Raw genomic sequence first — 115343 nt, forward strand, 5'->3', positions numbered from 1 at the left:
CTGAGAAATGCTTGCAAACCGGGAGGAGTCCATATACGGGTCGTGACCCGCGCTGAACTCCGATTTGGATCAATCGCTAAATTGGCGGGTTACGCCTTCAGCTAAGCCGCCCTACGCTGGTGCTGTATGAGTATATGGTTGTAGCCCAATTTAATAATCGACTACAGCCATATACCTATCATGGAAATTATTCCCTCGAAATCCCCAACGACCTTGCCAAATACAGCCCTGTATGACTCGCCATATTGGCTGCCACATCTTCCGGTGTGCCGGTGGCGATGATTTGCCCGCCGCCTGCGCCGCCTTCGGGGCCTAGATCGATGATCCAATCGGCGGTTTTAATCACGTCCAGATTGTGCTCAATCACGACGACTGAGTTACCGTGCGCCGCTAGGCGTTGCACGACGGTCAGTAGCAAGTCGATATCGTGGAAATGCAGACCGGTGGTGGGCTCGTCCAAGATATACAGCGTGCGGCCGGTGTCGCGTTTGGAGAGTTCGAGCGCGAGTTTCACGCGCTGTGCTTCGCCGCCTGAGAGCGTGGTTGCGCTTTGGCCGAGGCGGATGTAGCCCAAGCCGACGTCCATCAGCGTTTGCAATTTGCGCGCGACGGTTGGTACGGCGCTGAAAAATTCCAGCGCGTTTTCAACGGTCATTTCCAGTACTTCGGTGATGTTTTTGCCTTTGTATTGCACTTCCAGCGTTTCGCGGTTGTAGCGTTTGCCGTGGCAGACGTCGCACGGCACGTACACATCGGGCAAAAAGTGCATTTCTACTTTCAATACGCCATCGCCCTGACACGCTTCGCAGCGGCCGCCTTTGACGTTAAACGAGAAACGCCCCGGCCCATAACCGCGTTCACGCGCCATCGGTACGCCAGAAAACAGTTCACGAATCGGCGTGAACAGGCCCGTGTAGGTGGCGGGGTTCGAGCGTGGCGTGCGGCCAATCGGCGATTGGTCGACGTTGATGACTTTATCCAGATGTTGCAGACCGCTGACTTCGCGGTACGGCGACGATTCAATCCCCGCACCGTTCAGTTCTCTCGCCGCAATCGCGTACAGTGTGTCGTTAATCAGTGTTGATTTGCCTGAACCCGATACACCCGTAATGCAGACCATCATGCCCAGCGGCAAATCGAGCGTGACGTCTTTCAAGTTATTGCCGCTCGCGCCTTTGATCTGTAACCAGCGGTCTTCTGTGGGAACGCGGCGTTGTTCTGGCATGTGGATTTTGCGTTTGCCGGTCATAAACTGGCCGGTAATCGAATCTGGATTATTAAACACGTCATCGGGCTTGCCGTAAGCAATCACTTCACCGCCGTGTACACCTGCGCCGGGGCCCATATCGATCAGCCAATCGGCCGCGCGCATTGCGTCTTCGTCGTGTTCGACAACGATCACCGTATTGTCCAAATCGCGCAAATGAATCAGCGTGCCGATCAGGCGATCATTGTCGCGCTGATGCAGGCCAATCGACGGTTCATCAAGCACATACATGACGCCAGTCAGGCCAGAACCAATCTGGCTCGCCAAGCGAATCCGCTGTGCTTCGCCGCCCGACAAGGTATCGGCGCTGCGCTCAAGGCACAGATAATCCAGACCCACATTGACCAAAAAGCCCAAACGCTCGCCGACTTCTTTGACGATTTTTTCGGCAATTTGCGCTTTGGCACCTTCGAGGTGTAGGTGAGTAAAAAAGTGCAGTGTATCGCGCAAGGCCATTTTAGATATGGCATGCAGATTGATACCCCCAACTTTGACATGACGCGCTTCAAGGCGTAAACGCGCGCCGTCACAGCTTGGGCAAACTTGATTGTTTTGATATTTAGCGAGTTCTTCACGCACCGCCATCGAATCGGTTTCTTTATAGCGGCGTTCTAAATTCGGAATAATCCCTTCAAACGAATGTACACGTTCGACTTTATGGCCACGCTCATTGGTGTACATAAAGGCGATTTCATCAAAGCCTGAGCCGTACAAAATCGCATTTTGCACTTCTTCAGTTAGCTCATTCCATGCGGTATTGATATCAAAACCATAATGCTCAGCGATGCTCATCAGCATTTGAAAATAAAACTGATTGCGCTTATCCCAGCCTTTAACTGCACCTGCTGCCAAGCTCAAATCGGGGTGCGCCACGACGCGGCGTGGGTCAAAAAAGGTGCGATGCCCGAGGCCATCACACGAGGGGCACGCGCCCATCGGGTTGTTAAATGAGAACAAGCGCGGCTCAAGTTCGGGCAAGCTGTAGCTACACACCGGGCAGGCAAACTTTGCTGAAAACCAATGCTCTTTGCCTGAATCCATTTCCACCGCAATCGCGCGGCCTTCGGCGTGGCGCAGTGCGGTTTCAAAACTTTCTGCTAGGCGCTGCTGTAAATCAGCGCGCACTTTGAGGCGGTCGATGACGACATCAATGGTGTGTTTTTTGTTTTTGTCGAGTTTTGGTGTTTCATCCAACTCAAACACTTCGCCGTCAATGCGGACGCGGACAAAGCCTTGCGCACGTAAATCATCGAGCAAGTCAGCGTTTTCGCCTTTTTTGCCCATAATCACCGGCGCCAAAATCATTAGCTTGGTGTCTTCGGGCAGTGCCAATACATGGTCGACCATTTGGCTGACGGTTTGGCTTTCCAGCGCTTGATTGTGCTCAGGGCAAAACGGCGTGCCGACGCGAGCAAACAACAGGCGCAGATAGTCGTGAATTTCGGTGACGGTACCGACCGTCGAGCGCGGATTATGGCTGGTGGCTTTTTGCTCGATGGAGATCGCAGGCGACAGGCCTTCGATCAAATCGACATCAGGCTTTTCCATCAATTGCAAAAATTGCCGTGCGTACGCCGATAGCGATTCAACGTAACGTCGTTGACCTTCGGCATACAAAGTGTCAAACGCCAACGATGATTTTCCCGAGCCAGATAGCCCGGTAATTACCACCAATTTGCCGCGCGGCAAATCTAAATTGACGTTTTTTAAATTATGCGTACGGGCTCCGCGGATGCGGATCATCGGGATATCGGTTTGTTCGGTCGCACGATACATGTTTCTTCTCATTGAAAGCGGCGCAGCTCGGTATATTTCGATTCTGAATCAAAGACGACGCCGACAAAGTCAGGTTTGAATCCAGAATTGAAATAGTGGGGGCGCAAGGCAATCGGGTAATATACCCTAAACCCAACTTCTTGAGACTCCTCACTATGGAAACTTCACACTATCGAGAGCCTGCTCTAGGGCTAGCGGCACAAGTTGGCCTTGAAAATGTCACGGTTGCTGGCGAGGTCCCCAGTTTTTATGGGCACGTGGTTTTTATTACCAGCGAGCAGGGCGAGTATGTGGTGAAGTTCTCGCGGCAAGCTGGCCGCTTGGCGAGCGAAGTGAATGCTTTAAATCGTCTGCGGCCACATAGTGTATTGCCGATGCCGGAGATTTTGTTCCATGGTTTTGTTGCGAGTGAGCAGGGCGAGTTGGATACGCTACTGATGCCTAGACTGAGCGGCGTTCCTGCTTGGGAATTGCCAGAATTCTTACCCAACCCACAGCAAACAGCACAGATGATTGTTGAGCAGATGCTGGCATGGCATGCCGTGAGTGATGCGCGTGGTTTTGAGCATGCCGATGGCTCGTTTACCAACGAGTTTTTACCTGCTTTTGAATCATGGACGCGACCTTTACAGCAATTCATTGTTGCGAATGATTCGCCATTTTCCCCCCGAGTTGCGCGCAGCGTATGCCAAATTATGGGACGAGCGTGAGCGATTTTTAGCGCCGATCACGGGGCCGTCGTCGCTATGCCATGACGATCCACATGCCTGTAATTTTCTATATGACGTGGTCACCGGTTTGCCCACCGCCGCGATTGATCCGTGCGACGTGGCGTATCGTCACCGCGAACAAGATATTTTTCATTTGGCCGATGCCTATCCGCAATGGCGCTTGCTGGAAACGTATATCGAGCAATGTTCGTTGGCGGCAGGTTATGCGGCGCGGCGCTGGTTTTTTTCCTTGTGGGATGATGTGAAGCACAGCGTGAATGTCGGCTGGTACGACGCGCCATGGTTTGCCGCAAAGTTTACGCGCTTGGCCGAAACGGATCCGTGTTTTACTGATTTGGCGAACGCAGCGAATCGAGCGCATCCGGCAAATTCAGAAGTTTAATTGAATTGCTGGCTTTGTTCAGATTACGTGTCGATGGTTTTAAGTGCCTACGGCACGGTGTTTTACAGTCGCAATCCGCGACGGGGACTTACTTTTCTTTTCGCTGCGAAAAGTAAGCAAAAGAAGGCGACCCATATATCCGCACCGACTTCGTCGGCTTGATATGAGATGTTTTAAAATCCCCAGCTCGACGATCGAGAAACAATATCAACATCTAATCTGAGCATGGTCGAATTACTATGGGTATTTCTCTGTAGATATTAACGAGACTTGTATTTAGAAATATACCCATTGATGTTGTACGTGATCTATTTTACTCTGCGAAGACTTCTCGCCAGATCCCAAAGCAAACGCTGTCATTCATGCCCTGAGCTGTTAAAATCGCCCATCCTTTTTGAATGTGTCGCCTGATGTCTGCTGCTTCTCGCATGTCTGCCCTTGAATTTCGCGCCGCCACTAGCCTTGCTGGTTTGTATGCGCTGCGAATGCTGGGCATGTTTCTTATTCTGCCAGTGTTTGCGGTGTACGCAGGGCATTTGCCCGGTGGTGAAAATCACACGATGGTGGGTTTGGCCTTTGGTGCCTACGGGCTCACGCAAGCCTTGCTGCAATTGCCATTTGGCATGTGGTCGGACCGAGTTGGCCGCAAAAAAGTCATCTACATCGGCTTGGCTTTATTTGTGATTGGTTCGCTGATGTGTGCGATGGCCGATCACATTGCGTGGCTGATTGTTGGCCGCGCGGTGCAGGGCGCAGGCGCGATTTCGGCGGCGGTGACGGCTTTGCTGGCCGATTTGACGCGTGAAGAACATCGCACCAAGGCGATGGCGATGATTGGCGCTGCGATTGCCTCGTCGTTTGCGATTTCTTTAGTGGCGGCGCCCACTTTGGCCAAATGGATTGGCTTGCCCGGCATTTTTTTGCTGACCGGTATGTTGGGTATTTTTGCGCTCATCGGTGTGTGGAAAATCATTCCTAATCCTACGGTGTCTCGTTTTCATTCGGATGCCGAAGCCAATACCAGCCGCTTGCCACAAGTATTGCAAGACGCGCAGTTATTGCGCCTCAATTACGGTGTATTTGCACTGCACGCCGCGCAAATGGCGATGTTTACCGTGATGCCGTTGTTGCTGACCAAAGTCGGTGGTGTTGATGTAGCGCATCATTGGTGGATTTACCTACCAGTGGTCGTGGTGGGTTTTGTGCTCATGGTGCCAGCGATTATTTATGGTGAGAAAAAACATCACCTGAAAGAAGTTTTCTTGTTTGCAATTGCTTTGATGTTCATCGCGCAACTGGGAATGACTTTGTGGATGCCTAGTTTGGCGTGGATTGTCGCTTGGTTAGCCATCTACTTCATCGCGTTTAATATTCTGGAAGCCACGCAACCATCGTTAATTTCCAAAATCGCCCCCACCGCCGCGAAAGGCACCGCGATGGGTGTTTACAACACTTGCCAAGCGGCGAGCATGTTTATTGGCTCGGCGCTGGCGGGGTATTTGTATCAACATTTCCAAAGCCCAGTGCCGGTCTTTGCGCTCTGCGCTGGTTTGATGGCGATTTGGCTGGGGGTGTCATGGGGAATGCGCCCTCCGTTGCCAGTGAAAACCCAAATGTTTCACATTGGCGAGGAATGGTCGGGCGACGCTGGCCTGCTGTCTGCTAAACTAGGCGCTATTGATGGTGTAAAGGAAGCCGTGGTGCTACTTGATGAACGCGTCGCCTTGCTTAAAGTGCTGCAAGATGGCTACGACGAAGCCGCTGTTGAGCAATTAATTGACGAAACCAATTGAATACGTCGGTCTGTAACAGCGCAGGGTTTGATTGCCTTGCTGCCTTGTTTTGTACCGAGATTGAACCGCTTAAATATTTGAATTGAACGAATTGGAGTGTACGAATGGCCTCATTGAATAAAGTTTTATTGATTGGCAACTTGGGCCGCGACCCAGAAACCCGCTTTATGCCGAACGGCAATGCGGTGTGCAATTTTTCGATTGCAACGACAGAAAGCTGGAAAGATAAGCAATCCGGTCAAAAACAAGAAAAAACCGAATGGCACAACATCAGCATGTATGGCCGTTTGGCTGAAATTGCGGGTCAATACCTGAAAAAAGGCAGCAGCGTATACATCGAAGGTCGTTTGCAAACGCGCAAATGGCAAGACAAGCAAACGGGCGCCGATCGTTACACCACGGAAATTATCGCCGACCAAATGCAAATGCTCGGCGGTCGTGGCGATGGAGGCGGTGGCATGGGGGGCGGCTACAACCAACAAGGTGGCGGCGACGATTTCAACCAAGAATACAGCGCCCCGATGCAACAAGCCCCGCGCCAAGCGCCACCCCAAGCCGCAGCCAAACCAGCGCGCAACTTTGATGACTTCGAAGACGATATTCCATTCTAATGCGCAGTAGATGATTTAATTTTTAAAGCCCGCAGCCTGCGGGCTTTTGTTTGTGTTGGCTTCTTTCTAGGGTTGTCCGCTGAGCGACGATTGGAGAAATATCGGTTTTTAAGTATTTCATAATGCGATCTGCCTGACTTGCAACCTAGATGCTGCTGGTTATTCTTTAGTATGCTATTCGAGGGCAATCGCTTCGAAGTTATGTTGGAGCTAGCGTTTTATTTTTAGCCAATCGGGGCAGGTTTGTGCCATGCTTTTGATTCTGCTCACCATCATTAGGCTTTGTTTATTCCATATTCTTTTTTCAAAAGCAAGGTTTGGCGGTAGGTTAAAAAATCTTCAGGATGCTGGGAGATTACTGCAATGGTGATTGGCAATTGCAAAGTCTAAGCTCTTGAAAATGGCGGCTTGCGAGTCCAGCGCCCACAATCGTTGCCCCTTGAGTGATGATTTGATATTGCATCACTGTCGAGGTTTGTCGCAAGTCGATCTGATCTACGTCCCGATTTATTTCGGTAAGGCGCACTTTCTGCACGATTTTGTACAGCAGATTGGCGTCGTTCAAGAGGCCAATGAATTCGGCAAATTTAAAGTGATCAAAAATCTCGTGCGCATCGCGGCTAAATGACTGGATGTATTTTTTCAGATTGGCCTTGATATTGGATTCGCCCAGCTTGGATAAATCCATTTGCGAAGTGCTGTAAAAGCTGAGGCTGGCATTTTCTGTAAGTGGTAGCGCGTAGCAGTACAACGGGTTTGGCAGGGGTTGCGATAGACAACAAAAAACCCCGCGAAGCTGAGCTTGTCGGGGTTAATGTTTTTTGTGGTGCCAACACGACACTCGATTAGATGCCCAACGTATTGATCTTGTTGAGTTTGATGTGTTTTTTTATTGAAAAAGACCATCAAATGAACCAACAATGGCTAATCAATGGGTATCAAAAGAGGGTTTCGCTGATGGCTGGCATATCAAAATCGGATAATTTAAGTGTTCTGGCTCTCAAGAAAAAAATAGGTCAAGCTCAAGAATATATCGCTTCAGGGCTGAAGTCGCCTCCTTGCAAAATTGCCTGTGGATTTGGCTTGTCTTTATGGGTGATGGGCGATTCTGGCTATTGGAAGCTACCGTATCGATATCAGGGTAAACAAAAAACAATATCGCTGGGCGTCTGTAATCTGAGTAAGCCTGATCTAGCTGATGCCAGAGCTCGTGCACTCAAGGCCAAAGAAATGTTGGCTGATGGCGTAGAGCCAACCACTGCAAAAAAAGCAAGAGAAGAAAAAGTAGCCGCCGAGCTTTATCAGCAAGAAAATACTTTCGAGGCCGTAGCGCGGGCATGGCACAAAAAAGAGGTCAAGAGTGGAACCTGGATCCCTAGTCATGCTGAGCGGATTATGAAACGCCTCATTGCTGATATTTTCCCGATCATTGGAAATCGAGCTGTTGATAGCTTAGCAACCCATGATCTGCTTCAGCCACTGACTTTCGTGGCTCAGCGAGGTACTTATAATCTTGCAAAAGCTTATCGCCAATACATAACCGTTATTATGCGCTATGCCGTGCAGATTGGAAGGATCAAGTCAAATCCTGCCTTAGATCTGCAAGGGGCTATTCCAACACGCAAGCCGGTTAATCGCCCAGCATTGCCGCTATCTGAGTTAGCTGAGCTAATGAGTCGGATTAATGCTTACCAAGGTTTGGTAACAGTCAAAACGGCCACCAAGTTTGCTTTATTGACAGGGGCGCGCTCATCCGAGTTTCGATTTGCTCGTTGGACTGAGTTTGATTTAGACAAAGCTATTTGGACGATTCCAGGCGAACGTGAGGAAGTAGAGGGCGTACCGAATTCAGTTCGCGGTGAGAAAATGCGCCGTGAACGAATCATCTACTTGTCTCATCAAGCAATTGAGCTGATTACACTACTGCGTAAATTAAACGGTGATGCAGTTTTTGTATTTCAAGGTCGCAAATTAGGTACACCGATCAGTGAAAATACAGTCAACAATATGTTGAAGAAGATTGGATACAACACTGCTAGCGACATCTGCCTACATGGCTTTCGAACCATGATGGTTTCATCGCTCAATGAATCAAACCGTTTTAGCCGTGATGCAATCGAACGACACATTGGACACGAAGGCGGCAGTGGCAATCGCGTAGAGCAGATTTACAAGCGCAATGCTTTGTATTTGGCTGAACGCCAGCGCATGCTGCAGTGGTGGGCTGATTATCTTGATGCTAACTCGCAAGGGCGATATATCCCACCTGATGAATTTTCTAATGCTGCTATTGGCATGCAAGCAATATATGTTGCCTGAGGTGATTACTTTAGCTATTGGTTGTATGAATCTAATAGGCAAAGTTGATGGCTCAACATTAGACTGCAAGCTTCTCCGTTTTAGCCGAGTAGCTTTGGGTTTTTCTAGAAATAATTAATACCGCAACCGCTTGGTTAGCGGTCTCTCATATTTCACTCACTGGCATCGACAGTTCGGCCAAAGTGGTCACTGATGTGTCGTAGCTGAGCATCATGTCTAGTAGGCATTTCGTACGCCTAGCGAGAATTTCCCCACTAAGACTTAAGAAAAGTAGGCTTTTTTCTGTACCCTCAAGGCTTTTTCTAGGCAATAACTTAAGCTAGCGGCATAAATTAATAAAAAAATGGGTATTGCCTTCGATGCAAATAAGTACAGCGGCAAGAAAGACATACTCATGGTAAAGCTTAGGTATGCCAACTTTCTGAGCCAGCGTTCGGGGAAAAGTTGCCCCATATGTCGCAGATTGCCACCGCTTTTGACTTGTAGTCTGAACTCCATCCAGAGCAAAAAGGGGATAATTTTAGCCAACATGGCGGTGATAATCGGGATGACGCCAGCGAATAGGAAATAGCCGGCCAGAATGACGGGGGCTTGTGATGGTGTGTCAAAAAGTGCGGACAATTCATCAATCCATGGGGTTAGTACCGCCACCAGCAAAAGGTTGAAGCCACCCCAGCCCCACAAGTAGCGCGCAGGATCGGCGCGGCGCTGGCTTTGTTTGAGTAGTTTCAGTAGCGTCAAAAACCAGCTCAGTACGGGGAGTGTAAGCAGAATCAGCAAACGTGCATCAAGCACAACTGCCAATACAGTCGCCAGCAAGGCTAGCGACAAATAGCGATTTAAACGGCTTGGCCACGCCGGTGCGACCAGAAACATCGGAACGACGGTAAAGGCAACGGCGACGATCAGACCAACGATCCAGCCCATGCTGCCTAGCGCAATATGCGCGCGCAACAGATCGTGCAGCGCGATTGTGGGCCAGCCCGTGCTGAGCAAACTGACCAGCAGCGTGCCGCTCAGAACAGTTAAGCCCAAACCCACGATCGCCCAGCGCAATGGCGTCGCGACGCCACTGCGCCATAGCGCGATCAGCAGCCAAAACACCAATCCACCCAGACTGGCGAATAGGATAAATGCCGCGCCCTGCAGCCAGATCAGCTGCATTTGCCACAAACCGACTGCCAGTAGCACGGTTCCACTTTGCAGTGCCAGCCATAGCTGGCTACCCCAGAAGAGCGGATTTTTCGCCCGAACACCCGCTAGTACCGCGCTGACCTGTAGCAAAGCGCCAATCATGATATTGCCCACAAAACCCAACATCAGCAGATGTGTGATGGCGAGCATGGAGGGTGAAAATCGCTGCTGCCAGTCGCTCTCATCCAAACTGAATGCCAGTATCGCGACCAGTGCGAGCCAAATTGGCGCTATACGAAAAAAACGCAGCGGTAGTGCGACGGGTAAGCTAAATTCAGGCTGAAACATTGCTCAGTCTCGATACAGGGTCAGAATGGCCGAACCATCAGCTTGCGCAACACACTCCCAGTGGCAGGAACGTGTTCGTAAATAATCGTACAGCGGGTAAGGTGTGTGGGGTAGATGCGCAACGAGGTTTTCGCCCGCTATCGCCACATCAAGCCACTGTAAAATCTGCTCTATCGGCTCAGGTGGAGCGAATCCGCGCAAATCCATGTTGAGATTGGGCATGGTTTACGCGAGCCGTTCGGCAAATTCAGGAATACTGCGATCACACATCGGATACAGGATATTTTCCTCTTTCATATTGTGTTGCTGCAGCAGGATCAACAGTGTTTCGGCGCAGCCGATAAAGTCATCGGCATCTCGATTTTGCGACGCATCTTGCAGGCCTTGCATTAAATCTCGGGCCTGCGCGTGTTCACAGCGCATTACCTGCGTTGGCCCGCTACTCATGCCGGTGGCCTGCTCGAACGCAGGAAACAGCGATTCTTCCTCTAGTGCAAAATGCGCCTCGGTCATTTGGCAAAAAACTTGCGTCGCTGTTACGCAATCCCCCCACTGTGCCGCGCGGGCCGCGCTTTCAGCTTGCGCCAGAAAATCATCGCAATGGCGATGCTGTTGTTGTAATGCTGTGGTGATACTCATCGCTGGTACTCCTTGAGATAATTGCAACAGCCTATGCAGCTTTACGGCGTGCTGATTTGATTTCAGTCAGACATATTCTTTAGAGGTAGAAGTGAAATCAGTACAAGCACCCATTGCAGGCAGCCCATTCTGGGTTAATATGCATTGAAAATGTTTGTTTGATGAAGGGTACCAGTATATGCGTCTGAATGTCTTTACCGATTACTGTTTGCGGACACTGATTTATGTTGCCACGAAAGAAGGCGGTGTGGTGACGCGTAGCGAAATCGCGCAGGCGTATGGCATTTCGGATAATCACTTGATGAAGGTCGTTAATTTTTTGTCGCGACAGGGTTTTATCAACACAATGCGCGGTAAGGGGGGCGGCATGCTGTTATCACGCCCACCAGTAGCGATCAATATTGGCGCTTTAGTGCGGATTAGCGAAGAAGACAGTCCGATGGTCGAGTGCTTTGATCGCGAAAACAATAGCTGCAATATCGCCAGTGTCTGTCGCCTCAAATTCATCCTGAATGAAGCTCTGCAGGCGTTGTATGCAGTGCTTGATCGCTACACGCTGGCCGATCTGATTAGCAACCCAGTTGAGCTGGGCGCAATCTTTGCAATCGAATTTCTCCCTGCTGGCTTCACCTCTGAAAACCGGATTCGATAAAATTAATGGGTATATCTTTATATCCATTAATTTATTTACTGTTTATTTATATACCCGCCAAATAATCTGTTTCTTACTGGTTCCTAGTCTGCTTTGTTGATCGTGTGCAGAATAAATCATTCTTTAATGTGTATTTTTATTGCATGTTCATAAAACATGCATATAAAATGCAACTAATGCACTTGCAGCTCATTTTTATCACTCTAGGAGAGTCATCATGCAAAAAACGCGCAATCTTTGGCGCTGGCTTGCGGTGGTATTTTTCCTGTCATTCGCCGCTTTAGGCTGGATAGGCAGAGAAATTTACCTCGATAAACCACCGATTCCGCAGCAAGTTGTTAGCAGTAGCGGGCAGGTTTTATATACCGGCGAGCAAATCCAGCGCGGCCAAGAAGCTTGGTTGTCGGCGGGTGGCCAGCAGATGGGCTCGGTGTGGGGGCATGGCAGTTATGTTGCACCCGATTGGTCGGCTGATTGGCTGCATCGTGAAGCGATTGTGCTGCGCAATATTTGGGCACAACAGCAATTCAAGAAAGATTACGAACAGCTCACACGTGAAGAGCAAGCGCCACTCGATGTGCGCCTTGTTTCAGTGATGCGCAGTAATACCTACGACAAAACCAGCGATACTGTGACGATTCAAGCTGATCGTGCGGTGGCCATGGCGCAAGTCGCAGCGCATTACGAAGGTTTGTTTGGTACTGATCCAGCACAAGACAAATTGCGTGAACAATACGCGATGATTTCTGGCTCGATTAAAAATGCCGACGATTTAAAAGCCTTGCCAGCGTTTTTCTTCTGGTCAGCATGGGCGGCGGCAACCAATCGTCCGGGCGAGAGTCATTTGTCGTACACCAGCAATTGGCCGCATGAACCACTGGTTGAAAATACGCCAACGACTGGTACCAGCATGTGGTCGATCGCCAGCATTATTTTGCTGATTGCGGGTATTGCCGCGATGGTGCTGTTTCACAATATGCAGCGTGAAGAAGAACCTGCGGTCTGTCCGGAAAAAGATCCGCTGATTAACTTGCAACTCACACCATCGATGAAGGCGACGCTGAAATATTTTTACGTGGTGATTGGCTTGTTGCTAGCACAAGTCGGCATGGGGATTGTGTCGGCGCATTATCAAGTGGAAGGCGGTAGTTTCTTTGGTATTCCGCTGGCCGAAGTGTTGCCATTTACCATTAGCCGCACGATTCATACTCAGTTGGGCGTGCTGTGGATTGCAACGGCGTGGTTGGCGACGGGTTTATTTTTGGCTCCGGTGTTGGGCGGCAAAGAGCCGAAGTTCCAAAAGCTGGGCACCGATGCGTTGTTTTATGCCTTGCTGTTGATTGTGGTGGGTTCGATTGCTACTGGTTGGATCGGTACGTTGCAACGTTTGGGCACTGAGTACAGCTTTTGGCTGGGTAATCAAGGGTTGGAATACACCAGCATGGGCCGTGTTTGGCAAATCTTGCTGTTTGTCGGCCTGTTGATTTGGGCGACTTTACTTGGCCGTGGTCTATGGCCTGCGCTGCGCAAACCGTCAGAAAGCCAAGGCTTGATCGCGATGGTGTTTGTTTCTGCGGTCTGTATTGGCTTGTTCTACGCCTCGTCTTTGGTATGGGGACAAAAAACGCACTACGCGATGATTGAATACTGGCGCTGGTGGTTGGTGCATTTGTGGGTGGAAGGCTTCTTTGAAGTATTCGCAACCGCTGTGATTGCTTTGCTACTCAGCCGCTTGGGTTTGATTCGTACCGCATCAGCCAATCGTGCGATTGTGTTGGAAACCATCGTGTTCTTGTTCGGCGGTATTTTGGGTACTTTACATCACTTGTATTTCACCGGTTCGCCGACTTCAGTTATTGCTGTGGGAGCGATGTTCTCGGCGCTCGAAGTCGTACCGTTGGCGCTGATTGCGGCGGAGGCTTACCACACTTATCGCCATACTAAAGCCGCACCGTGGGTCGAGAAATATCGTTGGGCGATTATGTGTTTCGTGGCGGTGGGTTTCTGGAATACCGTCGGTGCTGGTTTACTGGGTTTTGCGATCAATCCACCGATTTCGCTGTACTACGTGCAAGGTCTGAACATGACAGCCGCTCATGGCCATGCCGCGTTGTTTGGTGTGTATGGCATGCTCGGTATTGGTTTGATGTTGTTCTGCCTGCGCGGTTTAACGCCTGCGGCGAAATGGAATGACAAACTACTCAAACCAGCCTTCTGGAGCATGAATATTGGTTTGGCGATGATGGTGTTTATGTCGTTGTTGCCGGCGGGGATTTATCAGGCTGCCGCCAGTGTCGAGCATGGTTTGTGGTATGCGCGTTCGGCTGAAATCATCCACTCGCCGGTGATGGAAACCTTGGTGTGGTTGCGCGTGCCGGGCGACATCGTGTTTGCTGCAGGTGTGATGTTCTTGGCGGTATTTGCGATTCGCTTGCTCGGCAAAGATCAAAGCCAGCCGGTTCCAGTGGTGGACGGTCAGCTTGCAAGTGCAAAAGCTTAAATGATATAAATTGGGTATATCGATGTAGTCAATGTTTATTAATGACTGCATTGATATACGTCGGGTTAAATGATTGGATTGAAAAGGAATACAAAATGTCAGGTTGCGGAAGTTCTCATATTGCTTTAGATGGTGTGTACGGTTTTGATGCGCGCGGCGTCGCGAAACGCTTCCGGCATGCAGCGATTTTTGGTGCGCTCGAATCGTTGTCGGAAGGCGAAACGATGCGCTTTGTGAATGACCATGATCCGCTGCCATTACTGGCGCAGATCGAGCAGCGCTATCAAGGCCAAGTTCAAGCCACCTACATCCAGCGCGACCATGAGGCAATTGTGATTGATTTTTCAATTCATCCGTTGAAACAAGAAGCAGCAGCGGCAGGTGAGGGTTGCGGCTCGGGTGGTTGTGGCTGCAGCGGGCAATAAGCTCATTTTGATGGATGGTTTTTTTGCTAATTGAGGCAAAAATACAACGTGAACTCCAACCAGTACGGCGCCTTGTGCGCCGTTTTTATTGCGAGTAAGGATATTGAAAAAATTAAATGTGCATTTAATATGCATGTTGATAAATATCAATATTTAACATGTAAATTAGTTACAACATAGGTCTATCAAAACGTGCTTATTGGAGTAGGAACATGTCGATAGCGTGCTGTACTTGGGTAGTAAAAAAAGTGGCATTGCCCATTTTGGCTTTGGCGGTGTGTGCAGCATTTGCACCCTCGGCGTTTGCTAATGAGGCGGCAGATGCACTTCCGGTAGAAACGGCGGTCTTGCTTGCACCACCGAATGTGCCAGCGCCGATTACGCGTAAAACACCGGCCAAAGTGATTGTAAATCTCACGACTGAAGAAATGGTACGCGAAATTACGCCGGGCACTAAATATACGTTTTGGACGTTTGGCGGCACCGTGCCAGGGCAGTTGATCCGCGTGCGTCAAGGCGACACCGTTGAACTGAATCTAAAAAACCTGCCTAGCAGCAAGCTGCCACACAATATTGATTTACACGCGGTGTCTGGCCCAGGCGGCGGCGCGCCACAAACGCTGATTGCACCAGGCAATCAGGCCAAATTCACCTTTAAAGCGCTCAATCCGGGGCTGTATGTGTATCACTGCGCGACTGCGCCCGTGGCGATGCATATTGCCAACGGCATGTACGGCATGATTTTGGTCGAGCCTGAAGAGGGCATGAGCCCCGTGGATAAAGAATATTACGTGATGCAGGGCGATTTTTACACGCCGGGCGCATTTGGCGCGGGCGGCCTGCAACCGTTTGATATGAAACGCTCGATTGATGAAAATCCAAGTTACATTCTATTTAATGGTGCATCAAATTCATTGACGGGAAAAAATGCACTGACCGCGAATGTGGGCGACAAGGTGCGGATGTATTTTGGCTCGGGTGGGCCGAATGTAGCGTCTAATTTCCACATCATTGGTGCTATTTTTGATCGCGTTTACACCGAAGGTGGTTTGAAATTCCAAGAGCAAGTGCAAACGACAACGGTGCCACCGGGTGGATCAACGATTGTTGAATTTGTACCAAAAGTGCCGGGCAATTTGACCTTGGTCGATCATGCTTTGAGCCGCGCATTCCACAAAGGCGCGATTGGGATTATGTCGGTCAGCGGCGAAGAGCATCCAGAAATTTACAGCAAAAACGCGAATGCTAAATCGAGTGAGTAGTTATTTTATGTCAATGTATATTAATGTAGACATTTTTAAATATAGCCTACAGCAATATACCCATTAGGAGTGCTGAAGATGTTCAAGAAATCTCTGCTGGTACTGTGTTCTGGATTATTGGCGGCTCAGGCGTTTGCTACCGATGTCAGTGCGGGCAAGGCGGTGTATGACCGGGTCTGTGTGGCCTGTCATATGGCTGCAGGTGAGGGCTTGCCCGGGGCATTTCCACCGCTGGCTAAATCGGATTACTTCAAAAAATCGACGCCAGCCCAGCTCGTTAAAGTGTTGGATCAGGGCCTGACCGGCGAAGTGACGGTGAATGGGCAAAAGTATAATTCGGCGATGCCACCGCAAAACTTGACCGACCAAGAAATGACCGATGTATTGAACTATGTCAGCGTTGCGATGAATGCGGGCAAGCCGATCTTCAAGGTTGATCAAGTGAAAAAGTTGCGAGTCGCAAAATGAAAGCCCTTGCCGCTAGCTTATTGGTCGTTAGCGCCATCAGCATGACTAGCTTCACTAGCAGTGCTGCTGAGTACCGACCCATTGCTGGTGGCACTTTGCGCACCGCCTTACCTTTGGATGGCGAAACGGTCGAGGTGGCGGCGTATCAATTGCGGGCTTTGCCGGTGAGTCAGCAGGAATTTAAACGATTTGTGCTGGCTCATCCCGAATGGCGGCGAGATAGGGTGACACCCTTGTTTGCGGGGCAAAGTTATCTTGCCGGCTGGAAAACGCCGACTAACTTTGCGCCTAATTTGGCTGCTGCGCCGGTGACGCAAGTGAGCTGGTATGCGGCCGCAGCTTTTTGTGAGTCGGAGGGCGCGGCGTTGCCAACGTGGGTACAGTGGGAATTTGCCGCAGCAGCCGATGAAACGCGCCAAGATGCGCGCAAAGATCCACTCTGGCGCGCTAAGATTTTGGGCTGGTATGAAACGCTGAGCCCCGATGTATTGCCTGCGATGGCGCAGCATCCGGCAAATGTTTATGGTGTTTATGATTTACATCAGTCGATTTGGGAATGGGTCGATGATTTTAACGGCTTGTTTGTGAATGTGGATAGTCGCGCGCAAGGTGAGCAAAAAGTATTAGAAACCTGTGGTGCGGCGACATTGTCGTTGGGCGACAAAGAAAATTATGCGGTGTTGATGCGCATTGCCTTGCTAACTGCGCTCAAGGGGCAAGATACGGTGAATACATTAGGCTTTCGCTGCGCCAAGCCTGCGAGTAAAAAATAGCTAGATTAAAAGGACTTCATTATGTTGCGCAAAGCTTTTATATTCGCGCTGTGCTGTTGCCTCGCTGGTGGTGTCAGTGCTTGTGCTGAGCATCACGCCAGTGCCGTTGTCAGCAGTGCGGTGAGTGGCGACTCGCTGTTTCAACTCAAAACACCGCTGACGAATCAACAAGGGCAGAAGTTTGAATTGGGCAGTGCGCCCGCCAAATTAACCGTAGTGACGATGTTTTACGGCGATTGCAATGTGTCGTGCCCGATTGTGCTCGAAAATATTAAACGGACCTTGGCGGCAGTGCCTAATGCCCATGCCGCATCAGTTCATGCTTTGATGATTAGTTTGAATCCCGGGGTCGATACGCCCAAATCCTTGGCTGGATTGGCTAAAGTGCATGAGTTTGATGTGAAGAATGCGACTTTGGCGGTGAGTGATAATGACGCGCAGACGCGAAAATTGGCTGCGGCCTTGGGGGTGAAATATCGGCGGGGTGCGAACGGAGAAATTAATCACAATACCCGCTTTGTGCTGCTCGATCAGCAAGGCAGAATTGTCGCTAGTAGCGATACATTGAGCGTGGAACCGGATCCTGTTTTGATGAAGGCGATACACGCACAGCTGGCTAACAAATAGTTTGATTTTCTGATTTCCTCCGATTGAGCGCTCTACATCTGTAGAGCGTTTTTTTTGACTTTGATTAGTAAGTTGTTGAACCCGCAATTGATTGTATTGATTGATGGGGAGTAATTTGCTGAAGAAGACAAATTATTGGCGCCAATTCTGGCAAAAATTGCAGCATCTGCGAAACTCTGTGCGATTCAAAGCGTCGGTTTGCGGGCTTCAATATTTTTGATTTGTGCCAGAGTTGTTCGCCGGCAAAGTCATCGGTAATGATTTAGGTACTCAAAATTGAATCATGGCTGTGATGGTCAAGACATGTTCTATTAGCTTATTAAGCACATTTTTATTTTAGCAAAACATCAAGTCATTTCGTTCAAATTGTGTGCGGCATACAGGGCCAATACCGCGACTATGTCTGATTGTGTAATCATGCCGACCAGTTCACCGTTTACTATTACCGGCAGATGGTGCACACCACCGTCGGAAAACAGCGGCACCAGCTCAAGCAAGGCCTGCTGAGGGGCCGCGGTGTGTACTGCTGCCGTCATTAGGTCAGCCAAGGGCTTGTTTATTTCAAGAATTGAGCGCGCCTGTTGCGTGTGCGGGTCAACCATCAGGTCGTGCAAAGTGACAATCCCGAGCAATTTTTCTGCGCTGTCTACAACCGGTAGTGCCTGCACGCGATGATAAGCAAGCTTGTGCCAGGCATCGCTGCCGCTATTTTGTGCGTTGATGCTGACGATGAAGCGGGACATTACGTCTGCGCAGCGGAGTGTGCTCAGATTCTGTTCCTGGGCGTGGCGTTGTGCGTCCTGCAGTACGTGCTGCAAGTCTTGCGGACTGATATCGAGTAACTGTTCCTGTTTTTTAAGCGCGTAGGCAATGTCTTCTTCGCGGGTTCCCACCCGCTGGCTGGGCAGTAGGTCGCTCGTATGGTGCGGTGAGGGCCGCGGGGTGTAATTTGGGTAGCGTCGCCCAGCCAGTCGGCTAAACAGCAGCGCAATCAGTAGCAGCAGAGCCGAATTGATTGCTACCGGCGCCAGCACATACTGAAAAGCGAGGGCACTGATCTCTGGCCCACCAATGACGGCGCTCAAAGCCACGGCGCCACCGGGTGGATGCAGGCTGCGGGTTAGCAACATCAGGGCAATCGCCAGCATGACGGCCACGCCCGAGGCCAGCACGATGTTGTCGATCAGAATGGCGCAACTAACGCCGACCAGTGCAGATAGCATATTGCCGACGATCAGCGACCAGGGTTGCGCCAAGGGGCTGGCGGGAGCCGCAAACAGCAGCACGGCCGACGCGCCCATTGGAGCAATCAGCCAGTGCGGTCGAACGCCCAGCAGAAATTGGCACAGCAGCTCGGTGCCGATCAGCCCCAGCGCCGCACCCAGCGCGCCAAGCAGACATTCTTTGCTGTGAGTCGGGGGTAGGGCTGGCAGAAAGGCTTTGTAAGGCATAAAAAATTGAAGATGCGTTTTAGAAAAACTTAATCTTACAAGGCTTGTGGATTTTTGCGCAGCACATTATAGGTAGCTACGTTTGGACGCTTGGGTAGCGGCGAGTGTGGGCGAGTGAGCTTAAAGTCCTTTAGTTCGCTCGGTTCCCCTGTTGCGGATAGGAATACGAATCACAGTAATAGCACCAATCAAGGTCACGACCAAAATTGATACTTGAGCCCATGGCTTGCTAGATAGTTGCCAGATCGACAAACCTGACATCAGTAGCATCAGGCCGATAGCCAGATATTTTAGTCGCAGCGGTAAGCTGCGATGTCGCTCCCAATCGCGGATCAGCGCACCACACCAGGGATGATTGAGCAGGCACTGGTGCAAACGTTGCGAGCCTTTGGCAAAGCAATAGGCTGCTAGAAGGATAAATGGTGTTGTTGGCAATCCCGGCACGATAATACCAATCAAACCTAGTACCAAAGCTAGCACGCCGCTCAGTGTGAACAGGATTTTATAAATCGGTTTCATAAGCCCAATTTTTAACCGATGTTGATTACTGCTTGAAGCATACCGCAAGCATAAATTTCGATAAACCCTGAGATGATGTTTCTTGGCAGCCCTGGGTGCCATTGAAATTGCAATCATATGATCATGTCAGCTTTGGCCGAGCAGCACAAGCATGACTCCAGAATACGAAAGGCCGAAAACCATATGGTAGCGGCCTTAATGATTAACGGATCATGCCAAAGCAGTAGTGTCGACGCAGTGCCGCAGTCCTATTTTTGATGTTTTATCAGACACTCGCCATCTTTCTCATGGAGAGCCAATGCTTAGAAGTTGTATTATCAAGAGCTCTACACATTCAAATCAAATATGTGGCTGTATACGTTGCATATTCTCTACTATGAAAAAATATATCGTTCTACTGCATTCGCTCCTAGCTATCTTATCACTAACCCCGTTATTTGTTTCCGCTACAGAACTTCCTAAAATCCCACTGACCATCGGATTTGCGAATCTTTCTGGCGATGATCTCAGTACCCTCGTATCTGAAGATGCAAAGATCCTATCGCCACTTTTTACGCGATCACGGGTCGTGGCAGCCCATCAGATCCCGAGTGCGGAAATACTCTTCGTTTACGCTCACTTAAACGAGGATGGAACAATCAAAGGTCCAACGCGATCTGGCATTCGGCAAATTGTTCAGCTTACAAATGCCGCAATTGTGGTTCTTGCATCGCCTAATTCTGCAATCAGCATCAAAAATGCGGTAACTCTGCCAGGCCCGAGAACCGCAAATATAGTTTTTACACTAGATCGTAACGGAAGTGGATTTAGTCGGTTTTTCAAAGAGCTGTTCGAAAAAATGCAAGATGGAAAGCATATGCTGAGCGCGTGGGTCGAGCTTGCGCCACAAAATTCAAACGCCAACCCCACATATGCGCCTCAGACCATCCTTTTGTCGGAGGGCGGTAAGATTGCCTTTCCCCGCTAAAGGTTTGTCCTCTTTGGCCGAGCTGTCGATGCCGATCCCTCAAAAACATAAGTTCGTAAACACTCCTACAGCCGCCGCTCACCACTCAAAGTGAGCAAATCGATTTAGTCTAAAATTTGAGTCGCTTGAATAATTAAACTCCTGTTCACCCAAGGAGTTTGTCATGCCGCTCGATACACACCATGAACCATGGAATAAAGGTAAGCTTGTAGGTCAAAAACCACCTCTAAAACTTAAAGAAATTTGGGCCATTCGCATCCGACTGCAGCTCGGTAAAAAAGTACGTGATCTTGCCATGTTCAACTTAGCCATCGATAGCAAGTTGCGAGGCTGTGATTTAGTCAATTTAAAAGTCCGAGACGTTTGTCATGGCAACCAAGTCGCCTCACGAGCCTCCATACTTCAGAGTAAAACACAACGTCCTGTGCAGTTTGAAATTACCGAGCCAACGCGCGATGCGGTTTCATCTTGGATTTCGCATGCAAAACTACGTTCTGATCAGTATTTGTTTCCTAGTCGGCAGCGTCAATTGTCGCCACATATTTCGACTCGACAATATGCCCGTATTGTCAATCACTGGGTTAGCTCAATCGGGTTAGATCCGACCGAATATGGCACGCACACCATGCGAAGAACCAAGGTCACGCTGATTTACAAGCGAACAAAAAACTTACGCGCTATTCAATTACTGCTTGGGCACGCAAAGATGGAAAGCACCGTTCGTTACCTCGGCATTGAAGTTGATGATGCCCTCGAAATATCAGAGCAGACTGAAATATAGCGAACTTCCATGGATAGATGCCAAAATAACTGAGGCCGCAACCTGATGGTTTGCGGCCTCACATTTTTCAACCGTCGACATCGACTGAATCGCACTGGGTTTCGCGGAGGCTATTTGGTTTGAGTCAGACCAACATGGCCTGCTCGCTTTGATTACCATAATAGTTTGCTTCTGCTTCCGCAGGTGGAATATGGCCAATCGCCCCCAGCAAACGATGGTGATTGAACCACGAAACCCATTCCAATGTCGCTAGCTCCACAGATTCTAGGCTTTTCCACGGACCTAAACGATGAATCACCTCCGCTTTGTAGAGCCCGTTAATCGTTTCGGCTAGCGCATTGTCGTAACTATCACCCGTCGTCCCCACGGATGGCTCGATACCAGCCTCAGTTAATCGTTCGGTATAGCGAATCGACACATATTGCGACCTGCGGTCGCTGTGATGAATCAGTGCCTCACGCTCGGGCTGTCGCGCCCACAGCGCTTGCTCCAATGCATCAAGTACAAACTCGGTGTGCATGCTGCGACTGACTCGCCAGCCCACGATATACCGAGCGAATACATCAATCACAAACGCCACATACACGAAGCCTTGCCACGTCGATACGTAGGTAAAGTCCGACACCCAAAGCTGATTCGGCCGTTCGGCGACGAATTGACGATTGACATGGTCGCGAGGGCAAACGGCAGCAGAATCTGAATAGGTCGTTCGCACCGCTTTGCCGCGCGTGACACCGCGCAGACCAAGGCTGCGCATCAAGCGTTCAACGGTACAACGCGCCACCGTATGTCCATCACGTTTGAGCTGGCGCCAAACTTTGACTACGCCGTAGACCTGATAATTCGCTTTCCAGACATGCGCAATTTCACTACTCAATTGCTCATCACGAATGGCCCGTTAGCAGCGCAACGCTGGATTGCGCTGCCGAGCTGCATACCGTCGATAAGCAGACGGAGCGACCTGTAAAAGTTTGCAGATCGGCTCGACCCCGTGCTGCTCACGATGGGCATCGATGAATCCCCTGACTACTTCAATCGGCGGTCGAGCTCCGCCTGCGCGAAATACGCGCTGGCCAGGCGCAGAATTTCATTGGCCTTTTTAAGTTCGCGCACCTCACGCTCCAATGCTTTGATGCGTTCATTCTCGGCGGCATTTTTATTGGCTGGCACTGCATCGCCACCTTGGCGACGGCACCAAGTGCGCAACGTTTCGGGCGTACAACCAATTTTGCTGGCGATGGAAACGAGGGTAGCCCACTCGGATGGATATTCAGCGCGGTGTTCAATCACCATGCGCACAGCACGTTCGCGGACTTCGGGGGAAAACTGAGTTGATTTTTTCATGGCACCATTCTCTCAAGAATTGGAGCCTCCGCGAAACCCGGTGCGATTCAGCAAAGGCGATCAAGGTGTCAGTGGTTGAGTTTTGATTCATGATTACTTTCTCCTGTTGTGGACGCGCCGAGGCGTGGGGTTAAAGTGGTGGGGCGAATGGCTGGGTTGGTTTTATTGCCGGAAATGCAGGTGCTGGATGTTGTGCGTTGGTTGGCTTGCTGACTGGCGCTCGTGCCTTGAGTAGGTAATGCTTCATCGCCGACTTCGGCGTCTGGATAAAACTCTTCCAACACCAGCGGGATTTCTTCCGCACTGTCTTCAAATTGCCCATTCCCCAGCAAGGCTTTGGCGGCTTGTTCCAATTGCGCGATATTGATACCGGCTTCGGCATATTGCTGCGCCGCTTGTTGGGCAGCAGTCACTGCACTGACCAAGGTGTCGTCATCGCGTAAAGTCAGATCGACATAGAACACCGGCGCTCGATACGATTGCGTGGTGCTTTTAGCGCGTAGCTTGAGTTGCAATGGCAAGAAACGCGCTAGGCCATTCGATACCGCAGCAAAGTATTCTAAACGCGCAGCTAGTGTTCGCACCGAGTTGTAACCGGTAGTGCGAAACATAAACGAACCCAGCTCATCGTTTTGGCCTTCCACTTGCACATTCAATCGACCATACAATTTGCAGCCTTTTTCCTGCGCGTACTGGCAACGCTCGGGTGTTGGGCAAGCTATCTCATCAATACCTTCCCCCGTAACTCGTTTGGCGCACTCACCATTCCCTACGCACAATGGCCTTCCGGTTTGCCGATCAAACGCACTGAACTCCGCACGTAGATTCAGATCGCTGTCGTTAAACAGCAATTTGACTGGAATCGAACGAATCTTGTTGTTCGGGCTGGTTTCAGCCAATTGGGCATGCAGTGGGTGAAGTAGCCAACCGTCTTTACCTTGCACCTGTGTGGTCAACGTAAACGCATCGTCTTTTTCAGGCACCCACTTGTCTTTCTTTTGCACCAAGTGACCAATACTGATCCGGCCAATCACGGGCGGGGTAATCGCTAAGCCTTTAATCATGATGTGGTCCTCCAGTAGGGATGAGCTTTTTGGGCTGAATTAAGAATCGACGTGAGCCTTCGACTGACTTGATGTACTGCTGAATGATCTCGGGATGTTCGGCGCTCAGTTTGTCCAGATCCGGTGTGAGTCGATCTTTGGCTTTTTTCCAAGTAATGCGACCGGCAGCGAAGATTGCTGCGGTGGCTGTGCCTAGTGCGTTTTGTAGGCGTTGCCGGATCAGTGCTTCTTTGGCTTCAACTTCTTCTTTATGCTCACGCAACTCGATCAAGTTACTAAACAGCGCATTGAATTCCGCCGATTCAGACAGATCGATGGTTTGCCCGTCGTCACGGGGAAACAGCCATTGCAAAGCCACACTGGCATCATCACTACCGTCGGGATCAGGCTGAATATCGGCAGTGACGTGTTTCCAGAATTGCGTTTCCAGCTGAATCAGGTCCGCAATCTTGGCGTCATCGCGCTCAACTCGATAAATCCGAAAGTCTTGCCCACCAATCAACACCGCGACATCGGCCCAAGCAAAACCAGTCACCGCCAGTTGATGCAAGACCTGGCATTGATACGCCAGTGGAATACCGTCTTCCCATTGCGCCGACATGTGATAGCTGGCGGTTTTGATTTCGAGTACGCCGGTGCCTTCAGGCTGACCAATCACTTCCCGATCTAGATTGGCCAACATAAAGCGATGCTCAGGATGCTGCAAAATCGAATTCACTTTGCGCACCTTGTAGCCAGTGCGCTCGGCATAGACTGATGCCAATACCGGCTCAAGCACAGTACCCCACAACACCGCCGGTTTATCGGCGATGTCGTCGGGCTGTTTGCGGTGGGTTTTTTCCAGCCACAGGGTAAGTGGGCTTTTGTACGCACTAAACCCAATCGCTGCCGCTGCATCAGACGAGCCAATACCCAGCTCACGATACTGGAGCCATTGTTCATGGCTGAGATTCACAGTAGATGCCAGCCGAATGGCTTGGCCATAACGTTCACGCATGATGAAACCTCCAAAAGCAAAAAGCCCCGCAGGTTCGCCAGCGGGGCTTTGAATGAAATACGAAATGAAAGAAACCAAAGAAATCAAAGAACAGATTGAAAACGAACAGAATGGCTTATTGCAGCAAGGCCATCGCTTGGTTGAGTGCTTTACCTTTCAGCTGCGCACCTTGGCCAAACCAAGCTGAATCAAGACGGTAATCCTGACTCCGCGCTCGGCGTTGGTGATCGACAAACTCCGTGACGGCATTGAGCAAACCCCATGCTGTACCGCGACTACCAGCTAGCAACGAGCCCATCCCAGCACCACTGTATAAAGCCGTGACTTGCTGCATCGCACGTGACACCGCAGGGTTATCCATATCGAGAACCTGTTCACCCAGCACATCACCAAAGTACTGCGCCGCTTCGGTGGCGGTAATCGGGCGTTGTGACAGTTGCTTGATATTGGCAATAAATTGATCCCAGCCTGATAAGCCCAGACCCAGTGCTTCTTTGACTGCTTGCGGATCGAATTTGGTTGAGTGCGGCACTTTGACCGCGCCAGTGGAATTACCCACTGCCATCTGCAACGTGTTATTGCACACCACACGAACCGAAGTGAATTGGGCCGTAGTACACATCGAACCATCACAGCTAGTCGCAAGTAATAAATAGGCCTTCACCCGATCATTCCCGCGCAATAGTGTTTCTTGCCCAGTGCGTGCCAGCGCCCACAGCTTTTTACCGCCTTTCAGCACGCCAGCTGTTTCCAACTCAAAACCACCAGCCTCAACTAAGTCTTTATAAAAATGCAGCACCTCAGTCGGCTGCACGACTTGATAACGCGGCGAAACCACTGACAACGGTGCCAACGTATCGGATCGATACAGTACCTTGGCATCGCTGTGCGAACGAATATGCATGCCGGTGTTCGATACATTGAACAGCACATCGCTTTGATCAATCGACCATTCCATGCCTGCTTCACGCAGCCAAACATCCAACGGTTGTTGCTCAGTTAAACGATTACCCAAACCGTGCCACGGGGTGTCACGGACAAAAGCCATTGATTCGACAAGATGGGACATTTGAATTCTCCAGACGTAAGAAAGCCCAAGTTGGGACTTGGGCGAATTGAATTGGTCGGTAAAAAAATACGGTCTTGCTAATTACTTTGAAGAGAACAGAAGTGCGAATTTCCAGCGGCAGGTCACTGGGTCATCTTGGTGATATAGGTCTGAAATTATTTATAACTGAGCAAAATAACTTGGCACATCAACATCAAGCACTCAATGCCTTGTGTGTAATGACACCTGGGGTAAATAACTGCTTTGTTACAAGTTATTTGAAGACAGTCCTACTTTAGGTTTTATTTATCATTTCATTATTGACTGAGTACCAGTTGGAACGATTCTCGTTAGCTACTTCAAGCCAGTAGCAACGAGATCAGCCTTCTGATCTCTTCCTGATAAACCAACACAGGAAGACATCACCATGAAACACGATCAAATCAACGAGCTCTTTGAAACCTCAGATAACGAAGAGCTGATTTATTCCTCGCTAATTGAAGATTGCCTCACCCCTGAGCAAGATGAAATCGAACACGAATCCAAAGTAGTTGCCGACTATAGCGCTCGGGATCTTGCATTCATTTCTTTGTTGGAACGACGTCTACGTGCAGCGATACATGCTACTGAACCTGCCTTTGAAATCATTGAGCAACAGGGAACTAAGCGTATCAATAAGATCAACGCAGCAGGACATACGTATAAATTAATGCGTGATGCGTATTGGCATCAGCGTGTCAGAAAACTACTCAGCACAAAACAACTTAACCCGTTTCTTGACTTGGTGATGAATGGCTGGGGATCGATTAGCGATTTGAGTTGGGTGTACTGTTCCGCCGATATGTTGATGCGTGATGGGATGCTCGCAGCTGAAAAATTTAACCAATCACTCGAAGATTTACGCCGACATGTACAAAGCAAAGAATTTCAAAGTCGCACTACGCAATGGTTTACTCAATCAAGTTACCACTATCGCAGCACTAAATGCTATGTGGAGCACTTATTTGATAAGCATGCGCGCTTATTGGTGATGCGATTAGATCTAGGGTTTCGTGTCGGTAGTGATTTGCGTAGCGATGTGTTGACTTGTCGATCTTGCTTTAAACGTTTTCTGGCCAATCAAGACAATAACGGTTTGTTTGATCATCAGGTGGGTTATATCTGGCGATTGGAATTCGGTGAACAGAAAGGCTGGCACTATCACTGCATTATTTTCTTTGATGGGTCAAAAAGCCGCCAAGACGTCTCGATTGGTGATGCGATAGGGACTTATTGGCGAGATGTGATTACATTCGGACAAGGTACGTACTGGAATTGCAATCGTCACAAAGAGCGTTACGAATTATTCAAAACGCTGGGGGTGGGTATGGTCCATGCAGAAGATGAGTGCAAACGCATCAAGCTAATGCAGGCTGCAGCTTATTTATGCAAGATCGATCAGTGCTTACGACAAGCTATGCCTGATGGTGTAACAGGGGTTCGTACTTTTGGTCGTGGCGAAATCAATCAGTCAACTCTTGGGCAAACCAAGATGGGACGACCTCGCTCGATCAGATCTACTGCACCTTTGGAGGACTAGGTAAAAAAATACGAAACACCCTGATCGATTGAGTAAAGCAATTAACTTAAAAACGTGTGCGTTACATGCCACAGCAGCTGGCGCGAACTAGTAACGTATAGAAATTTTGTCGAAGTGAACACCGTTTAAAGCCATTGCCAGACTCAAAAACAAATAACTTTTCCATATTTTTATTGATGCAGTTTCTTCCATGATTTTTTTTTACGAATAGCCCCGCACTGCGGGGCATTTTTATGCGAGCGAGGTATGTATCATGACCGCAGAAAACTCAGTACGATTTTTACGGATAAAGGAGCTCACTCAGCTCATTGGGATGGCGAAATCAACGATTTATGATCGGTTGGATCCGAAGTCAAAACGCTATGACCCCACATTCCCTGTGCCGATTAAATTGGGCGCTGGGGTGACGGTTTGGGCATCGAATGAGATTGAGGCTTGGATGAAAGCGTGTATGGAGGCCGCGCGTGGTGGGGTTCAGCAAGCAATAAATAGGTGATTGGCTCTCTTAGTACCGCCATTCCTCATGTGCCAACATCCCCTGATTTAATTCGTCACGTAGCACACGCCAATTGCCCAAGTGCAGATCCATCAAGGTCATAAATCGTTCGTTGTGATGACGCTCTAGCAGATGAATGAGTTCGTGCACCACGATGTACTCAATGCATTGAGGTGATTTCTTCGCCAGCTCAAGGTTGAGCCAAATCCGTCCTGTTTGAGTATTGCAACTGCCCCAGCGCGTTTTCATTTTGCGAATGCCGCAAAAGCTGGGTGCTACATTCAACACTGGCAGCCACTTTTCCAGTAATGAGTCCACAACTATTCTGAGTTGCGTTCGATACCATTCGTGCAGAATGCGTTCTTTCTGCTCGCTGGTCTTGTCGCTTTTGCAGTTCAGAATAAGGTGGCGGCTACCGCGCAGGCTGATTTGGCTGTGATGACTTGACTCAACCTTGAGGCGGTAAGCCTTGCCCAAAAAGAAATGAGTTTCGCCAGAAACCATTTGCCTTGCTGATTGGCGCGGCTGATTGTGGAATTTCAAACGTTGGCGTTTAATCCAGCCTAATTTACCAATTACCGCTAAACGAATTGCTTCATCGCTAACGGCTAATGGGGCAGCGACACGCACTCTGCCATTGGGCGGATAAACACCCAAGTGCAGATTTTTAATATCTTTACGATCAATCTCAACGGCAATGCCGCTAACGATGATGTGATGCTCAGTACTCATGTTGATGCTTAATTAGCTCTATCAGGCGGTCGAGCATCTTATCCATTTCATCGTCGTTCTGGGGTAAATAGTTTGGCGCTGGTACATTCACCACGCCAGCACTCTCAAGCGCAAACGATTCCAAGGTGAGACGCATCGCGTTACGGATCTTTCTTTGCTTGATATTGCTGCTGCGCCAGTCGTCCTGCTTGCTAGCCAGAATGACTTTATTGAGCCGGACAGCCAGCTCTTCGTTTTTATCTAGATTGTCGTACAGTGCTTTTTGTGCGCTAGTATTCAGGCTAGCTGGGTAAGTGCTGGTGCCCATGGGGTTTTTGGCTTTGCGGGTTAGCTCAACCACTTTGGTCAGGTATTCCTGATACTTGATCGCGCCGTTGCGGCGTTGTTCGATTAGCGCATCAAGCAGGGCCGACATTGTTTCGTAGTACTTTGGATTGATCGGTGTTTCGTCGATGATCAGCTTGCGTACGTTATTTTCAATCGTTTCAGCCATGCTGTTTTCATTGCCGCGTATCGCTTTAGGCAAGGCTTCGACCGCATCGGTGCCGCGCTCTACAATCAGCTGGATCAGCGACATATCGTCAAAGGCTGAAATCTTCTCGCTTTCTTCAGCGCGAATATAGCTGTCGATCAAGTGCCGCATTGCGGGCTCGTAGGTTTTTAGGTCGATATAGTCGGCACTGTGGATCTTGATCTCGCTGCGCACTTTTTCAAAGTGATCAACTTCCTGCTTAATGGTCTCAATCTCTTTGGCGCTATAGCCAGCTTCGGTCAGTTCGCTGGCGATATTGGCGTAGGTGCGGATCAGTGTTGCGGTCAGCTTATAGAGCGCTAAACGTTTAGCTTCATTGGTTTTCAAATCAGTCGCCGAGCCATCACCGCAGAAGAATCGCTGATACGCAGGGCTATCTTTTGGTGGCTCTACCGGCTCGCATAGCGCCTTAATCGCTTCGCGTGCGTCTTCCAGATCGGCAGCGGCCATGCTCAGGCGATCTTCCAGTAAGCCTTGTACATCGTCTTTGTCATAGCCATCGAGTGCGCCGCTGGTGTAGTCGCCGATGGAGTCTTCGAGTCGTTTGAATAAGTCTTGGTAGTCGATGATGTAGCCATATTGCTTGTCTTCACCATCCAGCCGGTTCACGCGGCAAATGGCCTGGAACAAACCGTGGTCACGCATCTTTTTGTCGATATACAGATAGGTGGCTGACGGCGCATCAAAACCGGTGAGCAATTTATCCACCACGATCAGCAGGCGCATCTGGCCGGGCTCGTCGATGAATTTCTTTTTGACCTCTTTTTCAAACTGCTCGGGGTCTTTGCCAGCCAGCATCTGATTGTAGATTTGATACTGGCGCAGCCGTTCGGTCAGCCCTTCACCAGTGCTTTCGCCTTTGATGTCGGCAGGAGAGGGTTTGTAGCTGGTCACAATCGCGCATTGCTCGCCCATACCCGCTTTGCAAAATAGCTCGTAGCATTTGCAGGCTTCAAAAATACTGCTGGTGACGAGCATCGCATTGCCGCGCCCATTGGCAAGGCGGTCGCGGGTTTCCATGTCAAACAAAATGTCGTTGACGATCTTTTCCAGCCGAGATTGGCTAGACAGCACTTTTTGCAAAGTACCCCAGCGCGCTTTGAGCTGCGCTTTGGCCAGATCGGTTAGTCCTTTAGTCTTGGCTGCAAACCACTGATCAATCTTGGCTTGCGATGTCACGCTCTGATCAATGTCGCGTGCCTCGTAGCGCAGATCGAGCACCACGCCATCGCGCACAGCTTCGTTGAATTTGTAGGTATGGATATAACTGCCAAACACTTCAATCGATTTTTGCTTATCCGATTTCAGCAGCGGCGTACCGGTAAAACCGATAAACACCGAGTTAGGCAGGATCGATTTCATTGCCTTGTGCAGCTCACCTGATTGTGTGCGGTGGCACTCGTCGACGAACACATACAAATCGCCCTTTGGGGCAAAATCGGCAGGCAGGCTTTTTTTCACTTCCTCGATGTACGCTGCGATATCGCCAACGTCTTCGCCGTCCTCTTTACCGCCGAATTTATGAATCAGCGAGCACATTAGCCACGGGCGAGTATCGTTTAGCTGGGCGATCAGATCAGCGCCGCTCTTGGCGCGGCTGATTTCTTCGTTGACGCCTTTGAATACTTTTTCAATCTGCTCATCGAGCTCGGTACGGTCGGTGATGATGAGCACGCGCGCGTCTTTGATGTTTTCGCGTATCCATTTAGTCAGCCACACCATCGTCAGGCTTTTACCTGAGCCTTGCGTGTGCCAGATGATGCCGCCTTCGCGGCGTTTCAGATATTGCTGTGCTTCGCGTACGCCGAAATACTGGTTTTGGCGGCAAAGCTTTTTTACGCCCGCATCAAACACCACAAAATCGTGGATTAGCTCCAGAAAGCGTTTCTTCTCACAGATTTGCAGTACATGCCGATCAAGCAGGTTTTCTGCCGTGCTCGGCTCTTTCCATTCCAGATAATATTTCTCGCGGGTTTCAATCGTGCCGTAGCGCACGCCCTGCGTATCGTTGCCCGCCATCACCAGCTGCATGGTGGAAAAGAAGGGCTGGATGAATTCTTTTTTCTGATTATCCAGATTCTGGCGTATGCCCTCGGATACCGAAACGGTTGAGCGCTTTAGCTCCAATACACCCAGCGCAATGCCATTGATATACAGCACGATGTCAGGTCGCTTGGTACTTGCCTTCGCGTCTGCACCTTTCACAGTCACTTCTTCGGCAATCGCAAAATCATTGTTCTGCGGCGCTTTCCAGTCGATTAGCCACACCGTCACCGTGTTTTCGCCAATGTCGGGCTTCACCTTCACGCCATAGCGCAGTAGCTCGTACACTGCTTTGTTGCGGTCATACAGCGAGAGCTGGGTATTGTTAACGGCCTTATCAAACTCGTACAAAGCCCGGCGGATCAACGCATCATCCACGCCTTGCTTAGTCAGCCAAGCAGTGAGTACACCCGATTCAACATTGCGATTGTCCGTGCGCTTTTCCCAGTCACCCAGATAGCGGTAGCTCAGCTTAGATTGGAATAGTTGAACAATGCGGTTTTGAGTTGCGCGTTCGATTTGGCCGACGGTGCTCATGCTGGTTTTTTCCGATAACGTTTGGTGCCGATGGGAACGTGTATATTTGGCGGTAATGTTTTTAATACAGACACAAGGCCATGCTGATTGAATGCCACCAATTGATTGCCTTGTACCTCGACCAGAGTGCGGCCTGTATCGAGAGCGCGTTGTCGCGCCTCGCGAAAAGCTAAAATGATCGCGCCAACAATGGCTTCATCACGCGAATTACTAGATTGCATTCACATACCCTACCAAGGTAATGCCTTGAGCATTAATCGTATCAATGCCTAAGGACGGATACACAAAAATTTAAGCAAAGATGATTGTTTATTGTTCATGTATAATTAATTTAAATTTCCTGGATCAAGCTCATGGCTAAATCAGTTCAAACCTCAATTCGCAAACCCATCAGTGCCCAAGCCGTATTGCGTGCGGTGGCCAGCTCAACGGCGATTGAAACGGGTCAAAACATCCAACAGCTCGAAAACAAACTCAAGCAGCCTTCTAGCAAATTTGCCTCGCTCAAGCTGGCGCGCTAATTTCACCTAGCGCCCGATCTACCCAATATTTCATCGGCTGGTAGTCGCACTGCATCCCAGCCTGAATCGCAGCAAAGTAAGCCGATTTATTCGCATCCCATGCGCTGTAATCCAGCGGCTCCGCACCGCCTTGTACCGCCATCACATCGGCCAGTAATCGCGACAAGCGCCCATTTCCCTCACGGAATGGATGAATCAAAATCAGCTCGATATGCGTAACTGCGATGGCTTCCACTAGGTCAGCTCGACTCAAGCCATTGCAAGGCGTAAACCGAGTCAGGCAATCGCGCTCAAAACCATCGAGCAAACGTGGGATTTGTGCCGCAGCCGCAAAATGAAAATCGCCTTTGCTCATATTCACCGAGCGCACGCAGCCAGCCCAATCATAAACATTGCCTAGCCAAAGATGGTGCCAATCCTGCAGGTCAGCCACCGTGATTTGCCGGTCAGGAAAATCATCGACCAGCACCAGCTCGTACAGCTGCTGCAGCAAGACCAGTTCGGCTTCATCCATATCGTCGGGTGAGGTGATGGCGAGCTTGTTGGCGAGTACCAGTTCATCTGAACCGGGCTCAAAAGCGCCTTGAGCTCCACCAATGGCATAACGATTATCCATGCTCAAGCTTCTTCTAACTCTTGCAAAACACCGTTTTTAAAGTGAAGAATGACTTCTTCAATGGGCGGTTCATCAGCATCCTGTGGTCGTTCCCAATCATCAAGGTAGGTGCTCAGATGCATGCTGCCGCTGAATGGGATCACCAAATCTTCAAACACAATAAACTCATGCCGATATTCGCGCAGCTCGGTGGGTTTGCCTGAAAAGTCGGTGAACTGTTCATAGCGCAGCAGCACCTCTTTGCGCGCACCTTGGGGCAAATAGTCTTTTGATCCTTCGCTAAGGTTTACCTCAAGCTTGAATAGATAAAGCTTGTCGCCACACACCTGAAAATGATCGATTCGACCCTCCCAATTGGCGGTATGCTCCGACTCGGTTGTAAAGCCCAAAGCTTCGCTACTGGGGATGCAATCGGTGTCGCCGTACCAAGCGTCAATCTGGTATTTACGTCCATCAAATTGGCAAATGTCAGGAATTTGTTGGGTCATTTCAGTCCTAAGTGTGAGGAACAAATGGCTTTTGCAAATGGCGTGGCCTGTTAGATCTTGGAAAGCTTAAAACTAATCTGATACCGATAAAAATCCACATTCCCCACCGCAGCCAACGCTCTGCGGATGCGTTGATCGTCTTCTAGCGCGATGATCGCGCCGCGCACGGTTTGGTTTTCTTCGGCGAGTTCGCTCATCACAAAGCCCATATAGCGCAGCACTTGGCCGACTACGGCGTCGCTGGCGCGGCCTTTTTTTAGCTCGACGACTAATAGCTGCTTTTTGTCTTTGCTGATCGCCAAAATGTCCATCGGCCCCGTGTCGCTAGGATATTGCTGGCCAATCGTTTCGCCATCTTCGGTGAAAATATCGTAATCCTTGCCCAGCTCGGTTTGTGCCCAGTTGGCGACGAGGAAATCTTCCAGATGTTTTTCCAGCGCAAACGAGGTTGGGTCTTCGATTTCGGGATCGGTGCTGAGTATCTTGGGCGCGGCCTGCTGGCCAAGCAGGCTGTCGATCTCGCTGGCGTATTTGCTGATCGTGCTCACCGTACCAATCGAGCCACAAGAATTGCGCAGCGCTTCGCTCATGTCGCTGCGTGCAATCGCGGCAAACCAGCGCACTGCGCGGCGATGCGGCAAGATCTCGCCCGCCAGATATTGATAATCGGCCAATACCTCACCCACGCGGTACGTGCCCTGCCCATCGGGGCAGAGCACGATGTCGCCGTTTTGAATGCCTTTCGATATCGTCCAAAGCACACCACAAGCCAAACCTGCCGCTACTTTGCTTTTGCTTGGATTCTGAGCGATCCATTGGGGTGCCAATATGTGATTAAACGCGCGACTATCCTCGCTCAGAAGTGGCTGTAAGTCTTGGTGAACGCTAAAGTGAGCCCCGATGAAGTTGCCAGCAAAACAATCAGCTGCGTACATCGAGTTTCGGCCTAGCATGACGCGGTAGTAGTTTTTCATTGATTACTCAATACGGATTTTAAAACTCTTCTTGTCACGCACGGCATCCCGAATGCAAATGTCGCGACCTTCAATGAGCTTCATAACTGCATCTTTATCTTGTTTTGAAATTAATTCGCCAAAAATGATCTCTTTGATTGCGTTAGGTGCGTGTGAATACAGCCCATGACCAACCCAAGCGTATTCCGGACTAGAGTCTGGGCTTGCCTGAACGACGATACGACATTCTTCTTCGTGATTAAACGAGCTAGACTTTAGCGCAAACATTTTTTGTCGTTCAGCATCTGTCTGTTGATCATTGTTCAGTAACGCAAATTCATCAATTTGACTTAGCTCGGCATCATCGTAAGCAAGATCAAACACGTACTTCCATCGCTTACTGCATTCAGTATTTGAAGGTGTTAAAGGCTCAAGGGAGTCCAAGAGTTTGGCTAAGTCATAGCCAATCGCAACTCCCTTTAATCCATCGCCGTAATAAGCCCACATGGGCAAATTAAAGCCATTTTTACACAGGCATAAGATGCCTGATTCTCGAATGTTGCGCTCTAGTGCCTTGCTAAAAGGTGTGTCAGAGAAGATCCGCTCTGGCTCGAAAGGATCGTTAAATGAGCTAGGTTTTGCCAACCAAATCTGATTTAAAAGCAGTGATCTAAACAAATAATCATTAACAGCTCGATATTTATAGACCGTATCCGGTAGCTCTAAGCTCTCAGGAACTGGACAAACATAATTAATCACCGCAGGTTTCATATCAAACGAGTCCTGCCAGTTAAAAGCTCTTGCATCATGCCTTGCTTGAGGGCGCGGGTTTTGTCGCGGCGGGCTTCGAGGGCGGTGATTTCGGCGTCCATGTCAGACAGAACTGTTGCGATAGCAGTTTGTTCTTTTAAATCAGGCAAAGTTAATTCTATTGATTTAACAATGTCACCACTAAGATTGGGCTGACCACCCTGAGTATATGTTTTGATAATCCAAGGCTTTAGAAAGGATAAAAGTTGGTAAAGATAGTCGGTGTTGTCGCGATATAGAACAATTGCCAACACCGCTTGATTAATAGCCGCATTTATCTTTGAAATGGCAACAACGCCAGCTGTTGCACCATACAAAGCGATCAACAAATTCCCATTCTGGACTAATTTTGCTGATGAATTCTCAAATCCTTTTTGAGTTATTCGCCCATTGACATCGTGGATGAAGCCTTGATTTAGGTCGCCTGACGTTATCCATTGAATATCGCCACCGTAATAAGCTGAATTTGAAGTGGGTGGTGTCCCACCAGAAAAGAAATCAGCAATGTCTCCCAGCCGCTTCACTTCCCACTCCCCACTAAACCCGGGTAGGCGGGTTTGGGCGGTTAGGAGTTGTTGCATGGCGGCTTGTTTGAGGTCGCGTTTTTTGGCGATCAGCGCGTCGAGCTGGGCGAGCAAGGCATCGATGTCGGAGAGCGCGGTGGCAATCTGTTGTTGCTCTGTTCGAGAAGGGATTGGCACACGAAATTTCGCCAAATCCAAACAACTAACAACTGGCTGTGCTCCTTCTTTCTGGCAGTCGAGAATTTGCCGCCACCCCTTTGTGCTTTCTAAGAAAGCCTTAATAAAATTCGGCGCTGCTTTATCTTCGTCAATGGCGATTCGCGCTGTACTGCGAGAAAGAATGGACTGATCTAGCCAGTTCGGAATATGCACGACTTGACCTATCCCTGCACCAACGACAGTCATAACCAAATCTTTAGAACGAATTTTGGCATTTTTATACTGCTGTTCTAGCGATAAAGATACTCTGTGCATTCCGTCCGGACCTGTCCAGCCTTTGGAGTAGTCCTGACTGCGAAGCATTAAGCAGCCTTGTGCATCAAACTTGCCTGGCTGAACAACACCATATCGGATAGCACGAGTGTTTTGCACCAGCTCTCCTAGTGAGCTTACCTTCCAATCCTCCGGAATCATTCCCACTTCCGTCTGCTTATAGCCCTGCGGGATGGCTTTGCTTAGTTCCATGCCAACCCCATTTTTTTCAGGTGTTCAGTTACTTTCGCGCTGAGTGCTTCCACTTCGGCTTCTAGTTGCGGTAGCGGCGTCGCGTAGCGTTCGGCTAGTTCTTTGATGCGGCGGGTCAGGGTTTGGCTGACGCGGTCGAGCTCGCACTGTACGCTGGCCTCTAGCGCTGCGAGCCATTTGTATTCGACAACCAGATTGCAGACTTCCACTTGGCTGATCTGGCGGTATTGCTGCACGACTTTGGTGTCGAGCGCTTTTTGCGCGTCTTTCAGCTTTTTGCTGGCGGCAGCCTCAAGTTCGGAGAGTGCCAACCATGCTTTAAGCTGGGCGAGCTCTTCGGCAGCGCTGCTGTCTTTGGCGATGACCTTGGCGCGATCTTTGACGCTTTTGGCGCTGAGTTTGCCTTTTTCGGTTTTAGCCTCGCACAGCAGACCATCTTCAGCGCCGTGTTCTTCTTCCATTTCTTCTAGCTGGCGGGTGATGTCATCGCGCTGGCTTTCCAGCTCGGCTAGCTGTGCCGCTTCAGCAGCAAAGTAGTGGGCGATGATCAGGTCTTTGGGTAGTAGATCGGTGTTCGGGGATGGATTAGAAGGGGCATTGTTCCAACCCAACCAGCTGCCATCACTGATTACCATTTGTACGTCGTCTTGCAGCGTGGTGGCCCAGTAGTCGAGCAGGTGCTGGTAGAGGTCGTAGTTATCAATTAGCGCGAGGTCAGCATGGCTGGCCAGTAGATCCTCGGCGATGCTGTGGATTAGCTGCTTGGGCTTGGTGTAGGGGTTGATGCCTTTGAGCTGCGGTAACACTCGTTTTTCCCAGGCGCTGAAATGCGCTTTGGCGTTGGCATTAAAGGCGATGAATTCGGGGTGATTGAAAATGGTGGTTTTGATGTCGCCAGTGGCCACAGTTAGATTGCTGTAGCCGGGGTATTGGCTTACAGTGAATAGCTGTGAACGCATAGCGGGCAATACGTGCCAGTATGCTTGTAGCGCATCAATATCACGATCTGGGATGCCGCCGCGCAAATGGGCGGCGAGGTCTTGCAGATCTTCGGCGTCAGAGGTGTCGATGTAGCGCGGTAGATTCAGGTTGTAATCATTACCGGCGATTTCAGCCAGTGGCACGAGGCGGCTGTATTTGGGTGTTTCGTGTTGTTGGGTGAAGGTATCGACGATTTTGTGGATGTCTTGCTCACGTAATCTATTTTTATTGCCGTCTTTGATGAAGCCTTTGCTGGCATCGATCATAAAGATGCCTTTTCGTGCGGCAGCGTGCTCTTTATCCAGCACGATAATGCAGGCCGGAATGCCGGTACCGTAAAACAGATTGGCAGGCAGGCCGATGATGGCTTTGATATAACCACGGCTGACGATCTCTTGCCGAATGCGGCCTTCAGCGCCGCCACGGAACAGCACGCCATGCGGCAAAATCACTGCGGCTTTCCCAGTGGATTTAAGCGAGGTGAGCATATGCAGCAAGAAGGCGTAATCGCCGTTCTTTTCGGGTGGCACGCCAAATTCAAAGCGCTTGTATTCGTCCTCTAGCGGATTGAGGCCATTGCTCCAGGCTTTGGTCGAAAACGGTGGATTGGCGACGATAAAATCATGGCGCTTGAGGCTGCCATCGGCTTCTTTGAAATAGGGGCGCGATAGTGTGTTGTCTTGCCAGATTTCTGCCGTAGGGCAATCGTGCAAGATCATGTTCATTTTGGCCAAGGCGCTGGTGGCGTTGTCCATTTCCTGCCCGTAGATCGTTAGATCGAGCGAGGTAGCGTGCTTGGCTTCGTCGTGCGCTTTGAGCAGCAGCGAGCCCGAGCCGCAGGTGGGGTCATAAATGGTTTGATCGCCTGATTTGGCCTCGTGCAGATTGAGCACTTTTGACATCACGCGCGAGACTTCTGCTGGCGTGTAAAACTGGCCTTTGGATTTGCCCGAGTCAGTAGCGAAATGGCGCATCAAGTATTCGTAGGCATCGCCCAGAATATCGTCGCCATCGGCACGGTTGCCCGCGAAATTGAGATTGGGGTTGTCGAAAATGCTGATCAGGTTGGTGAGCCGATCAATCATATCCTTGCCCTTGCCGAGCTTATCTGGATCGTTGAAGTCGGCTACATCAATCACGCCTTTCAGATCGTTAGCTTCGGCCAGCTTGGCGATAATGATATTGATCTTGTCGCCGATTTCTTTGTCGCCCTTGAGCGCGACCATATCGGCAAAGCTACCGCCTGCAGGCACTTCGATCAGCGAATCCCTGCCCCTGTATTTATCCGAGACATATTTCACGAATAACAGTACTAGTACGTAGTCTTTGTACTGGCTGGCATCCATCCCACCACGCAGCTCGTCGCAGCTTTTCCAGAGGGATGAGTAAAGTTCAGATTTCTTGATGGCCATAAGGTGCTCGGTAAGGTATTGCGATGGCATAAAACGCAAGTAAAAAGCCACGTTCAGCCGAAAATAGGATGGGTGAGATGATACCTTGCTGACGAATAACTTTCTATCAATTGTTGGCGGGGTGATAGGTGGGGTTTATGCTGCAGGTAGAGCCAATTCAAAATTGTGGCTGGAATGAATTTAACGATTGGTGGCCGTAATGAAGACTAAACAGATCGAAGCGCATTTGCTTGAAGTGGCGAAACTTAAGCAAAGAAATTTAGATGGCTATTTTTATCACGAGAATCAATTTCAGCAGAGCTTGGTTTTTAGTGGGCGCAAGCTGGATGATGTTCGGCTGGCAAGGATTGATTTATTGATGCGCCAACTGCTGCGCTACTTGGTGCTGAGTGCAGAAAAACGACAGGGATATGATTTTTTTACCAGCTTACCACCGCTATTTGCATTGGCAGAAACTCGTAACGGATTGAAGCTTTTATGGGTTAAAGGAATGTTGCCGTTTTTGACTGCGGAAAGAACTCGATCAATCGGTGTCTATCGTGGCTACAAATGTTCCCCATGGGCGCACTTTTTTTGTGATTATGCATGTGCGACGTTGCTGCTGAATTCGATTGAGGCGGCTAGTCCTACGCGGTCATGGTTAAATAAAACCCGCGATCTCGACGATCCACAGCCTGGATTTTCTATTGGTGAGCTGAAGAGATCAATAGGGGAGGCCTTGGATAAGTTACGTCCCCATGTGGCAAAGTACAAAAGCGACATGAAGTCGCTGGAGTCGTCGGTAAATGCAAATTACAAGAGCCTGAGTCAGCAAATTAATCGTTTCATTCGAGCGGAAAAGCAGGTGTGTGTTACGGCGTTAAAATTGCTCTACAGTGCAGAGTGGCATCGTCAATTTAAGGCACCTGAGTATTATTTCAGCCAGGTAAGCGCCGATATAAAGCGTCTGCTGCAAAGTAAAGCGCATAAGGACTTGCACCAAAAAATAACGGGGTTTCTCTGGAAAATTGAATCGGCCGATGAGGGGCTTCGTGTGCATTTGATACTGTTTTTACGCCCTGATGTTGTTAATGATCCAGTTTTATTTCGTGAGCAGATCGGGCAGCGCTGGGCGAGGGATGTCGTTGCGGATTCTGAGGGTGGTTATGCCACTGCATGGTTCGATGGGGCACAAAATGTGGATATATGTCCTCCCCATGATTTTTGCGCTGGTAGCAGTGAGATTTCCCAAAAAATTGATGAGATTGTTTGCTACGTGGTGCTGCAGGATTTCTTTCGTCGTTACCAAGGTGATGACAAGGTAATTGCCAAAGATGATGTACTAGATAAGATTACTGGAGCGAAGTCGTCTGTTGTTTTGGGCTGCGATATTCAGCAGGCTCGAAAGCGGTACAAGCATCATACTTATGCTTTTGGATATGGTCAGCAGGAACGGAGGCGGAAGGTGGGGGCAGTGCAGGTACGGTCAACAAAAAATAAAGATGCTGCTGCGTGATTGTTGGTTTAAAAAAGAACCAACAAAAAGACCAACAATGTTGTTGGACTGGGTGGTAAACTGTGGGATTGCGTTGGACACAAAAAACCCCACAAACCTAGGTTTTATGGGGCTTATCGTACTTCTTTGTACACCCTTGGAAAGGGTGGTGGTGCGCAACACGAGACTCGAACTCGCACGCCTGTAAGGGCACAGCGACCTCAACGCTGCGTGTCTACCAATTCCACCAATCGCGCACTACATTCTGTTTTGATTGCTCAAAATCAGTGAGGAACGGCATTCTAACTAGACCGTCTGCGATTGTCTAGTGTTTGGCGTGGTTTTTTTTGATTTTTTCTTATTTCTTGTGGCTTGTGAGCGGGCGGCGTCGTGATTTTGCGATTGTTTGTGGTTCTTGCTTGATGCTTATTAAAAGCAGCGTCACACTGTTGGGATACACTTCCTTGCAATTGATAGATTGGAGAATGAAATGACTGTTCGTTATAAAGTTGGCGCTCGTGCAAGTAATCGTTTGCCAGAAGCATTGCAATCGAGTGATGGCATTCGCCAAGCTTTGAAAGCGGTTGCCGAATATTTTCCATTGGATTTGACGGTGGATGAATTGGAGCTTGAATTGCTGCTCAAGTCTTCTAAAACGTTGTCGCGTTTTTTTGTGCCAGGTAGCAAGATTGATGTGGCAATTCAGTTTGCTGAATTATGCGAAATTTCTAGCGAGCTGTTTAAAGAAGTGAAAGACATCCGCAAGAAAGTAAAAAGCATCATTAGCGACCATGAAGATGAATTGGAAACCAATCACGTTGGCGCTTTGCAATACGTAACGGAATTCCGTTCTGAGATGGGCCCCGCTTTGGCGAACTCGATTGTGTTGCGCCGTTTTGCCAATTTTGTGGATGCCGTCTTGTTGGCACAAATTCAGTATTCAGCGGAAAACGTTGAGATTGAGTTGTATTTTGGTGCGTGATAAGTAGGTATTGCTTTGTAGCCATTAATTCATAATGGCTATATCGAAATACCCTAGATGTAAAAAAGCCCCGCAGCGTTTGCGGGGCTTTTTGCTGCGTGGCGATCTAGTTTACGGTGATCGTTGCGCTCTTGCGATTGCTGCTGCTAAAGGCCGCGAGCTTGACGCCGCCGAACGAGGCGTGTTGGCTGATTGCTTGGTAGTCCAGTGGCGCGGTGTATAGCGCTGACTGTGCGGTAGGCTCACTGCCGTCCACGGTGTAGCGGATTGCCAAGCCTGGTGCCGAGAGGTTGGCATACAGCTTGCCGCCTTCCACTTTGGCGCCTGGCAATGGAATACGGTAGCCGTAGCCGCCGAGGAAACCATCTAAGCGAGCGAGTTCACGTTGACCAAGGCGGTTGGCAAATTCATTCCAATCGCTATCCATTTTGGCTTTACGTGCAGCGGCATCGCTGATGAAGGTCCATTTTGGATCAACAGCCCATGCGCGCTCGGCCAAGGCAATAATCCGTGGCATTGCGAGGTATTCGAGGCGGCCTTGATTGCGGATGTTTTCCGCCCACAATTGGCCTTGAATACCGATGATGTTTTTGGTGCCCTCAGGCGTTAAACGCACTTTGCTGGCGATATTGTCTTGATCGAGCGGATGACCCATCAAGTTCACCGTCGCGGTCGTGAAAATATCGAGCGGGCAGAATTCATACGCGCCGCGCGTCTCGATAAAACCACCCCAGTAGTAGCCTGGTTCAGCTGGGTTTTTGGCGTAAGCCAAGTCAAAATAGAGGTTCGTGACGTTCGACAACACGGTTTTGTAACCAGCGTTGGCGAGTTGGTAAGCGAAGTCTTCCTGACCCCAGCCCCAGACGTTGTTCCACACGTAAGGGCGGAAGTTGGCGTTGACGAATTCTGGATTTGGACCATGCGTGTGCTGACCGTTGACTTCTTGTTTGATCAGCGCAATTTCTTCCCAGCCGCCAAACACCAAACCGTATTTTTTCAATAGGTCGCGGTAGCGGGCGAGGAAGTAGTTTTGCAATTCAACAATGGTGGTCATGCCTTGTTCTTGCATAAACGCTTGGCAAACAGGAGATTTTTCCCATGCACCGTGTGGTACTTCGTCGCCACCGGTGTGCATGGTGGTGAACGGTGCGCCCGCCGCTTGGTACATCGCTTGGATATCGTGCAATACGGTTTCGATGAAGTTGTAGCATGATTCTTGGCCGATACAGATCACGTTATCGTGCCATAGTTGCACTGATTCATATTCAGAAGCATCGTCAAAGTCGCAGAGCAAATATTGCTTGGCTTCAGTTTCACGGCCGGTTTGCATCAGGCGGTGATAACGAACATTCATCGCTTTAATCGCGGCACGGGCGTGGCCGGGGACGTCGATTTCTGGTACGACTTCAATATGGCGTGCGGTGGCAAACTTCAAGATTTCAATGAAGTCTTCACGGCTGTAAAAACCCGTTCCGGCAGGATTGCTCACATCGCCGCCTGAACCAAAGCACGGTACTAGGTTGTCGGTTTCGGTGAGCGTAAAGCCGCGTTTGCTACCGATTTCAGTCAGCTCTGGCAGGCTAGGGATTTCGAGGCGCCAGCCTTCGTCGTCGGTCACGTGGAAGTGAAATTGATTGAGTTTGTACAGCGCCATGCAGTCTAGCAAGCGTAGTACGCTTTCTTTGCTGCTAAAGTTCCGACCTACATCCAAATGCATGCCACGGTAGGCAAAGCGTGGCGCATCGATGATTTTGCCACATGGTACAGTAAGGGTGCTTTGTGGGTTGAGGAAGGCGGCAACTGGGAACAGTTGGCGCAAGCTTTGCAGTGCATTAAACACGCCGTGTGCGCTCGCACCGGTGATGGTGATGGTGTCGGCGCTGATCTCTAATGAGTAGGCTTCTTTTGGTGCCAATGTATCGCTTACTGTTACGCTACCTACTTGCAACACAATCGCTTGGCGGCCTGCTGGGCGCGCTGCAGCACGTTGCAACTTAACTGCGCTGACATCGTGAATCGCCGCACGCAAAAAGCGGGCTTCAGCGGCTAATTCGCCAGTGTGAACAATCAGCGTGTCTTTATTGATGGTGAAGCTGCCATTCGTCCATTCGCTAGAAATCGGCGTTGGCGTGATTTTGCCAACTTGATCGCTTGGCAATAGCGTTAGGTCTTTATTGTGTTCAAAGGTCAGGCTAGGGCTGCTCAGTGGGACTTGGTCGTTGGCATTGCGATTGCGCTGGCCTTCGCTGGTAAACGGTGCGATTTCAGGATCGCCAATGGTTTCAAAGCGGGCGTCGGCTTGGCCATCGTTGTAAACAATGTAAAACCCTAGCGGTGCGTCGGTTTCGGCGATGACCCAAAATAGGCCTTCATAGGCAAAAGTGCGCGTTTCGCCCGGTGCGACAGCGGTGAATTCAGCTTTCGGGGCGAGGCGCCAAAAGTCGCCATTCACGTGCGTGACTTCGACGTTGCCGCTGACTGTTTCGGGTTTGATTTTACGGCAGGTATTAAAATAAAGCGCCCAACCTGAGGCTGGCAGCGGTTTATCCGACAAATTGGTTAAACTCAGCTCGGCTAAAAAATTATCGCCATTGTGCGCGTTGGTGGTGCAAGACCATTTTAGTTGTAGGTGGCTGCCTGATGGCTGGGTCATTCTTATTCTCCCTTCTTGCTGGTCAGTGATGTCCGAGATTAGGCGCATTTGCGCACGTGAAATCAAGTTTAGAAGCCTTGTTGCGGCTTCGCCAATGAAAATTGTATGAACCGACAAAATCAGCACATATTAATATTCCAATTCCAACGAGAATCGAATTGAGCTGAGATTGATGATGAAATATTACTTGGGGAGTTAAGGATTAAATCCTGTTATAGAAGGATTTAATCCTGCTTTGGCTTTGGTGGACAAGGGGCGTGACCAAGGTTTGATGCGGCTTGCGCCCTTGCCGTGCGGGCGTTACTGGAATGAGCCAATCGAGCCGCTGCGGCCTTAGACTGGCTTTCATCAATTAGTATTGTTGTAACGCTTTGGCGAGGCGATGCTTGTGAATGGTGGTGCGCGGAACTTTGCCGTTAAACCAGACGCGCACATCGTCATCCAGACCGATGCCGTGCATATAGTTGTACAGCGCTTTATTTAGTGCGCGGCCCAGTTCGTCGTGATCGACGCCGGTTGGGTCGATAAAGCCGATGTCATTGGTGGCAAAGCTAATTTCTGGCAATTTTTCCAGTGTTACACCAAACTCTTCTGGATTTTTGCCAACAGGCGAATGCACGGTGCAGGCAAAACGGTGGAAGAAGCCGGATTGAATACAGCCGTTATCAAACAATTGCCGTACGTATTCCAGTGCGTCGACGGTGTCTTGCACCGTTTGCGTCGGGAAACCGTACATTAAATACGCGTGAACGAGTACGCCAGCCTCGGTAAAACTTTGCGTCACTTTAGCTACTTGCTCGACCGACACGCCTTTTTTCATCAGTGCCAACAGTCGATCTGAAGCGACTTCTAGCCCGCCCGAAATTGCGATACAGCCGCTTTCGGCGAGTAATCGGCATAGATCGGGGCTGAAAGTTTTTTCGAAACGAATATTGCCCCACCATGAAATCGACACATTACGGCGTATGAGTTCTTCGGCCAGTGCTTTGAGTGCTTTGGGCGGTGCTGCTTCGTCGACAAAGTGAAATCCCGTTTGTCCTGTTTCAGCAATAATCGCTTCGATACGGTCAACGAGCACTTCGGCGGTGGTGGTTTCGTAGCGTGAAATGTAATCGAGCGTAATGTCGCAGAAGCTGCACTTTTTCCAATAACAGCCGTGTGCGACGGTAAGCTTGTTCCAGCGCCCATCCGACCAAAGTCGATGCATTGGGTTGAGCATATCGAGCAGCGATAGGTAGCGATCCAGTGGCAAGCCATCCCAAGTCGGCGTGCCGACTTCGCCAAACGGCACTTCCGGCTCGATGAAATTAATGTATTTCACCGCGCCGTCTACGCGGGCAAAGGTGCGCACCAAACGTTGTTGCGAGCGCTTGCCTTTTAAGTGATCGAGTAGTGCCAATAGCGGGCGCTCGCCCGCATCGAGCATCACGTAATCGAAGTAATCAAAGACGCGCGGTTCTTTCAGCTCGCGCAGTTCGGTATTGGCAAAGCCGCCACCGAGCGCGATGATCATATCGGGGTATTCCTTTCTAATCGTTTGGGCGATTCGGAAAGCGGCGTATACAGCGCCCGGGAAGGGCACGGATAGCAAAACAATATTGGGCTGGTGCTGTGCGACGGAGGCGAGCGTCAGCTCAGCCAGATAATCATCAACCAGCGTTGTCGGCGCCGCAAGCGCTTTAGCGAGTGGATCAAACGTCGGTTGTGACATCGCCAAGGATTCGGCGTAGCGCACAAATTCAAAGCGTGGATCAACGGCTTCGCGTAGTACATCGGCAATGTCGTTCAAATACAGCGTGCCCAAATGCCGCGCACGATCTTGCGTGCCGAGCGCACCAAACGCCCACGCTAGCGGATCGCCGCCTTCGTCATCGATGTAGGCGTCTAGCGGGGCAAAACGCTCGCCTTCAGGCAGAAAATTGCGGCTGCAAATACGGTGGGCAATCGTCGAATCATGGCCTTGCAAAAACGCAATCGTCGGCGTAATGGTGGTGAAGTAGCGATCAAAGGTCGCATCAAACAGCGCCACTTGCGGTGAGCGTTTTTTGGGCGGGATTTTCTCGATTTTTTTACGAATATCGAGCAAACCATCTTTGGAAAATAGTTTCAGCATTAAAGCCAGCGCCAGATCGGTTTGCTGTGCCTCAATCTGCTGCGAGCGTAAAAAACCAGTTAAATACGCGGTGGAGGGGTAGGGCGTGTTGAGTTGCGTCATCGGCGGGATGATGGATAAAACGCGCGCTGATTCGATGATGCTCATGGAAGTCCTTTCTACCGTACTCTGCATGTGATGCAATACAAATTAATTGCATGGGTATTTTTATCTAGCCATTGATGGTGAATTGCTAGATTGAAATACCCAGCTATGATTGGGCTTGGCTTGCTGGCCAATAAAAAAACCCCAGTCGCAATTTGCGGGCTGAGGTTTGTTTTTCTGCTTGTCTTGCAGAACTCAATGTGTGTAAGTATACCTGAGTTTGCTCGTTTGTCTGCGCAGCAATAAGGAAGTCAAAAGGGCGTTTATTGTTTAAAACTCCTCCCAATGTTCTTCATTTTCACGACTTAATTGCGGCGGCACATTGACCAATTTGGCTTTGCTTGGCGTTGTTTTCTTGATGTCTTTGCTAATCTGCGGCATAGGGGCTGCTTTCGCAATCGAAATTTGTGGCGCATGGTTGAGTTTAAAGACGCTCACCGATTCGGCCAAACTTTGTGCTTGCTCTTCGAGTGATTCGGCTGCGGCGGCGGCTTGTTCAACCAGCGCGGCATTTTGTTGTGTGACTTCATCCATTTGGATAATCGCTTGGTTGACTTGAGCAATGCCTGCGCTTTGCTCGGCTGATGCGGCGGAAATTTCACTCATAATGTCGGTCACACGCTGAATGCTGGTTTCGATTTCGCTCATCGTGACGCCGGCTTCTGCGACCAGTTTCGCGCCCGTTTCAACTTGGTTCACCGAGTCGCCAATCAGTGTTTTGATTTCTTTTGCGGCGGAGGCGGAGCGCTGTGCGAGATTGCGGACTTCTGAGGCAACGACCGCAAAGCCACGGCCTTGTTCGCCCGCGCGAGCGGCTTCAACCGCGGCGTTGAGTGCCAAGATATTGGTTTGGAAGGCGATGCCATCAATCACGCTAATGATGTCGACAATCTTGCGCGACGCGTCGTTAATTGAACTCATGGTCTCGACCACTTTACCCACCACCGCACCGCCTTTGCTGGCAACTTCGGACGAGGTGCGCGCCAATTGGCTGGCTACGACAGCGTTTTCAGCATTTTGCTTCACAGTACTGGTGAGCTCTTCCATGCTCGACGCCGTTTCTTCAAGGCTGGCGGCCTGAGCTTCCGTGCGGCGTGATAGATCGGCATTGCCTTGTGAGATTTCTTTGGCGGCCGTGTTGATTGAGGTGCCCGCGTATTGAATTTCGCTGACTAGACGCTGCAAGTTTTCGACGGTGGCGTTCACGCCCTGTTTAGTTTCGCCAAAAAGCCCCGGATAATCTTGCGTGATGGTTTTCGTCAGATCGCCGTCGGCCAGTGCATTGGCCACCCGCATTACGTCGTGTAGGCCGGTATCGGTGACCGTTGAGAGTTGATTGAGTAATTCAGAAAGTCGCAGCGTGTAGCCTTGCTTGTCGCTTAGATTAATTTTGACACTAAAATCACCGTGATTGGCGGCGGCTTCGACGGTTTGCTCGATTTCGGCGATGATTTTTTTCAAGGCCGCCACGGTCGAGTTCACGCCATTTTTGGTTTGTCCAAAAAGGCCAGGGTAATCTTTGTTAATCGTTTGGGTTAAATCACCTGCGGCTAGTGCATTCGATACGCGAAGTACATCGTTAAAACCTACATCGCAGGTTTCGGTCAGTTGATTGAGGTTTTGAATCATCTCTTGGAACATGAATTCATATTTTTTTGCATCAGCGCGTTGACTAAAATCGCCACGCGAGCCTGATTCGGCGAGCAATTTGACGTCGCTACTGATGGAGAGCAGGGCAGATTTTACATCTTGCAGCGCGATGGTGATTTTGGCTTTATCGCCGGGTAGTTGTGGCATATTGGGGGTGAAGTTGCCGCGCGAGTAGGCTTTGATCACGTCAACAATTTGGTTTTGCACTTCGATGTGAGCATTGACCAGCGCGTTGGCTTCTTTGGCCATGACTGCGAATGAGCCATTAAATTTCGTGGCATCCATTTGGCTAGCGATCCAGCCTTGCGCATGTTGCTCTGCCATTTGATTTTGTTCGGCCACAAAGCGTTGAATGGCGGTTTGCATTTGTTGCATTGCAAACATCACACTGGATGTGTCGCCGTTTTGGAGTGTAATTGTATTGTGCATATTGCCTTGCGCCACTGCTAAAGCTACCGCTGCGGCTTGTGATGGCTCGCCACCGAGTTGCTTCATTAGGGCGCGTACAATCAGCCACGCAATCAATAAACCCAGTAGTAGGGCGATTATGCTCATTGAGGCAATCAGGTTTTTCGCTGTTTCAGCCATCGCATCGGCGGCTTGGCCTTCACTATCCATCAATTCTTTTTGATGCTGAATTAATGCAAAAATGGCGGTTTGGTAATTTAAATCTGCGTCGTGCAGGCCTTGCATGAGTAGTGTTTTGGCCGCGTCAATTTGCTGTCGATCTTTGCTTAGGGCAAGAAACTGATCGAGTTGCTCGGCAAAGACTCTGCGTTTTTCAGTTGCATCTTTGAGTAAGGCGATGCCTTTTGCGTCGTGAATGGTGTCTTCTAGTTTTTTATATTCGGCAGAATTAGCGAGCCGTGCTTGGGAGATTGCTGTGAGTTCTTGGTCAATTTTTGTCTGTTCGTTGAGTAAGACCAGATTTCGATTGGCAATCGCTACGCGATTGAGATTGTCGATTAGTGTGTTGGAACTGACTGTTTTAGGGTACAGATCCTGAATGATGGTTTCGATGCTGTTGTTGAGTGTGGAAAATCGACTGAATGCCAAAGTGCCCGAGATGAGCATTAAGACGATGACCAAACCAAACCCTAGACCGAGTTGAGTCCGAACCTTTATTGATTGCATGTTCATCTCTTGCTCTCCTGACTCTGCTTAGCGCTTGCTTTTGCAGCCTCGACTAACTCACTGTTTGTGATAGAGATAAAAAATCGTTGCAATTAATATAGATTTAGATCGGACTAAAATGCTGCGCTGCGGCATTGGAAATTGATTCAGATCAAATTATGGGGCTGTAGGCTGGCGATTGCTCGTCTGAATGGCGGCGATAAAAAAGGGTTTAGCTATTAGCTAAACCCTGTATTGGTGGTGCTCGGAGCGGGACTTGAACCCGCACACCTTGCGGCGAGGGATTTTAAGTCCCTTGTGTCTACCAATTTCACCATCCGAGCGCTGGGCATTACTGCTTCAGCATTTTTTAAAATTCGAGTTGTCGAATTTTATTGTTTGGAGGCGGAGGTCGGAATCGAACCGGCGTAAACGGCTTTGCAGGCCGCGGCATAACCATTTTGCTACTCCGCCAGGAGCTTTGTCAGTTAATGAAAATTCACTAGCTGAGAATTTGGAGCGGGATAAGAGGCTCGAACTCTCGACCTATACCTTGGCAAGGTATCGCTCTACCAACTGAGCTAATCCCGCATCGTATTTTGCAATGTTTGGAGCGGGATAAGAGGCTCGAACTCTCGACCTATACCTTGGCAAGGTATCGCTCTACCAACTGAGCTAATCCCGCATCAAATTTACAGATGCTTTTTTTACTACGCCAATGTGGAGCGGGATAAGAGGCTCGAACTCTCGACCTATACCTTGGCAAGGTATCGCTCTACCAACTGAGCTAATCCCGCATCCGTGTCTGCACTTCATGTGAATTGCAGAGGAGGCGAATTATGGACAAGCGTTGCGGCGGTGTCAAGTCTATGTGTAATTTTTTTTCTTTATTTGGCGGCGTCAGCGAGAAATTAGTGTTATTTAAGACTGAGATTGCAGTGGCGGGCGTGATAATATTCGGGGATTGATTTCGGTGTGCTGCACAGTGCGAGGTAATAAATTCTGATGCTACTTATTGCTGCACATCGCCTTTGTGATTTGCTTATTGAGGAACGCCCATGACTCGCGTTGTCACACTTGCCCACTATTATACCGCGCCTGAAATTCAGCAAATGGCGGATAAAGTCGGCGATAGTTTGGAATTGTCACTCTTTGCACGTGATGCGGATGCCGACATTATTGTGTTTGCTGGCGTGCGTTTTATGGCTGAAACGGCGAAAATTTTAAATCCGAATGCAACGGTGATTTTGCCTGATGCAGGTTCAACCTGTTCCTTGGTGACGCAAACCGACGTTGCTGCACTGAAAGCGTGGCGTGAATCATATCCGGATCATGTGCACGTGTCGTACATTAATAGCTCAGCAGAGCATAAAGCGTTGTCGGACTGGATTGTGACTAGCCGCAACGTCGATGACATCATCGCGCATTTGTATGCCGAAGGTAAAAAAGTCATTTTCTCGCCAGATTACAATATGGGCGGTTATCTGAATTATCAGCATGGCTACGAGATGCCGCTATGGTCGGCGGTGTGTGAAGTGCATGATAAGTTTAACCAAGCGGCGCTCGATGAAGCCTTTGCCGCATGTACTACCGCCAAATACTTGATTGCGCACCCAGAAAGCCCGCTGCCGGTGCTGAAATTGGCTGATTACGTTGGTTCGACATCGGGAATGCTAAATTGGATTAAGTCGTATGACAAAGAGCCTGACGGCGTGATCTTCGTCGCGACGGAAGACGGTATTTTGTACAATATGCGTTTGGCACGCCCTGATTTGAATATCGAACAAGCGCCAATTTACGCCGGTTGCCAATGCAATTCATGCCCGTATATGAAGATGAATACCATTAATGCGGTAAAAAATGCGCAAGCAGGAAAAGGGACGGTGATTGATTACCTGACTCCGGCCGATATGGATGCGGCGCGGTTGCCGATTGAGCGCATGCTGGAATTTTCAAAGCGCTATTACGCCTAATGAGTGATGGAGGTATTGCTCGATAGCTATTCTAGTGCAACGGCTGCAGAGGAATACCTCTTATCGTGTTCGGCCTGTTCCTTGGTTTGGCCAATGGGCAAACCGCCAGTCTTGATAAGATTTGGCATCTTTGAAGTTGGCGTATTCTTCCGGAAAATTATCGGTTTTGAGTGGTTTAGCGTTTGATTTACTTTGTACGCCCATAAAACCACCGCCAGGTCCGCCAATATAGAGCCAATCCTCACCCGTCATCGGGTCTTTGTAGGCCTTTCTGAGGTAATGTCGCGGGAAGGGGACGCGCGGGTCTTGGACCAGATCTTCCATGCGCTTTGGATATTGTGCACCACCTGCTGATTGTTGCTCACTGTATTGTTTGATGGCGAGTCGAATTTCATTGCCAACGCGCATGAGTTCCGCTTCTTTGTTGCGTTGAATCCGGTTGTGCCAAGCCTCGCCAACTTGCGCCAGATAAATGCCCATAATGAGCACTAACATCAGTGCCCATACATAAGCGAAGCCGCTTTGTTCTAAATGGCGGCGCTTACCAACTACTGTATGGCGAACCATCGCTGCTTGTTCCTTGTGCTCCGCTTTTTAGATCATAAACACCGCTGCCAGTTTCAGGGGCGACAATAATCCATGAGTCTCGCTTGCCAGTAATTGGATCTAGCGGTAATTCACGCAGATATTTTTTACTAACGAGCTCATCCAAGTTGGCTGGATAGCGGCCAGTATCAGCAAAAAATTTATCAATCCCGTCACGTACCGCAACCAGATTATGCTTGAGTACCGTTTCTTGGGCTCGGTCTGTTTGTTGAAAATAGCGGGGTACAACCAGTGTTAGCAAACTCGCCATAATGGCTAACACGACTAATAGTTCAATCAGGGTAAAACCCCGGTACTGCTTACCATTCACGATAGGGAACTCCATTCAGGCCGATTTTATCCGAGGTAGAGTAAACATCATACACGTCACGCCCCTCGGCGGGTGCATCGGCGGGGCTGGCATAACTACGCAAACCCCAAGTTTGTGCATTCGTTTTGCTCGGACAATCACAAAATGGATCGCGTGGCAGTCGGCGTAGAAAGTAGATTTTTTTCCCAGCAGGATCTTTTAAGTCTTTTGCTCCTTCGACCAGTGTTTCTAAAGTTGGTGGATAGCCAGACTCATCGAGGGATTTATTTACCCGATTGGCATCAACAGCCGCTTTGTAGTTGTCGATGCCACTGCGGATTTGCCAAAGTGCACGGCGTAGCTCATCCTCTCGATTTCGGGTTGCCGCCACTTGCGACAGAGGCAGTGCGACGGTCGCAAGCACCGCGAGGATGGTTAAAGTCACCATCAATTCGATGAGGGTAAAGCCGCGAATAGATCTCATTTTAACGTCGTCCCATGCCTCCACCGCGCGGTACTGGCGTGGCTTCAAGCTTGCTTGGCTCAGTTGGCTGATTGTTGCTTGGCGCTGGTGCAGGGCTCGGCGTTGCAACAAAAGGATTTACAGCTGGCTGTTGCTGATAGTTTTCTGGTGTTGCAGGTGCGGGCGCTGGCTGCGGTGCTGCTGGCGGCACGTAAGGAGCCGGTTGTCCGCCTTGATTATTAATAATCACCGCTGATGAATTGCGCAAACGCAATGGGTCGGTACTCATCGTGCCTTCGGTGCCACTATCAAAGTTGGTGATGTGGGTTGATGGCAATGGCAATGAGCGAACTACACGCGGCGTAATGAGCAATACAAGCTCAGTTTTTTCTCGGCTCGAGCTTTTGGTGCCGAAGATCCGGTCAAACCCAGGTACTGAGCTGAGGAAAGGTAAGCCCGCGCCTGCATCCACTTCACTGCGTGACAATAAACCAGCCAAGACTTGTGTTTCACCATCACGTGCTGTCATATTTGTTTCAGCACGGCGGGTACCAATTTGGTAAACCAGCAAACCACCTTTGGTTGGGATGGTTTTGGTGATGTTCGAAACTTCCAAGGATACCTTAACGCTAATTTCGTTATCCACGGTCAGAATCGGTTCCACATTGAGCGTAAGGCCGACATCTTGATAATTGACGTTTTCAGTGGTTGTACCATTCGACACCGTAGTGGTGACAACTGGCACGCGTTCACCAATCAAGATTTTGGCTTTATCACGATTTTTTACGCGAATTTTGGGGTTCGCTAAAATATTCGTCTTGCCTTTGGTTTGATTGAAGTTAGCGGTGATCGTTGGCACACCTAAATTCACTAAAACATCGCTGCTGTTGATATTGCGTAGTTGGTCAAGCGTAATTGAGCCTGCCGTCAATGAAGAAGCTGGCGTGGTGGTTGTGGTGCCATCGGCATTTTTGGTGATCGTCGGTGCCGTACCAATAGAATTGCCGTAGACCGTTGCCGATACTGAGCTTGGGTATTTGATGCCCATATCTAGTACATCTGCATTGCTCACCTCAAGCACTTCCACATCCATTAAGACCTCGGATTGTGGAATGTCTTGCGCCGCGATTAAGCGCTCAGCCACCGCTATCGCATCCGGCGTATCACGCATAACGAGCATGCTAAGTCGTTCGTCGATATACACATCGCGCGTTTTGACCATTTGCTTGATCATCGATAGCACTTGTTTGGGGTCGGCATTCGAGAGGTAGAATGTCCGCATCACCATGTCTTTATAATCACGGTCTTTATCGGGTCGCTTTGGATAAATCAGAATGGTATTGTCATTCAGGATTTTTTTATCCAGTTGATTGGTTGCCAAAATTAAATTGATGACATCTTGCACCGTGGTATCGCGGGCATAAATGGTGGTTTTTAAATTTGGCGGTACGTCTTTATCAAAGATGAAATTGACATTGCCAATCCGCGAAATAATATCAAACACACTCATCATGCTTTGATCACGGAACTGCAGCGAAATCGGGCTTTTGAGCGCTTGCGCTAGCGCTGGGCGCAAGCTGGCTTCACGTGATTTTCGGCTTTCTAAATCGTTACGTAAAATTTGTGCTTCGGTATTACGCGGATTCTCGGCCAGAATTTGGTTGACGATGGTCAGCGCTTCATCTGTGCGGGTGTCTTTGATACTCATCGCATATTTCGTCATTGATGAATGACGAACACCCATTTCGACTAAGCGAATTCCTTCTTGGGCACGTTGGTTATTGGGCTCCCAGCTCAGAATTTGCTGGTAGCGGCTGATCGCGAGCGCAGAATCACCGCGTGCTCTTGCTTGATCCCCCTCGTTTTGCAGACGCGATAAATATTGCAATAAGCTCGACTGAAACCTAACACGTAATTGCAAATCATCGGGGGTTTTGGCTAATTGAGCTTGTAGCGTCTTAAGAGCCCCTTCAGGGTTGCCTTCTTCTTGGAATGAGTCGGCTTTATATTGGGCGATTTCAGAGGCGCAGCCTGCTAAAAAAGCCATCGATATCATTGAAGCCAATAACGCTCGTTTCACGGCGTTCCTCCTGTCGGCAGCGATTGCTGCTGATTGAGTGGTAAATAAGTAAACGTCAACAGATCTGGAGTGAGCTTATCGAGGCGATAGCTGCCCAATAAAGTCTCGCCAGGTTGAATTCGGCCTAAGGTATCGCATTTGGTACACAGGACAATCGATTGCCCTTGTCCTTCAACGACCACATACAAGGTATTTTTCTCTTTCCATGTCGCTGTAACTTGGAAAGGTAATGGCGGTGCAACCGGTACCGGCGTTGGTGGCGGCGGCCCAGGTGTTGGCGTGGGTGGTGGTGGCGGAGCCCATGATTGCTTTGGAAATAAATCAGCGATGCCAATCCCTGCGGTCACGGATGCCGCACTGGCGACTGCTGTACTTGCTGCACTAGCAGCCGAAGAGCTGGCCGCATTGAGTACAGCTTGACCTGCGGCCTCGCTGGCCATTTTTTTGATCGATTTTTGAGCCGGACGCGCTTTACTTTCGAGTTCGGGCTCTGCAGTACTACTATCTTGCCAATAGACATACGCAGTAGCCGCCAGTGCCACACCGAGTGCAATTTGGATTGGACGAGAGAGCATCAGCGTACCTCCGTCAAATACGAAAGCTGGATTTGTACCGCGAGCCTGTCATCGGAAATTTGCTGCCGTTGCAAATTGAGTGCTTCGATCCGCACGCCTGGCGACGCTTGTAGCTCGAGCAAAAAGCGGCGAAATTGGAGATAGCTGGCGTTGGCAGGGAATTGCATGCTGTAGCGCATCAGTTTGCCATCGGCTTCCGGCTGGCTTTTGTAGTCCACTTGGGTAATGGTTACTTTGTTGTTGGCGGCCAGATCGTTTAAGCGCCGTAAAAAGAAAGTAAAAGTGTCGCTTTGGTTGAGCTTAGGTAAAGCCTCGGTGGTTGAGACTGGCGCAACCGGATTGCGTAATTGCTGGAATTTGCGCTCAAGTGCGGCTTCACGCTCATTTAAATCATTAAGATAAGGTTTTAGGTCTTGGGTATATAGCATTAAAGCAAAGCCAAGTAAGGCTAAGCCAGCTATACCCAGTATTCCTGAGTATTTGGGGATGAGGCGTAAATACCAGAAAATTTGTTCTTTGCTCATTTGCTCGCTCCTTGTGTTTTAGGACGAGCGGCAGGCTTGCTAGCGATCACCGCGCTGGCGGTGGCTGAGACTGGTTCGCTTGCTTTCGCTTCACTTGCGGTGCGAGTAGCTAGATTTGTTGGTGCAGATGCGGTTGGGTGCCAGAAAATCTCCATTGCAGCCACTGCAGGTAGATGCGGATCGCCAATTTTTACGCTATTGCGGGCCAGTGAAACTTGCTTTACTTCGTCGAGAGCCTCTAGTCGATCAACTAATAACAAAACATCATTTAGCGTTTTAGCTTCAAGGTCGATTTTAATATCCCGCTCTACAGTGGCAATCTCTAAGCGGGTAAACGCGATTTGTTGCTCCCAAACTTGCTCCAAGATTTGGAAGGCGGTTTCGTTGGTCAGCATTTGATCTCGGCGAATTTTTTCAACCTTGGTGGATACGGGCGACGCGTTGCGTTCAACAGTGGCTTTGGCTTCGCGTTGCTTGAGGCGCAGGCTAATCTCGTCTTCACGTAGCTCAAGTTGGTTTTTTTGTTCTTTGGCGACATCAATTTGTGTCATGACCCACAGCACTGCAACGATGCCGAGTACAGTTAGTGCCAGACCAATCCAAGGGACAACCGAATTTTGTTGGTTAAAATCTAGGTGTAGTATTTTCATTCGTGATTATCCACCGCCAGAAATTGTGGATGAACCGCGCCGAGCCACTCAAAATCGAAGTCGGCTGATTTAACACTTCTAAGTGTTACATCAGACGATGTGAGGTAGATATGCTCAGGTAAAAACTGCCCGCTTAATACCGCAGCTTCGCGCACCAAGGCCGCTAATGATAGCGTTTGTTCTTCAGTATCCAGTTGCACTGGCAAAGTCACCAAGCCTTGCCATGCTTTCTCACGATAAAAACCAACAATCGCATGCCCCATTTCGAGGATCACTAAGGCATGTTCTGCATCTTTCATCGCGCGACGATGTTGGTTGACAGCGGTCGTGAATAGTGGCTCAACCTTGCCCAGTTTGAGTTTGCTGGCGCGGCAGAGTTCGGCAAAGGTCTGATATAAGCCTTCTTCAAATGCCGCAGCGATGCGCGGTTGTCCATAGCCGCCATTTGAAATGCGAATTCGCCAAGAGTCAGTATTGACGCCATATTGTTGTGCCAACAACAGCCGTGCGTAGTTTTCCCAGTCGCTGTCTTTACCTAGGCTCGTTTGCCAAGGCAAACAGACGTAGCGTACCCAAGGTGAGCCAAATACCAAGTCGACCCGATCCTGCCCCAAGCGGCCACGTGGTACTTGATTGAACATATCTTGCAAGCGAGGCACCAGTACATCGGGAGATGGGTCGACCGAGGCGCGGCGGCGGCTTAGCACTTCGCCGCCGAAATTCACACTGGAAAGTCGGATACGCTGCTTGCCAAACCACGCACAGTGATTAATCAACAAAGGTGACACGGTTGATTTCCTTTAGGACTGTGGTCGTTGTTTCGCCGCGGCTATTTGGCTCGCAGCAACACAAGCGATGATCAATCAACGAAAGTAACACGATTGATTTCCTGTAATGTTGTTTCGCCGCGAGCTACGGCGTTGAGGGCGATTTGTCGCATCGAGATAAAGCCGTTGCTCAGTGCAATTTTTTTAAGTTCCACGGCGGGGGCGTGTTTCGCGATGGCTTGTTTGAGGTCATCATCAAGGCGTAACACTTCAGCAATCGCTTTGCGGCCTAAATAACCAGTGTTACGACAGGCTGGGCAGCCAGTGCCTTTGCGGAAAGTCCATTTGCTAACTTGCGTTCGTGTTAAACCCGACGCAGCTAATAATTCAACGCTAGGCGTATCATCCTCGACGCAGTGTGGGCAGACTTTACGGATTAAGCGTTGTGCGACTACCCCGATCAGTGCATCAACAAAGCTATTCGGCTCAACGCCCATATGAATAAAGCGGTCAATCACTGAAAACGCATTGTTTGCGTGCACAGAGGTCAACACCAAGTGACCGGTCAGTGCCGCTTGCACTGCAATATTGGCGGTTTCGCCGTCGCGGATCTCACCCACTAGAATTTTGTCGGGGTCATGGCGCAGAATTGAGCGCAAGCCGCGGGCAAAGGTGAGGCCTTTTTTGTCGTTGACCGGAATTTGCAAGACGCCCGGCAATTGATATTCAACCGGATCTTCAATGGTGATGATTTTTTCTTCACCATTATTAATTTCCGACAGCGTCGCGTAGAGCGTGGTGGATTTACCCGAACCCGTTGGGCCGGTGACCAGCAATAAGCCATATGGCTCGTGCGACAGGGCGCGAATCGCCGCCATCGTTTGTTCTTCATGGCCTAGCGTTTCAAGACGTAGCGATTTAAATGCATCGCCACCGCCTTGCTTATCCAAAATCCGCAATACGGCATCTTCGCCATGAATCGACGGCATGATGGACACCCGGAAATCCACGTCGCGATTATTGACTTTGGCTTTAAAGCGACCGTCTTGCGGGACGCGATGCTCGGAAATATCGAGTTCAGCTAACACTTTAATCCGCGAGACGATTTGCTCGGCCATTTCCGCGCCATTGGCTCCGCCAGCATGCAGCAATACGCCATCGATCCGATATTTAATCGTCATTCCTTGTGGGGTTGACTCCATGTGGATATCGGATGCTTTGGCTTTGAGTGCGTCGTACAGCGTTGAGTTAACTAGCTTAACAACGGGCTTAGCGTCTTGCGCTAGCGTTGTTAAAGAAATCTCGGTAATGCCGTCTTGGCTTGCTTCTTGGTTTTCACCAACCGCCATTTGCTCCATTGCACGATGCGAAGTTTCGTACTCGTCAAAGTACTGCTTTAAGTCATCAAACAGCGCAAAAGCAACGCGAAACGCCACGGTAATGCGTTGCTGCGCCCAATTGCGCACGACTGGGCTGAATGGGTCTGACAAAATCAGCACGTAACCATGCTGAGGTACTTCCGCTAAAAGGCATTGGTGCGCAACGGCTTCGCCAAAAGCCAACAGGTCATAGCGAGGTTTAAGTGCATTCAGCTCTTGGCGGGTAATGGCTGGTAGGCCAAGGTAGCCACTGACTTCAAGGCTATACTCCTCGTCATTGAGACCGAGTGATTGCTGCAATAAAACAGAGAGTGGTTGATTGCCGCCGGTGGCGCGCAAATGCTGAATAAGGTCGAGCGTGATCATTGCATATTCCCGGCCAACTCAAAAATCGGCATATAAAGCAAAAATACGATGCCACCAATTAAAATACCGATTAGCAACATCAGAATCGGTTCAAACAGGCGGGTAAACATTTCGATCGCACGGTCAAGTTCTTCATCACAAAACTGTGCGGCACGCTCAATCATCGTCGCCAGTTCACCACTTTGCTCGCCTACACGCAGCAAGCGCTCGGAAACTGGGGTGGTGAGATTGTATTTCGGCAAAGTATTAGACAGCTGTTGCCCTGATTTAATGTCGACAATGGCTTGCGATAGAGCTAGGCGCATCGTCACTGGTAAGAGCTGCGCCGCTAACTCCAGCGAGGCGACTAAATTCAGACCACCAGAAAGTAACAGCCCCACTGTGCGGTAAAAGCGGGTTAAGGAAAACAGTCGGCGGTATTCTTCGAGGCGCGGTAATTTCCAAAACAATTCGAGTAGCATCGATTGCACAGCTTTGGTTCGAAAGGCCATCACAATCGCAATCACGCTGGCAACGATGGCGACAAAAATCGCTTGCCCGTGTTGATGCACCAAATCACCCCACCACAGCATGACCTGTGCTGCAAAAGGTAGGTTTTTCATTGATGCATAAATTTGGCTAAATTTAGGAATCACATAAAACAGTAGGAACAGCATAATACTGCCACCGATGCCAATCACGACCATCGGGTAAACCAGCGACGCAATGACTTTCTTTTTTACTGCGGTGAGCCGAGTTTCATAATGGTGGTAGCGTTTGAGTGCATCTGCTAAGTGCCCTGTTTTTTCGGCAGAGCCAACGCTGGCAATATACAGCGGTGGAAACAAATTGGGCATTTGCGACAGAACTTTGGATAGCGGTAGCCCTTGGTACAAGCCTTCGATCATCGTGGTCAGTACGGTGCGGTTTTCATCGTGACCACTTTTTTCTTTCAGCGTCTCCATGGCCTCAACCAAGGTTAGACCCGCTTCGAGCAGTGCAATCAGTTCTTGGGTGAAGAGTGAAACTTGAAAGCCACTCTTGCCGAATGAAAAACTGAGTTTGCGTTCAGCTTGAAAACTAACCAGTTGTAAGCCTTGTTCTGATAGGCGTGCGCGTAGGTCATCGACGTTGGCAGCATCGAGTTCCAGTTCGCGCAGAGCACCTGCACTGAGGGCTTTAACTTGGTAACGCATACAGACGCTTCGCTATTACCAAAAGCTGATATCGGTGTCTTCACCGCTACCACCTGGTTTGCCATCTAAGCCGTAGCTAAGTAGGTCATAATCACGGCCATTTTCACCGGGGATGCGGTAGATGTAAGGTTTGTCCCACGGATCATTGGGAACGTCCTTCATTAAATAAGGGCCTGACCATTTGCTTTCTTCAGGTGGTTTTTTGGTCAATGCATTCAAGCCAAGTTCATTGCTTGGATAGCGCCCTGTATCAAGTCGATATTGGTCGAGCGCACCAGCGATCGATTTCATCTGGCTCGCTGCGGTTTTAGTTTTTGCCTTGCCAACTTCGCCAAACAGTTTTGGACCAACGTAGCCAGCCAAAAGGGCGATAATCAGCAAAACAACTAATAATTCAAGCAGTGTAAAACCACTGTGATTGCGACGGGAAAATGGCGTTTTCATCTTCAATCTCGGTTGAGGTTTTGTAGTTCGAGATGGGGTAATACATCGCCCCACTAAGCTGACATGCTAATGCTTAAGGGCGGCTTGAGCAAGACTTTTTCTTACTTTGTGCGGCGCCTAAATGCTTGTATTTACGTGCCTTGCAGCGGTGTTGCTTGGATCTTGGTGCTGATGATTTTAGTTAGCTTGGTGTAAATATTTGAGTTTGAAAAATAAAAAACCCCATCGAAACGATGGGGTTTTGGATTGCTGTAAAAATTACTTGTTGATGTGCGTCATTGCTTCAACCAAAGCGCCATCGTTGGTGTCGCCGTCAGCTTCCCAGCTGAAGATACCGCCCATGCCCATTTTCTTAGCGTAGTCAGCTTTCAATTTGATATCACGAGGTGTGTCGTAAGACCAGAATGTAGAGCCGTCAAAGCGATAAGTTTGTTGCGTTACTGGGTGGATGTACTCAGTACCTGGTGCGTCTTTCAGTACTTTGTAGTCTTCAATACCAGCTTCGTAAGTGCCTTTTGCTGCGCCAGTGGCTTTTTGGTACAGACCGTTGTTCGCGTTAGTTACGCCGGTCCAACCGCGACCGTAGAACGGTACGCCAATGTGCAATTTGGCAGCAGGTACACCGCGTGCGATCAAGTCTTTAACCGCAGCATCTGTGTAGTATTTGCTCACTTTGCCTGTTTTTGGATCTACAGTACGTGGGCTTGCTGGATCTTGGTACAAGTTAGACTGGAAGTCAGTTGGACCTTGTGCATCCCAGCCGCCGTTGTAGTCGTATGACATGATGTTGATCCAGTCGAGGTACTTGCTGTACTCAGCTGGCTCAGTTGCAGCAATTTTCTCATCGCCAGCACCGATTGCAACGGTCAACAGATATTTCTTGCCAGTTGTTTTGCTCAACTCATCCAATTGTTTGCGGAATTCTTGCATCAACAAGGTGTTGTTTTGCTTGTCGGCAGCGGAAACCGTGTTGGTGCCGATACCTTGTACACCTGGGTATTCCCAGTCGATGTCGATACCATCAAATACGCCAGCTGCAGAGCCTGGGCCACCTGCATTTGAGCCTGAGTCAAATGGCATATTGCCTTTGATCCACACGTCGATACAAGAAGCAACCAACGCTTGACGCAATTCTGGTGTTGCAGCTGCAGCAGAGAACCATTTAGACCAAGTCCAGCCGCCCAAAGAAATAACAGCTTTCAAGTTCGGGTTTTTGGCTTTCAGTTTTTTCAACTGATTCATATTGCCTTTGAGTGGACCTTCTTTGCCTTGGCGAGGATCATCCCATTTTTCCCAGCCGTAAGGATCTGCTACACCGTCAACAGATTCTGCAGCGCTAAAGCCTTTTTGGTAAACCGCCCAAGCATCACCACCGTCTTGGTTGCCTGTTTCTTGTTTGTTAACTGTTGCATCACAAACGTATTTGCCGTTGCGGTTGTAGATGTTACCAAACGAGTAGTTCAAGAACGTCAATTTAGACGCTTGACCGCTGTCTTGCATGTTTTTCAGGTAGAACTTACGGCCGTAGATTGACCATTCAGCGAAGTAAGTTCCTACTTGTTTTGCGCCAGTGCTTGGCGGTGTTGTTGGCGCTACTGTAGGAACAACAGTCGGAGCAACGGTTGGCGCTACTGTTGGTGCAACAGTCGGTGCTACTGTAGGTGCAACAGTTGCAGTAGGAGCTACTGTAGGTTTAGTTGTTGCTGTTGGGGCAACAGTTGGCGCTACGGTTGGTGCAACTGTAGGCGCTACAGTCGGTGCAACTGTTGGTTTAGTTGTTGCAGTAGGAGCAGTTGTCGGAACTGGTGTTGCAGTTGCAGTTGTGCCATCGCAGGCGCCGATATCAGTCCAAGGTTTGCCTGAACCAGTGTTAGTTGATGGTTCATTGCCTTGTGTCCACCAGCCAGCTTTATAGTTGCGGCCTTGGTATGAAACGATTGCGCCACCGCTATAAGCAGTTGCAGAGTTCCATGGATTTACGCAACTACCTGTTGGAGGAGTTGTTGTTGGAGCAACTGTTGGTGCTGTGGTTGGTGCAGTAGTTGGTGCAGTAGTTGGTGCTGGCGTTGCAGTCGCAGAGCCAGATTGCAATTCCCATGGACCCCATTGTTCGGTGCCTGGAACGTTGCCTTGTGTCCACCATTTGGCTTTGTAGTCTTTGCCAGCGTAGGTAACGATTTCGCCACCAACATAAGCGGTCGTGCTATTCCATGCTTGTGCGGCAAAAGAGCTTGCCGATACAAAAGCGATTGCTGCTGGGATTGCGGCTAAACGGAAGTTCATTTGTGTTTCCTCTCATCCATCATTTTAGTAAGAATTTCAGCGCAACCGAAATTGGTTTACGTTGATTTCATTTCACTAACACTGAGTAGCAAATTTCAGTGCTCGGGCTTTGTGTGTAATTCCAAGCTGATTGTTTAAATCCACTACAACTTGCTACTGCGACGCTGGTGCTTGATTTATTAATACCAGTCGTCTGACGTAATCCTTGCCGCAGATCCTGTTTGAATTCGCTGCTGTTACGTTTCGTAGCGTTAATTTCGCAGACTACATTTGCCTTGTCAACAGGGGGTTGTGAGGGAAAACACAGCAAAATTAAGGGTTTAATTTGGTTGTAAGGTTGTGGAACGTTTTGAGAAAATCTTGATAGTGTATATTAGATTTGGCTAATTAATGCGCTGCAATATGGTGCAATAAGAAATATCACTAATACCATTGAAGTATAAGGATAAATGCCAGTTAACGACTGTGTTGCGCTGCCTTTGCGGTTTTTTTGGTGCATCAGTCTTGAAAAATAAAAAAAAGACGACGCAATGTCGTCTTTTTGATGAGCGTTGGAAAAAGCTGACAGATGGCCAGCTTTTTTGCTACTTAGGCTGCTAAACGGGCTGCCACTACATTCCAGTCAACTAGTTTCCAGAAGCCTTCGAGGTAGTTCGGGCGGCTGTTGCGGTAATCGATGTAGTAAGCGTGCTCCCAAACGTCACAGGTCAGCAGAGCAGTTTCGCCGGTGGTCAGTGGTGTACCCGCTGCGCCAGTGTTCAAAATATCCAGAGTACCGTCTGCTTTTTTAACCAGCCAAGTCCAGCCCGAGCCAAAGTTGCCTGCTGCTGACGTATTGAATGCTTTTTTGAACTCATCGAATGAGCCCCATTTTGCATTAATCGCATCAGCCAAGGCGCCTGCAGGTGCGCGATCTTCACCGTTTGGGTTCGGTGCAAAGCCAAGCCAGAAGAAAGTGTGGTTCCAGGTTTGGGCTGCGTTGTTATACAAGCCGCCAGCAGGTGCAGTTTTAACGATTTCTTCTAGCGATTTGCTTTCGTTATCGGTGCCCTTGATCAGATTGTTGAGGTTGGTGATGTAGGTTTGGTGATGTTTGCCATAGTGAAATGACAAAGTTTCAGCTGACATGAAGGGAGCCAATGCATCTTGAGCATAAGGCAGAGTAGGTAGTTGATGTTCCATGTAAATCTCCAGTTGGGTTGGTGTACAGACGATATGGCACTGTGGTGCGCTTTTTCAAGTGGTGTTGTTATTGTTTCTGCTCACTTGGGCTCTATGTTATCTTTGAAATCTAATGAATGTGTGGCCGCGAGCTGATTTTTTTCGTTCGGGCGCAATTTAGGATTAAGTTTATGAGTATTTTGTCGTTGATTTTAGCGTTATTGCTTGAGCAATTACGGCCGATTAGTAGTCGTAATCCTTTGTATCTTGGCTTTATTCGTACTGCGAATGGGATGGGGCGCAATCTGAATGCGGGTGAATATCGCAATGGCGTTTATGCATGGCTGATTGCGGTGGTGCCTTTGGTGGCACTGACTGCGGGTGGGTATTGGTTTTTGAGGCAGTATAATCTTGCTTTTGCGATGCTGTGGAGCGTGCTGACTTTGTATTTGACGATGGGTTTTCGTCAATTTAGTCATGCTTTTACCAAAATATCAAAATCATTGCAGGCTGAAGATTTGGACGCTGCGCGGGCGATGCTGGGGGACTGGACTGGTCAGTCGACTTCTGAATTGAGCGAAGACGAAGTGGCGCGTTTGACGATTGAGCAAGGCATTATTGATTCTTATCGCTATGTGTTTGGCACGATTTTCTGGTTTGTTGCTTTGGCTTGGATGGTCGGTCCAGCGGGGGCGGTAGCGTATCGTGCGGCGTGTTTATTGCAGCAAAAGTGGGGTGGCCATGGTGATATGTTTGGTCGCTTTGCTGATGCGGTGATGGATGTGCTCGACTTTGTTCCGGTGCGCTTGGCTGCGATTTCATTTGCTATTGTCGGAAATTTTGAAGACGCGGTGTATTGCTGGCGTTCGCAAGCGCAGCAGTGGATGAATCAAGATTACGGTATTTTGCTGGCTTCGGCCGCGGGCGCTTTGGGTGTGCGCTTGGGTGAGGCTTTGCATCAGGATCATACGGTGAAATTCCGCCCTGAGTTGGGGGTGGGTGAGTCTGCCAATCGCGACTATTTAGCGAGTGCGGTGGCCTTGGTATGGCGTTCGGCGATCCTGTGGTTGGCGGTTATTTTGCTGTTTAGTATTGCACAGTGGATGGCGTAGTGTTGGGTATGTCTTTCTGGGTTTTGATCTGCAAATGATATAGAGAGATACATCGTTAATTTTGATTTATGTGAGTAGGATGTGCCAATGTCAGAATTGCAAATCGCTGATAAAACGTTGCGTATTAATAATATCTTTTGTGTGGCGCGGAATTTTGTCGCGCATGCTGCTGAGATGGGCTCGGTGATTGCTAGCGAGCCAGTGGTATTTATTAAGCCGAATTCTGCCGTGTTGCAGTCAGGTGTACCGATTGTGCTGCCGACGTGGTCTGATAATGTGCATCACGAATTGGAATTAGTCGTGGCCATCGGTGAAGGCGGCAAACATATCGCCGTCGCCGATGCCTTGAGGCACGTCGCTGGATATGCTTTGGGTTTAGATTTGACTGCGCGTGATGTGCAAGCGGCGGCTAAAAAAACGGGTTCACCGTGGACTTTGGCCAAGGGCTTTGATGGCGCAGCTGTGTTGACGCAGTTTGTTGCGGCGGCGGGGATTGATCCGACTCAGCAGCAATTTACTCTGCACATTAATGGCGAGTTGCGGCAGTTGGCCGATACCCGTTTGATGGCATTTGATGTGGCGACTTTAATTGCTTGGATTTCCAGCAAATTTACTTTGCAGCCGGGGGATTTAATTTATACCGGTACGCCAGAAGGTGTTGGGCAAATTCAACGTGGCGATGAGTTATTACTGACTTGGCCTGGGCAAATTGAAACGACGTTTGTGGTGCTTTAAATTAAATAGCCTGATCTTAAATAGCCTGATCTCATAGAAAATGAAAACCCGCCTAGGCGGGTTTTTTGTACGTGTATTGCTTGCAGTACTTTTATTTTTCTTGTTTGGCGGTATATACCTATTAGGCACAGTTTAGACTGGCTAGATCCCAGCGCGGTTTGACGGCAAATGATCCCGCGCTTTGTTGTTCGCTGAGGCGTTGGGCGCCTGCATAAGCAATCATCGCACCATTGTCGGTGCATAGTTCCAGTGGCGGATAAAACACTGAAAACCCCCGTTTTTTAGCCGCGTCGTTCAGCGCGCTGCGTAGTTGCCGATTCGCGCCGACACCACCAGCAATCACTAGGCGCTTCATGCCGGTTTGTTTGAGTGCTTTCAGTGATTTCTTTAATAGCACTTCAACAATGGCGGCTTGAAAAGCCGCGCAAATGTCGGCGCGCGTGGTGTCGTCCAGCGGTGATTGCTGAGTCACTAAATTGAGAACTGCGGTTTTGAGACCAGAAAAACTCATGTCTAAATTTGGGGTGTGCAACATCGGTCGCGGCAAAGTGAAACGATTGACGTCGCCAGTGTCAGCTAGTTTAGATAGCGCAGGGCCGCCGGGGTAGCCAAGACCCAGCAATTTGGCGGATTTATCAAAGGCTTCGCCAGCCGCATCATCAACGGTTTCACCCAATAATTCATACTGACCAATACCATGTACAGCCATCAATTGCGTATGGCCACCGGAAACCAGAAGTGCGACAAAAGGAAACTCAGGGGCTGGGTCGGCCAAGCAGGGGGATAATAAATGTCCTTCCAGATGATGAACGGCAATTGTCGGCTTGCCGAGCGCAAATGCCATTGCATTGGCTACCGAGGCACCCACTAAGAGCGCTCCCGCTAAGCCAGGTCCTGCGGTGTAGGCAATTGCATCAATGTCGCTGAGTTGCTTGCCTGCTTGCGCTAAGCAATTTTCTGTTAATGGCAGTACACGGCGAATGTGGTCGCGCGATGCGAGTTCAGGTACAACACCGCCGTATTCACTGTGCATGGCGATTTGGGTGTGTAAACGATGGGCAAGCAGACCCGCTTCGCTATCGTAAAGCGCAACGCCTGTTTCGTCGCAAGAAGATTCAATACCCAGTACCAACATATCGCAGTGCTCGCGGTTTTGCTTAATAATAGTGCTATGGTAACGGGCATAGAAGCAACACGGAAGAGCTTATTGCGTATTCCTTTTGACAGCGTGCAGATTTTCTAGGATAATCACACCCTTTCCAATCTCTAGTCGTTGCTTCGATTTCTCGGGCGGGGCTAGGGTCTTATGTTTACTAGGATTCGACTAATGCCTTCCGTACGCGTTAAAGAAAACGAGCCGTTCGAAGTAGCGATGCGCCGCTTCAAGCGTTCTGTTGAAAAGACTGGCCTCCTCACTGACCTTCGTGCACGCGAATTCTACGAGAAGCCAACTGCAGAACGTAAACGCAAGCTTGCTGCCGCTGTTAAGCGTCAACACAAGCGTCTGCGTAGCCAACAATTGCCAGCTAAACTCTACTAAGAGTTTGCCTGCTGTTGTTTGTACTCAAGGTCGCCTAGGCGACCTTTTGTTTTTTCTAAGAATCAAACGTAAAGTCTTGCCTTTAGCGCGGTGCTTTTTTTCGGGATCGCCCGAAAAAAATGCTCGCGCTACAATATGCGTGGATTGACTGACACTGAGGATGCGTGATGACACTAAAAGCCCGTATTACTGCTGATATGAAAACGGCAATGAAAGAAAAGCAAGTGGATCGCTTGGGTACTATTCGTTTATTGCTGGCGGCAATCAAGCAGCGCGAAGTGGATGAACGCATTGAGCTTGATGATGCGGCGATTACCGCGATCATCGATAAAATGCTCAAACAGCGTAAAGACAGTATCACGCAGTTTGAGGCGGCTAATCGTCATGATTTGGCTGATCAAGAAAAAGCAGAAGTGGCGGTGTTGATCGACTACATGCCACAGCAATTAACGGCGGAAGAAATCGCTGCGATTTTAGACGCCGCGATTGCGACTCACGGCGCTACTGCGGCGGCGATGGGTAAAATCATGGCTGAAATCAAGCCTCAGTTAGCGGGTCGTGCCGATATGGCTGAGGTTAGCAAATTGGTTAAAGCGCGGATGGCATAATCGTGCAACTGCGGCCTGCTGGTGAAGGGGATTTAGACGGTATCTTGCGATTATTGCGAGAGTTAAACCCTGATGATCCCGAGTTGGCTGCTGATGTTGCGCAAGCTAACTGGTTGGCCATGCTTAATCAGTCTGGTTTGACGGTGTGTGTCGCTGAATTGGCAGGTGAGTTGGTGGCGAAGGCCACTTTATTGATTGTGCCCAATTTAACTCGGAACGCACGGCCTTATGCTCTGATTGAAAATGTAGTCACGTTACCGACTCACCGTAAGCGTGGGTTTGCGCGTGCAGTGTTGCAGTTCGCTCTGGCGCGCGCTTGGCAGGCCAATTGCTATAAGGCGATGTTGTCTACCAGCGCGCGTAGTTCTGGGGTGCTGGAGTTTTATCGCCGCTGTGGTTTCGTTGATGGTATTAAAACGGGCTTTATTGCCGTTCCGGATTGAGGTTTTATGGCGCTCATTCCCGATGATTTTATTCAAGATTTACTCAACCGCGTTGATATTGTTGATGTGATTGAGCGCTACGTGCCGCTTAAGAAAGCGGGTCAAAACTACATGGCCTGCTGCCCGTTTCATAAAGAAAAATCACCCTCATTTACTGTGAGCCAAACCAAGCAGTTTTATCATTGTTTTGGGTGTGGCGTGCACGGCTCGGCGCTGACTTTTGTAATGGAGCATCAGGCCTTAAGTTTTCCTGAGGCAGTGCGGCAACTGGCTGAATCAGTGGGGATGTCGGTGCCGGTGTCGGATAAGCCGATGACAGCAGAGCAGAAAAAGGCACCTGGCATTTACGATGTGTTAAAAATTGCGTTCGATTTTTATCGTGCGCAATTAAAAACGGCTCCCGCTGCGATTGACTATTTTAAGCGTCGTGGCGTTACCGGTAAAACGGCTGCGAAATTTGGTCTTGGGTATGCGCCTGGGGGTGATGATTGGCAGCCGCTTAAAGCAGTATACCCAGATTATGACTGGAATGTCTTATTGGCCGAAGCCGGTTTGGTGATTGATAAAGAAGAATCAAAACGGCGCTATGACCGCTTTCGCGAGCGGGTGATGTTTCCGATTATCAATCAACGTGGTCAAGTGATTGGTTTTGGCGGTCGCGTGATGGGGCAGGGTGAGCCCAAGTATTTGAATTCGCCAGAAACGCCCGTTTTTACCAAAGGGCGTGAATTATACGGCTTGCCGCAGGCGCGCACGGCGATTCGTGACCATAATCGTGTGCTGGTCGCTGAAGGTTATATGGACGTCGTGATGCTGCATCAGCATGGCGTCGAATATGCGGTTGCGTCTTTAGGAACCGCGTGTACGCCAGAGCATGTACGCAAATTGCTGAAGTTGGCCGATGAAGTGGTGTTTGGTTTTGATGGCGACAAAGCAGGCATCAAGGCCGCTTGGCGCGCGCTGGAAAATAGCTTGCCGGAAGTAAAAGACGGCAAAGAGCTCAAATTTTTATTTTTGCCGGCTGAGCATGATCCGGATTCGTATGTGCAGGCGTTTGGTCGCGAACAGTTTGAATTATTGATTTCCGAGACGGCATTACCTTTGTCGCAATACTTATTAAAAGAATTGGCAGGGCAAGTTGATTTAACGATGGAAGAGGGGCGAGCGCGTTTAGTGCATATCGCGCGTCCCTATCTTGATGAATTGACACAAGCCCCCATATTGAAATTGATGCTTGGTAAACGGTTGGCAGAAATGTGCCAGTTATCAAGCGCTGAGTTTGCCTCTTTGCAAGTGGCTAGTGCTCCGCCAAAAGTGCTGGAAGCTCAGTCTAGTTGGGCTGTAGAGCCAGCATTGTCAGATTGGCAAGCGCCGCAGCAATGGCAGCAAACAAAGCCTGCCCGCCGAGAGTCATTTGCTCGCTCGGGTGGATATCAGCGCGGTAAGGGTAAGGGCTGGAAAATGGAAGAGCCACGACCAAGGTTAAAACCTGCTGGTCGGCATGATCCGGTCTTGCGGGTGTTGCAGTTGGTGTTGTTTCGCCCGTCGATTTTAGTCGGGCAAGAGACTTTGGAGCTGAGCTGGTCGACCGATGGTTTGGCGGGTGTAGCGCGTGCCGTATTAGCGATTGCGCGCCAATCGGCTGATTTGCAAGGTACCGAGTTATTGGAGCGTTGCCGAGAATTGCCAGCGTATCCAAGCTTGATTCAAATTTTAACTGAATCTCGCGCCTTGTTTGAAAAGTTTGACGAAGAAGAATTGCAGGTGGAAATCGCGAATTCATTGTTGGCTGCTACGCAAAATTTATCGCTAGGGTCTACACTGAGTCGGAAAGAAGAGTTAGATATTCTGTCTGCCAGTCGTGGTTTGACGGACGAGGAATCACAAGAATATCTGGCGCTATTGCTGCGCCACTAGTCAAGTGAAGCGGCCGAATGGGGGCTTCACTTCCGGCATTGGGGACAAAACCCTTCAATGTCTGGTATAATTCTCGGTTTTGCTAGACACATAAGCAGAGTCATGGCAGCAGATCAAAAACTAAATAAAGAAAATCTTGACGCGAACGGCGGAAAATCAGGCGATGTAAAGCTCGATCCTGAAGAACGCAAAGCCAAGTTCAAGACACTTATCGTCCTTGGTAAAGAGCGTGGTTACCTCACGTACGCCGAGATTAACGACCATCTTCCTGAAGATATGCTCGATGCCGAGCAAATCGAGGGTATCATCAGCATGATCTCCAATATGGGGATTCAAGTTTACGATGAAGCGCCTGATGCTGAAGATTTGTTGATGTCGGATGCGCCTGCTCGTGTCGCTGACGAAGATGCCGCTGAAGAGGCTGAAGCGGCCTTGTCATCAGTTGATGCTGACTTTGGTCGTACTACCGATCCTGTTCGCATGTATATGCGTGAAATGGGTACGGTAGAGTTGTTGACACGCGAAGGCGAAATTGAAATCGCCAAACGGATCGAAGACGGTCTTCGTCATATGATCACTGCGATTTCAGCTTGCCCAACAACGATTGCACAGATCATTGATTTGGTTGAGCGTGGTTTGAATGATGAAATCCGCATTGATGACGTGATTGATGGCTTTATCGATCCGAATGCGATTGAAGCGGAAGAAGAAGTCGCGCTCGACCTGCCTGATCCAGATGCAGTGCTTGAAGACAATGCCGATGAAGATGAAGCTGAAGATGATGGTGGTGCCGCAGCCGCCAGCGCAAATCTTGAATTGCTGAAAACACAAGCGCGTGAACATTTCGAAATCATCAACGATTTGTATGGCCGCATGCTGGAGGCCTTGATCGACCAAGGCACTTCATCACCAACCTATATTTTGTTGCAACAATCGATTGCGATTGAATTCCAAAAAATTCGTTTTTCTGCGCGCCAAGTCGAGGCGCTGTGCGACGTGTTACGTGGCATGGTGGATGACATTCGTACCCATGAACGCCAAATTATGGACTTGTGTACCCGCCGCGTTGGCATGCCGCGCGATTACTTCATTAAAACTTTCCCAGGTCGTGAAACTGACTTGACGTGGGTACCAGAAGAAATCGCCGCAGAGAAAAGTTATTCCGGCATTATGTTCCGCTACAAGCATGCGATCATGGAGCAGCAACAAAAGCTCAATGAGTTGCAGGAAGCGGCTCGCTTGAATATCCGTGAACTTAAAGAAATCAGCCGTCATATGTCGACGGGTGAAGCTAAAGCGAAACGTGCCAAGCGTGAAATGATCGAGGCCAACTTACGTTTGGTGATCTCGATTGCGAAAAAATACACCAATCGCGGTTTGCAATTCTTGGATCTGATTCAAGAGGGTAATATCGGTTTGATGAAAGCGGTGGATAAATTCGAATATCGTCGTGGTTACAAATTCTCTACCTACGCAACATGGTGGATTCGTCAGGCAATTACTCGCTCGATTGCTGACCAAGCGCGTACGATCCGGATTCCGGTACATATGATCGAAACGATCAATAAAATGAACCGTATCCAACGGCAAATCTTGCAAGAAACCGGTTTGGAAGCAACACCTGAAGAATTGGCCGATCGCATGGAAATGCCGGAAGATAAAATCCGCAAAATCCTCAAAATCGCTAAAGAGCCGATCTCCATGGAGACGCCAATTGGTGATGACGATGATTCGCACCTCGGTGACTTTATTGAAGATGCCAACAATATGGCACCTGCTGATGCCGCCGTGTACGCAGGTCTGCGCGAAGCCACTAAGGAAGTGCTCGATACTTTAACGCCACGCGAAGCTAAAGTATTGCGTATGCGTTTCGGTATCGATATGAGTACCGATCACACGCTCGAAGAAGTGGGCAAGCAGTTTGACGTAACGCGTGAGCGGATTCGTCAGATCGAAGCTAAGGCACTACGTAAGCTGCGCCATCCAACTCGTTCAGAAAGATTGAAGAGTTTCATTGAAAATAATGCCAGCGAACAGTAGAATAGCAACCCTTTCGGGCCTGTAGCTCAGTTGGTTAGAGCAGAGGACTCATAATCCTTTGGTCCACGGTTCAAGTCCGTGCAGGCCCACCAAAAAATTAAGCACTTAGCGTAATCGCTGAGTGCTTTTTTTTCGCCCAAATAGTGCAATAGGCGGATTTTATAAATTAGTCATTAATCGGCAATATGAACATCGCTTGTCGGGAGCAGGGCGCTTGGGATTGTGGCGTGGTTCGACACACTATTTGTTTTGCTCGCAGATATCTTCTGATTAGATGTACGAGTTTTATTAAGTCATGCTAAGTTCACGATAGATGTGGCCAGTTGGCTGCTAGGGGTTGTTGAGATGCGAAAAATATTAAGTGCAAGCCGCTATTTGGTATTGGCTGCGGTGGTTGGTTCACTGCTGTCGGCGATTGCTTTGTATACCTATGGTTTGGTCGATACTTTGGTGGTTATTTTCCGCACTGTGCTTTCGGGTGAGGTGTCTTCCCCGGGGGCTAAGGGCTTGATGCTTTATTTTATTGAGATTTTTGATTTGTTTTTATTGGGTACGGTGATGCTGATTTTGGCATTGGGTCTTTATGAGTTGTTTATAGATTCTGATTTTAAAATGGCATCTCGTTTGCAGATTGAGACATTTGAAGATCTAAAAACCACTTTGGTGACTGTGGTGATTGCCGTGATGGCCGTGACGTTTCTCGGCCAGATTATGACGTGGAATGGTGAAACGTCTTTACTCGAAATTGGCTTACCAGTGGCACTGGTGATTGCGGCGCTGAATCTTTATTTATGGGTTGCAAAGACGAAGAAATGAAGTATTGATCAGCAACTTTAAAGTTGATTTATTGATGCAAAAAAGGCCGAGTTATCAAACTCGGCCTTTTTAATTGCTAGCGTTTGGGTTTTAGACGGCTTCTAGCACCACTAATAAATCATGTGCCTTGACTGAGCTGCCACGCTTAATAAGCACGTCTTTTACCTTGGCGGCAAATTCGGCGCGGATGGCAGTTTCCATTTTCATTGCTTCAATGGCCAGCAAAGTGTCGCCTTTCTCAACGCGTTGTCCTGCTTTCACAGCCACATTCACGACCATACCCGGCATTGGTGCGCCGATTTGCAACGGGTTGCCTGTTTCGGCGCGTTGCTGTGCTGCGCGTGCTGTTTCGCCTTTGCCTTCAATCGCTGCTTTAGCGATGCGTACAGTTCGAGGTTGGCCATTGAGCTCGAAGAAAATTTTCACTTCGCCTTCGCTTGGCACTTCGGTTTGCCCCTGCAAGGTCATGATGAGTGACTTGCCCGGCTCCAAATCGACCGTTGCTTCTTCGTGTTCAGCAAGGCCGTAGAAAAAGACGGGAGTGGGTAATTTGGATACATCACCATAGTGGCTTTGATGCTCAGCAAAATCACGGAACACTTTGGGGTACATCAGGTAAGACGCCAAATCAGTATCACTAATCTTGCGACCCGTGGCTTTTTCGGCTTCGGCGCGTACAGTTTCCAGATTGGCATCCGGCAAACTGGCACCAGGGCGCTCGGTGAGTGCTTGAGTGCCTTTGAGGATTTTATTTTGCAGTGCGAGCGGGAAACCATCGGGCGGCAGACCCAATTCACCTTTAAAGAGTGAAATCACCGATTCTGGGAAGTCAAAATCGCGTTCGGCAGTTTCAACATCGTGCATGGTCAAATCATTGAGTACCAGCCACAGCGCCATATCGCCCACCACTTTGGAGGTTGGGGTGACTTTGACGATGTCGCCAAAGGCGCGATTAACATCAGCATACGCACGAGAAACTTCGGGCCAGCGCGCTTCTAAGCCCGTTGCAATCGCTTGCTCACGTAGATTGGTATATTGGCCGCCCGGCATTTCGTGTAGGTAGACGTCCGACGTGCCGGCGCGCATATCGGCTTCGAACGGTGTGTAAAAATGGCGCACGCCTTCCCAGTAGGTCGACAAGGACTTCATATGATTCAAATCGACTGTCGGAGCGCGCTCTGTGCCTTCTAGTGCTGCCACAATCGCGCCTAAATTCGGTTGTGAGGTTAAACCGCTCATTGAATCGAGCGCGCCATCGACGGCATCGACGCCCGCTTCAATTGCAGCGAGCACACTGGCGGCAGAAATGCCGCTGGTGTCGTGGGTGTGGAAATGGATCGGCAAGCCGACTTCTTCTTTCAGTGCTTTGACCAAGGCCGACGCGGCGCGTGGACGGCAAATGCCGGCCATGTCTTTAATGCCCAGCACGTGCGCGCCGGCTTTTTCGAGCTCTTTCGCCATTTTGACGTAATAGGCGAGGTTGTATTTGCTGCGCGTGGGGTCAAATAAATCACCGGTATAGCAAATCGTACCTTCACACACGCCACCTGCTTCAACCACTGCATCCATCGCGACGCGCATATTTTCCACCCAGTTGAGCGAATCAAACACGCGGAAAATATCGACGCCGTTTTGCGCGGCTTGTTGCACAAAGTAGCGCACGACATTATCCGGATAATTGGTGTAACCGACGGCATTGGACGCGCGCAGCAGCATTTGGAATGGAATATTCGGTACTGCCGCGCGTAATTCGCGCAGGCGAGCAAATGGGTCTTCTTTCAAAAAGCGCATCGCGACGTCAAACGTCGCGCCGCCCCAGCATTCCATCGATAATAAATTGGGCAACATGCGCGCATAATACGGCGCAATTTTGACCATATCGTGCGTGCGCATGCGGGTCGCAAACAGCGATTGGTGTGCATCGCGCATCGTGGTATCGGTTAGCAATACTTGCGGTTGCGCCTTCATCCAGTCGGCAAAACCTTGCGCGCCGCGCTCCAGTAAAGTATCGCGGGTTCCGCTTGGAATCTGGGTATCGAGGATGATTTTCGGGGTGATGGGCTCGGCCAAAGGCAGGGCCGGTTTGGTGCGGCCTTTCATTTCTGGATTGCCATTGACCACTACATTGCCAATAAAGCGCAGTAAGCGTGAGGCACGATCGCGGCGATGGGTAAATTTAAACAACTCTGGCGTCGTATCAATAAAACGCGTAATGGCTTCACCCGACAGAAATTGTGGGTGGCTGATGACGTTTTCTAAGAACATCAAGTTGGTCGATAAACCACGAATCCGGAATTCGCGCAGCGCTCGATCCATGCGCTGGGAAGCCTCGTGCGAGGTTGATGCCCAGGCCGTCACTTTGACCAGTAGCGAATCGTAATAGGGCGTAATCACGGCTCCGGGATAGGCAGTACCTGCGTCTAAGCGAATGCCAAAGCCTGCTGGGCTGCGATACGCCGTTAAACGGCCATAGTCGGGAACGAAATTATTTTCCGGATCTTCTGTGGTCACGCGGCATTGAATCGCGTGGCCGCTTAAGCGCAGATCGGCTTGGGCAGGGACGCCGGTTTCTGGGTCGGTGAGCTTGGCGCCTGCGGTGACGCGAATCTGTGCTTTGACGATATCAACACCGGTGACTTGTTCTGTGACCGTGTGTTCAACTTGAATACGGGGGTTGACTTCAATGAAATAAAATTTGCCAGTATCGGCGTCCATCAAAAATTCTACCGTGCCTGCATGGCTATACCCTACTGCATTGCCCAGGCGTAGGGCGGCATTACAGAGCTCGGTACGTGTTTCATCAGTCAGGTAAGGCGCGGGGGCGCGTTCCACCACCTTTTGATTGCGGCGCTGCACGGTACAGTCGCGCTCAAATAAGTGCACCAAATTACCGTGCATATCACCGAGTAATTGCACTTCAACGTGGCGGGCGCGGCGCACCAGTTTTTCTAAATAAACTTCGTCATTGCCAAATGCAGCCAGTGCCTCATTGCGCGCGGTGACAATATTGCTTGGCAAATCGTCGGCGCTTTCGATTACACGCATCCCGCGGCCGCCGCCGCCCCAGCTCGCTTTCAGCATCAATGGGTAGCCGACATCAGCAGCCATTGCTAGGCATTCATTCATATCGCTAGGTAGCGGCAGCGTCGCTGGCATCACCGGCACACCGGCGGCAATCGCGGCATTGCGTGCCGCAACTTTATTGCCTAGTGTGCGCATGACTTCTGGGCTTGGCCCGATGAAATGAATGCCTTCGCGCGCGCAGGCTTCGGCAAAGTCTGGGTTTTCGGATAAAAAACCATAGCCAGGGTGAATCGCATCGACGCCGGCCGCTTTAGCGACCTGCAAAATACTTTCAATATCCAAATACGCGGCAATTGGTTTTTGACCATCGCCAACCATATAGCTTTCATCCGCTTTAAAGCGATGCAGCGCAAAGCGGTCTTCGCGCGCATAAATGGCGACCGTGGTGATGCCCATTTCGGAGGCGGCGCGCATCACGCGGATGGCGATTTCAGAGCGGTTGGCAATCAGGATTTTGCGGATTTTTCTCATGACTTCACTCGGCAAACTTCAGGAATTTTTCTATTTTGCCGGAAAAAAGTCCGCCAAAGGCTGCAAAGTGTAACTTTGGGCTGATTTTGCGCGAAGAATGCCTAGTGTGTTGTTCAAACGCACTGTCTGTGATTTTAATTGCAGGATTTGGGCTGCAGTGGGGGGACGTAGTCACCGTTTGGGTTTCCGACGGCAACAAAAAACCCGCTTCATTGCTGAAGCGGGTCTTGTCAGAGTAATCAGTTTTTACGCTGATTTTATTCTGGTGCCCGGGGCCGGACTCGAACCGGCACACCTTGCGGCGGCGGATTTTGAGTCCGCTGCGTCTACCAATTCCGCCACCCGGGCAGGTGTCTGGTAAGGAGCCGCCATAATAGCGAAGACGTTACAGATAGGCAAGTGTTTTGTTAAATTTTTATGATTGAGCGGCTTTTTTTAGCTCCAAGGCGCGTTCATACAGCGCATTACGCGGCGCTCCAGTAATTGCCTGCGCGAGTGCTACGGCTTGCTTGACTGGCAACTCTGCCACGAGAGGAACAAGAACTTGGTCGTGCGCGTTCGATTCATCTTTTTCTGCGGGCGGCGCGGCATTGACGACGATGACTGACTCGCCTTTTTGCTGATTCGGGTCGCAGGCAATCCATTCAGCCAACTCTGCCAAAGTGCCACGGCGTATCGTTTCAAAGGTTTTGGTCAATTCGCGACACAGCACCGCCTCGCGTTCTGCGCCAAGAATGCTTGCCATATCGGCGACGCATTCGGCAATGCGGTGCGGCGCTTCGTAAAAGACCGTGATATGCGTCGCATTTTTAAGTGCGGTAAGTTCATCACAGCGCTGTTTGGTTTTTGGTGGTAAAAAGCCATAAAACAAACTGTGGGCACAGCTAAAACCACTGGCCGACAATGCCGTCGTGAGTGCCGATGCACCGGGAATTGGGATGACTTTAAATCCTGCGGCGTGTACGGCTGCCGCTAACACCGCACCTGGATCAGAAACCGCGGGTGTGCCAGCATCGGAAACTTGGGCTACAGTTTCACCAGCAGCAAGGCGTGCGATTAGTTTTTCCGCCATTGCGCGTTCATTGTGTTCTCGGACTGAGATCATCGGCGTGCTGATGCCATATTGTTTTAATAGCTGCCCGGTGACGCGGGTGTCTTCGGCGGCAATCACATCGGCAGCATTCAGAACGGCAATTGCGCGACTGGTGATATCACCCCAATTACCGATTGGGGTGGCAACCACATATAATGAGGACTTACTGACATGGATATCAGGGTTATGCACGCCAAATTTCTCCTTGCCCAATGTTGGGCGATTGTGTCGTGGTGTCGCGCTGTTGCGATCTCAAGAGCGTGTTTTAAAAGTGCTGCGCATCCCGTGATAACGGGTCGGGTGGTGCTCGAAATCCTCATGTACAAAGCGTACATTGCGGTTCCTGCGCTCCGGCCTCGCCGTTCTGACGGGCGCTCGCGACTTTTAAAGCTCACTCTAAGCGCCGTACTATACGGGGCCTTAGGCTTTACGACCACTACCGCACGGGCGGAAGACGCTAGCGCAGTGGCTGAGGCGACTGCGCCCAATCAATTGATGGCGCTTATTCTACCTTCAAAGTCAAAGTCTTTTAAGGCGGCCAGTGATGCGATTCGTGCTGGCGTTTTAGCGGGCGAGCGCGTTCACGGTGGTGCAGGGCTGCCCGTGGTGCGCGCTTATCCAACGGATGAAAAAGAAGAAAATGTCGTGGCTGCATATCAACAAGCGGTATTAGATGGTGCCTCAGTGGTCATTGGGCCGCTTACCAAATCAGCCATGAATTATTTATCAGATAGCACTGAATTGAAGATTCCCGTATTGGCGCTCAATAGTTTTGATGAGACGACGCTGCAACAAGCAAATCTATATAGTTTTAGCTTGTCGGTTGAGGCAGAGGCTGCGCAAGTGGCGCAATTGATGTTGCAAAACCAGTACGCTCGGCCGATGGTGCTGCAAATGAGTGATGCGCTCAGCCAAAGAATGTCACAGGGTTTTGTACAAGAGTGGCGTAAATTGAATCAAACGGATGCGTTGGTCGTTACTGTCGCAGACGCGCGCCGAGATGCCGCACAACTGCGTGAGCAAATCAAAGAAGCGAATGTGGATGCGATTTTCTTGGCGATGGATGGCAAGGCAGCCCGTCTGGTACGGCCTTATGTGGGCAATGATTTGGCGATTTACGGCACGAGCCAAATTGATTCGAGCCGCTTGGGGCGTACTGCTTTGGTGGATTTAACCGGTATTCGTTTTGTAGATATGCCGTGGCTTGGCATGCCCGATACCGATGGCTTTGACCTTTATAATCGCACTCGCAGTCCATCCAATGATGTAGAGCGTTTGTTTGCAATGGGCGTTGACGCTTGGCGAATTGGGGCTCAACTGCAAGCGGGGGCGGCGCAGAACGCCACTTCGATTGACGGCATCACAGGCGTGCTGACCATTGGTGACGATAGGGTGATTAAGCGCAATATGATTACGCGCACCATGAGTTTGACTAAATAATGAATGACCGTGGCGCCGCCGCTGAGCAGCGAGCGGCTGATTTTATTGCGACGCAAGGCTTAAAGTTGGTCGCGCGTAATTGGCGTTGCCGCTTTGGTGAGATTGATTTAATTGCCAAAGAAGGTAAAACACTGATTTTTATCGAAGTACGCGCGCGTCGCCATGCGCAGTTTGGCGGCGCGGCCAGTAGCATTCAGCGTAGTAAACAAGAAAAGCTGATCCGAACGGCACAACTGTATTTGCAAAGTATTTCACCTGTGCCGCCGTGTCGGTTTGATGCAATTTGTATCGATGGGGATGATTTGGTTTGGCTAAAAGATTGCATCCAAGCCGATTAACCCCATATCTATTTTATCTAGCATTGTTTTTTTTGCGCAGTGGTACGGCTTGGTGGTGGCTGCAGCCTCGGTGCTGCGCATTGATTATAAAATTTAAAGCATAAATTCTCGTGCAGCTTTAGAGCGCTTCGCACGGCATTTTTGCCCAGTAACTGATTCGTGCGTCTAACGCACTTAACAAAAAGGAAAACCCATGGATTTGATACAACGCGTTCAGCAACATTTTGTAGAAAGTATCGAAGCCAAGCAGTTGGCGATGGGCGCTTTGTCGCCTGCGATTGCGACTGCTGCCGAGAAAATCGTGCAGTCTTTGATCGCCGACGGCAAGATTTTGGCATGTGGTAATGGCGGTTCTGCGGCCGACGCCCAGCATTTTGCGGCGGAAATGGTGGGCCGTTTTGAGCGTGAGCGTCCAGGGTTACCGGCGATTGCATTGACAACGGATTCGTCAGCATTGACTGCGATCGCCAATGACTACGATTTTGATTTGGTTTTTTCCAAACAAGTTCATGCATTGGGTCGTGCTGGCGATATTTTGGTGGCGATTTCAACATCGGGTAATTCCGCCAACGTGATTTCAGCAATTCATGCTGCGCATGATAAACATATGACGGTGATTGGTTTGACAGGGCGCGATGGTGGGCAAATCGCTGATTTGTTGACTGGCGACGATGTGCATTTATGCGTTCCTCATCCGCGTACAGCACGGATTCAAGAAGTGCACATTACCGCGATTCATGCGATGTGTGATGCAGTTGACTTTATGTTGCTTGGGGGCGATTGATGAAACGCACTGTAGTTTTGTCAGCTCTGTTGCTGAGCTTAGGACTATCGGCGTGTGTGCCTTTGGTGGTGATCGGCGGCGTTGCTGCTGGTGCGTGGATTGGTTCTGATCCACGTAAAACGGCGGTAATCAAAGAAGACACTGCTCTGGGTGCCAATATTAGCGCCAAAATTATTGATGAGTGGAAAGAGCTGGCTCACGTCAATGTGAATACTTTTAGCGGTGCAGTGTTGTTGACGGGTGAGTTGCCGAGCATCGAGGCGCAGAAAAAAGCTGTCGCAATCGCAAAGAGTTTTCCCCAAACTCGTAAGGTTTACGATGAAACGGTGGTTGGTCCGGTGTCAAGCGCAGTGGATCGACTGAACGATACCCAGCTCACTACACGGGTGAAAAGCGCGGTGATGTTGCAAGTGAAAGACGGCGCCAGCGTCCATGTGCAGGTCATTACTGAGCGTGGGGTCGTTTATCTATTGGGTGTTGGTACCCCTGAAGTGGCTAATCAAATCGCCACCGTGGCCGCATCCGTTTCTGGTGTGCAGCAAGTGGTAAAATTAGTTGAGCCAACTCTTCCGTAATTCTTTGTCTGTATATTGATATAGGCTTTGATTTATATTGTCTATATCAATATACCCAGAGCATTTTAAAACGCGAAAAACAAATTTAAACCGATCTTACTTCGTAAACATCCACAGCTGTTGTTTCTGTAAATCGCGCAGAATGCCTTGCATAATCAAGGGCTGCGCGGCAGCGGTGGGGTGTAGCTGATCGGCTTGAAACATCGCATTATTCTGAATCACAGGTGCCAATAAAAAGGGCGTGAAACTTGTTTTGAATCGCTCGGTCAATGCTAAGTAACTGGCGGCAAATGCTTGGGTGAATTGCGGTCCGTAGTTAGGTGGCATTTGCATGCCGACTAAATGCACTTTGCTGCCTTTGGCTTGCGCGGTACTGATGATGTTGGCGAGATTGTCTTGCATCATGTTGAGTGGCAGGCCGCGTAAGCCGTCATTGGCGCCCAAAGCGATAATCACCAACTGCGCTGGATATTTTTCGCTGATGGCCGGAAAACGCGAGCGTCCGCCCGCGGTGGTTTCGCCCGATAAACTGGCATTCACCACGTTGACGGCTTTGCCGCTGCGTTTTAGCTCGGCTTCCAGTAAGGCTGGCCATGCTTGTTCTGCTTTAATACCGTAACCGGCTGACAAGCTATCGCCAAACACTAAAATGGTGATGGGTTTGCCCTTGGCCATGGCAACGGAGCTAAAGCAAATTATGGCCATACTGATTAAGTAGTAGCGAATTTTTAATCGGATCACTGTTTTCATGGTTTTCTCAATTGCTTATTCATTCCAGCAATGCCGGAGTCCAGTTGCAACGTTGATTGGTGTGACGCGCTGCTTAGCGGTTTAATTTATCGTTGTAATTAATTGTAGATACGTATGCCCGTGTGGGCTTTGCAGTCGAAATCGAAGGAAACAACATGGCCGCTATGATTTCTGTGCAGCAGTTACGAAAAACGGTGCCGACCAGCGAAGCGGAGTTGACCATCTTGCACGACATTAGTTTTACGGTCGCTCAAGGTGCTAGTTTAGCGATTGTTGGCAGCTCTGGCTCGGGAAAATCAACGCTGCTGGCTTTGCTCGCGGGCTTGGATGTGGCCAGTGCCGGTGAGGTTGAGTTGGCTGGCACGCGTTTGGGCGCGCTGACCGAGGATGGCCGAGCCCGATTACGTGCGCAAACGGCGGGTTTTGTGTTTCAGTCGTTTCAATTGCTGCCGGATTTAACGGCGCTGGAAAATGTGATGTTGCCGCTGGAATTGGCTGGACAGCCAGAGCCACAAGCAATCGCCGCCGCGTGGCTAGAAAAAGTGGGCTTGGCCGCGCGGCTCAATCACACGCCACGGCAATTATCGGGTGGCGAGCAGCAGCGGGTGGCGCTGGCGCGTGCTTTTGCACCCGGTCCTAAAATTTTATTTGCCGATGAGCCAACGGGGAGTTTGGACTCGGTCACCGGTGAAATCATCGCGGATTTACTCTTCAAACTGAATCAAGAAGCCGGCACGACGCTGGTGCTGGTGACGCATGATGAAACGTTGGCTGCACGTTGCCGATCTCGTCTACGTCTTGCCGCTGGCGCAATGGTGTCTTACGACGTTTAAGACACGGGGAGCACGAAAGACACGGAAAAAGCAAAAACTATTCAGTGAGCATTTTGCTACTGCTTCGTTTTTATTTCGTGTTTTTTTACTGTGTTTTCATGCTGTTCGTGATCTAAGTTTTTAACGTTTAAATTTCCGCTGAAAAGGCATTCCTGATGTGGAATCTATTAAAAATCACGCAGACTATATTCCGCCGCAATCTGGCCGCCGGCGAGTTTCGTACCTTATTGCTGGCGTTGACGATCGCGATTGCCGCGCTGGCGAGCGTGGGCTCGATCAGCGAGCGCGTGCAAGGATTGCTACTGGGACAGGCCAATCAATTACTGGCCGCGGATGTGGTACTGGTGTCCGATCACGCGATTAAACCCGAATTAAAACAATTGGCGCTGCAGCAAGGTCTGCAGGTGGCGACGACGGCGACATTTCCGTCGATGGCGAGCTTTGGCGAGCAAACCACGTTGGCTTCGGTGAAAGCAATCAGCGATTTACATCCACTACGCGGTGATTTGTTATTGCAAGGCGATCAACGCACGGCTGCGCCAGCGGCAGGGCAGGTGTTTATCGATGCACGCTTGCAGGCTATGCTGGGTATTGCTGTCAACGATAGATTAAGCCTTGGTCAGCTGCAATTACAGGTGGCAGGTATCCTGCAGCGTGAGCCTGACGCGGGTTTTGATTTTTCCAGTTTGCAGCCACGCTTACTGATGAATCAAAGCGATTTGGCCGCCAGCGGTTTATTGGGGTTTGGTAGTCGGGTGAAATATCGATTGCTGTTGGCGGGGGATGAAAAACAATTGAGCGCGTGGCGCGCGCAAGCAGCGCCGCAACTAGAACGTGGTCAGCAATTAGAAAATGTGCGTGAAGCGCGCCCCGAGCTTAAAGATGCCTTGGATAGGGCGACGCGCTTTTTGCAAATGGCCGCCTTGCTCGCAGGCTGTTTGGCGGCGATTGCGATGATTTTGGCGGCGCGGCGTTTTGCTTTGCGCCATTACGATACGGTGGCCTTGCTACGCACCTTTGGTGCATCACGGGCTCAGGTGCGCACGATTTTACTGGCGCAGTTGGTTTTGCTGGCATTACTGGCGGCGGTACTCGGCGGAGCCTTAGCTTGGGCGGCAGAGGCAGCCTTGCTCGCGGTGATTCAAACTAGCTTGCCGCAGCCATTGCCCGCCGCAAGTCTGTGGCCGTGGGCGCTGGCCGCGAGCCTGGGTTTTTTGCTCTTACTAGGCAGTGCGGGGCCAATTTTATTGGCCTTGGCTGATACGTCACCGCTGCGTGTCCTACGCCGTGAAATTGCGCCGAGCGTCAAAGTAGGGTTGCAGTGGGGAGTGACGGGTAGCTTGATGCTCGGCTTGCTGTATTTGATTGCCGGTGATTTGCAATTGGCCGCGATGGTGGGGGCGGGTGTTGCGCTGGCCTTATTATTGGCGGGCGGCTTGGGATTATTGATGTTGCGAGCCTTGCAAGCGGTCTTGCCGGGCACGACAGTGAAAATCGCGGTGCGCCAATTGCAGCGCCAGCGCGGCCTGGTTGTGGCGCAACTGGGGGCGTTGAGCTTGGGCCTGCTAGGGATTGCACTGTTGACTGTTGTACAAAGCGATTTACTGCATGCATGGCAGCGGCAAGTGCCGATTGACGCGCCAAACCATTTTGCGGTGAATATTCAGCCCGAACAAAGAGAATCCGTCGCGCAGCAGTTTACGCAGCAAGGCTTTGCTGAGCCCAAATTATTGCCGATGATACGTGGGCGCTGGCAGGCGTTAAATGGTGCGCTTGTGAATGCTGAGCACTATACCGAACCACGGGCGCAGCGTTTGGCTGAGCGGGAATTTAATCTGAGTATTGCGACTGACAATACGTCGCAAGGTCAATTGCTGGCGGGTGTGCCTTTGCAGAGTCAAATTCCGGGTTGGTCAGTTGAAGTGGGTTTAGCTGAAACATTGGGTATAGCTTTAGGCGATTTGCTTACCTTTGATGTGGCAGGTATACCTATTACTGCACCGGTGGTGAATTTGCGCAAAGTGGCTTGGGAATCGTTTCGTGTCAACTTCTTTGTGATTGGCAGTGCAGCCATCATGAACGAGCAACCGACCAGTTGGGTGACGAGCTTTTATCTGCCTAATAATCCTGCTAAAGCGCCGTTTCTTGCATCGTGGGTGAAGGCGATGCCCAATATCACCATCATTGACGTCGGCCAAGTGTTGGCCGAGGTACAGCGGGTGATTACTTTGGCGAGTTCTGCTTTGCGCTTGGTGCTGGTGCTGTGCGTGCTGGCGGGTTTGACTGTGCTGATTGCGGCGCTCGACACGACTGAGGCTGAGCGGCGGCGTGAGGCGGCGATTATGCGTGCACTGGGCGCAACATCGCGGCGATTGGCTGCGGTGTGGTGGGTGGAAAGTTTGTTAATTGGTGCCGTGGCCGGCTTGATTGCTGGAGTTTGCGCCAGTGCCACTGGCTGGTGCTTGGCGACATATGTGCTGAAATTACCGATGACAGTGAATTGGCTATTGCCAATCTATACCTTGCTCGCTGGTATGGTATTGGCTGGGTTAACGGTGTGGCGCCGTCTGCGTGTGCTAGCCAATACGACACCGTTGATCCTGCTGAAAGAGTGAGCCCTGTGTTGTCCGATTTGCTGGTCGATAGATTGGCGTGTTTGATGGTGAGGCGGTCTTGATCTCGTTTGCTTGATGAACAAACGATTAAACTCTTTGATAGTTTGCGCCAGCGCAAAACGATCTGAGTTTGACTGGTGCATGCTCCACTCTGACTAGTGCGCAGTGGAGTGTGGCTAATGTTAATCGTCGATCAAGGGCCCGTGGCTCGCTTGTGTCAGCTGTATTTGGGTGGCACACCGCAAAAAATTGAGAAAATCACTGGCTTTTATGCCGATGTATTTTTGGTGAAAGTCGGAAAGTTAAAAGCGGTGCTCAAATGTTATCGCCTGCCGGGGCAGGCGCAACTTGAAGCCGATGGTCTGAATTTTTTGCGCAAGTATAGCCATGGCGTTGTTGTTCCTGAAGTGATTGCGATGCATACCCCTGGTGAAACGGGGGAGGCTTTGATTTTGACGTATGTGGATGGCATTCCTGCTAGCCATGCCTTGGAATCTCCGGTATCGATAGATCGTTTTGCTGATGATTGCACCGATTTATTGCTGAGCTGGCATTCGATTACCCGCCCGATTGGATTTAGCGATTTAGATGGTCGAGAGTACAAAGACTTTGCTAGCAGTTATAAAGCCTTTTTAGCGAGCCGTGTGGCATGGCTGAAAAGCAATATTGCGGCACAGCGGCTAGGCTTGCTATTGCGTGAGCGGATTATTTCGTTAGCTGCCCGATTTGAGCAGTTACCGTTTGGCGCTGAGTCGCTTCCTACCTTGATTCATGATGATTGCCATGCGGCGAACTTCTTGGTTGATCCCGACTCGCATCGTTTGTGCGGCGTCATTGATCCGTGCCATGCACGTTTCTCGCACCGTGATCTCGATTTATTTCATCTTTCTGATGTGCGGCCTGATTTCAAACTGCTCGCAACGTATTTACGCAAATGTCCGCAGGATGACGGTTTATCGACGCGTTTGGCGTTCTTTACTTTGTTTGATGACATCAAGCATGCCGCCGCTACGCATTGGGATGATGAAGAGTGGTTGTGGCGCAAGGTTGAAAAACTCGAATCGAAGTTAGCCGTAGCACCGAAAATTGTGGCCTAGAATTCTAGGGGCTGTTGACGTTTTTAGGCTCTGCTATTGAACAAAAAATCCCTCTAATTTAGGAGGGATTTTTTGTTTTTTTTTTATTATAGATTTGTAAATTTAATGCAAGAATAAATTAATATTGAGTGCATATGCCATGGGTTACTATTTTTTCATTCTTTAGTTTGCTGCAGTAGGTGAAAAAATGGGTAATTTGGCAGCGGTAGCAAAACATTTGGTCTATCAGTGTGGGCATCCGCCAAATAAAGCGGATTTTGCCCTCTTCGAGGAAAACCTTCTGGAGCTGACTTTGTGCTCGCTCGAGTTTAATTGTCCAGATTGTTGTCGGGCGGCGTTTTCATTGATTGACTTGGATTGCCAAGCGTATGCTAATTTGCACTATATCGATCAGAACTTTTCTGCATTCACACTGGAAGTAGCGAATGTAGTGAGCCCATTGAGTGATATTTTGGCCACAAATGGCTACCAGTTTTGCTGGCCGTCGCTGGATGAATTGAGTTATGACAATGGTATTGAGTACGGTGGCGTATCGGTGTGGCGCAAAGAATTCTGGTTTGATCATCAAACTTCCCCTGAAAATGTATTGCGCTTGATGAATCATCTGAAGCAGGAAATGACATGGCTGGCCAATTATTTTCCCCGAGGTAAACAAGGAACGCATTATGGGAAATTCATGCCACGCTAGGCTGGCTTGATGTGGTGCCATGACAATCGAATAGATAAAAAACCCTCATCTGAGGGTTTTTTTATATCTTTTCCTACGGAGGCCAATTGTCTTATTTAAGTGTGATGGCGTCGTTCTGGCTCGCTTAAATGTAAAAAACCAGTATAAATGTCACGCGGAGCGCTGATTCCCTGTTGCGACATAATCCGGCCGACCGCGCCACGGTGATAGCCGCCGTGAGTGATAATGTGCGCCAAAATTTCTTCGCGTGACATGCGTCCTAGCTGAGCATCAATAAAAGTAAATTCTATCGTTTCAGCTAGCTGTATCGCATTCAGTTGCGCAACATAGTCCAGATACCATTGATCACTTTCCTGAACGTCCTGATACAGCGCTGCCAGTGTGGGTGTAGCTGGGGTGTTGGTATTGTTATAGCTGTGGCTTGTGCCTTGTAGATGCGCAGCGAAAATACGGTCGACGACATAGATATGATTCAAGATCCGGATCGCTGCGTGTAGCTGTTCGTGCTGAGTGGCAGGATCCAAAATTTGCAGTGCGGCAAACAGCTCTTGATTCGCCCATGCTTTATATTTAAATAGCGAGTGCAGTAGTGTGGCTGTGCTCATGGCTCACTCAGAAAAGGAAAGGTTAATCTGAGTGTAAGGGATTTGAGCGTTGCTGGCGATTAGGCCTTGTTTAAAACTGCCAAAAACGCATCACCATATTTATCCAGCTTGCGATCACCCACGCCAGAGATTTTGGATAGCTCGTAATGATCACGTGGATGGTGGCGGATCATTTCTTTGAGCGTCGCATCACCAAAGACCACGTAAGCTGGTACGTCTTGTTCATCAGCGAGTTCTTTGCGCAGGCGGCGCAAGGCTTGCCATAGTGCGGCTTCTTGTGGATTGGCAAAATCGCTGTCTTTGTCGTGGTAGTTGAATTTCTCGGTGCGTTCGCGCAAATACAGCGGCGTTTCACCTTTCAAATACGGACGCGCCGCATCGGTCAATTGCAAGCCGCCATGACCATCCGGGGACAATTGCAAGGCGCCGCGTACCAAGAGTTGGCGGAAAATGGCGCGCCAGCTGGCTTCATCGACGTCTTTGCCGATACCAAACGTTGTGATTTTATCATGTAGATGCTCTTTGACCTTTGGCGTAGTTTTGCCGCGCAATACATCGACCAGTTGCCCCACACCAAATCGATTACCGGTGCGATAAACGCAAGACAGGGCTTTTTGTGCTGCAGCGCTCATTTCCACCAGTTTGGGCGGATGCAGGCAATTATCGCAATTACCGCAAGCGGTGGTGGTTTCGCCAAAGTAGGCGAGCAAGGTTTGCCGGCGGCAAGCTGTGCCTTCAACGAGGCCAAGCATCGCATCGAGCTTTTGCCGCTCAATACGTTTTTGTTCATCGCTACTACCGCTTTGTTCTATCATTTGCGCTAGCAACATCACGTCATTCAGGCCGTATGCTAACCACGCATTGGCAGGCAGCCCATCACGGCCAGCACGGCCGGTTTCTTGATAGTAATTTTCGATGCTTTTGGGCATGTCTAAATGCGCGACAAAGCGCACATCGGGCTTATTGATGCCCATGCCAAATGCAATCGTCGCGACCATGACGACGCCTTCTTCGCGTAAGAAGATTTGTTGATTTTTGGCTCGGATATCGGCGTCCAATCCTGCATGATAGGGCAGAGCCCGGATTTCCTTGCTGCGCAGCCATGCGGTGGTGTCTTCGACTTTTTTACGCGACAAGCAATACACAATTCCCGAGTCGCGTTCATGTTCGCGGCGGATAAAGCTTAGTAATTGGTCGCGGGCGGTTTTCTTTTCGACAATGCTGTAGCGCAGGTTGGGTCGATCAAAGCTGGAAATATATTGTTGTGCACCTTGTAGCCGCAGCCGTGTAATCATTTCTTCGCGTGTGGCATGATCTGCGGTAGCAGTGAGTGCAATGCGGGGGACTTGCGGAAAATCGTCGGCCAGCACCGATAGGGCTAGATATTCGGGGCGGAAATCATGCCCCCATTGCGATACGCAGTGGGCTTCATCAATCGCAAACAGGGCAAGATGCGCTTGGCGTAGTAGCGATTGGAAACGAATCGTGGTTAGGCGCTCGGGGGCAACATAGAGTAATTTCAACTCACCGGCGACAAAAGCGCGTTCGACTTCGCGCGCAGCATTGGCGTCCAGCGTGGAATTTAAAAATGCGGCAGGTATGCCAAGTTCTTGTAGCGCTTCAACCTGATCTTGCATCAGCGCAATGAGTGGTGACACGACGACGCCACAGCCGGTTCGAACCAGAGCCGGAATCTGATAACACAGTGATTTACCGCCACCCGTTGGCATCAATACCAGCGCGTCGCCACCCGCGCAGAGATGGTCGACCACATCTCCTTGTTGCCCACGAAATGAATGGTAACCAAAAGTGTGTTCAAGGATATGGAGTGGGGTATTGGGCATCAGTCAATTGTACTATGCGGGGCGCTTTGCATTGCCGCTAGTGAGCGGAAAATTGTCATGGGCGCAGAATGCAAAAAAGCCCTGATGCATCAGGGCTTTTTTACTTAATCTTGGCGGAAGCGCAGAGATTCGAACTCTGGGAGGACTCACATCCTCGACGGTTTTCAAGACCGCTGCCTTAAACCACTCAGCCACGCTTCCGTACTTGATAAAACACCGCAACCAATGCTGAAATTGTTATTCAATTCAAGGGTTTAGGTTTTCTATATTTGCTTAATTGCTATTTGTTCTAAGAGTGTATTTTAAATAACTCGTAGAGCTGTGTAACAATAGAGGTGCGTATTGTGTAGCAGTTTGTGTAACAGGTCAAGCCCTTGCACTGACTTTTTTGCTTTAAGTATCCCTTAAATAGGTATCCAGTGCGTTAAGGAAATTACTTGGCTTAAGTAATTCTCGGCTGAGTTGTTGTCCAGCTGAGATTTGCTTGAAGGTCATTCCTTTTTTTAAGGCATCTCGATTATTACGACTTGTAGTATTTGCTGTAGAGCCGTCTATCACTGTGGACGCATTTATAAGGGCGTAGGCGACTATCACGTCTCGCGGAACACCTTGACCGTTGTAGTAGATCACACCAAGGGTGTTGTATGCCTGTGCATGACCTTGCTCGGCAGCTTTACGAAACCAGCTAACCGCTTGGGAATAATCTATCTTTACTCCTTCACCGTTGTAGTAAATTAGTCCAAGACTTTGTTGCGCAGGCGCATGACCTTGCTGAGCTGCTTTGCGAAACCAGCTAACCGCTTGGGAATAATCTATCTTTACTCCTTCACCGTTGTTATACATTATTCCAAGATTATGTTGCGCAGGAGCATAGCCTTGTTCAGCGGATTTGCTAAACCAGCTTAGCGCTTGTGCATAGTCTATGGGAATCCCTCGATTTTCATAGTGCATTACACCAAGTGAGAATTGAGATTTGGCATCTCCTTTTGCAGCGGCTGCAGAAAACTCACTAAATGCCAGTGTGTAGTCCTTAGCAGTATATGCTGTGACTCCTTCATCGTATCCTGCGCTAGCTGGCGTCGAGATTAGGCCTGCAACGAGTAGGGCAAGTAGTGTGTGTTTGATCTTCATTCGCTTTCTCGTGTTTAAGTTTAGAGCCGCTTGGCATAGTGCGGCGGTTTTGGGTTTGAATGCTGCTATTGCAAATAGAGCTGCTTAGATTGAGAGCCTGAGGTAGGCATCGATTGCGCGTTTTAAATTATTGGGTCTGGCGATTTCTTGGCTGAGCTGCTCTGCTTCTACAAGCTCTTGCGGACTTAACTGCTCGGCTGCGAGTGCTTTGCTTTTGGCAGCATTGGTGGTCGAGTCTTTGGCGGCCAGACTAAATAGCGCATAAGCAATTTCTCCACTTTGTGGCACACCTTGCCCCTTCAGATAGAGCTGGCCTAGATGGGCTTGAGCTATAGGTATGCCTTGATCTGCTGCTTTGCTGTACCAGTGAGCGGCAAGGGTATTATCCTGCTGCACGCCTTGGCCTTTGGCGTACATCAAGCCAAGGCTAAATTGTGCTTTGGGCACTTCTTGTTCGGCGGCTTTGCGACACCAGCTTGCTGCTTGAGTAAAATCTTGCGGTACACCTTGACCCTTGGCATACATCACTGCGATATTGTATTGCGCTGTGTTTTCGCCTTGCTCAGCGGCTTTTCGAAACCAGTTAAAAGATTGGGCATCATCTTGCGGCACTCCCTGCCCATTCATATACAACACACCAAGGTTGTATTGAGCAGTGCTGTGGCCTTGTTCAGCAGCTTTTCGATACCAATGGGCGGCTTGGGTAAAATTTCGTGGTACGCCACGGCCAGTCGCATGAATTACGCCAAGGCTGAATTGCGCTTTGGGATTGCCTTGCTCGGCGGCTTTGCGAAATTCGCTAGCCGCCAAGGCAAAATTGCTCGCATTGTGTGCTGCCATTCCTTCATCAAAACCAGCGTTTGCCATGTTGATCAGCAAACTAGCAAGTAATATTGGTAGTAATGTGTTTTTTAAGTGCATTGCTTACTGCCATTGCATGTATTCATGTTGGTTAAGTGTCAGCAGCTGGGTGATGGGAAGCTGAGCTGGCTGGTAAACGGGTCTATTTGTGGTTGAACTTGTACCCGCACTTTGCAACCATTGCTGTAGGTCACAATGCAATCACCATTGCGGCACTGCGAGCTACACTGGCGTGTATTTCCAGTGGGGATGCAACTGCCATTATTTTCGGTGGTTGGCGACTGTGTTTCTGCTATTTTGATTTCGCGGTCTAGAACTTTGCCGACTTGATCGGCTTGAGATAATTCTTTGACGAGTTGATTGATTTTATCTTTTTTGTCGGAATCGAACTGTTCAAACTCCTTGGCTAATTGTTTTTTTGTGGCAAGGATTTGCTGAATAAACTCCTCGGTATGGGTGCGGTCGTTACCAAGAAAGTGGTGCTTTGGTTTACCAAGAAGGTCATCTTTTGAAAATGCGACAAGGGCAAAAGCTTGGAGTAAATGATCGTTATCGCCCGCGAAATCAGCTAATAGTGCGTAGGCTGCTCCAAGGCCTTGGCTTGCTGATTTTTTGAGGAGTTCAAATGCTTCTTTCTGAGTGGCAGCGTCACGGTTTTTATTCAAAAGCTCTGCTGCTAAAATTTGCTGTGCTTTGGGATTTCCATCATCTGCTGCTGACTGGAGGTATTTCATACTTTCCTCCTGATTTTGTGGTGCTCCTAGGCCATACCCATAAATCGCAGCAAGGTTCAGTTTTGCCCAAGAATTATTTTGCTGAGCAGATTTCTTAAACCAAGACATTGCTTGCTCGTGATTTTGGGTACCGCCGAGGCCATTAATATAAAAATACCCAAGGCTGTTCTGTGCACTCGCGTTGCCTTTTTCTGCTGCGCTGGTGTAAAGCGAAAATGCTTTTTTATTATCTTGCGGTACACCTTCTGCAAATGCATAGATATCAGCTACTTTAACCTGTGCATCGATATTCCCTTTCTCAGCTAACGCCGAAAATTTGCTTAATGCGCCTGCGTAGTCTTTTGACTTGTATGCGGCTTCAGCTTCTTGAAGCTCAGATTTGTCATTGCAGCCAGATAAGAAAAACAATGCGATGCTGGCTAGAATTGCGATTAGTGTTTTGTTCATTCCATTTCTCGGGTTTTAAGATTTTGACTAAGGCGTAAAGAATTTAAATTTTATTTTCCAGTTAAGGATTTCAAATCCTTTTGAAATCCTTTTTCTTGCCATATCCATGCGTTTGGTGTATTGCTACCGCCTTTATCGTATGTTCTTAGCTGCATGGCTGTTGGGCTTCTATCTAAGGTTTGTTGCCAGTTTGCATCTTCTGCGCATTGTTTTTGGCAAATAACCAGCGCCCCTTCTCGCCTTACTGCCATCACCTTACCGCTATTGCACATGTAATCATTGGCTTTTAATTTGACATTACATTGTTGTGGGTAAGTCAGGGAGTTTGGTTCAGGTGCATTAGGGTCTTTGACTGAAGACCCTAATCCGGAACATCCTCCTAGGTGAACTGCTGCGACACAAGCAAATAGACTAAGGAGGTTGTTCTTTTTCACGTTATTTGCTCCCAATAAGATTAGTGGGTCTTATTATTTTTGGGGTGTAATTGGATGTGATTTTTGTTCTTGCTTCCACTTTATCCAAATAAAAAGCATCAGTATTGTAGCAAAGATAGGAATTGAGAAATAAGCTATGCCGTATTCGATAGTCATGCCTTTACTTAGTGATTCAGAGTCATTTAGAAAGTTAGTATGTTCTGTTATGGGGTAGATAATGGTAATTGCAATTAGTGTTGTAAGGAAAGATGTCGCTGTTTTGTAAAAGATGTGGGTTAGTCTTGGCAGAGTTGGAGCAATGATCAAGGCTAGTAATACAAGTAATGCTAAAAGACGAATAATTATAGAGTGGTTGAAGGTGTTGAAATTCATTGTGATTGTTATTCCTAGTGCCGTTACAGTAAAAATATTGCACTCCAGAATTAAAATATATAAGAGAAAAGTGCAAAAAATAAACACAATGTCTTTTCGTGCGTAGGGGCTTAGTTTGGATAATTTATTAATGCTTTCATCTTCTGGCTGGTATAAGATAATGCCAAAGATTAAATATATAATATATGCTAGCAACTGCAAGTAAATACCCCAGCCAGCAGTAGAGCCTAAAGAGCCTGAATAGTTATTAAGAGAACTCATTGCGTGCTCTTGGACTATAAAACACAATACAATCCCAATGCTTGCAATTAAAACTGTCCACCAGTTTAGATCTCTGAGTTGTGCTCGTTTAAATACCCGTAAAAATCCAGAGGTGATTGCTAGTGCAGCTAAAATTGGCATTAACCAAGAAATTCCGCCCAAAAGGCTGATGTCGTAATATAAGTATTCGACTTGCCCTAATGGTGTTGCTTGAAAAGCTAGATTGCCAAAGCAAGCAATTAAAGCAATAAACCCTAAAGCTACAAAAATATAATTGATACGATTCATTATATGAATACCAGTAAAATAGTTGGTTTGATTGAGTTTAATGTCTCAAATCTAACAGCTTGGTGAATTGTAAGACCATTGATTAGTCAATGGATCGAATGTTTGATCTACTTGTACCCTAATCTTGCAACCATTTGAGTATGTTACTAAGCAATCGCCATTACTGCAGGAAGAACGGCAGCTTCGTTGGTTACTGCGGGGAACGCAGCTATTGTTGTTTGCAATTGGGGCGGATTTTGATGCAAATCCAGTTGAATCTTCCCAGTATGAAATATCTCTGCTTTTGCAATTTTTATAGGATTTGTTGCAGTTTGTATATGCTGCATCAATGGCATCTTGGGACGTTGCGTAACCAGTGTTATAAGCACAGCCACCATCTCCACAGGTTACTGCACCAAAACCGGGTACTTTACCGCGTAAAGTAATTTTGCACTTATTGGCAAGATGACCAATGCCATTTTTTATAGCATCTTCTTTGCACGTCTTAATGCTATTGATATCAGCCTCTTTTTGGGTTGCGTAATTGTAAGAGGAGGCAAAAGCATTATTAGCTTCTCCTTCAATTGTTGCAATAGCACTTCTTGCAACTGCGGAGTTACCGCTGAATAGCAGTGTTAAAATGCTAAAGCTAATTAGGATTATTTTTAGCAGACTTATGTTTTTAATCATAACGATCTCTTCTTTAAATCTGTTTAAGCCAGCGTATGTTTAAAGCCTAAATGTAATTAGCTAGCTCCAGCACCTTTCAAAATTGCAATTACTTCTTCATCGGTAGCATATTTTGATAAAGTTTTGCCGCTGGCATCTGCTGATTTCAGATCAACACCGCGTGCTTTAACAAACAAATCGACGGTAATGACATCGCCCCGTTTGATCGCATCTACAAATTGGTCGCGGTTTGAGTAGATCAGCCCGATGCCTGTTAGCTCTTTACGAGCTGCAAGCGTTGCTTGGGTGTTGCTGGCGGATTGTTTGTTTTTTTGCTGCTGTGCTGCGAGAGGATCTGCGCTAACGATTTTGCCCTCCATTGCGGGTTGCAATTGCACCAGCGTTGCTTGTAAGCCCATTTTTTTCAAATCGGTATCGATTTGATCCATCGTTGAAGCAACGAATTTGCTGCTGTCGCCTAGACCAATGGCCTTAGTCAACATCTTTCCTAGAAATGCGCCTGATATTAAAGAGCTGGTACCTACCTGCTCAGAAAAACGCGCGTAATAGTTGATACGCATTCCAGTCTGATATGGGAATACGCAGGCCATCATCATGGTGCTGTCGCCAAATTGCGCCATGCTGTTGTCCATGGTGGTGATTTGGAAAGTATGGCCGTTGCAGTTTGGCATTGGGATGGTGATGCCCATTACGGTGATACCTTTGAATTCCATTTTGCTCGGAAATTCTGGAGGTTCAGCGGCTTGTATTGGGCGAGTAGCGTGGGCTGAGGTGGCCTGTACGCGGATTGAGTCTTTCAGCTGGTCGTAAAGGGCATCAGGGTTGGTGACATTGGGAATGTCCCAAATCGCGAAGTATTCCTTGCTGTTGTTGGTTTCTTTGGTCACATCATCAAGTAGGCCAGCGTTTGCGCTAGATGCCAGTGCAAGTAAAGCAGCGGTGCGCAGGATGTTATTGTATTTAGTTGTGATCTTTCCCACTGTCCCATCTCCGGAAATTATAATTTTTGAAAACTTAGTTGTTGAATTCAACATCTTATGCTTTGTTTCTACAGTGCATGAGCTTACATCCGAGAAAGAAGAAACTCAACATATGATGTTGAAATAATCGGATTGGCAACATGGCGGATTTAGCAAAAATTCTGGGTGAAAATATCAAGAAAGCTCGACAGGCTGCCAAGTTGACGCAAGAAGTACTGGCTGAAGCCATCAGCCTTGATTCTCGATCTATTAGTCGAATTGAGCGTGGCAATGCTTTGCCTAGCCTAAGTACGCTTGAGGCAATTTCGATTACGTTAAATGTAGGCTTGGGCGAGCTGTTCGAAGGCATGACGAAATCAAAAAGTGAAATTGCACAGGAAATTGAGTCCTTGCTAGCCACGCTACCCGCACAAAAACAGCAGGGATTGCTTGAGTTGGTGCGTTCTATGGTTCGCATTGCAAAATAAAGTAGTAAATTCGGTTTTAAGCTCTGTGTATGCCCCTTGCGGGGCATTGCAGTTTTAGAGACATGAAGCATTCGTTACGGTGTATGTGTTGCCACCAAAACGAAACTCGGCCAGATCTCCGTTGAGCTCGCAGTCGCGTGCAAAACCGTCATAGTCGATATAGCTGCGTACAGCATCAGGAATGCTTGTTAGGTAACATTCATCAAACAATTCAGCTGCGGCATCTTTAAGGCTGCATGCGGTAATGCAAACCTCGTCTATTTTTGTGATTGCGTCGGCAAGGCAATAATTCGCTTCGTGCACTAGATAGAACAGCGCCACTTTTTCGCTGGCGCTCATATCTTCGATTTCGTCAAAATATTGCGCAACGCTCGATTGATCTAGTTGCAGGGCGTTGATTAGTTCGGCATCGTCCGCTTCATTTAATTGAATTTCGTATTCCTCAACAGGGTTTCCATAGCAATCAGTGTGATTTTCTGACTTTGCGTTGAAGTCGGCGGTAGAGCCGAAATAAAAGCCAACCGCTGAAGTGTTGTAAGGCTGTGCGAAAAATGTGGTTGCCATGCTAAAAGTCCTTTGCGATGTTGAAAATTATTGCTCTCGCTTCGTTCTTCTCGCCTCCCCTGCGGGGGACGGGAGGGGGCAGGTTTTGTTGGTGAGAAATAAGTAATGGCCGACGATATGCCAGCCATTTTTTTGGTTTGCCCACGAAAGCCCCTCTCACTGGTGAGTCGAGGGGCATTTTGCTGGGCAGGTAAATGGTTGGCCGTTGGCTTGCTTCGATGATTTTGGCTGAGCTTCGAGTGTCGAGAGGTGTGCCACAAAGCAGAGCGGCTGGCGCAGCTGTTGACTTGAAGCGAAGTACTGTTGGTGATTCAGCCCGAAGGGGCGAATTACGCAGCAAAAATAGCCCGCTTTATGGCTATTTGCAGCGTCGTGGAAGGCGATGCTCGACGCCTACGGCGAGCACGTGCAAGGAGTGGCTAATGAATTCATCAGGTTGAGCAGTAATTGAGCTTGCGAAATTTTGCGACTCCTGATGAAAAGCCGTCCCAATGGCTGGTCATTAGCTACGGTCAGCATGACAGGGGGGGCTCCGCCAGACCGAGACAATGTTACGGAACCCAGTTTTCCCGGGGAAAATGAAGGTGAGCGTTAATTGATGATGGGCTTTGAGTGGAGTTTCTCAAAGCCCATCGTCATATTTGACGAGGTCTGGTAGCCCCCCTTGGCAAAAAACTAGGTCGCTGAGGCCCCAGCCGAATTCGAGATGCCGCGTCCAGCGGAGAACATCGCGATTGCCCGACGTTTTGCGCAGCAGGTTTGTTTAGCTATGCCCGTATATCAGCTCGACAGGGCTGTTTATATTGACGGGGAATTCGGGATTTTGATTTTGACGTGTTTTCCCTGCGTTTTTGCAGCTCATTTCATGTGATTTGCTTAGAAGCGGCAAGGCTCCGATGTTTGTTGCTATACGTAGTTTCAACAAGATTAGGAGATTCATATGCAATACATGCAACTTACCCCTGCCGATAGAAAGGTAAACCTGTTAGCTGGGTTTGCTAAGTTTGGTTTTTTAAGTTTTGATGAAGCATGCGCCATTCAGTGCGGCAATATCAAAACGACAAGAAGTGATTTGGCATACCTTTTTCGGCAAGGATTATTGGCAAAAAGAAAAATCACAGGTTTTAGGCCAGACATCATTTTCATTACGAAGAAGGGTGCAAGTTTCGTATCTACGCATTTTGAAACTGGTGTGCAGCATTATGCGGATTATGCCAAGACAAGCATGGGGCGAGCGATTCATAGGGTTTACACCGCAAATATTATGTTGGCAAGGCGATTGCAAATCACTGCTCGTCGGCTAGAAAAGACAGTGAATACCTCGGCAAGCACAGTGGATGCGCTCAGTAAGGTTAATCGACTACTGACAAGAATATCGCTGGTGTCTGAATTGGATTTTTATGCGGATAAGAATCGGTACATCTGCAAGGGTAAGCTTGCAGATGGCCTCATCGTGACACAATCTGCAAATCCGAGTGAACCTGCCGCAGTGACTTGGATCGAGAACGAAAAAACACCAAAAGGCCAGAAACAATTTCGTCATCTGATTACCTTTTTGGCAGGCATTCGATTAGATAAACGTCAGGCTGTTCAAGATAATAGTGCTTCGCAGGTGCTGGCTAACATTCCGCTGCTGCACGGTGCAGCACAAATTAAAAGTGTGGTGTTTTACATAAACACGTCACCCTTCGGTGCTGGCGATTTTGAGGCTAGATTAAAAAACAGGTTAGATGATGAGACCTATGACTATCTTTCAAAAATTCAAATGATTAAGTTTATGTCTTACCAAATAAGCGATTATTTGAAACACAAAACTCCCACTGGCAATATGCTAGCAACATCTAATTTGATTGATAAAAATTTTTCGTTGATACTTAATTAGTTAAAAATTTCATGACTATACTGTTTTGTAATGCAGGACATTTGATGCAGTCTAAGCTATTTAAGGAAATGACAGCATCAATATTGATTTTTATTTGACCTTGTGTCGGCCAGCCCCCCTAATATTGGGGGGTTGTGCTTTGATGGCTGCATTATTTGACGCAAGTTAGTTTTCTTGCTTAATTTAGGTGTATTTTAAAAGTGGTAAAAGGTATGTACAACAATGCAGTGTAGTAATAAAAAACCCTCACTTTGTAGAGTGAGGATTTCGGGAGATACAGCGAGCGTCTGACTAGGACTTAATAAGTATATAAAATATTACTAAATAAGCTCGTCTGTATCACCGAAAATTAAAAATAATTTTTGGAGATACAGATGAGCTTTTCTATTAAGAAATTAAAATTTTTAAATCAAACAGCCGAACAGAGGCTGAGTTGGACAAAGAAAGAAGTTATGCAAGCAGCGGAAGAAGCTGCTGATAGAGCACAATTCATTTTGAACAGCACTTACGATGCAGATACTCAAACCGACGAATTGAGCAAAATCAGTTACGCAGTATTTCAACAGATTGAAGATGCTTGCTGGGGTATGCCTAGTAAACAGATCTTTAGGATTAAAGAAGATCGACTAGGCAATATTAACTTCGATTGTAAAAAATCACTCAAAGTAGTGGTTGCAAAGCTTATTCGAAAAAAAGCATGGAAGAGGCTTTTTAGCCAGAAATGGATTGAAGCTAAGGACGTTCATGCCAGACTAAATAAAGAATACGGTGGTGCAGATGCAAATGGTGAGGCTAAGCCTGACTATGCTTCAAAGCGAGCCATTCGAAACAAGAAAGATAAGAATGAAGAGAATGAGAGGTTCTTAGCTGATTTCAAGGTATGGAACAAAGAGACAGGCGAATGCTTTAACTTGACTGATACAGCACATGCGGAAATTGCCAGAAAGACTTGTGTCGTAAAACGAATCGAATTGTATGCAGAAAAGAATAATCTGACGTATGCGATGTTGACTATCTCCTTGCCAAGTCAATATCACAGCAACCCTGCAAATGCAAAAGATACGCATACATGGGACAGTCAGTTCGGTGTTAAAGAAGGCCATAACCGAATGAATGCGTATTTTCATTTGGTTAAAGCTAATCTGTTGAAACATGCCATTAGAATGATTGGTGTCAAAGCAAATGAACGAATGGGCGATGGCACGCCTCATCTGCACTATGTGATTTTCTTCAAAGAAGAGCAGCTAGCCACGATTGTTAAGTATTTAACGTTTAACATGCCTTCATTGTTTGGAGATGTTGCGAGAGTGAGAGTGGGTGAAAAATTCGATAAGGCTAAAAACAAAGGTGTAACTGTTGTCGAGAGAGTTGCACTAATTGAAGATGTGCCGAAGGGAAATAACCACTATCAAAAGTATGATCCGACCATCTGCGCAAAAACAGTTCACATCTGCGATGAGGATGGAGAAATTCACGAAAAAGAAGTGCCTAAAGAGGAATTAAAATGTAAAAGCTGGGGTGGTGGCATTCAACTTGATCTGAAAGCGGTGATTCCTATCGAAATCCACCCTGATAATTTCGAACTGGACGAACAAGGCCATCCAATTACAGGGATCGCCTCAGCGTCAAGTTATGCTACAAAGTATGCGATGAAATCTGTTAATAATGGATCATCACCGGAGACTCTGGCCCTCGCTGCCCGTAGATCAGCCTATTCAATTAAAGCTGTGACTTTCTTCGGATTACCTGATGGGCTGATGACATTTTTTGATATGTCTATGAATACTTCAAGCAAGCTATTGAAGGAATTAAAAGAATCGACTATCGCCCTTGAAGACAAAATAGACGCTGCTGATTATGCCAGAAGAATGACGTTGATCGATCTGATATGGCATTGCAAGAAGTATGGTTCTAGATTCTCATCCGTTCAACCTTGCTTCAAGGATCAATATGGAAACTTAATTCGAAAGGATAAGTTGGAAGACTTTAAAACTGAAGACAAGTTCATCGACTTGTCTAGTGTGCAAGCACATATCAGGTTTTATGAGTTGTGGGTGTTGGCTAATAAGTGGAAGTTCTCTGTTCATTCTATAGTTGTTCAAAATGACCGAGAAGATACGGTTAAAAAACCGATGGGCTTAGGTTTGATCAAGAAAGCTACACTTGAAGCATTTGAAGCGGATCAAAAGAAAACGCCATTGGCTAAGGAAATCAAAAGCCTAAGAGGTAAGCTTAGCAGACTCAATAAAAAGATTAGATTATTGAAAGGACTCGCTTCTGATTGCGATAAGTCCAGACTGGATAGTTTGCAATATGATTTAGCCGATTGCCTTAGTCAGCAAGCTCAGGTTGAAGCTGAGTTTATGGAAGGTAATTACAGTTATGCGATTACCAAAAGCAATGATTTTGAAATTTCATCTGGGGTACATGCTCGATCTATGCAGAAGTACATCAGAGATGAAAAATCGAAAGCGGAAGGCATTGAATTAAAGAAGAAAAAAGCAATTGTTGAGGCAATTAAGGATGCATTTAGTAATCAAAAACCAAAATTAGAAGAAAACTGCATGTCTGAAACAAACTGCTTCGGAATGTTAAACTCACTGACAGAAGATCCGTCAGTTTCGTGTAACATTCCGAGGCGAGTTTCAAACATTTTAAATTATACAAGGGTAGGTCAAAAGCAACCTCGAAACCCAACCCCTTCGTTTGTGGATTTATCCGGCTCCATCAAACAATACTGGGAGAACCTTGCAGATGCTCTGTATCTGCAAAGCAAGGCAATTAAATTACCATTTGATAAACATGCTGCAATTAAAGCAGCGGCGGGCTCAGGGAAGACCTATGTATTGACTAACAGAGTCAAGTACATGACTGAATCTGGCGTTGATCCTGCTTCGATTGTGTTAATTACGTTCACCAGAAAAGCAGCAACCAACCTAAAAAAGAAGCTCAATGAACTGAAGGTTAAAGGGGTAATGATCGGTACGTTTCATGCGGTTTCAGCCATGCTTCTGGCTAAAGTAGGCCTTACTGCAAATGGTTTAAATACGGTAGTTGCGGAAGCTGCGAAAATTGGCACGAAGGAATATTATTTACTGATCGACGAGGCTCAAGATATGAGCCATGATCAGCTCGATTTTGCGGAGGCTCACGGCAAGTCTGTATTTGCTGTAGGTGACATCAGGCAAGCATTGTATGGCTTTAGAGGTGGTATTGCTGATGGATATGGGCAATTCCCTTTAAGCAACGAAGGTCATGCAATTGACCTGCTAGGCAATAAGGCTGGTCACATGGTTCATAACATGAGATGTGCCGCTGTACCTCTAGCTTTTGCCAATGCGTTGCAAGCAAAAGAAGCCCCCTCTGTAGCCATTAAAGCAGGGGGTAGCCTTAAATTGGCTGCGGCTGGTACGCGTAAACAGGAAATCGCCAAAGTGATTGAAGCGGTGAACGCTTTAATGTCAAACGATGAGCTAAAGCATGAGGACTTTATCAAGGTGCTAACCGCAACCAATGACGAAAGAAGAGCTATAACTCAACGTTTGTTTAAGCTTAAGCTAACGAATGATTACATCACCGTTGAAACGATCCATGCTTCAAAGAGGCTTGATCGTGACCATATTATCGTATTCGGCGGTAGTAGAAAAGTTGGTGATGACTTGCAAGTCAAAGCGATGGACGATGAATTTGCCAGATTGAACAAGTTAATCAATGCTAAGTACGCATCTACAAATGAAAGACATTCTAAGTCTGTTTTAAAACTAAAACCGCCAGTGCCAAGAAAAGAACTTAAGGCTGAATTAAAAGACTTGAATAAATCTAAGTCGGTACTGCAAGCATTACAAAATAGATGGTATGTTCGAGCTACCAGAGCTAAGAAGTCGGTGTATATCACTTCGACTGGCCTATTGCCTGAATTCGTTAGAGAGTCTTTAGCGATTCGAACAGGTAAATTGGAGGAATATTACGAAAAATATAAAGTAGAAAATTCAGCCATTTGATTTTAATAGTATTTAAAATCAGTAAGAAAACAAACCTCATCGTGAGGGCTTGTTTTCTTTTGTGGTTGAGCTCTGGGTTGTAACTTCGTCGTGCCTCAACAAAAGTGCAGATTCAATAATGACCGAAAGTAAATGGCTAACGGCTGGTTTAGTACCAAGGGTTATGGGGGATTGTGTTGCTGTAACCAAGGTTTTCGGTTCGTTGAGCGGTAATCCCCGTCAATATGAATTTAGATGACACCATCCAAGCAATGGTAGCGTACTGCTTCAATCGCATCTTTAAGCATGGGGAGCGATGTTTGATTCGCGTAAATGCCTGAATTGACCCCTGTCGGAGCATGGCCTGAGGCGGCTTCTCGAATTTCCTCGACTACGCCATTATCTTTCATTGATTGATTAAAGTTTTTGCGTAGGCTGTGAAAAACCTTGTCGGGGTCATCGATGCCGTACCGTAATTTGTATCTGCCAAACCATGTAGATGTTGCGCCACCCCACTTGTTTTTCTCTGTCCACGTCAATTCTGGAAATAGTCGCTCTGTTTTGGGTTGTGAGCTGACATAGTCAAGTAAACCCAGCTGGATTAATTTTGAGTGAAGCGGAGTAAGTCGCTCGCTGTGCTCAGTTTTAATGCTTTGATCATCATCGGCTTCTTCTTGTACGCTGAAGCACCAAATGCCTTCATGTTGCGCAATATCTGCGACAAGTAGCTGACAAGCTTCATTAAGCCTCAGACCCGCATAGAGTCCGAGCAGCGGAACCCAATACTGTGCTGGGTGCTTGATGTCGAATTTAAGATGATTTGGCGTGAACAGGGTCACAAGTTCAGCGTCACTGAAGGGTTTATATATTTTCCTCTGCTTGTTTCGCTTGTCGTTTTTCTTGAAGCGAACACCTTCAAACGGTGATCGTTTGAAGTAGGTCAGGGCAGAGTTTGAGCTGAAGATTTCCAGCACGGCCAGCCATTTACGTTTTATCGTGGTGAATGAAAGTGTACCTGCCTGCTCTCTGGCTTGGTCAATTTCAGTTTTCCAGTCTGGGGTCAGTGTGAATTTTTGAGGTAATTGCTGGATTAAAGTAAATAGCTCATGGACACGCTCGTCTGTTACGTCCGAGCACACTGCTTCCGCTCCAAAGAACCCAGTCAAGATGCCATAAATGACTTCCTTCAATGAGGTGATTTGTGCAACACCAACGCCAGACAGCGTTTTTTCTTCAATGTACATCTCGTAAATTTTGCTGAGCTTGCCGTCTTGCTTGATGTTCATTTCTACGCTTTTCAGCGTTTTGACTAAATCGCTGACTAACTGATTCGAAGTGGGTTGAGCCGCCGCTCGTCTTTGCTCTTCCTCATGCGCAGCAGCCATAAATACCATGCCGTCACGGCGAGCTTCTAACTGTTCGTAATGACGAGTAAATGCAGAGTGTTCTGCATCAATTGCAGCAATTTCTTCTTGGCTTGGCTCAGCGTCTGCTTGTGGATCAGGGGGAGTCCAGCCTTCCCAGAACGTACCATTTTGCATGGCTGCAATATTGGCATCCTGCATTTCTTGTGCAAGCATTTCTTCAACGGTTGGAATTGATTTTGCCATATTGAGTATCAGCCTTTGGAAGTCTAGCTGAATTTTCGCACATCTAATGATTGCAGTCCTGCGGTCGGATGTCCGTAGTGACTTCCATATCTCAGTTTTTTTGAAGCGGCTGATTAATGTACTGGGGATACGGCAACGGAAATAATAAATCCCATTGCGTTTCGTGAGATAGCTCATGTTTCGCGATCCTTTGTGTAGCACGTTGCGTAGCAGCGTGTGTAACAAATTCAGCGAGAGAAATTTTAGACAATAAAAAAGCCCTGATTTCTCAAGGCCTTAGTATTTTATTCAAGTATTTGGCGGAAGCGCAGAGATTCGAACTCTGGGAGGACTCACATCCTCGACGGTTTTCAAGACCGCTGCCTTAAACCACTCAGCCACGCTTCCGTTTCTTGAACAGGTGCGCATAATAGCAAGCATTTGCGCGTTTGTCTCGTTTTTTTGTAATAAATTTTATAATTTTTCTAAAACAGCAAAATTTGCCAGTGATGCATTGGCGGTGTGCTCGATTGCTGGGGCTAGGCGAATGCGATAGCTCTTGCCTTGCGCAGCTAAGCGGAATTCTCGATTATCGGCAAAAAAAGCTTGCGGCACGACCAAGAAGCGATTTTGGTTGATCGAGGTGTTTTCGGGTGAATACACGCCAAAGAAGCTGCGATTACCTAATAAAGGCGTTAGCTCAACGATAATCGGCGTTTGTGAAATGGTTTCAATGCCGACATTGACTTGGCCATCACGCTTTTTGGTGATTCGCCGTACAATGCCAACAGAGACGGGGTTCATGCCGATGCCGTCGAGTCCAACAATTTCACCCACTTGCAATTCATCATCGCGATTTGTTTGGTAATTAACCCCAATTCCAGTGGTGCTTTCGTTGTCGATGCTCCAGCGCGATTGAGTATCGGCGCTGGCCTCGCCGCGCAGATGCCCGATCACATCATCAAGACCACGGGTTACTTTAATCGTTTTTTGGGTTGAGTGGCGCTCTGCTTTACGTACTGGGGCTGGCGTGTCGCGCGACCAGAGATTGATCAGGTGTTGCATTAAGTCCAAATGCGCCGCTTGGTTTGATTCAGGTGGCAAGCCCAGTTCGGTCGGGTCTTCACCTTGTTGCAATTTTTCTATGGTTTCTTTGATGTGTAAGGTCAAGGTTTCGGTAAACCAATAGCGCCAATTTTCGCCGACCATGTCGCGACGCAGTCGTTTCGGTGGTGTTGAGCCGGCAATATTGATTGCGAATAACTGGCGATTGGGTTTGATCTGGCTTTCTAGGTCGATACGACTTGCCCAGCGTTTGAGCCATAGAGTGACTAATTCAATTTGCGCTGGTTGTAGTTTTTCTGGAATTGCTAACGATAACATCAGCAATTGCATGAATTCACGACGAATGTCGGTGATTTCGGCATTTGGGTAAGGCTGTATGGGTTGAGTTGCAAAGCCTTTTTGTTCGGCAAATAAGTAGAGTCGATTTAAATTACGCCAAGTGCGGCTGTCCATTTCCATATAACGTAGGTAGGCCCAACGCGCTTGCTCGGAAAAGTACATCAGCCCACGCAAGGTAAACAATTGCAGCTCTTTATCTAGGCCGCGTGGGGTGTTTTGTGATGCTTGTTTTATGCAGAGACGATAACCATCGCCCATATCGTTCCAAAATGCTAATAGCGTCGGGAGGACTTGTTTTGGTGTCGCGCCGTCATCCAGCGTTTTGCCTTGGTAAATTGCGACCAGATGATCTTGCAGTGCACGTGCTTTTTCATCCAAATAGGGGATGGTTTTAAAGCGCTCTTTGATGTTTGTGCGTGGATTGCTATTAATTTGCTGCAGTGCTTTGATGATTTCGATCTGTGCTTGCAAAATGTCGCTTTCTGGCAGCTCTTTCATCATCACAGTGGCCGATTTTAAATCGTACACACCTTCATTCTTGTTTTTACCCAATATTGCGCTGATGAGGCTCTTGAAATCAAACATTGTGGTGGTTTTCCTAGCTACGTCGTGTGCTTTTTAATATTTTATAGTGTAAAGATAAACGTTTGCCCTGCTTTCAAGCAAGAGATCTGCATTAAATCGTTGTATTCGTTGCATTTTTTGTGAGAGTGGCCGCATTTTGTCGCGGTATGTACAGGGACTTTTGTGTTGACGACTTTTTGTGTTGGGGCAATGTGTTAAAATATAAGGTAAAGAGTTCCATGCTCGATGCCGAGTGGTGGACTAACCCTATCATCTTACACCTTGCTGGCATTTTAATGTAGGCAATAAGGCCCAAAAGACAATGATTAGTTCGAATGGCATTACGATGCAGTTTGGCGCTAAGCCGCTGTTTGAGAAAGTATCTGTTAAGTTCGGCGATGGTAATCGCTATGGTTTGATTGGCGCAAATGGCTGCGGTAAATCGACTTTTATGAAAATCCTCGGCGGTGATTTAGAACCCACCGCGGGTAATGTCGCTCTTGATCCGGGCGTTCGTTTGGGTAAGTTAAAGCAAGATCAATTCGCTTACGAAGATCAGCGCGTGATCGACGTGGTCATGATGGGGCACGTCGAATTATGGGCGGCAATCCATGAGCGCGATGCGATTTATGCCAATCTTGAAGCAACCGAAGATGACTACATGCACGCTGCTGAGCTAGAAGGCAAAGTGGCGGAGTACGACGGCTATACCGCAGAGGCTCGCGCTGGCGCTTTGTTGATGGGGGCCGGGATTCCGATTGAGCTGCATCACGGTCCGATGTCTGAAGTGGCGCCAGGTTGGAAGTTGCGGGTTTTGCTCGCGCAGGCTTTGTTCTCTAATCCTGATGTGCTGCTGCTCGATGAGCCAACCAATAACTTGGATATCCATACAATTCAATGGTTGGAAGACACTTTGAATCAGCGCGATTCGACGATGATTATCATTTCCCATGATCGTCACTTCTTGAATCAAGTGTGTACGCATATTGCCGACGTTGATTACGGTGAAATCCGCATTTATCCAGGTACATACGACGATTACATGTTGGCATCAACGCAAGCGCGTGAGCGTGCTTTGACTGACAATAGCAAAGCTAAAGAGCGTGTTGCCGAGTTGCAAGCGTTTGCGCAGCGTTTTGCGGCGAATAAATCAAAAAGTCGTCAGGCAACTAGCCGTTTGAAATTGGCAGATAAAATCAAAGACAGTATGGTTGAAGTAAAACCATCTAGCCGTCAAAACCCATATATTCGTTTTGATGTCGACGATAAACAAAAACTGCATCGTCAGGCTTTTGAACTGAGCAATTTATCAAAATCATTTGATAAGCCTTTGATTCAAAGTTTGGATTTGATTTTCGAGGCGGGCAATAAACTGGCCGTGATCGGTGGCAATGGTGTTGGTAAGTCAACGTTAATGAAAATGTTGGTGGGGCAGCTCAAGCCTGATTTGGGTTCGGTGAAGTGGGCGGAAAAAGCTGACGTCGGTTATTTTGCACAGGATCATGAAGAAGACTTTGCAGAAGACATGACCTTGTTTGACTGGATGCGCCAATGGTCAGAGCCGGGCGTTGAAGAACAAGTCATTCGAGGGATTCTGGGTCGCTTGCTGTTTAGTGGCGACGATGTGAAAAAATCAGTCAAAGTACTGTCTGGTGGTGAAAAAGGCCGGATGTTGTACGGCAAATTGATTTTACAAACGCCAAACGTATTAGTGATGGACGAGCCAACCAATCACATGGATATGGAATCGATTGAATCTTTGAATATGGCGTTGGAGCTCTACAAAGGGACGCTGATTTTTGTTTCGCATGACCGTCAATTTGTTTCGTCTTTGGCGACACAAATTTTGGAACTCAATGGCGATGGTACTTTCCATCACTTCTTGGGCGGCTATGAAGAATACTTAGAGTCGCGTGGTTTGGCGACTTAAGTTATTTCAATTGGAAAAAGCCCGATGCGTTTAACGTATTCGGGCTTTTTTTTGTGGATTTTGGATGCATAAAAAACGAGCCTTTAAGGCTCGTTATTGATGTATTGCTCGCTAGGCTTTATGAAATAAACTTCGCGGCAATATACCCAAGATATTAACGGCGGCGCAATTGATTATTCCGTGCGGGTGCAGGGCGGTCGTCTTTGTGGCGGAAGCTCACACGGCCTTTGGTTAAATCGTATGGTGACATTTCAACTGTCACGCGGTCACCCGCAATAATGCGGATGTGGTTTTTACGGATTTTACCTGAGGCATAAGCCGTGATTTCGATACCGTTTGTGAGGGTCACACGAAAGCGAGTATCCGGGTAAACCTCGGCGACTACACCTTCCATTTCTACAACGTCTTCTTTTGACATTTACTTTTCCAGTTCTTGCACATAAGCAATTAATACGGTGCCTGCCGCAGCACATTCCCATTGGGGCGCGGTCGGCAGTCTCCCGAATGCGGGAGTGTGATCTATGCGGGAATAGCCGAACTTGCGAACGATCAGATGCCGGACATAGGCTTCAAAGTAAACAAGGGGCAGAGCACTCATTTACCTACGTGTAACGGCCCATATTGGATGGGCGGTTCACGAACAGCCCTACACTATACAGGTATTTTGTCCTTAGCAACAGTCATCGTGGCTTTTGTCGCCAATTTATCCGTGCTGGAATCCATGCTGAATCAATCGGCTCACTGGCGAGTAAGGCCATGATCCGCGTTAAGCTTTGTTTAGCCAGCTGTGCACTGTCTTGGACAATCGCATTAATCGGCCGGGGCATGCAATCGAGCAGACGATGGTCATCAAAGCACAATAGATACTGCGGTGCGGTTTGAAATTGATCGTGTTCATTCATAAAGGCCAGCGCGCCTTCGAGCAATGAAATTGACGCTGCAAAGATGGCCTCAGGATAACGACCCAGTTGCTTGTAGCATTCGGTCATCATTGCGTAGCCACTGTGTTGTTGGTAATCGCGGTGAAAAATGAGTTTTTCGTCTGGGGTTTTCGCAGCGCTGCGCCACGCATTGTGATAGCCCGCCAAACGATCAATACTCGGTGATAAAGTCATTTGACCACCAAAATAGGCTATTTCATTGACGCCTTGCGCCAAAGTTTGTTCGATCAGTGTAAAGACCTGTTCTTCGGCATCAGTAACCACAAATGGTAGATTGCTGTCGATCACACGCCGATCGACTAACACCAAGGGAAGCCGTTTACTCCATTTTGCATAGAGTTTGGCGTTGTTGCTGCACGGTACCAACATCAGCCCATCGACTTGTCGCGCCAGTAATTGCTCAACCGCTTTGGTTTCCAATTCGGCTTGATCATTACTGCACATGATAAAGAGCTGAAACCCCGCTTCGCGGCACAGCGCTTCTAGTGTTTGCGCGAGCAGGGCATGCGCCAAGTTACTCAGCTCTGGGACGACCAAGCCCAAGGTTTCACTGCGACGTGAGCGCAATAAACGCGCCGAGGTCGATGGCTGAAAATGATGCTCGGCCGCGACTTGCCGCACCCGTTCAACGGTACTGGCTGCAATTCGATATTGCTCGGCGCGGCCATTGAGCACCATGCTGGCGGTGGTTTTTGAGACGCCAGCCAGTTTGGCAATATCTGCGATGGTGAGGCGTTGGTAGTTAGTCATTTAAAATGTGAGGGGCTAGGTGTTAGGAGTGAGGTGTAGCATTGCTTTAATATGTTAATTGGTATTTTATTACAAACCCTTATAAATAATGCTTGCATTGAGATACCCCATATATAAACACTAAATTCGCCTCACGCCTCACGCCTCACGCCTCACGCCTCACGCCTCACGCCTCACGCCTTTACTGTTTTACCAGATCAAGTGGCACTGGAATAAATTTGTCCACTGCTTCGCCTTTGCTCAGTTTAATGGCGGTATCGACACCCATTTTACCGATTAACTCCGGTTTTTGTTGTACTGTTGCCGCTAATTGACCCGCTTTCACCGCAGCTACAGCATCGGGTGTTGCATCAAAGCCCACTATCACAACGTTTTTTAGACCTGCTGCTTCAATCGCTTTGAATGCACCCAGCGCCATTTCATCGTTGTGTGCAAACACGCCTTTCACGTCTTTATTGCCTTGCAGAATGTTTTCCATCACGGAGAGACCCTTCGCACGGTCAAAATCAGCAGCTTGTTTAGCCGCTAATTTCACATCCGCTTTGCCATCAACGACAGAATGGAAGCCTTGGCCGCGTTCACGCGCTGCAGACGAACCTGGAATGCCTTCTAGCTCAACAATATTGCCTTTGCCGCCGATTTTTTCGAGCAAGAATTCACCCGCCATTTTGCCACCAGCGATATTGTCAGAAGCAATATGCGCGTTGACTTCAGCGCCGTTCACGCTGCGATCAAGTGATACGACTTGGATGCCTGCTTTGAGGGCTTCTTTCACGACGCCAGCGACGGCATCGGAATCGGCTGGGTTAATCAAAATGACTTGAACCTTTTTCTGGATCAAATCTTCGATATTCGAGATTTGTTTGGCCGAATCGTCTTGCGCATCAACGGTGATGAGTTTGACGCCTTGGGCTTTCGCTTCAGCATCGGCGCCATCACGCAGAGCGACAAAGAACGGATTGTTTTGCGTAGAAATCGCCAAGCCAATGCTCAGTGGTGCGCCCGCAGCGGCAGCTGCTGGTTCGCTAGCGGCTTGGGTGTCTGGGCCTTGTTTTGAGCAAGCGATCAGGCCTGTTGCGAGTAGACCGACTAAAAGTGGTGAAAGAATGCGTTTCATGATTGACTCCAATTAATTTTGACAAAAAAGTAAAACTAAGGGGTATTGCTACTTATGCACTGCTAATTATTCTTTACAGGGCGATACATCACTTATTTTTGTTGGCGCGATCCAGTAATACAGCCAGCAAAATCACAACGCCTTTGATGACTTGTTGGTAAAACGAAGAGACACCGAGCAAGTTCAAACCATTGTTCAAAATCCCGATCAACAGCGCGCCGACCAAGGTGCCGAAAATCCAGCCGCGACCACCCGTTAAGCTGGTACCACCGAGCACGACCGCTGCAATCGCATCGAGTTCATAGCCCGTGCCGGCTGTTGGTTGAGCTGAATTCAAACGTGACGTCAAAATCATCCCAGCGGTTGCAGCCATGGCGCCCGATAGCGTGTACACCCAGATTTTGATGCTGTCGGTGTTGATGCCAGAAAGACGCGATGCTTCTTCGTTACCACCGACGGCGTAGACGTGACGACCAAACACGGTGTTTTTCAAAACGAACCAGAAGATGCCGAACATCACCAACATAATGATCACAGGAACGGGGATGATGCCGCCGACATAACCACCGCCGAGCATGGCGAAAAAGTCACTGTTTAAGCCTGTAATCGGGCGACCTTCGGAGAACACCAGCGACAGTCCGCGCAAAATGGTCATCATGCCGAGCGTGGCAATAAACGGTGCGACTTTACCTTTACTAATCACCAAGCCATTGAGCATCCCCATGCCGGCACCGGCCAAAATACCGACGCTAGTGGCGACAATCGGATCAATCCCGTGGCTGAGCATCAGTGCAGTCAATACCGACGACAGTGCCAAGATTGAGCCAACAGACAAATCAATGCCGCCGAGTAAAATTACCAAAGTCATACCAAACGCAATCAGCGCATTGATGGATACTTGGCGGAATACATTGAGCAAATTGCCCATGGTTAAAAAGTCAGGGCTGGTAATTGCAAGGCCAGTCGCCAATACCAAGAGTGCCAAGAAGGGGCCTAGTTTCTGTAAAGTGGCCTTGTGTTGTGCGTTCATTTCAAACCTCCAGTTGCTGCAGTCATGATGGTTTCGGCGCTAGCTTGGGCAAAAATCCCTGCTTGACGGCCTTGATGCATAACGAGAATACGATCGCTCATCGCCAAAACTTCGGGCAATTCAGACGACACCATCACAATCGCGACGCCTGATTGCGCTAGCTCGTTAATAATTTGGTAGATTTCGGCCTTGCCGCCGACATCGACACCGCGGGTCGGTTCATCGAGGAACAGCACTTTCGGCGCAATCCCTAGCCATTTGGCAAACACGACTTTTTGTTGATTGCCACCGGAAAGTGATTTCACTTCGAGCTCAGCATCGCGGGTTCGAATGTGCATGCGATCTATTTCGCGTTGCACGACAGCCATTTGCTGTTTTTGATTAATCACGCCAGCGCGGGCATGAGTTGAAAGATTGGCCAGCGTCGCGTTTTCGCGCACCGACAAGCCCAGCACCAAGCCTTGGCTTTTACGATCTTCGGTGACAAAACCAATGCCGGCGGCAATCGCATCGCTCGGTTTTTTGACGTTGAGTGGGACGCCATCGAGCTCAATCTGGCCTGCTACTTTCTGATTGATACCAAAAATGGTTTTGAGAATCTCGCTACGTCCTGCGCCCATCAGACCGGCAATACCGAGCACTTCACCCGCGCGTATTTCAAAATTGATATTGCTGATGCTGGCATCGGCGAGATCGCTGACTTTGAGCCGAATCTCACCAATGCTGGCGGTACGAACAGGGAAACGCTCGCCGATTTCGCGGCCGACCATCATGCGGACGATTTCATCAAAATTGGTTTTGACGATTTCGCGCTCACCAACAAATTGCCCGTCGCGCAGTACAGAGATCTTGTCGCAGACTTTGAAGATTTCTTCCATACGGTGTGACACATAAACAATCGCGACGCCACGGGCTTTCAAGTCGGCAATAATTTCAAACAGTTTTTCGGTTTCACGCTCAGACAGTGCCGCAGTGGGTTCATCCATAATCAACGTTTGCGCATTGAGTGATAGTGCTTTGGCGATTTCGACCATTTGCTGTTGGCCAATCGATAAAGTACCGGCTTCGACATCTGGGTCGAGATTTTCAATGCCGAGTAATTTGAGGTAATCCAGGCAATCGGCCCGCATCTTGAGCGTATTGATCACGCCAAACCGTTGCGGCTCACGGCCCAAGAACATATTTTCCATTACCGATAATTGCGGAATCAGGTTAAGTTCTTGGTGAATGATGGCGATACCGAGTTTTTCGGAATCTACTGTATTTTTGATTTGGGTATCTTTTCCATCGACAGCAATGCTGCCGCTATCGGCTTGATACACCCCACAGAGAATCTTCATTAAGGTAGATTTTCCCGCACCATTTTCACCCATTAGTGCATGGACTTCGCCGCGCTGGAGTGAAAAATCTACGCCTTCCAGCACTTTGACGGGACCAAAGGCCTTGCTGATACCTGTCATTTTGATCAACATCACCGTCTCCTAAAAAATCACGCCGGAATACAGCACGATATTGGCGTATGGGCTGGCTTCGCCGGTGCGGATAATTGCTTTCGCATGCTGGGTGAGTTGCTTAAATTCACTGTGCGGCACAAATTCAACAGCGACGCTGGACATAGATTGCGCTTGTGCTGCTACGGCTGGATTAAGGCTTTGGCATTCGCTCGCCAGCACGGCGCGCTCGACTTGGAAATCGGCCAAGATGCTATCAAGCACTGCGAAATAAGATGGTGTACCGAGCGCAATGGATAAATCAATGCACTCCACATGCGGCGGAATCGGTAGCCCGCAATCGGCAATCACGATGCAATCGGTATGCCCCATGCTGGCAAGGACGCGACTAATGTCGCGATTTAAATGACCGAACTTTTTCATTTTGCATCTCCGGCTGGGGCTAAAAACGCGGTTAGCTCCGCTAAAGTCGGCATCCCGCCTTGCGCACCAGCACGTGTCACCGATAAGGCGCCCGCTGCACACGCTAAACGACTGGCTTCGCTTAAACCTAAATGCCAAAACGTCGCCAATGCGCCATTAAAAGTGTCACCTGCGCCAGTGGTGTCGACCGCATGTACGTTGAAACTGGTTTGTTGGCGCAATTCACCATTTTCAGTGGTGTACCAAGCGCCGTCTTTGCCTGCGGTCATCAGGATTTGGCCGGGGTATTGCTGCAAAGCGGTTTGCCACTCATTTGCGGGCGTGCCGAGTGCGATGCTGAGTTCAAATTCGTTCGGTGTGAGTAGCGCTATTTTGGACAGCAATGCTGGGGAGAGTGGCATCGCCGGCGCTGGATTTAAAATGAAGGGTTTGCCGTGGCGCTGTGCCAATTGTGCGGCCATCTCAATGCTGGCGAGTGGTGATTCCAGCTGAGCAATCACGACATCGCAGTCAATAAATGCGCTTTCGGCGGCACTTACGTCAGCAACGGATAAGTCCGCATTCGCGCCGGGCACGACAATAATTGCGTTGTCGCTACCCGCTAGCGTAACCATCGCGATGCCGCTGGCGGTATTGGCGCTGCGCTGAATCCATTCTGTGTTGATACCTTCGGCGATGAGCGATGTAGTCAACTCGTTCCCAAAAGCATCATCACCAACACGACCTATCATCGTAACTTCTGCACCCAAGCGTGCAGCAGCAACGGCTTGATTGGCGCCTTTGCCACCGTGATGCGTTGTAAATGATCGACCAAATAATGTTTCGCCCAAGCGAGGAAATTGGTCGACCTGCGCGACTAAATCCATATTGATGCTACCCACGACTAAAACCTTACTCATAACGCCTCCGCAATCCTTGCGTATCAGATCTGTGATGAATAACTCATCAATGTGGTCATGCTAAACCGTAATCAGCACCAAGAATTTGATTTATATCAAGCACGTGTAGTGAAAATAAATACACTACATCCCTAGTGCTAGAAGTCGCGATAGTGAAACTACTAATGATTTTTCAATGGCACAAAGTTGCCGTAGTGTGATGTTTTTATTGAGGATTTTTTTTCTTAGGCAAATTGGAGGTGTGTTTTTAGTTGCGAAGTAACGGTTTGTATTTTTGCTTGCTGTTCGGGGGGAGTTTTCTTAAGCTACTCGATTGCGCAAATAATAGGTTTAGCTCATGTCTTTACGTAGTGTGGTGGCAATCAGTATTGGTGGTGTTTTAGTTGGATGTGCCACGACCAGCACGGTGCCAAGCTCTGTACCGAACCCGCTGCCGACGGTAACGCCAGTGGTGACGTTAACACCAACGCCGCAGCCAAGCCCAATCCCAAGCGCGACCGGGCGTGTCGAGCCGACCCCCGCTCCAACGCCAGTCACTACCGCTACACCAAAGCCAGCACTGTCAATTAATGAAGCGCGCGTTTTGTTAAATCAGCTCTTGCCACCGAATATGCCAGATCGAGCAGGCTGGAATGCCGATATTTTGGATGCGTTTACTGCGCTGAAATTGCCGTATACCGCAGAATATTTCTGCGCTGCTGCTGCGACGATAGAGCAAGAATCGAGCTGGCAAGGCGATCCGACTGTGCCGGGGCTACCGAAAATTGTGTGGAATGCGATTGGTGAGCGCGCCGAGAAATATCACATTCCGCTGATAGCGGTGCAAACGGCACTACTAAAAACATCACCCACAGGTCGTAGTTACAAAGAGCGCATCGACACGCTACGCACCGAGCGTGAAATGAATGACTTATTTGAAGATTTGGCAGATGAAGCGGAAAAACTCAAGTTACCACTGAATATGAAAAACCCGATCCGCACGGGGGGCCCAATGCAGGTCAGTGTTGAGTTTGCGCAGGGCCATGTGAAGGCATGGCCTTATCCGTATCCGATGAAAGGCAGTGTGCGTAATGAAGTATTTACCCGTCGAGGTGGTA

At 48.8% G+C, this 115343-nt stretch carries 98 protein-coding genes, 10 tRNA genes, 2 pseudogenes and 1 other annotated feature (1 of these 111 running past the window's edge); of the genes and pseudogenes, 42 read left to right on the forward strand and 68 right to left on the reverse strand.

Going from position 1 to position 115343, the window contains the following annotated elements; genetic code table 11:
* Nucleotides 1–187 precede the first annotated feature (187 nt).
* Nucleotides 188–3043, reverse strand: coding sequence for an excinuclease ABC subunit UvrA (gene uvrA / locus GM173_RS11705; protein ID WP_203571572.1), 2856 nt, complete (start codon nt 3041–3043; stop codon nt 188–190).
* Nucleotides 3044–3198: 155 nt separating this feature from the next.
* Between uvrA and GM173_RS16220 the strand changes: the two genes are divergently transcribed.
* The 4 genes from GM173_RS16220 to ssb all read left to right on the forward strand — a co-directional run bounded on the left by GM173_RS16220 (nt 3199) and on the right by ssb (nt 6560).
* Nucleotides 3199–3753: a phosphotransferase gene (locus GM173_RS16220; RefSeq protein ID WP_203571573.1), complete on the forward strand. Its 555-nt coding sequence runs from the start codon at nt 3199–3201 to the stop codon at nt 3751–3753.
* Nucleotides 3692–4156 (forward strand): phosphotransferase, encoded by a 465-nt coding sequence (locus GM173_RS16225; RefSeq protein WP_203571574.1) that lies wholly within the window; start codon nt 3692–3694, stop codon nt 4154–4156. Before GM173_RS16220 ends, GM173_RS16225 begins: the two co-directional genes overlap by 62 nt.
* 410 nt (nt 4157–4566) lie before the next feature.
* A complete protein-coding gene (locus GM173_RS11720) occupies nt 4567–5949 on the forward strand; it encodes an MFS transporter (RefSeq protein ID WP_239078500.1) in 1383 nt (460 codons plus the stop codon).
* Nucleotides 5950–6053: 104 nt separating this feature from the next.
* The gene (ssb, locus tag GM173_RS11725) at nt 6054–6560 is read left to right on the forward strand and encodes a single-stranded DNA-binding protein (protein WP_203571575.1); all 507 of its coding nucleotides are present in this window, start codon (nt 6054–6056) and stop codon (nt 6558–6560) included.
* Between the two features lie 355 nt (nt 6561–6915).
* Here the strand turns inward: ssb and GM173_RS11730 are convergent, their stop codons facing one another.
* Nucleotides 6916–7311: a type I restriction-modification system subunit M N-terminal domain-containing protein gene (locus GM173_RS11730; RefSeq protein WP_275412352.1), complete on the reverse strand. Its 396-nt coding sequence runs from the start codon at nt 7309–7311 to the stop codon at nt 6916–6918.
* A 206-nt stretch (nt 7312–7517) separates the two neighbouring features.
* Here GM173_RS11730 and GM173_RS11735 point away from each other — a divergent pair, with 206 nt between their 5' ends.
* On the forward strand, nt 7518–8879 hold the full coding sequence (locus GM173_RS11735) for a tyrosine-type recombinase/integrase (protein WP_203571577.1): 1362 nt from the start codon (nt 7518–7520) through the stop codon (nt 8877–8879).
* Nucleotides 8880–9140: 261 nt separating this feature from the next.
* On the opposite strand, the gene GM173_RS11740 is transcribed toward GM173_RS11735, so the two are convergent.
* From GM173_RS11740 to GM173_RS11750, 3 genes are read right to left on the reverse strand one after another with little or no spacing between them, the layout of a single operon-like run.
* Nucleotides 9141–10361, reverse strand: a complete 1221-nt coding sequence (locus GM173_RS11740) for a hypothetical protein (RefSeq protein WP_203571578.1) — start codon at nt 10359–10361, stop codon at nt 9141–9143.
* A 3-nt stretch (nt 10362–10364) separates the two neighbouring features.
* Nucleotides 10365–10583, reverse strand: a complete 219-nt coding sequence (locus tag GM173_RS11745) for a DUF2249 domain-containing protein (RefSeq protein ID WP_203571579.1) — start codon at nt 10581–10583, stop codon at nt 10365–10367.
* A gap of 3 nt (nt 10584–10586) precedes the next feature.
* On the reverse strand, nt 10587–11000 hold the full coding sequence (locus tag GM173_RS11750) for a hemerythrin domain-containing protein (RefSeq protein WP_203571580.1): 414 nt from the start codon (nt 10998–11000) through the stop codon (nt 10587–10589).
* 178 nt (nt 11001–11178) lie between these two features.
* Between GM173_RS11750 and GM173_RS11755 the strand changes: the two genes are divergently transcribed.
* The 7 genes from GM173_RS11755 to GM173_RS11785 all read left to right on the forward strand — a co-directional run bounded on the left by GM173_RS11755 (nt 11179) and on the right by GM173_RS11785 (nt 17707).
* Entirely contained in the window at nt 11179–11652 is a 474-nt protein-coding gene (locus GM173_RS11755; RefSeq protein WP_203571581.1) for an RrF2 family transcriptional regulator, read from the forward strand.
* 217 nt (nt 11653–11869) lie between these two features.
* Complete coding sequence (locus GM173_RS11760) at nt 11870–14152, forward strand: nitric-oxide reductase large subunit (protein WP_203571582.1); 2283 nt, start codon at nt 11870–11872, stop codon at nt 14150–14152.
* A gap of 95 nt (nt 14153–14247) precedes the next feature.
* Entirely contained in the window at nt 14248–14577 is a 330-nt protein-coding gene (locus GM173_RS11765) for a DUF2249 domain-containing protein (RefSeq protein ID WP_203571583.1), read from the forward strand.
* Nucleotides 14578–14789: 212 nt separating this feature from the next.
* Nucleotides 14790–15839, forward strand: a complete 1050-nt coding sequence (nirK, locus tag GM173_RS11770) for a copper-containing nitrite reductase (RefSeq protein ID WP_203571584.1) — start codon at nt 14790–14792, stop codon at nt 15837–15839.
* Between the two features lie 78 nt (nt 15840–15917).
* The gene (locus GM173_RS11775) at nt 15918–16307 is read left to right on the forward strand and encodes a c-type cytochrome (RefSeq protein WP_203571585.1); all 390 of its coding nucleotides are present in this window, start codon (nt 15918–15920) and stop codon (nt 16305–16307) included.
* Nucleotides 16304–17080, forward strand: a complete 777-nt coding sequence (locus GM173_RS11780) for a formylglycine-generating enzyme family protein (protein WP_239078501.1) — start codon at nt 16304–16306, stop codon at nt 17078–17080. The genes GM173_RS11775 and GM173_RS11780 overlap by 4 nt, the downstream gene beginning before the upstream one ends.
* Before the next feature lie 21 nt (nt 17081–17101).
* Nucleotides 17102–17707 carry an SCO family protein gene (locus GM173_RS11785; RefSeq protein WP_203571586.1) on the forward strand — a complete coding sequence of 202 codons (606 nt, stop codon included), beginning with the start codon at nt 17102–17104 and terminating at the stop codon, nt 17705–17707.
* 347 nt (nt 17708–18054) lie between these two features.
* Here GM173_RS11785 and GM173_RS11790 read toward each other — a convergent pair whose 3' ends face one another.
* Nucleotides 18055–19158 (reverse strand): HPP family protein, encoded by a 1104-nt coding sequence (locus tag GM173_RS11790; protein WP_203571587.1) that lies wholly within the window; start codon nt 19156–19158, stop codon nt 18055–18057.
* A gap of 120 nt (nt 19159–19278) precedes the next feature.
* Nucleotides 19279–19794 (reverse strand): YbaN family protein, encoded by a 516-nt coding sequence (locus tag GM173_RS11795; protein ID WP_203571588.1) that lies wholly within the window; start codon nt 19792–19794, stop codon nt 19279–19281.
* Nucleotides 19795–20053: 259 nt separating this feature from the next.
* Here GM173_RS11795 and GM173_RS11800 point away from each other — a divergent pair, with 259 nt between their 5' ends.
* A complete protein-coding gene (locus GM173_RS11800; RefSeq protein ID WP_203571589.1) occupies nt 20054–20644 on the forward strand; it encodes a hypothetical protein in 591 nt (196 codons plus the stop codon).
* A 163-nt stretch (nt 20645–20807) separates the two neighbouring features.
* Nucleotides 20808–21425: a tyrosine-type recombinase/integrase gene (locus GM173_RS11805; protein ID WP_203571590.1), complete on the forward strand. Its 618-nt coding sequence runs from the start codon at nt 20808–20810 to the stop codon at nt 21423–21425.
* A gap of 124 nt (nt 21426–21549) precedes the next feature.
* On the opposite strand, the pseudogene GM173_RS11810 reads toward GM173_RS11805, so the two are convergent.
* From GM173_RS11810 to GM173_RS11825, 4 genes and pseudogenes are all read right to left on the reverse strand, one after another.
* A pseudogene (locus GM173_RS11810) lies at nt 21550–22769 on the reverse strand (IS3 family transposase).
* Nucleotides 22378–22494: a sequence feature (AL1L pseudoknot), on the reverse strand. Its footprint overlaps the pseudogene before it by 117 nt.
* Before the next feature lie 68 nt (nt 22770–22837).
* Complete coding sequence (locus GM173_RS11815; protein WP_203571591.1) at nt 22838–23833, reverse strand: recombination directionality factor; 996 nt, start codon at nt 23831–23833, stop codon at nt 22838–22840.
* Nucleotides 23826–24830, reverse strand: a complete 1005-nt coding sequence (locus tag GM173_RS11820) for a YqaJ viral recombinase family nuclease (protein WP_203571592.1) — start codon at nt 24828–24830, stop codon at nt 23826–23828. The genes GM173_RS11815 and GM173_RS11820 overlap by 8 nt, the downstream gene beginning before the upstream one ends.
* Nucleotides 24831–24945: 115 nt before the next feature.
* Entirely contained in the window at nt 24946–25899 is a 954-nt protein-coding gene (locus tag GM173_RS11825) for a DUF932 domain-containing protein (RefSeq protein ID WP_203571593.1), read from the reverse strand.
* 406 nt (nt 25900–26305) lie between these two features.
* Between GM173_RS11825 and GM173_RS11830 the strand changes: the two genes are divergently transcribed.
* Together GM173_RS11830 and GM173_RS11835 are read left to right on the forward strand one after the other, a co-directional pair.
* The gene (locus GM173_RS11830; protein WP_203571594.1) at nt 26306–27457 is read left to right on the forward strand and encodes a YagK/YfjJ domain-containing protein; all 1152 of its coding nucleotides are present in this window, start codon (nt 26306–26308) and stop codon (nt 27455–27457) included.
* Nucleotides 27458–27710: 253 nt separating this feature from the next.
* Nucleotides 27711–27953, forward strand: a complete 243-nt coding sequence (locus tag GM173_RS11835) for a helix-turn-helix transcriptional regulator (protein WP_203571595.1) — start codon at nt 27711–27713, stop codon at nt 27951–27953.
* Between the two features lie 9 nt (nt 27954–27962).
* On the opposite strand, the gene GM173_RS11840 is transcribed toward GM173_RS11835, so the two are convergent.
* The 3 genes from GM173_RS11840 to GM173_RS11850 are packed head-to-tail and all read right to left on the reverse strand — an operon-like array spanning nt 27963 to nt 32018.
* The gene (locus tag GM173_RS11840) at nt 27963–28685 is read right to left on the reverse strand and encodes a M48 family metallopeptidase (RefSeq protein WP_203571596.1); all 723 of its coding nucleotides are present in this window, start codon (nt 28683–28685) and stop codon (nt 27963–27965) included.
* Entirely contained in the window at nt 28675–31797 is a 3123-nt protein-coding gene (locus GM173_RS11845; protein WP_203571597.1) for a type I restriction endonuclease subunit R, read from the reverse strand. The genes GM173_RS11840 and GM173_RS11845 overlap by 11 nt, the downstream gene beginning before the upstream one ends.
* Nucleotides 31794–32018 carry a hypothetical protein gene (locus GM173_RS11850; RefSeq protein WP_203571598.1) on the reverse strand — a complete coding sequence of 75 codons (225 nt, stop codon included), beginning with the start codon at nt 32016–32018 and terminating at the stop codon, nt 31794–31796. Before GM173_RS11850 ends, GM173_RS11845 begins: the two co-directional genes overlap by 4 nt.
* Nucleotides 32019–32150: 132 nt before the next feature.
* Between GM173_RS11850 and GM173_RS11855 the strand changes: the two genes are divergently transcribed.
* A complete protein-coding gene (locus GM173_RS11855) occupies nt 32151–32318 on the forward strand; it encodes a hypothetical protein (RefSeq protein ID WP_203571599.1) in 168 nt (55 codons plus the stop codon).
* On the opposite strand, the gene GM173_RS11860 is transcribed toward GM173_RS11855, so the two are convergent.
* Genes GM173_RS11860 through GM173_RS11885 form a run of 6 tightly spaced genes read right to left on the reverse strand, consistent with a single transcriptional unit; the run spans nt 32302 to nt 38786 of the window.
* Nucleotides 32302–32934, reverse strand: coding sequence for a Fic/DOC family protein (locus GM173_RS11860; protein ID WP_203571600.1), 633 nt, complete (start codon nt 32932–32934; stop codon nt 32302–32304). The genes GM173_RS11855 and GM173_RS11860 overlap by 17 nt on opposite strands.
* Before the next feature lie 2 nt (nt 32935–32936).
* Nucleotides 32937–33422 carry a hypothetical protein gene (locus tag GM173_RS11865; protein ID WP_203571601.1) on the reverse strand — a complete coding sequence of 162 codons (486 nt, stop codon included), beginning with the start codon at nt 33420–33422 and terminating at the stop codon, nt 32937–32939.
* Nucleotides 33423–33472: 50 nt separating this feature from the next.
* The gene (locus tag GM173_RS11870; RefSeq protein ID WP_203571602.1) at nt 33473–34396 is read right to left on the reverse strand and encodes an endonuclease NucS domain-containing protein; all 924 of its coding nucleotides are present in this window, start codon (nt 34394–34396) and stop codon (nt 33473–33475) included.
* A 3-nt stretch (nt 34397–34399) separates the two neighbouring features.
* On the reverse strand, nt 34400–35146 hold the full coding sequence (locus tag GM173_RS11875) for a DUF2971 domain-containing protein (protein WP_203571603.1): 747 nt from the start codon (nt 35144–35146) through the stop codon (nt 34400–34402).
* The gene (locus tag GM173_RS11880) at nt 35143–36393 is read right to left on the reverse strand and encodes a restriction endonuclease subunit S (protein WP_203571604.1); all 1251 of its coding nucleotides are present in this window, start codon (nt 36391–36393) and stop codon (nt 35143–35145) included. The genes GM173_RS11875 and GM173_RS11880 overlap by 4 nt, the downstream gene beginning before the upstream one ends.
* Nucleotides 36384–38786, reverse strand: a complete 2403-nt coding sequence (locus GM173_RS11885) for a type I restriction-modification system subunit M (RefSeq protein ID WP_203571605.1) — start codon at nt 38784–38786, stop codon at nt 36384–36386. The genes GM173_RS11880 and GM173_RS11885 overlap by 10 nt, the downstream gene beginning before the upstream one ends.
* 199 nt (nt 38787–38985) lie before the next feature.
* Here GM173_RS11885 and GM173_RS11890 point away from each other — a divergent pair, with 199 nt between their 5' ends.
* Entirely contained in the window at nt 38986–40281 is a 1296-nt protein-coding gene (locus GM173_RS11890; RefSeq protein ID WP_203571606.1) for a hypothetical protein, read from the forward strand.
* Between the two features lie 149 nt (nt 40282–40430).
* On the opposite strand, the gene GM173_RS11895 is transcribed toward GM173_RS11890, so the two are convergent.
* Nucleotides 40431–40517 (reverse strand) — tRNA-Leu (locus tag GM173_RS11895).
* Between the two features lie 233 nt (nt 40518–40750).
* Here GM173_RS11895 and GM173_RS11900 point away from each other — a divergent pair.
* Nucleotides 40751–41242, forward strand: coding sequence for a hypothetical protein (locus GM173_RS11900; RefSeq protein ID WP_203571607.1), 492 nt, complete (start codon nt 40751–40753; stop codon nt 41240–41242).
* A 106-nt stretch (nt 41243–41348) separates the two neighbouring features.
* On the opposite strand, the gene GM173_RS11905 is transcribed toward GM173_RS11900, so the two are convergent.
* The 8 genes from GM173_RS11905 to GM173_RS11940 all read right to left on the reverse strand — a co-directional run bounded on the left by GM173_RS11905 (nt 41349) and on the right by GM173_RS11940 (nt 49712).
* Nucleotides 41349–43895 (reverse strand): family 20 glycosylhydrolase, encoded by a 2547-nt coding sequence (locus GM173_RS11905; protein ID WP_203571608.1) that lies wholly within the window; start codon nt 43893–43895, stop codon nt 41349–41351.
* Nucleotides 43896–44247: 352 nt separating this feature from the next.
* On the reverse strand, nt 44248–46155 hold the full coding sequence (locus GM173_RS11910) for a B12-binding domain-containing radical SAM protein (RefSeq protein WP_203571609.1): 1908 nt from the start codon (nt 46153–46155) through the stop codon (nt 44248–44250).
* 267 nt (nt 46156–46422) lie between these two features.
* On the reverse strand, nt 46423–48942 hold the full coding sequence (locus GM173_RS16415) for a methyl-accepting chemotaxis protein (RefSeq protein ID WP_203571610.1): 2520 nt from the start codon (nt 48940–48942) through the stop codon (nt 46423–46425).
* A 232-nt stretch (nt 48943–49174) separates the two neighbouring features.
* A tRNA-Leu gene (locus GM173_RS11920) sits at nt 49175–49259 on the reverse strand.
* 56 nt (nt 49260–49315) lie between these two features.
* A tRNA-Cys gene (locus GM173_RS11925) sits at nt 49316–49389 on the reverse strand.
* Nucleotides 49390–49430: 41 nt separating this feature from the next.
* Nucleotides 49431–49506 (reverse strand) — tRNA-Gly (locus GM173_RS11930).
* Nucleotides 49507–49524: 18 nt separating this feature from the next.
* A tRNA-Gly gene (locus GM173_RS11935) sits at nt 49525–49600 on the reverse strand.
* A 36-nt stretch (nt 49601–49636) separates the two neighbouring features.
* Nucleotides 49637–49712 (reverse strand) — tRNA-Gly (locus GM173_RS11940).
* A 261-nt stretch (nt 49713–49973) separates the two neighbouring features.
* Here GM173_RS11940 and nadA point away from each other — a divergent pair.
* The gene (gene nadA / locus GM173_RS11945; RefSeq protein ID WP_203571611.1) at nt 49974–50888 is read left to right on the forward strand and encodes a quinolinate synthase NadA; all 915 of its coding nucleotides are present in this window, start codon (nt 49974–49976) and stop codon (nt 50886–50888) included.
* A 60-nt stretch (nt 50889–50948) separates the two neighbouring features.
* Here nadA and GM173_RS11950 read toward each other — a convergent pair whose 3' ends face one another.
* The 13 genes from GM173_RS11950 to GM173_RS12010 all read right to left on the reverse strand — a co-directional run bounded on the left by GM173_RS11950 (nt 50949) and on the right by GM173_RS12010 (nt 63671).
* Nucleotides 50949–51455 (reverse strand): type II secretion system protein, encoded by a 507-nt coding sequence (locus GM173_RS11950; RefSeq protein ID WP_203571612.1) that lies wholly within the window; start codon nt 51453–51455, stop codon nt 50949–50951.
* Nucleotides 51430–51804: a type II secretion system protein gene (locus GM173_RS11955; protein WP_308439599.1), complete on the reverse strand. Its 375-nt coding sequence runs from the start codon at nt 51802–51804 to the stop codon at nt 51430–51432. The genes GM173_RS11950 and GM173_RS11955 overlap by 26 nt, the downstream gene beginning before the upstream one ends.
* A complete protein-coding gene (locus GM173_RS11960) occupies nt 51794–52267 on the reverse strand; it encodes a type II secretion system protein (protein WP_203571614.1) in 474 nt (157 codons plus the stop codon). Before GM173_RS11960 ends, GM173_RS11955 begins: the two co-directional genes overlap by 11 nt.
* A 1-nt stretch (nt 52268) precedes the next feature.
* Nucleotides 52269–54326, reverse strand: a complete 2058-nt coding sequence (locus tag GM173_RS11965) for a secretin GspD/PilQ domain-containing protein (protein WP_203571615.1) — start codon at nt 54324–54326, stop codon at nt 52269–52271.
* On the reverse strand, nt 54323–54901 hold the full coding sequence (locus GM173_RS11970) for a hypothetical protein (protein ID WP_203571616.1): 579 nt from the start codon (nt 54899–54901) through the stop codon (nt 54323–54325). Before GM173_RS11970 ends, GM173_RS11965 begins: the two co-directional genes overlap by 4 nt.
* Nucleotides 54901–55425: a hypothetical protein gene (locus tag GM173_RS11975; protein ID WP_203571617.1), complete on the reverse strand. Its 525-nt coding sequence runs from the start codon at nt 55423–55425 to the stop codon at nt 54901–54903. The genes GM173_RS11970 and GM173_RS11975 overlap by 1 nt, the downstream gene beginning before the upstream one ends.
* A complete protein-coding gene (locus tag GM173_RS11980) occupies nt 55422–56075 on the reverse strand; it encodes a hypothetical protein (RefSeq protein WP_203571618.1) in 654 nt (217 codons plus the stop codon). The genes GM173_RS11975 and GM173_RS11980 overlap by 4 nt, the downstream gene beginning before the upstream one ends.
* Nucleotides 56072–56863 (reverse strand): hypothetical protein, encoded by a 792-nt coding sequence (locus tag GM173_RS11985; RefSeq protein ID WP_203571619.1) that lies wholly within the window; start codon nt 56861–56863, stop codon nt 56072–56074. Before GM173_RS11985 ends, GM173_RS11980 begins: the two co-directional genes overlap by 4 nt.
* A 71-nt stretch (nt 56864–56934) precedes the next feature.
* Nucleotides 56935–58587 (reverse strand): GspE/PulE family protein, encoded by a 1653-nt coding sequence (locus tag GM173_RS11990; RefSeq protein ID WP_203571620.1) that lies wholly within the window; start codon nt 58585–58587, stop codon nt 56935–56937.
* On the reverse strand, nt 58584–59762 hold the full coding sequence (locus GM173_RS11995) for a type II secretion system F family protein (RefSeq protein WP_203571621.1): 1179 nt from the start codon (nt 59760–59762) through the stop codon (nt 58584–58586). The genes GM173_RS11990 and GM173_RS11995 overlap by 4 nt, the downstream gene beginning before the upstream one ends.
* Nucleotides 59763–59777: 15 nt before the next feature.
* The gene (gspG, locus tag GM173_RS12000; protein WP_203571622.1) at nt 59778–60206 is read right to left on the reverse strand and encodes a type II secretion system major pseudopilin GspG; all 429 of its coding nucleotides are present in this window, start codon (nt 60204–60206) and stop codon (nt 59778–59780) included.
* A gap of 258 nt (nt 60207–60464) precedes the next feature.
* On the reverse strand, nt 60465–62489 hold the full coding sequence (locus GM173_RS12005) for a glycosyl hydrolase family 18 protein (RefSeq protein WP_203571623.1): 2025 nt from the start codon (nt 62487–62489) through the stop codon (nt 60465–60467).
* 588 nt (nt 62490–63077) lie between these two features.
* Nucleotides 63078–63671 carry a superoxide dismutase gene (locus GM173_RS12010; RefSeq protein WP_203571624.1) on the reverse strand — a complete coding sequence of 198 codons (594 nt, stop codon included), beginning with the start codon at nt 63669–63671 and terminating at the stop codon, nt 63078–63080.
* Nucleotides 63672–63841: 170 nt separating this feature from the next.
* Here GM173_RS12010 and GM173_RS12015 point away from each other — a divergent pair, with 170 nt between their 5' ends.
* Together GM173_RS12015 and GM173_RS12020 are read left to right on the forward strand one after the other, a co-directional pair.
* Nucleotides 63842–64762, forward strand: a complete 921-nt coding sequence (locus GM173_RS12015; RefSeq protein WP_203571625.1) for a CobD/CbiB family protein — start codon at nt 63842–63844, stop codon at nt 64760–64762.
* A gap of 87 nt (nt 64763–64849) precedes the next feature.
* Nucleotides 64850–65497, forward strand: coding sequence for a fumarylacetoacetate hydrolase family protein (locus tag GM173_RS12020; RefSeq protein ID WP_203571626.1), 648 nt, complete (start codon nt 64850–64852; stop codon nt 65495–65497).
* Between the two features lie 121 nt (nt 65498–65618).
* Here the strand turns inward: GM173_RS12020 and tsaD are convergent, their stop codons facing one another.
* A complete protein-coding gene (tsaD, locus tag GM173_RS12025; protein ID WP_203571627.1) occupies nt 65619–66632 on the reverse strand; it encodes a tRNA (adenosine(37)-N6)-threonylcarbamoyltransferase complex transferase subunit TsaD in 1014 nt (337 codons plus the stop codon).
* Nucleotides 66633–66824: 192 nt separating this feature from the next.
* On the opposite strand from tsaD, the gene rpsU reads away from it, so the two are divergent.
* The 7 genes and pseudogenes from rpsU to GM173_RS12060 all read left to right on the forward strand — a co-directional run bounded on the left by rpsU (nt 66825) and on the right by GM173_RS12060 (nt 72861).
* Nucleotides 66825–67037 (forward strand): 30S ribosomal protein S21, encoded by a 213-nt coding sequence (gene rpsU, locus GM173_RS12030; RefSeq protein ID WP_027469144.1) that lies wholly within the window; start codon nt 66825–66827, stop codon nt 67035–67037.
* Nucleotides 67038–67204: 167 nt separating this feature from the next.
* Nucleotides 67205–67645 carry a GatB/YqeY domain-containing protein gene (locus tag GM173_RS12035; RefSeq protein WP_203571628.1) on the forward strand — a complete coding sequence of 147 codons (441 nt, stop codon included), beginning with the start codon at nt 67205–67207 and terminating at the stop codon, nt 67643–67645.
* Between the two features lie 2 nt (nt 67646–67647).
* Nucleotides 67648–68088 (forward strand): GNAT family N-acetyltransferase, encoded by a 441-nt coding sequence (locus tag GM173_RS12040; protein WP_203571629.1) that lies wholly within the window; start codon nt 67648–67650, stop codon nt 68086–68088.
* 6 nt (nt 68089–68094) lie between these two features.
* A pseudogene (gene dnaG / locus GM173_RS12045) lies at nt 68095–69357 on the forward strand (DNA primase); the annotation flags it as partial.
* A 750-nt stretch (nt 69358–70107) separates the two neighbouring features.
* Nucleotides 70108–72045 (forward strand): RNA polymerase sigma factor RpoD, encoded by a 1938-nt coding sequence (gene rpoD, locus GM173_RS12050; protein WP_203571631.1) that lies wholly within the window; start codon nt 70108–70110, stop codon nt 72043–72045.
* Nucleotides 72046–72060: 15 nt separating this feature from the next.
* A tRNA-Ile gene (locus tag GM173_RS12055) sits at nt 72061–72137 on the forward strand.
* 253 nt (nt 72138–72390) lie between these two features.
* The gene (locus GM173_RS12060) at nt 72391–72861 is read left to right on the forward strand and encodes a YqhA family protein (protein ID WP_203571632.1); all 471 of its coding nucleotides are present in this window, start codon (nt 72391–72393) and stop codon (nt 72859–72861) included.
* A 90-nt stretch (nt 72862–72951) separates the two neighbouring features.
* Here the strand turns inward: GM173_RS12060 and GM173_RS12065 are convergent, their stop codons facing one another.
* The 3 genes from GM173_RS12065 to rsmI all read right to left on the reverse strand — a co-directional run bounded on the left by GM173_RS12065 (nt 72952) and on the right by rsmI (nt 77701).
* Complete coding sequence (locus GM173_RS12065) at nt 72952–76416, reverse strand: pyruvate carboxylase (RefSeq protein WP_203571633.1); 3465 nt, start codon at nt 76414–76416, stop codon at nt 72952–72954.
* Between the two features lie 263 nt (nt 76417–76679).
* A tRNA-Leu gene (locus GM173_RS12070) sits at nt 76680–76764 on the reverse strand.
* Between the two features lie 67 nt (nt 76765–76831).
* Complete coding sequence (gene rsmI, locus GM173_RS12075) at nt 76832–77701, reverse strand: 16S rRNA (cytidine(1402)-2'-O)-methyltransferase (protein WP_308439600.1); 870 nt, start codon at nt 77699–77701, stop codon at nt 76832–76834.
* On the opposite strand from rsmI, the gene GM173_RS12080 reads away from it, so the two are divergent.
* The 4 genes from GM173_RS12080 (at nt 77696) to GM173_RS12095 (ending at nt 80646) form a co-directional block, all read left to right on the forward strand.
* Complete coding sequence (locus tag GM173_RS12080; RefSeq protein ID WP_203571634.1) at nt 77696–78949, forward strand: penicillin-binding protein activator; 1254 nt, start codon at nt 77696–77698, stop codon at nt 78947–78949. The two genes, rsmI and GM173_RS12080, sit on opposite strands and share 6 nt — an antisense overlap.
* The gene (locus GM173_RS12085; RefSeq protein ID WP_203571635.1) at nt 78949–79287 is read left to right on the forward strand and encodes a YraN family protein; all 339 of its coding nucleotides are present in this window, start codon (nt 78949–78951) and stop codon (nt 79285–79287) included. The genes GM173_RS12080 and GM173_RS12085 overlap by 1 nt, the downstream gene beginning before the upstream one ends.
* A 193-nt stretch (nt 79288–79480) precedes the next feature.
* Nucleotides 79481–80071 (forward strand): phosphoheptose isomerase, encoded by a 591-nt coding sequence (locus tag GM173_RS12090; protein ID WP_203571636.1) that lies wholly within the window; start codon nt 79481–79483, stop codon nt 80069–80071.
* Nucleotides 80071–80646 carry a BON domain-containing protein gene (locus tag GM173_RS12095; RefSeq protein ID WP_203571637.1) on the forward strand — a complete coding sequence of 192 codons (576 nt, stop codon included), beginning with the start codon at nt 80071–80073 and terminating at the stop codon, nt 80644–80646. Before GM173_RS12090 ends, GM173_RS12095 begins: the two co-directional genes overlap by 1 nt.
* 96 nt (nt 80647–80742) lie before the next feature.
* Here the strand turns inward: GM173_RS12095 and GM173_RS12100 are convergent, their stop codons facing one another.
* Entirely contained in the window at nt 80743–81396 is a 654-nt protein-coding gene (locus GM173_RS12100; protein ID WP_239078502.1) for an arylesterase, read from the reverse strand.
* A 155-nt stretch (nt 81397–81551) separates the two neighbouring features.
* On the opposite strand from GM173_RS12100, the gene GM173_RS12105 reads away from it, so the two are divergent.
* The 4 genes from GM173_RS12105 (at nt 81552) to GM173_RS12120 (ending at nt 86629) form a co-directional block, all read left to right on the forward strand.
* Nucleotides 81552–82229 (forward strand): ABC transporter ATP-binding protein, encoded by a 678-nt coding sequence (locus tag GM173_RS12105; protein ID WP_203571638.1) that lies wholly within the window; start codon nt 81552–81554, stop codon nt 82227–82229.
* 155 nt (nt 82230–82384) lie between these two features.
* Nucleotides 82385–84844, forward strand: coding sequence for an ABC transporter permease (locus tag GM173_RS12110; RefSeq protein WP_203571639.1), 2460 nt, complete (start codon nt 82385–82387; stop codon nt 84842–84844).
* Nucleotides 84845–85023: 179 nt separating this feature from the next.
* On the forward strand, nt 85024–85941 hold the full coding sequence (locus GM173_RS12115) for a phosphotransferase (RefSeq protein WP_203571640.1): 918 nt from the start codon (nt 85024–85026) through the stop codon (nt 85939–85941).
* A gap of 187 nt (nt 85942–86128) precedes the next feature.
* Nucleotides 86129–86629, forward strand: coding sequence for a hypothetical protein (locus GM173_RS12120; protein WP_203571641.1), 501 nt, complete (start codon nt 86129–86131; stop codon nt 86627–86629).
* Between the two features lie 95 nt (nt 86630–86724).
* Here GM173_RS12120 and GM173_RS12125 read toward each other — a convergent pair whose 3' ends face one another.
* The 10 genes from GM173_RS12125 to GM173_RS12170 all read right to left on the reverse strand — a co-directional run bounded on the left by GM173_RS12125 (nt 86725) and on the right by GM173_RS12170 (nt 95255).
* Nucleotides 86725–87234: a DinB family protein gene (locus GM173_RS12125; protein ID WP_203571642.1), complete on the reverse strand. Its 510-nt coding sequence runs from the start codon at nt 87232–87234 to the stop codon at nt 86725–86727.
* A gap of 59 nt (nt 87235–87293) precedes the next feature.
* Nucleotides 87294–89078: a DNA helicase RecQ gene (gene recQ, locus GM173_RS12130; RefSeq protein ID WP_203571643.1), complete on the reverse strand. Its 1785-nt coding sequence runs from the start codon at nt 89076–89078 to the stop codon at nt 87294–87296.
* A 111-nt stretch (nt 89079–89189) separates the two neighbouring features.
* Nucleotides 89190–89279, reverse strand: a tRNA-Ser gene (locus GM173_RS12135).
* Between the two features lie 192 nt (nt 89280–89471).
* Nucleotides 89472–90209: a tetratricopeptide repeat protein gene (locus GM173_RS12140; RefSeq protein WP_203571644.1), complete on the reverse strand. Its 738-nt coding sequence runs from the start codon at nt 90207–90209 to the stop codon at nt 89472–89474.
* A gap of 84 nt (nt 90210–90293) precedes the next feature.
* The gene (locus tag GM173_RS12145; RefSeq protein ID WP_239078503.1) at nt 90294–91130 is read right to left on the reverse strand and encodes a tetratricopeptide repeat protein; all 837 of its coding nucleotides are present in this window, start codon (nt 91128–91130) and stop codon (nt 90294–90296) included.
* A gap of 38 nt (nt 91131–91168) precedes the next feature.
* Complete coding sequence (locus GM173_RS12150) at nt 91169–92251, reverse strand: tetratricopeptide repeat protein (protein ID WP_203571645.1); 1083 nt, start codon at nt 92249–92251, stop codon at nt 91169–91171.
* Nucleotides 92252–92301: 50 nt separating this feature from the next.
* The gene (locus GM173_RS12155) at nt 92302–92685 is read right to left on the reverse strand and encodes a hypothetical protein (RefSeq protein WP_203571646.1); all 384 of its coding nucleotides are present in this window, start codon (nt 92683–92685) and stop codon (nt 92302–92304) included.
* A gap of 33 nt (nt 92686–92718) precedes the next feature.
* A complete protein-coding gene (locus tag GM173_RS12160) occupies nt 92719–93606 on the reverse strand; it encodes a hypothetical protein (RefSeq protein WP_203571647.1) in 888 nt (295 codons plus the stop codon).
* Between the two features lie 51 nt (nt 93607–93657).
* The gene (locus GM173_RS12165; protein WP_203571648.1) at nt 93658–94275 is read right to left on the reverse strand and encodes a hypothetical protein; all 618 of its coding nucleotides are present in this window, start codon (nt 94273–94275) and stop codon (nt 93658–93660) included.
* Between the two features lie 56 nt (nt 94276–94331).
* Nucleotides 94332–95255 carry a hypothetical protein gene (locus GM173_RS12170; protein WP_203571649.1) on the reverse strand — a complete coding sequence of 308 codons (924 nt, stop codon included), beginning with the start codon at nt 95253–95255 and terminating at the stop codon, nt 94332–94334.
* A 140-nt stretch (nt 95256–95395) separates the two neighbouring features.
* Here GM173_RS12170 and GM173_RS12175 point away from each other — a divergent pair, with 140 nt between their 5' ends.
* Nucleotides 95396–95722 (forward strand): helix-turn-helix domain-containing protein, encoded by a 327-nt coding sequence (locus tag GM173_RS12175; protein WP_203571650.1) that lies wholly within the window; start codon nt 95396–95398, stop codon nt 95720–95722.
* Nucleotides 95723–95776: 54 nt separating this feature from the next.
* Here GM173_RS12175 and GM173_RS12180 read toward each other — a convergent pair whose 3' ends face one another.
* A complete protein-coding gene (locus tag GM173_RS12180) occupies nt 95777–96286 on the reverse strand; it encodes an antirestriction protein ArdA (RefSeq protein WP_203571651.1) in 510 nt (169 codons plus the stop codon).
* Between the two features lie 940 nt (nt 96287–97226).
* On the opposite strand from GM173_RS12180, the gene GM173_RS12185 reads away from it, so the two are divergent.
* On the forward strand, nt 97227–98168 hold the full coding sequence (locus tag GM173_RS12185) for a hypothetical protein (protein ID WP_203571652.1): 942 nt from the start codon (nt 97227–97229) through the stop codon (nt 98166–98168).
* Between the two features lie 374 nt (nt 98169–98542).
* Nucleotides 98543–102169, forward strand: coding sequence for a UvrD-helicase domain-containing protein (locus GM173_RS12190; protein WP_203571653.1), 3627 nt, complete (start codon nt 98543–98545; stop codon nt 102167–102169).
* 230 nt (nt 102170–102399) lie between these two features.
* Here GM173_RS12190 and GM173_RS12195 read toward each other — a convergent pair whose 3' ends face one another.
* From GM173_RS12195 to GM173_RS12205, 3 genes are all read right to left on the reverse strand, one after another.
* Complete coding sequence (locus tag GM173_RS12195; RefSeq protein WP_203571654.1) at nt 102400–103935, reverse strand: site-specific integrase; 1536 nt, start codon at nt 103933–103935, stop codon at nt 102400–102402.
* Nucleotides 103936–104055: 120 nt separating this feature from the next.
* Nucleotides 104056–104145 (reverse strand) — tRNA-Ser (locus tag GM173_RS12200).
* Between the two features lie 66 nt (nt 104146–104211).
* Complete coding sequence (locus GM173_RS12205; protein ID WP_203571655.1) at nt 104212–105726, reverse strand: cyclic-di-GMP receptor FimW-related protein; 1515 nt, start codon at nt 105724–105726, stop codon at nt 104212–104214.
* Between the two features lie 301 nt (nt 105727–106027).
* Here GM173_RS12205 and GM173_RS12210 point away from each other — a divergent pair, with 301 nt between their 5' ends.
* Nucleotides 106028–107635, forward strand: coding sequence for an ABC-F family ATPase (locus GM173_RS12210; protein WP_203571656.1), 1608 nt, complete (start codon nt 106028–106030; stop codon nt 107633–107635).
* A 154-nt stretch (nt 107636–107789) separates the two neighbouring features.
* On the opposite strand, the gene infA is transcribed toward GM173_RS12210, so the two are convergent.
* From infA to rbsK, 7 genes are all read right to left on the reverse strand, one after another.
* The gene (gene infA / locus GM173_RS12215; RefSeq protein ID WP_203571657.1) at nt 107790–108053 is read right to left on the reverse strand and encodes a translation initiation factor IF-1; all 264 of its coding nucleotides are present in this window, start codon (nt 108051–108053) and stop codon (nt 107790–107792) included.
* Between the two features lie 262 nt (nt 108054–108315).
* Entirely contained in the window at nt 108316–109326 is a 1011-nt protein-coding gene (locus GM173_RS12220) for a LacI family DNA-binding transcriptional regulator (protein ID WP_203571658.1), read from the reverse strand.
* Nucleotides 109327–109507: 181 nt separating this feature from the next.
* Nucleotides 109508–110443: a ribose ABC transporter substrate-binding protein RbsB gene (gene rbsB, locus GM173_RS12225; RefSeq protein WP_203571659.1), complete on the reverse strand. Its 936-nt coding sequence runs from the start codon at nt 110441–110443 to the stop codon at nt 109508–109510.
* A gap of 88 nt (nt 110444–110531) precedes the next feature.
* Nucleotides 110532–111473, reverse strand: a complete 942-nt coding sequence (locus GM173_RS12230) for an ABC transporter permease (RefSeq protein ID WP_203571660.1) — start codon at nt 111471–111473, stop codon at nt 110532–110534.
* Entirely contained in the window at nt 111470–112945 is a 1476-nt protein-coding gene (locus tag GM173_RS12235; RefSeq protein WP_203571661.1) for a sugar ABC transporter ATP-binding protein, read from the reverse strand. Before GM173_RS12235 ends, GM173_RS12230 begins: the two co-directional genes overlap by 4 nt.
* Before the next feature lie 9 nt (nt 112946–112954).
* Nucleotides 112955–113347: a D-ribose pyranase gene (rbsD, locus tag GM173_RS12240; RefSeq protein WP_203571662.1), complete on the reverse strand. Its 393-nt coding sequence runs from the start codon at nt 113345–113347 to the stop codon at nt 112955–112957.
* Entirely contained in the window at nt 113344–114246 is a 903-nt protein-coding gene (gene rbsK, locus GM173_RS12245; RefSeq protein ID WP_203571663.1) for a ribokinase, read from the reverse strand. The genes rbsD and rbsK overlap by 4 nt, the downstream gene beginning before the upstream one ends.
* 337 nt (nt 114247–114583) lie before the next feature.
* Here rbsK and GM173_RS12250 point away from each other — a divergent pair, with 337 nt between their 5' ends.
* A protein-coding gene (locus GM173_RS12250) for a DUF1615 domain-containing protein (protein WP_203571664.1) crosses the window boundary here: on the forward strand, nt 114584–115343 show its 5' portion. It continues 476 nt past the right edge of the window; 760 of the gene's 1236 nt are visible here — the first part of the coding sequence; its start codon is at nt 114584–114586; the stop codon falls past the right edge of the window.

Origin of the sequence: Deefgea chitinilytica, from assembly GCF_016881405.1 — a bacterium.
Lineage (GTDB): Bacteria > Pseudomonadota > Gammaproteobacteria > Burkholderiales > Chitinibacteraceae > Deefgea > Deefgea chitinilytica.

Bases quoted from the DNA above. Each gene is read 5' to 3' on its own strand.
- GM173_RS11830 (WP_203571594.1), top strand. From the start codon at position 26,306: ATGAAACACGATCAAATCAACGAGCTCTTTGAAACCTCAGATAACGAA.
- gspG (WP_203571622.1), bottom strand. From the start codon at position 60,206: ATGAAAACGCCATTTTCCCGTCGCAATCACAGTGGTTTTACACTGCTT.
- GM173_RS12175 (WP_203571650.1), top strand. From the start codon at position 95,396: ATGGCGGATTTAGCAAAAATTCTGGGTGAAAATATCAAGAAAGCTCGA.
- GM173_RS11785 (WP_203571586.1), top strand. From the start codon at position 17,102: ATGTTGCGCAAAGCTTTTATATTCGCGCTGTGCTGTTGCCTCGCTGGT.
- GM173_RS12185 (WP_203571652.1), top strand. From the start codon at position 97,227: ATGCAATACATGCAACTTACCCCTGCCGATAGAAAGGTAAACCTGTTA.
- GM173_RS11885 (WP_203571605.1), bottom strand. From the start codon at position 38,786: ATGGCCATCAAGAAATCTGAACTTTACTCATCCCTCTGGAAAAGCTGC.
- GM173_RS11740 (WP_203571578.1), bottom strand. From the start codon at position 10,361: ATGTTTCAGCCTGAATTTAGCTTACCCGTCGCACTACCGCTGCGTTTT.
- GM173_RS11780 (WP_239078501.1), top strand. From the start codon at position 16,304: ATGAAAGCCCTTGCCGCTAGCTTATTGGTCGTTAGCGCCATCAGCATG.
- GM173_RS12120 (WP_203571641.1), top strand. From the start codon at position 86,129: ATGGGTAATTTGGCAGCGGTAGCAAAACATTTGGTCTATCAGTGTGGG.
- GM173_RS12005 (WP_203571623.1), bottom strand. From the start codon at position 62,489: ATGAACTTCCGTTTAGCCGCAATCCCAGCAGCAATCGCTTTTGTATCG.
- GM173_RS11805 (WP_203571590.1), top strand. From the start codon at position 20,808: ATGCCGCTCGATACACACCATGAACCATGGAATAAAGGTAAGCTTGTA.
- GM173_RS12235 (WP_203571661.1), bottom strand. From the start codon at position 112,945: ATGTTGATCAAAATGACAGGTATCAGCAAGGCCTTTGGTCCCGTCAAA.
- GM173_RS11970 (WP_203571616.1), bottom strand. From the start codon at position 54,901: ATGCTCTCTCGTCCAATCCAAATTGCACTCGGTGTGGCACTGGCGGCT.
- GM173_RS11760 (WP_203571582.1), top strand. From the start codon at position 11,870: ATGCAAAAAACGCGCAATCTTTGGCGCTGGCTTGCGGTGGTATTTTTC.
- GM173_RS12230 (WP_203571660.1), bottom strand. From the start codon at position 111,473: ATGAACGCACAACACAAGGCCACTTTACAGAAACTAGGCCCCTTCTTG.
- recQ (WP_203571643.1), bottom strand. From the start codon at position 89,078: ATGCCCAATACCCCACTCCATATCCTTGAACACACTTTTGGTTACCAT.
- GM173_RS12020 (WP_203571626.1), top strand. From the start codon at position 64,850: ATGTCAGAATTGCAAATCGCTGATAAAACGTTGCGTATTAATAATATC.
- GM173_RS12085 (WP_203571635.1), top strand. From the start codon at position 78,949: ATGAATGACCGTGGCGCCGCCGCTGAGCAGCGAGCGGCTGATTTTATT.
- GM173_RS11745 (WP_203571579.1), bottom strand. From the start codon at position 10,583: ATGCCCAATCTCAACATGGATTTGCGCGGATTCGCTCCACCTGAGCCG.
- GM173_RS11825 (WP_203571593.1), bottom strand. From the start codon at position 25,899: ATGTCCCATCTTGTCGAATCAATGGCTTTTGTCCGTGACACCCCGTGG.
- GM173_RS11860 (WP_203571600.1), bottom strand. From the start codon at position 32,934: ATGGATAATCGTTATGCCATTGGTGGAGCTCAAGGCGCTTTTGAGCCC.
- GM173_RS12015 (WP_203571625.1), top strand. From the start codon at position 63,842: ATGAGTATTTTGTCGTTGATTTTAGCGTTATTGCTTGAGCAATTACGG.
- GM173_RS12125 (WP_203571642.1), bottom strand. From the start codon at position 87,234: ATGAGCACAGCCACACTACTGCACTCGCTATTTAAATATAAAGCATGG.
- GM173_RS16220 (WP_203571573.1), top strand. From the start codon at position 3,199: ATGGAAACTTCACACTATCGAGAGCCTGCTCTAGGGCTAGCGGCACAA.
- rbsB (WP_203571659.1), bottom strand. From the start codon at position 110,443: ATGAAACGCATTCTTTCACCACTTTTAGTCGGTCTACTCGCAACAGGC.
- GM173_RS12210 (WP_203571656.1), top strand. From the start codon at position 106,028: ATGATTAGTTCGAATGGCATTACGATGCAGTTTGGCGCTAAGCCGCTG.
- GM173_RS11755 (WP_203571581.1), top strand. From the start codon at position 11,179: ATGCGTCTGAATGTCTTTACCGATTACTGTTTGCGGACACTGATTTAT.
- GM173_RS12105 (WP_203571638.1), top strand. From the start codon at position 81,552: ATGGCCGCTATGATTTCTGTGCAGCAGTTACGAAAAACGGTGCCGACC.
- GM173_RS12160 (WP_203571647.1), bottom strand. From the start codon at position 93,606: ATGAATCGTATCAATTATATTTTTGTAGCTTTAGGGTTTATTGCTTTA.
- GM173_RS11850 (WP_203571598.1), bottom strand. From the start codon at position 32,018: ATGCAATCTAGTAATTCGCGTGATGAAGCCATTGTTGGCGCGATCATT.
- GM173_RS11990 (WP_203571620.1), bottom strand. From the start codon at position 58,587: ATGATCACGCTCGACCTTATTCAGCATTTGCGCGCCACCGGCGGCAAT.
- GM173_RS12220 (WP_203571658.1), bottom strand. From the start codon at position 109,326: ATGACTAACTACCAACGCCTCACCATCGCAGATATTGCCAAACTGGCT.
- GM173_RS11890 (WP_203571606.1), top strand. From the start codon at position 38,986: ATGAAGACTAAACAGATCGAAGCGCATTTGCTTGAAGTGGCGAAACTT.
- GM173_RS12205 (WP_203571655.1), bottom strand. From the start codon at position 105,726: ATGTTTGATTTCAAGAGCCTCATCAGCGCAATATTGGGTAAAAACAAG.
- GM173_RS16225 (WP_203571574.1), top strand. From the start codon at position 3,692: ATGATTCGCCATTTTCCCCCCGAGTTGCGCGCAGCGTATGCCAAATTA.
- GM173_RS11835 (WP_203571595.1), top strand. From the start codon at position 27,711: ATGACCGCAGAAAACTCAGTACGATTTTTACGGATAAAGGAGCTCACT.
- GM173_RS11720 (WP_239078500.1), top strand. From the start codon at position 4,567: ATGTCTGCTGCTTCTCGCATGTCTGCCCTTGAATTTCGCGCCGCCACT.
- rbsD (WP_203571662.1), bottom strand. From the start codon at position 113,347: ATGAAAAAGTTCGGTCATTTAAATCGCGACATTAGTCGCGTCCTTGCC.
- GM173_RS12010 (WP_203571624.1), bottom strand. From the start codon at position 63,671: ATGGAACATCAACTACCTACTCTGCCTTATGCTCAAGATGCATTGGCT.
- nirK (WP_203571584.1), top strand. From the start codon at position 14,790: ATGTCGATAGCGTGCTGTACTTGGGTAGTAAAAAAAGTGGCATTGCCC.
- GM173_RS11855 (WP_203571599.1), top strand. From the start codon at position 32,151: ATGGCTAAATCAGTTCAAACCTCAATTCGCAAACCCATCAGTGCCCAA.
- GM173_RS12060 (WP_203571632.1), top strand. From the start codon at position 72,391: ATGCGAAAAATATTAAGTGCAAGCCGCTATTTGGTATTGGCTGCGGTG.
- GM173_RS11975 (WP_203571617.1), bottom strand. From the start codon at position 55,425: ATGAGCAAAGAACAAATTTTCTGGTATTTACGCCTCATCCCCAAATAC.
- GM173_RS11775 (WP_203571585.1), top strand. From the start codon at position 15,918: ATGTTCAAGAAATCTCTGCTGGTACTGTGTTCTGGATTATTGGCGGCT.
- GM173_RS11980 (WP_203571618.1), bottom strand. From the start codon at position 56,075: ATGAAAATACTACACCTAGATTTTAACCAACAAAATTCGGTTGTCCCT.
- ssb (WP_203571575.1), top strand. From the start codon at position 6,054: ATGGCCTCATTGAATAAAGTTTTATTGATTGGCAACTTGGGCCGCGAC.
- GM173_RS12150 (WP_203571645.1), bottom strand. From the start codon at position 92,251: ATGAACAAAACACTAATCGCAATTCTAGCCAGCATCGCATTGTTTTTC.
- GM173_RS16415 (WP_203571610.1), bottom strand. From the start codon at position 48,942: ATGAACATGCAATCAATAAAGGTTCGGACTCAACTCGGTCTAGGGTTT.
- GM173_RS11840 (WP_203571596.1), bottom strand. From the start codon at position 28,685: ATGAGTACTGAGCATCACATCATCGTTAGCGGCATTGCCGTTGAGATT.
- GM173_RS11905 (WP_203571608.1), bottom strand. From the start codon at position 43,895: ATGACCCAGCCATCAGGCAGCCACCTACAACTAAAATGGTCTTGCACC.
- rbsK (WP_203571663.1), bottom strand. From the start codon at position 114,246: ATGAGTAAGGTTTTAGTCGTGGGTAGCATCAATATGGATTTAGTCGCG.
- GM173_RS11765 (WP_203571583.1), top strand. From the start codon at position 14,248: ATGTCAGGTTGCGGAAGTTCTCATATTGCTTTAGATGGTGTGTACGGT.
- tsaD (WP_203571627.1), bottom strand. From the start codon at position 66,632: ATGTTGGTACTGGGTATTGAATCTTCTTGCGACGAAACAGGCGTTGCG.
- GM173_RS12035 (WP_203571628.1), top strand. From the start codon at position 67,205: ATGACACTAAAAGCCCGTATTACTGCTGATATGAAAACGGCAATGAAA.
- GM173_RS12090 (WP_203571636.1), top strand. From the start codon at position 79,481: ATGGATTTGATACAACGCGTTCAGCAACATTTTGTAGAAAGTATCGAA.
- GM173_RS12140 (WP_203571644.1), bottom strand. From the start codon at position 90,209: ATGAAGATCAAACACACACTACTTGCCCTACTCGTTGCAGGCCTAATC.
- GM173_RS12080 (WP_203571634.1), top strand. From the start codon at position 77,696: ATGCACGCCAAATTTCTCCTTGCCCAATGTTGGGCGATTGTGTCGTGG.
- GM173_RS11950 (WP_203571612.1), bottom strand. From the start codon at position 51,455: ATGGTTCGCCATACAGTAGTTGGTAAGCGCCGCCATTTAGAACAAAGC.
- GM173_RS12065 (WP_203571633.1), bottom strand. From the start codon at position 76,416: ATGAGAAAAATCCGCAAAATCCTGATTGCCAACCGCTCTGAAATCGCC.
- GM173_RS11870 (WP_203571602.1), bottom strand. From the start codon at position 34,396: ATGAAAAACTACTACCGCGTCATGCTAGGCCGAAACTCGATGTACGCA.
- GM173_RS11865 (WP_203571601.1), bottom strand. From the start codon at position 33,422: ATGACCCAACAAATTCCTGACATTTGCCAATTTGATGGACGTAAATAC.
- rpoD (WP_203571631.1), top strand. From the start codon at position 70,108: ATGGCAGCAGATCAAAAACTAAATAAAGAAAATCTTGACGCGAACGGC.
- infA (WP_203571657.1), bottom strand. From the start codon at position 108,053: ATGTCAAAAGAAGACGTTGTAGAAATGGAAGGTGTAGTCGCCGAGGTT.
- GM173_RS11880 (WP_203571604.1), bottom strand. From the start codon at position 36,393: ATGGAACTAAGCAAAGCCATCCCGCAGGGCTATAAGCAGACGGAAGTG.
- GM173_RS11815 (WP_203571591.1), bottom strand. From the start codon at position 23,833: ATGATTAAAGGCTTAGCGATTACCCCGCCCGTGATTGGCCGGATCAGT.
- GM173_RS11790 (WP_203571587.1), bottom strand. From the start codon at position 19,158: ATGCCTTACAAAGCCTTTCTGCCAGCCCTACCCCCGACTCACAGCAAA.
- GM173_RS11995 (WP_203571621.1), bottom strand. From the start codon at position 59,762: ATGCGTTACCAAGTTAAAGCCCTCAGTGCAGGTGCTCTGCGCGAACTG.
- GM173_RS12100 (WP_239078502.1), bottom strand. From the start codon at position 81,396: ATGAAAACAGTGATCCGATTAAAAATTCGCTACTACTTAATCAGTATG.
- GM173_RS11875 (WP_203571603.1), bottom strand. From the start codon at position 35,146: ATGAAACCTGCGGTGATTAATTATGTTTGTCCAGTTCCTGAGAGCTTA.
- rpsU (WP_027469144.1), top strand. From the start codon at position 66,825: ATGCCTTCCGTACGCGTTAAAGAAAACGAGCCGTTCGAAGTAGCGATG.
- GM173_RS12195 (WP_203571654.1), bottom strand. From the start codon at position 103,935: ATGAGCTATCTCACGAAACGCAATGGGATTTATTATTTCCGTTGCCGT.
- GM173_RS11910 (WP_203571609.1), bottom strand. From the start codon at position 46,155: ATGAGCATCATCGAATCAGCGCGCGTTTTATCCATCATCCCGCCGATG.
- GM173_RS12095 (WP_203571637.1), top strand. From the start codon at position 80,071: ATGAAACGCACTGTAGTTTTGTCAGCTCTGTTGCTGAGCTTAGGACTA.
- GM173_RS11750 (WP_203571580.1), bottom strand. From the start codon at position 11,000: ATGAGTATCACCACAGCATTACAACAACAGCATCGCCATTGCGATGAT.
- nadA (WP_203571611.1), top strand. From the start codon at position 49,974: ATGACTCGCGTTGTCACACTTGCCCACTATTATACCGCGCCTGAAATT.
- GM173_RS12165 (WP_203571648.1), bottom strand. From the start codon at position 94,275: ATGATTAAAAACATAAGTCTGCTAAAAATAATCCTAATTAGCTTTAGC.
- GM173_RS12115 (WP_203571640.1), top strand. From the start codon at position 85,024: ATGTTAATCGTCGATCAAGGGCCCGTGGCTCGCTTGTGTCAGCTGTAT.
- GM173_RS12110 (WP_203571639.1), top strand. From the start codon at position 82,385: ATGTGGAATCTATTAAAAATCACGCAGACTATATTCCGCCGCAATCTG.
- GM173_RS11735 (WP_203571577.1), top strand. From the start codon at position 7,518: ATGGCTGGCATATCAAAATCGGATAATTTAAGTGTTCTGGCTCTCAAG.
- GM173_RS12145 (WP_239078503.1), bottom strand. From the start codon at position 91,130: ATGCACTTAAAAAACACATTACTACCAATATTACTTGCTAGTTTGCTG.
- GM173_RS12180 (WP_203571651.1), bottom strand. From the start codon at position 96,286: ATGGCAACCACATTTTTCGCACAGCCTTACAACACTTCAGCGGTTGGC.
- GM173_RS11820 (WP_203571592.1), bottom strand. From the start codon at position 24,830: ATGCGTGAACGTTATGGCCAAGCCATTCGGCTGGCATCTACTGTGAAT.
- GM173_RS11900 (WP_203571607.1), top strand. From the start codon at position 40,751: ATGACTGTTCGTTATAAAGTTGGCGCTCGTGCAAGTAATCGTTTGCCA.
- GM173_RS11795 (WP_203571588.1), bottom strand. From the start codon at position 19,794: ATGATTGCAATTTCAATGGCACCCAGGGCTGCCAAGAAACATCATCTC.
- GM173_RS11960 (WP_203571614.1), bottom strand. From the start codon at position 52,267: ATGAGATCTATTCGCGGCTTTACCCTCATCGAATTGATGGTGACTTTA.
- GM173_RS11845 (WP_203571597.1), bottom strand. From the start codon at position 31,797: ATGAGCACCGTCGGCCAAATCGAACGCGCAACTCAAAACCGCATTGTT.
- GM173_RS12190 (WP_203571653.1), top strand. From the start codon at position 98,543: ATGAGCTTTTCTATTAAGAAATTAAAATTTTTAAATCAAACAGCCGAA.
- GM173_RS11800 (WP_203571589.1), top strand. From the start codon at position 20,054: ATGAAAAAATATATCGTTCTACTGCATTCGCTCCTAGCTATCTTATCA.
- uvrA (WP_203571572.1), bottom strand. From the start codon at position 3,043: ATGTATCGTGCGACCGAACAAACCGATATCCCGATGATCCGCATCCGC.